This window comes from Streptomyces sp. NPDC030995, from assembly GCF_055571215.1.
On the sequence record NZ_JBVIFS010000024.1, the window covers coordinates 1 to 107,661 of the forward strand.

Here is a 107,661-nt window from a genome sequence, read left to right on the forward strand (position 1 = left end):
GTACGTCCAGTACGCGGCACGCCCCTCCGCCTTGCCATGCACGGCACCAGACGCCGCGGGCTCGGCCGACAAGATCCGAAAGAGACGGCCTAGACGGCTGTGGTGAAGTCCGCGCTCCACAACTGCAGCCGGTACACCAGGTCGTTCCACACTCCGGTGGCCAGCAGCACGCCGACGAGCACGAGCATGCCGCCGCCGATCCGCAGGACCCACTGGTAGTGGCGTTTGACCAGGCCGAAGGCGCCCAGGGCCCGGCGGAAGGCCAGCGCCGCCAGGATGAACGGCAGGCCCAGCCCGAAGCAGTAGGCCGCCATCAGCAGAGCCCCTCGGGCTGCGCTCGCCTCGCTCCAGGCCAGCGCCTGTACGGCGGCCAGCGTCGGGCCGATGCACGCTCGCCTGCCCGGCGGGCGCCCCGGCGCCGCCGCCGTCGCCGCCATCGGTGCCATCGGTGCCGACGGTAGCGAGGACGGCGAGGCCGCAGCCGGCTGCCGCGAGACCGGCACCGGCCAGGGCGGCGGGCCGCGGAACCGCTCGTCTCATGACGCCCACTGGCGCAGGAAGGAGTTGATCCCCTCGGAAGTCAGGGCGGGGTTGCCCGTGGCGTGGGTGTCGGTGCGCACCGTACCGGACGGCGTGACGACGATCAGGACGGGCATCTTGTAACTGCCGCCCGAGGGGCTGTACTTGCGCAGGAGCGCGGAGTTGGCGGAGCTGCTGCCGCCGATGTCGATCTTCACCAGGTGGTACGAGGCTCCGAGGATCGCAGCCGTCTGCGGCTGGGCGAACACCTTGTCGGCCGCCTTGCAGTTGCCGCACCAGTTGGCGCCGAAGTCGAGCAGCACCATCCTCCCGTCGGCCTTGGCCGCGCTCAGTGCCGCGTCGATCTGCTTCTGCGCGTCGGCCGAACTGTCGTAGCCGGGCCCGGGTATCCGCGCCGGGGCGGGCGCGGCGGACGTACGGGGCGGCTTGGGCGCGGCCGAAGTGGTCTGGGCACGCGTGGGCGTCGGCGTGGAGCCCGAAGGGGTGCCGGGGGGCGCCGACGGCGAGGCCGAGGCGGTCGGGGAGGCCTCGGCGGACGCGGACGCGGACGCGGACTCCGTGCCTGCGGGCAGGGACTGCGACGACTGTCCGGCCGCGGACGGCGACGCGGCCCCTGCGGGCTGGGAGGCCGGCCCGCACGCGGCGGTCAGCCCTGCGGCGACGACGGCCGCGGCGACCAGCGGCAGTCGCACCCCCCGGGGCGCGGCGGAGCGGGGCTGCGTAGTGCGGCGGCCGGCACGGGCGGGTCGGAGTATGCGAGAAGTCATGGCGAAGACACCCCAAGGCACGGTTCGGACTGCGGGGAGGGCGAAACGCCTCCCAGCTCGGTGAAGCCGACGGCGCGACGGCTCGACGGGTCGCCGGGGCCATCACGCCCGGGCGCCGAAGGCCGCTCGGCTGACGCGAGCATAGGACCGCTCCGGGCCGCCCGAACCGTATGGGCGTGATCTTGAGGTTCCCCTAAGGAACAGCTCACCTTCCGCTTCGCCGGAGCTCGGGCGATGGACGGGCAGAAGGAGGTGAAACCAGCAAAAGGGATCAGGGGGTCGAGTAGTGCGGATCGGGCGAAGCGGCCCGCTCCTCAGAACGACGTCTCGCGCACGCTGGCCTTCGCCACCGGGTCGATCGTGGCCGTGATGACGGAGCGGTGGTCCGGGCTCGTGAAGGTGACCGTCAGGGTGTCGTCCGCGGTCTGTGACGTGGTGGCCTTGAAGCCGGGGCTGGGTATCGCGGAGATCAGGCAGACGCCGCTGCTGCCGTACCGCACCGTGGCCTTGCCGCCCTGCGAGGGGACGGTGTGCAGGCCCGTTCCGCCCCCCTCGCAGTCGACGGCGGGTTTCGGTGCGGTGGTCCGGGGGGTTCCCGTCGAGGCCTTCGCGGGTACGGGCGTCGAAGCCGAGGGAGACGGTTGCTCGGACGCGGTGGGCGAGCTGGTGGCGGACGCGCTCGGGGACTGCGGGCTCGGTGACTGGCTCTCCCCCGCCAGCCACGCCGGCGGCGAATCGAAGACCATCGGGGCGGACCGCGCAACCGGAGGCGTATGCCTGGTGGAGCCGACCACGAACTGGACCGTGACGAGCACGGCGGTCACGCTGGTGGCGGTGCAGGACAGCCATATGAGCAGGTAGCGCGGAATTCGAGGCACGGCCCCATAGTGGCCGACGCGCTGCGCCGCCCGTCACCGCCTCCCCCGAACGGCCACGGATGGCCCCGGCGCCACGGGCGAACGCCGACGTCCTCCTGACCCTGGTACGGGTCGGAGGACGTGTGGCGGTCCGGTGGGGATTTCCTACTTCGGCGTACCGAAGTTCTGCGTCCACCACGGGCCGCCGTCGCCCTTGTGCACGCCTATGCCGATCTCCCGGAAGGCGCAGTTGAGGATGTTGGCCCTGTGGCCGGAGCTGTTCATCCACGCGTTCATGACCGCGTCGGCGTCCGCCTGGCCGCGGGCTATGTTCTCGCCCAGGCGGGACCACCCGTATCCGGCCGCTTCCACGCGGGTGGTCATGGTGGACCCGTCGGGTCCGGTGTGGGACATGACGCCGCTGCGGGCCATGGTGTCGCTGTACGCCCGTGCCGCGGCGCTCAGCTTGGCGTTCATGGCCAAGGGCCCGCACCCGGCCGCGGCCCGCTCCTTGTTGACCAGAGCGAGCACCGCCGACTCGGCGTCCGCGGAGGCACTGCCGGAGGAACCGCCCGAGCCCCCGGAACCGCCGCCGGCGGTAGCCGCGGGCTTGCTCGCGGGCTTGCGGGTCTGGGTCGACGCCGACGTGGCCGGTCGGCTCTCCTCTGCCGCGGCCGTCGTGGGAGCGGCGGATCCCGTGGTGTCGGCACCGGGCGTTCCGGACGGCATCGCGCCCGTCGCGGCCGCAGCGTCGGCGCTGAGCGTGGGAAGGGGAGGAGAAGCGGTTGCCGTCGCCTCCTCGTTACCGGAGCCGGCCGTCCCGGACTTCGGTCCGGTGGCGCCGTCGGCGCGGTGGTCCGCGCGCGCACCGCCGTCGGTGTCGGCCACCGCGACCCCGACCGCCACCGCCGCGGCCGCCGCGGTGAGGGACAGCACGATGCGCGTGCGCACCGTCTTCTTCCGTCGCGCCTCGACGCGGGACGGCGTTCCGGGAGTTCGGCTGCGGCTCATGCCTGTTGCACCTCACAGAGAGAAGGGGAGGACGGGTGCGACCGAGCCTAGGGGCGGTGACCAGCGAAAAGAGCGGCCTGGAGGCGTTCTTCAAGGTCCATTAAGGAAGCCCGCAGGCTCGGCACAGGAACGATCCGGGCAATCAGCCCCCGGGCGACCGCTCTTCGGGCAAGAGCAGGGGGCGCGGCGCCACCGCCCGGCTCCGGGCCCCCGGTCTCCGCAGGGGCTCGCTTGACTGGTACGCGGCGCGACCGGTACAGAGAGGCTGTTCATCGTGCAAGGTGTGAAACGGGGGCCCCATGAAGCCGCTCGAAACGGGTGATCCCACCTCGGTCGGCGAGGGCCGCTACCGGCTGGTGGGACGGCTCGGCCAGGGGGGCATGGGCGTGGTCTACCTGGGCCGGTCCCAGTCCGGCCGGGCGGTGGCCGTCAAGGTCGTGCGTCCCGAGCTGAGCACCGAGCCCGGGTTCAAGCGCAGGTTCGCCGACGAGGTGGCGGCCGCGCGGCGGGTCGGCGGCTTCCACACCGCACCGGTCGTCGACGCCGATCCGGACGGGGAGCCGGCCTGGCTGGTGACGGCCTTCGTCCCCGGACCCACTCTGCAAGCAGTGCTCGCGAGAGTCGGATCGCTGCCCCTGGACACGCTCACGGTCCTGGCGGCCGGCCTGGCCGAGGCGCTCGAGGCGATCCACCGGGCGGGGGTCATCCACCGCGACCTCAAGCCCGCGAACATCATCGTCGCGGAGGACGGGCCGCGCGTCATCGACTTCGGCATCGCGCGTGCCCTGGACGGAACGGCCCTGACACAGACCGGGCTGCAGATCGGCACGCCCGGATTCCTGGCGCCCGAGCAACTCACCGGTGGTGGCGCCGTCACCCCCGCGGTCGACATGTTCGCGCTGGGGGTGGTGCTCGCCCAGGCCGCGGGCGGCTCCCCCTTCGGCGACGGCCCGTCCGCGGCCAGGCACTACAAGGTCGTCCATGAGGAGCCGGACCTGACGGCAGTCCCCGGCGAACTCCGCGAAGCCATCGGCGCCTGCCTGTCGAAGGACCCGGAGGCACGCCCCACCCCGGCTGCCTTCCTGGACGGCCTGACCGTCCGCCACCCGGCGGGTGACTGCTGGCTGCCGGACGCGGCCACGCAATTGCTCCCCCGGCAGGAACCGGCGGCGGATCCCGTCACGCCGGACACACCGCATGACGCCCCGGCGGCGGACGTCCTTCGGCCCGGCGGCGCGGAGCCCCGTACGGACCAGGCGCGGACCGTGACGGAGCCGGCAGCACGGCTCTCCCCCGAGACCGGGGCGGTACCCGAGACCGAGCCGGTGCGCGGGCCCGCGCCGGTACCCGTACCCGTACCCGTACCCGTACCCGTACCCGTACCCGCGGGGATGCGGCAGCCGGTTGGCGTGCAGACCCGGCGCCGCCGCGCCGTGGTGGCGGCGGCGCTCGTGGTCTCCCTCGCGGCCGTCGGCCTGCTGCTGTGGCAGCCCTGGAACGGCTCCACCAAGGACAATGCCAAGCCCGGCGCCGTCACTCCCACCGGCTCCGCGCCCACCCCCGCCCCTTTCCCGACCGACCCCCTCCTGATCCGGCAGGACACCGCCCCTGGCTGGCCCGCGACCTGTCACGGCGTCATCGCCCGCCGTGACACAGCGGCTGAAGCGCCGGTGCGGCTCGTCGCAGGGGACGGATGCGACATGCTGCCCCAGTGGTCCCCCGACCGCAGGTCCTTCGCGTTCACCCGGACCACGCCCGAGGGCACGGCCGTCTGGACCGCCCATGCCGACGGTTCGAACGCGCGGCGGGTCGCCTCCATCGCCGGCGGCAGGGTGTCCTGGTCGCCGGACGGCAGCCGGCTCGCCGTACTGCGCAAGAAGGACGGCGTACAGCAACTGTTCGTGGTCGAAGTCGCCGACGGCACGGCTCGCCAGCTCACCTCGGGCGCGGGCCAGGTCGAGGATCCCGCGTGGTCGCCGGACGGCAAGAGCATCGCGGTCTGTCTCCAGACAGGGCCCGAGAACTGGCAGATCCACGTGGTCGACCCCGCCGCCCCGAACCGCGCCCCTCAGCAGGTGACCCGGCTGCCCCATCCGGCGCTCGACCCGGTGTGGTCCCCGGACGGCACGACGTTCGCCTACACCGCGGGGACCTACGGCACGGGCACTCAGGGCGACATCCGCCTCGTGGACGCCGACGGCACGGACGATCGTGAACTGGTGGCCACCGGCGCCCATGAGATGGACCCCGCCTGGTCCGTCGACGGCACGTGGGTCGCCTTCGTCCGCGGCCCGTACGAGAAGCCCGCGATCTGGGCCGTGCGCACGGACAAGACCGGCGAGCGCACGCTCACCACCGGCACTTCAGCCGAAGGCCATCCCTCCTGGCGCTGAGATCGGGAGCAACCGTACGGGGTGACCCGGGTCAGGCTCGGCAGAGCGCGAGGGTCCGCACGTATCCGCCGAGGTTCTCGTCGTCGGTGCCCAGGAGGGCATCGGCGGACCCGGGCAGGCACTCCACCGCCTCGATCTTGTACCGCGGGGTGCGGCCCAGCGACGGTTGCTCCATTCGGCGGAGCGCCAAGGCGGACTCGGCGGGCGCGCCGCACATCGAACGCCCCGGCCCCGCCCCCCTTCCCGGCGGCAGTGGCCAACTGTGGCTGACAGCCTGCCGGTTCGGCTGTAATCGCCAGTAACCTGGCGTAGCAGGAGGGGACCGGTCGTCGGGCGAAGGGGCCAACATGTCGGTGCGGTACTACGTTTACATCAGCGACGCCAAGGTCGACATGCTGCTGCCGCAGATCGACCCGGGCTTCGCGCGCAAGCGCGCCACCGAGGTGGGGGTGAGCCTGAACTTCGTCAGTGCCAAGCGCACCGTGGAGGCGCCGGCGTCGGACCGGGTGGCGCGGCTGGAGCGGGTGGTGCGCCACCTGGACGATTTCGCCGACGTGGGCACCGTCGACCAGCCCGGCCAGTACGTGCGGGGGCGGCTGCCCATGCGATGGGGGCCGCTGGCCTCCGGGCAGACCTCCCTGGTCTACTTCGGCGGCCGCACCGAGCGCACGATCGTCGGGCTCGGTGGCGCGAGCGGCCACGTCCTCGGCGCGCTCGTGTCCGCACCGGCCGAGCAGGAGCGGGCGGCCTTCGCGCCGTCCTCGATGCCGGGGCTGTTCGCGGGCCTCGCCGCGGCGGTGACCGCCGACGGGGACCAGGTGTCGCCGAGGGCGCTCGCCTCGGCCCACCTCATGAACCGCATGATGCCCGGCACCGAGCAGGAGGTGGAGTTCCTCGCCAAACGCCTGCTGCACGGACCGAGTCCCTACCCCGAACTCGACGCCCACGACGGCATGACGGTGCTGCTCGCCAGCCCCGTCTTCGTCGCGCTCGCCGACTGAGCCATGGCAGGGACGAGGGCCCGGGCATGGGAGCCGGGCGATGTCGTGCTCGACCTGTACGAGGTGCTCGACGTGGTGCACAGCGGCGGCATGGGCCTGGTGCACCGGGTGCGCCACCGCGGCTGGCAGGTGGACCTGGCCGTGAAGACTCCGCGCCCCGAGCTCGTGCGCACGTCGGACGGCCGTCGCCGCTTCGAGACCGAGGCCGGTACGTGGGTGGGGCTGGGGATGCATCCGCACACGGTCAACTGCTCGTACGTCCGCACCATCGACGGGGTGCCCCGGGTGTTCGCGGAGTGGGTGGACGGCGGCAGTCTGGCACAGGCCGTACGCGGCGGCCGTCTCTACGAGGACGGCCCGCGGGCGGCGCTCGGCCGCATCCTCGACATCGCCGTGCAGATGGCGTGGGGCCTGCAACACGCGCACGACAGCGGGCTCGTACACCAGGACGTCAAACCGGCGAACGTGATGCTCGAACCGGACGGTACGGCCAAGGTCACCGATTTCGGCCTGGCCGGAGCCCGTGCCGCAGGCGCGCAGGACGAGGCGCAGGGCCCGCGGGAAGGCCCGCCGACGGCCACCTTCGGCGGGATGACGCCCGCCTACTGCTCCCCTGAGCAGGCGGCCGCCGCAGGGCGCGCCGGCGCCCGTATGACCACGGCCACGGACGTCTGGTCCTGGGGGGTGAGCGTTCTGGAGATGTTCGCCGGACGCCGCCCGACCCGCTACGGACAGGCGGCCGGGGAGGCGCTGGAGGCGCATCTGCGCGCAGGCACGGACGACGGGCGCATCCCGCCGGTCCCGCCCGGGGTGGCCGCCTTGTTACGCCGGTGCCTCGCCCACGATCCGCAGGCCCGCCCGTCCGGGCTCGGCGAGGTCGCGGCGACCCTCGCCGGCCTGTACGACGAGGCCCTCGGCAGGGCCTACGGGCGGGCCGCGCCCAAGGCGGTACGGCTGCTGGCGGACGGCCTGTCGAACCAGGCCCTCTCGCTGCTCGACCTCGGCCGGAGCGAGGAGGCCGAGGAGCTGTGGCTGCGAGCGGTCGGGGCCGATCCACACCACCTGCCCTCGCTCTACAACTTCGGCCTGCACCAGTGGCGTTCGGGAAGCCGTACGGGCGAGGAGCTCGTCTCCGACCTGGAAGGCGCACGCGCGGCGGGCATCGAAGCCTCGCCCGGGCAGGGCGCCCTGCTCCTGGGCTCCGTACAGCTGGAGCGCCACGAGGACGAGCGGGCCGGGGAGCTGCTGCGCGAGGCGGCCGCCGCCGACCCCTCCTCGGCGGAGGCGGCGGCGGGGCTGGCCGAGTGGGAGCGCCGCCCACCGCGGATCCACGCCGATCTCGACGGACACGCCGAGGACGTGGGGGCGGTCGCGGTCAGCGCGGACGGCGGCCTCGTCCTCGCGGGCGACCGCGCGGGCGGGCTGCGGCTGTGGGCGCCGGGCGAGCGCCGGCGGCGGCGCGTACAACGGACCCTGACCCGGCGCGGGCAGCCGGTCACCGCCGTCGCCATGGACGCCGCGGGCACGATGGGTGTGGCCGTCCGGGAGGACGGAATCATCGAGGTGTGGGACCTGTCACGCCGCCGCCGGAGGCACGGACTGCCCCACGGATCAGGGAAGTTCGCCGCCAGCGCCGTGGCGATGAGCGGCGACGGCCGGTTCGTCGCCACCGGGCACCGCAACAGCGCGATCCAGGTCTGGGAACTCGAACCGCGGCACGTGGTCGCCAACCTGCACGGCCATGCCGGGGTGATCACCTCGCTGGCGCTGAACCATGACGGCGGCCGGGTCGTGTCCGGCTCCTTCGGCGATTCGGACGGCACGGTCCGCACGTGGGACGTCGCCACCGGACGCTGTGTCCGCATGCTCAGGGGCCCTGCCAGAGGAACGCTGAACGGGGTGGACGTCCACACCCTCCCGATGGACCGGGCGGCCGTCTCCCCGGATGCCCGGTGCGCCGTCGTCGCCTGGTGGGACGGGCCGCTCACCGTCTGGGACGCCCGGCGGGGCACCGTGGTGAGCGAGACGCCGCAACAGTTGCGCGGCGTGTCGTCCATGGCGGTCGCGGCGGCCGGGCCCACCCTCCTGACGGCGGGTGACAGCGGGGTGCCGATCCAGGTGTGGGACGCGCCGACCGGACGCTGTATGCGCACGCTCGACCGGCAGGTGGCGCCCGAGGCACGCTGGGTGCACGATGCGGCGGTCAGCGCGGACGGCCGCGTCGCCGTGCTCGGCGCCGGCCGGGGCAAGGTTCTGATGCGGTCGCTGCCCGCTGCCGACTACGTCGCGCCGTGGTGCTACGCACGGCCCCGGCCCGCCGGTGAACTCTCCCGTACGGAGGACGCGTTCCGCGCCCTGATGGACCGCGCCGGCGACCTCATCGAGGAGGGGCGGTTCGCGTCCGCCGCCGAGGTGTTGAGGTCCGCCCAGCAGGTGCCCGGTTTCGCCCGCCACCCGGAGATGCGGGCGGCCTGGGCCCAGGTGGGTGCGCACGGCCGCCGGTCCACGCTGCTCGGCGCGTGGCCGCTGTACAACTACGACGGGCACCATGAGTTCACCCAGCCGGTGACGCTGGCCGTCGGCCAGGACGACGCCCTCCTGGCGACCGGCCGCTGGCGGGGCGACGTGGACATCTGGGACTTCGCCGGCGGGGACCGGCTCTACACCTTCGACCACGGCGAGAGGGGGAACGCACGGGACATCCGATTCGCCCTGGACGGCAGGCTGTTGCTGGTGCGGACCTCCGCGGGCACGATCCGGCAGCTGAGCCTCGCCGACGGCAGCAAGCGCCTGTTCACGGACGAGACGGGCGCCATCAGCACGTTCGCCCTCACACCCGCGGGCGACCGGATCCTGATCGGCGACGAGCAGGGCACTCTGCGGCTTCGGGATCTGCCCGCGGGCAACGTCCTGCGCACGCTGCGGGCGCACGGCGGCACGGTCAACGCGGTGGCGCTCAGCCGCGACGGCCGGTACGCCGCCTCGCACGGCGGCACCCATCCGAAGGCGAACCACTTCGGCGGCCCGCCCCAGGAGAACGAAGTCCATCTGTGGGCACCTGACGCGGACCGCCCCGCCTGGACACTGACGTCGCGCCCGCGCGGGGAGCGACTGGACTTCACCGCGGACGGCCGCACGCTGTTCCTCTCCCAGAGCCCGTTCGTCACGGCGTGGGACGTGGCCACCGGAACGTTCCGGTACTCGGTCAGGGTCCACGGCACCATCGGCGGCGACCAGCCGCTCGTCGCCTTCAGCGCCGACGGCCGACTGGCCGCGACGCCCGAGGACAAGGCGCTGCGGGTGTGGGAGACCGCCACCGGGCACGTGCTGCACTCCTTCTCGCTCCCCGACAGCCTGGGTGCCTTCACGCTCAGCGCCGACGGCGCGTTCGCGGTCACCGCCGGCTGGAACCGGCTGGTCCGGGTCTGGGAGGTGGCCTCGGGGCGCTGCCTGCGGACGCTGGAGGGCCACGGGTCGCCGGTCGGCCAGGCCGTGCTGAACCGGGCCGGCACCCTGCTCGCCACCGCGGACCTGGGCTCCGGGCTGCGGGTGTGGGAACTCACCTGGGACTTCGACTTCCCGCCCGGGGACGGTGGTTGACCCGTGGCCTGGAGCGTGGCGCTCCTCGTCGGCACCGGCCGGGACGACGACGGGGCCGAGCTCACCGACGAGTACGTGTTCGCGGGCCGCACCTCGTGCGTGCTCGGGCGCGGCCCGGAGTGCGGGATCCGCGTCTCCGCGGAGCAGCGCAAGGTGTCGCGTCGGCACTGCCTGGTCGAGGTCAGGCCGCCCCGTGCGTACGTGCGCGACCTGGGCAGCCGCAACGGTACGTACGTCAACGGGGAAGCCCTCGACGAGGCGTACGGCGAGCGGGAGTTGCGGCACGGGGACGAGCTGCGGATCGGCGCCACGACCGTGCGGGTGGCGCTGTGCGCCGGCGAACGCCCCGAACCGCTGCCCGGCCTGCGGACCCTGCGGGAGCTGGGGCGCGGTGCGCAGGGCGTGGTCCATCTGGCCCGGCACACGGCCTCCGGCAGGATCGTCGCCGTGAAGACGCTGACCCCGCAGGTCCGGGTCGAGGCGGCCGCGCGCGACGCGTTCCTGCGCGAGCTCGACTGCACGCGGGCGCTTCGGCATCCGCACATCGTCCGGTTCCACGCCGGCGCCGCCCACGCCGGCACCCTCTGTTTCACCTGCGAGTACTGCGCCGGGGGCAGCGTCGCCGACCTCGTGGTGCGGCGCGGTGGGCGGCTCGCCGTCGACGTGGCCGTGCCGTTGGTCCTCCAGGCCCTGGAGGGGCTCGCGTACGCGCACGACGCGCAGGTCCCGGTACGGCTCGCCGACGGCAGCACCGCGGCCGGGCGGGGCCTGGTGCACCGCGACATCAAGCCGCAGAACCTGCTGCTCTCGGGGTCCGGCCGCAAACCCGTCCTGAAACTCGCGGACTTCGGGCTCGCCAAGGCCTTCGACCAGGCGGGCCTGTCGGGGCGTACGCACACGGGCTCGGTCGGCGGCAGCGTGGCCTTCATGCCGCGCCGCCAGCTCATCGACTACAAGTACGCGCGGCCCGATGTCGACCTGTGGGCGGTCACGGCCTGCCTGTACTGGATGCTGACCGGCGAGACACCGCGCGATTTCCCGGCCGACGCGGATCCGGTGGCGGTCGTACTGCGCGAACCGCCGGTGCCGGTGCGCGAACGCCTCCCGTCGCTTCCCCCTCGCCTCGCCGATGTGATCGACGCCGCGCTGGACGAGACGGCCGGCTCCGCACCGTCCTCGGCCTCCGCGCTCGCCCGCACGCTGCGCCGGGCACTGTGACACACCGCCTGCCCGGCGGGCGGTCCACCGGCGGGCCGGGACCACGGACGGACGGCTCCCGCTGCCGGGAGTCGTCCGTCCGTGCGCCTCTGCTCCTGGGGCGATCCGGCGTTACGGCGCCATCTCGTACGCCCCGGCCAGCGCCTCCACGCGTGCCCACACACGGGCCGAGCGCTCGGCGTCGACGACCGGGCGGCGGACCGCGCCGAGCGCCCAGTTCTGCTGGTCCGCGGTGGCGGAGTCCTTGCCGTACAGCTCGACGGCGTGCGCGGAGAAGTCGCGTACGAGGACCCCGAACAGCTCGTCGAGGACGTCCTCGTCCAGGCCGGTCAGACGGGCCTGCTCCAGGATCAGCTGGGCGTGCACCACCAGGGCGAACAGCTGGCCCACGGCCAGGAGGAGGTCGAGGTCGCGGCTCTGCTGCTCGTCGGGAGCGGCGGTCTTGACGAACTCGCAGAGGGCGTCGGCCTGTTCGCGGAAGCGGCCGACGTTCGGCACGGCGGCGTACGCCTCGTAGGCGGGGCGCCAGTCGTGGAAGCGTACGGAGCCCAGACCGCGGGCCGGCCCCTGGCGGAAGAGGAAGGCGTCGTCGGCCGCGTCGAGGCGGGTCGGTACGGGTGCGTACTCGGCCGGCTCCAGCAGGTGGTTGCGCATGAACTTGAGGATCAGCGCGAGGTTGACGTGGACCGTGCCCTCCAGCTTCGGCAGACCGCGGATCTCGACGGCCGCCTGGGCGAAGTAGGTGTCCTTCTCGAAGCCCTTGGCCGCGATGACGTCCCACATCAGGTCGATGACCTTTTCGCCCTCCGTGGTGACCTTCATCTTGGTCATCGGGTTGAAGAGCAGGTAGCGGCGGTCGTCGGGGCCGGCGGAGCGGAAGTAGTCGACGGCGCGGTCGCTGAACAGCTTCATCCCGACGAGGCGGACGTACGCGTCGCTCAGCTCGCGGCGCACGTGCGGGAAGGCGGTGACGGGGCGTCCGTAGAGGATGCGGCCCTGCGCGTGGGTGACGGCCTCGTACATCGCGTGCTCGCAGATGCCGATCGACGCGGTGCAGAGGTTGAACTTGCCGACGTTGACGGTGTTGAGGGCGGCGTCGAAGGCGGCGCGGCCCGTGTGCAGGACGTCTTCGGGGGCCACCGGGTAGTCCGCGAGGTGGAACTCGCTGACGTACTTGGAGGAGTCGACGACGTTCTTCACGAGCTGGTAGGCCGGGTGGCGGCTGTCGGCGGCGAAGAAGACGTAGCCGTCGGGGCCCTCGACGTCGGTGCGGCGGCCGAAGACGGAGACGAGGCCGGCGGCGTTGCCGTTGCCGATGTAGTACTTGGAGCCGGTGGCCCGGAAGCCTCCGTCACCGTCGGGCTCCAGCAGCATGTCGGTGGAGTAGATGTCGGCGCCGTGGGTCTTCTCGGACAGGCCGAAGGCGAACACCTCGCCCTCGGCGAGGAGTTCCGCCGCCCGGCCGCGGGCGGCGGCGTTGTCGCTCTGCCAGACCGGGCCGAGGCCGAGGATGGTGACCTGCCACGCGTACCAGTAGTCCAGGCCGTAGAAGCCGAAGATCTCGTTGAGGGCGGCGATCCGCGCGGTGTCCCAGCGCTTGTCCGGCTCGGCCTCGCCGGCGGCGGGGGCCGGGGTCAGGAAGGTCGCGAAGAGCCCCTCCTTCGCGGAGAACGCGAGGAAGTCCGCCAGCCAGGCACGGGAGCGGTAGTCCTCGATCAGCCTGCGCTTGCCGCGGTTCTCGAACCAGTCGACGGTGGCGCGCAGCAGCCGGCGGGTCTCGGGGTCGAAGTGCGCCGGGTCGTAGGTGCGCGGGTTGAACAGCAGCGGGTCGGTCATGGAGGCGGCCTTTCGGTCGAGGGATGAGGCGAGACGGTGACTGTGACGGGTGACGGGTGACGTGTGGTGGGTGAGCGCGTCAGGGCGCGGCGAGGCGGTGGAGCGTGGCGAGTACGTCCTCCAGCCAGGCGAGCTGCATCCGCTCGTAGGCGATGCCGCCGCGGAGCACGACGTGCTGGAGCTCCCGTGCGGCGTCGGACGTCGCGGGAGCCTGCGGCCCGGTGAAGTCGCGCAGTTCCCCCGCGAGGTAGTGCGTGAGCCGGTCGCCGTGCGCCCGGTGGTGCCGCTCGACCTCGCGGATCAGTGCGGCCGGATCGTCGAAGGCCGCGCCGCGGATCTTCACGGCGAGCTCGTGCCGGACGCTGTCGGGCTGGATCGGCTCGCCCAGCCAGGCGGACAGGGCGGCCCGGCCGGGCGCAGCGACGGAGTAGTCCTTCTTGTCCGGCCTGGCCTGCTGTGGCACCTCGCGGACGTCGAGCCAGCCGTCGCCCTCCATGCGCTTGAGCACGCGGTAGATCTGCTGGTGGGTCGCGGTCCAGAAGTAGCCGATGGACCGGTCGAACCGGCGGGCCAGCTCATAACCGGAGCCCGGCTTCTCCAGCAGAGAGACGAGGATCGCGTGCTCAAGTGCCATGCCCCGATCCTTCTATGCAACTCGTTGCATAGACAAGCGCCGCCGCCCCGGTGAGACGCGGCTCACCCGGTACGACGGCGCCTCCGCCTCACTCCTCGGGCCGCCCGTCGGCCGGTTCTCCCGGCTGGGAGCCGCCGTGGGCGGCAGGTGCCTCGACCGCCGCCGGGTCCAGGATCCGGTTGAGGAAGTTCCGGGTCCGCTCGTGCTGCGGCCGGGTGACCACCTGCGTGGCCGGCCCCTGCTCGACGATGACCCCGCCGTCCATGAACACGACGCGGTCCGCGACCTCGCGGGCGAAGCTCATCTCGTGGGTGACGACCATCATCGTCATCCCCTCGCCCGCCAGCACCCGCATCACCGACAGCACTTCGCCGACGAGTTCCGGGTCGAGCGCCGAGGTCGGCTCGTCGAAGAGCATCACCTCCGGCCCCATCGACAGGGCCCGGGCGATCGCCACCCGCTGCTGCTGGCCGCCGGACAGCTGCGCCGGAAAGGCGTCCGCCTTCTCGGCGAGGCCGACGCGTTCGAGGTTCTCCCGGGCGATGGCGGCGGCCTGCGCCTTGTCCCGGCCGAGCACCCGCCGCTGCGGCAGCGTGAGGTTCTCGGTGACGCTCACGTGCGGGAACAGGTTGAACTGCTGGAAGACCATGCCGATGCGGCGGCGCACGGCGTCGATGTCGACGTCGAGGTCGGTGACCTCCGTACCGCCGACGAAGACCTGGCCCTCGGTCGGCTCCTCCAGAAGGTTCACACAGCGCAGGAGCGTCGATTTGCCGGAGCCGGACGGCCCGATGACGCAGACCACCTCGCCGCGGCCGATGTCCAGGTCGATGCCGCGCAGGACGTGGTTGTCACCGAAGGACTTGTGCAGTCCACGGATCTCGATCTCCGGGCGGTCCGTGGTCATCGTGTGCGACGTTCCCGTCTTCTCTGTCATCTCGTCCCGTCCTCACGTGGCCTTGTCCGCGCGGGCCTCGAGACGACGCACCACGAGGCTCAGCGGCACGGTCACGAGGAGGTAGCACAGACCCGCGACCAGGATCGGGGTGGAGTTGGCGGTCTCGCTGGCGAGGTCCCGGCCGAATTTCGTCAGTTCCCGCTCCTCCAGTGTCACGCCCAGGAACAGCACCAGCGAGGAGTCCTTGAACAGCAGGACCAGCTCGTTGGTGAGCGGGGGAATGACGATGCGGAACGCCTGCGGGATGATCACCGACACCCTGGCGCGGGCGTGCGAGAAGCCCAGCGAGCGGGCCGCCTCCATCTGGCCCTTGGGTACGGCCTGGATGCCGGCTCGGATCGTTTCGGCCATGTACGCGGCCGCGACCAGGCCGAGACCGAGCGCGACCTTCCCGTACGTCCCGCCGGGGATCTCGGTCCCGGGGAACGCCAGGGGCACCGCCACGCCCACGAAGATGAAGATCAGCAGGGCGGGCAGGCCCCGGAACAGTTCGATGTAGACGCTGGCGACCCACCGGTAGGGGGTCACCGAGGACAGTCTCATCATGGCGATGACGAGGCCGAGGACCAGGCCGAAGACGAACCCGGACATCGTGTACACCACCGTGTTGCGCAGGGCGATGGTGATGATCTTCGGGAAGAGGCGCAAGGCCAGATCCGTCTGCGCGAACTGGTTCTGCAGCCGGTCCCAGTCGGCCAGGACACCGATCACGACCAGCGCGGCGACGAAGATCGCGTACTGCACGCCCTGCCAGACCCGGCGCCGCTGGCGCCGGGTGAGCCGAGAGGTCACGACGTGGCCTGGGGCAGCGGGCCGATCCACTGCTCGTACAGCTTCTTGTAGGTACCGTCCGCCTTGGCGGTCGCGATCGCCTTGTCGATCTCGGCGAGGAGGGCCGTGTTGCCCTTCTTCACCGAGAAGCCGTACTGCTCACCGGTCTCGATGTTCTGCCCGAGGACGAACTCGGACGCGTTCGCCTTGTCCTTGAGCCAGCCCTGGACGACGGGGTAGTCGATGACGACCGCGTCGACCTGACCCGTGCGCAGTCCGTTCAGCACCGCGTCCGAGCTCTCGAAGGCGACCGGGTTGAAGCCCTGGGCCTTGGCATAGCTCTCGCCGGTGGTCTCGGCCTGCGCGCCCAGCTTCTTGCCCTTCGCCTTGACGTCGGCGAGCGAGGTGACACCGCTCTTCTTCGTCGCCAGCAGCGCCTGCGTCGCATCGAAGTAGGGCACGGAGAAGTCGACGTTCTTCTTGCGCTCGTCGGTGATCGTCATGCCGGCCGCGGCGAGGTCGCACTGGCCCGAGTTGAGGAAGGCACCGGTCTTGAAGTTCTCGAACGGCGTGTCGAGGATCTTCTGTTCCACCTTCAGGTTCTGCGCGACCAGGTCGACCAGGGCCACGTCGAAGCCGACGACCTTGCCGCTCTGCTCGAACTGGAAGGGCGGGTACGGCAGATGGGTGCAGGTGGTCAGCTTGCCCTTCTCCACGACGCGCACACCTCCGGCCGCCTCCCCCGGACCGCTGTCGCCGGAGGAACAGCCCACCGCGAGGAACAGACCCGCGGCGGCGGCAGCAGCGCCGGCCGTCGAACGGATGCGGTGGCTGCGGCGGTGAGTGCGGTGTCCTTGGGCCGTCCGGAACACGGTAGACCTCCACGGGTGCGGGGCGTGCGGCGGTCGCGGGACGAGACCGTCCGTCGCGATCGTAAGCCCCCGTGGCGCGCTGCGGTGGATCATTCGCAAAGCGTCGTACCGGTACGGCCACGCTCCCGCCGGGCTCGGCACACGGCGCCCGCGAGGCCGCGGCCCGGGCGGGCTCGGGCTGCCGGCGCCCGGCGGTCGGGCGGGTGCGCGGCAGGAGAGCGGTGCGGGGCCGGAGAGCGGTGCGGGGCCGGAGAGCGGTGCGGGGCCGTCAGGGCGACGATGGGAGGTGTGGACGAAGCCCAGCCGCCGCCCGCGCCGGGCGAGCGGCCACGGGAGCTGACCGTGGCGCCCTTCCTGCCCGGGGGCAGCGCCGGCGCGCACCGCTGCCCGGGCCGGCCGCGGTGCACGGCCGGGGCCGCCCGGGAGGGGCGGGTGCACGATGAATGAGGGGATGCCGCTCGAGGACCTGATCAGCAGCGCCGCCCAGGACGCCGGAGGGTGGCTGGGCGCCCTGCCGGTGGCACTGGTGGCCACCAGCAGCGACGGGATGATCGTGCGCTGGAACCACGGCGCGCAGGAGCTCCTCGGCTACGCCCCGCCCCAGGTGATCGGGCGGCACATCGCCGATCTGCTCCATCCGGGGGCCGACCGCAGCCTGGGCCGGTCCCTGTGGGAGACGGCCGCCACCGGACGCGGGGTGATGGGCACGGTCACCGCCTGGCACCGCAACGGTCACCCCCTGGAGCTCGAAATCTGGGCCTGCCCCGTCCCCGACCGCCGCCACGGCGCCTCGGCCGTCCTGGTCTTCGCCGCGGACGCCCACGCCGCCCGCCGCATCCGGGGATCCTCGGCGGTGTGGGACGGACTGTTCGCCCGCTCACCCGTCGGCATCGCCGTCCTCGACACCCAGCTGCGATTCCTCCAGGTCAACCCGGCACTCGAAGCGATGAACGGCCTCGCGGAGTCCGCCCACGTGGGCCGCCGCCTGGCCGAGGTACTCCCCGAGGTCAACTCCGGCGAGATGGAGGAGGCCATGCACCAGGTCCTGGAGACCGGCGAGCCCGTCCTGGACCGCCGCCGCACCGGCCGGACGCCGGCCGACCCGGAACACGACCGCGTATGGGCCTGCTCCTACGTACGCGTGGAAGACCCCGGCGGCCGCCCCATCGGCGTCATCGCCTCCCTTCTCGACATCACCACCCAGGAGCGCGACCACACCGAGGCCGAGCAGGGCCGCCGCAGGCTCGCCCTGCTCAGCGAGGCCAGCTCGCGCATCGGCGCCAGCCTCGACCTGGAGCGCACCGCACAGGAACTCGCCGACCTCGCCGTCCCGCACCTCGCCAACGCCGTCACCGTCGACGTCCTGGACTCCCTCGCCAGCGGCAACGAACCGGGCCCGGGACTCGCCGGGGGCGTCGCGCTGCGGCGCCTGGGCAAGGCGCCGCTGAGCAGCTCGGCCGTCACCCGGATCCTCGCCCCGCTCGGCCGCACCCTCATCTTCCCCGCGGCCGCCCCGTACACCCAGGCCCTCGCGGCACGCCAGCCCTTCCTGATCGCCCATCTCGACGACCGGGCCGTGGCCGCCGCCGCCCGCCACTCCCCCAAGCCCGCCCAACTGCTCGAGAAGGGCGTGCACTCGTTCATGATGGTCCCGCTCATCGCCCGGGACCTGGTCCTCGGTGTCGCCACCTTCTACCGCACCCGGCCCCTCGGTCCCTTCGGGTCCGACGACGTCACCCTCGCCGGCGAACTCGCCGCCCGGGCCGCCATCAGCATCGACAACGCCCGCCTCTACCTCCACGAGCACGAAACCGCGGTCGTCCTCCAGCGCAGCATGCTCCCCCAGCACGTCACCCCGCCCCCCGGCATCGAGATCGCCCACCGCTACCTGCCGGCCAGCGATGTCAACGAGGTCGGTGGCGACTGGTACGACGTCCTTCCCCTCACCGGAGGCAGGGCCGCCCTCATCATCGGAGACGTCATGGGCCACGGCATCGCGGCCGCCGCGGTCATGGGTCGCCTCTCCGCAACCGTCCGCGCCCTCGCCCGCCTCGACATGCCCCCCACGGCCCTCCTCCACCAACTCGAGGCCACGCTCGCCGACCTCGCCGAGCCGATGCTCGCCACCTTCCTCTACGTGGTCTGCGACCCGGCCACCGGCCACTGCACCGTCACCCGCGCCGGACACCCGCCACCCGCCGTGGCCCGGCCCGACGGCACCGTCCACATCGTCAACACCCCACCCGGCGCGCCCCTCGGGGTCGGCGGCATCACCTTCACCACCACCGACATCACCCTGCCCCCTGGCAGCCTCCTCGTCCTCTACACCGACGGCCTCATCGAGGCCCGCAACCGCGACATCGACGAACGCCTGGCTGAACTCACCAGCCTCCTCACCGAACCCCGGCAACCGCTGGACCACCTGTGCGACACCCTGATCGCCCACCTCGTACCGGCATCCGCCGACGACGACATCGCCCTCCTCGTCGCCCGCATCGGCACGCAGGGGGCCGCTCATCGTGAGGAGACCCCATGAAGGGCACGGCGTGGTGCGGCGCGGCCAAGGCCCCGTCCCTGTGGCTCGTGGCGGGTGCCCTGGCCTGCGGTCTGTTGCTGTCCGCCGGTACGGGCGCCGAGGCGCGGGAGACGGGACGGCCCTCGCCCGCCGCGTCCTGTGCCGGCGAGCAGCTCATCGCGGACAGCGCGCAGCGGATCGGCGGCGGCCAGGTGCGGATCACCGTGATCAACGACGGTCCGAAGGCGTGCGTCCTGAAGGGGTTTCCCACCGTGGCCCTCGCCGGTCAGGGCTCGCCGGACCGCAACAAGCCCCTGGACGTGGTCCGTCAGGGACCGGCGCCCGTCGTGGAACTGGCGGTCGGCGGCCGGGCCTCGGTCCGGCTCACCTTCACCCCGGTGCTCGGTGAGGCCGACGGATACTGCGCCTCCGGGGCCGAGCCGACCGTAGCCCCCTCGATCGTGCTGGGTGTGGCAGGGAGCGGGCTCCAGCTGGCGCCCGACGACGGCGGGGAGTTCGCGCTCTGCGGCGCCACCGTGCGCGCCACGGCCTTCCACGCCGACGGTTCCTGACCCCTTGAGGTGCTCCACACCTCCCTCCCGGTGGTGTCGGTGGGGCGTGCGACGATCCGGGACATGATCGTCTCGCTCGATGCCCTGTTGCCCGCCACCGGTACGCACCTCTCGACCACCTACGCCGACTGGGTCGCCGCCCACGACCCGGACGCGGCCGGCACCGCGCGCGGCCTGATCGAGGACATGCGCACCGAGCTCGGCCGGTCCCGGACCAAGCCCGGCAGGTTCGTCGACACGATGGCGACGCGCGCGCGGCGGCTGCCGCCGGCGCACCTGCCGTGGTTCTGGGACACCGTGGGACATCGGCTGATCGGTTACGGGAGCAGGCCGGGCGGGCGGGCCTACGCGGCTGCGCGCGCGGCCGAGGCCGAGCACGGGCTGCCGGTGGATCCCGCCTACCGCCGGGCCAACGCGCTGCTGTTCGCCGCGGGCGGGGCCATGCCGGCCAAGGAATTCGGGGCCCATCAGCGGTTCCTCGCCGCGACGCTGGAGCCGGCCGCGGCGCACGCGGCCCTGGAGGCGTTCCTGACCGCGTGGGCGGGCTCACCGGCGGACCTGCCGGCGGATCTGGTGCGCCGCGTACGGGCCTGCGCCAAGGCGGCCGGGCACGGGGACGAGGAGGTCGCGCGGCTGGTGGGCGCGATCCTGTCGGTCACCCGGAAGAAGACGGTGCCGGACGCGCTGCTGGCCGCCGCGGAACCGGTCCTGACGGCCCATCCGCCGTCGGACACGGTCGCGGCCGGCCTGGTGGAGGTCTTCCCGGACGGGGTCACCGACGGCGGACCGTGGCTGCGGATGCTGATCGGCTGCGGCGCGACGGAGGCGATGGAGGCCGGGCGGGTGGTGCCGGAGGGCGGGCTGCACCACTGGGTCGGACACTTCGTCCGCATGTACCAGTACGCGGCCCAGGCCGGCGGCGGGGTCGGGCGGCAGCCGCTGCCGGTGGAATTCCTCGACCTGGTGGGCCGGTTGGGGCCACGGCTGCGAGCGGCGGGCGTCCCGGTGTCGGTGCACACCACCCGGCACCATTACCAGGGCTTCGACGCGGACGTGCTGGACGCCGCTCTGGCGGCCGGGGTCGCGGTCGTCGACCCGGGCCCGGAGGTCCGGATGCGCTTCTGGGGCGAGCGGTCGCGGCGGGACCTTGCCGCGCTGGCCGCCGACCCGGTGTTCGGCCCCCGGCTGGAGGACAGGGTGCACGCGGATCTCCAGCCGAGCCGGTCCCTGGCCCGCGAGCGTCGGCCCGGGTCGGCCGTGACGCTGCTGCCGGGCAACGAGGGCATCGCCCGCGAGGTCGCCGCGCGGGTCGGCAAGCTCGTGGACACGGTCGCGGGCGGCGGCATGGCGGGGGCCGAGGAGGCCGTGGCCGAGCTGGAGACCGTACTGGACCGGCCGACGGTGGCGGCGCTCGGCGGGATCGCCGACGCCCTCGCCGGGGCGGGGGCCGCGGGCGCGCTGAGGCGTTCCCTGGCGGCCGGTCTGCCGGAAGAACTGGCCTGGCCCGCACTGGAGTCGGTGTACGCGCAGTTCGCGGCGGACACCGGTCCCGACGAAGCGGAGGGGGCGCTGCCGGGGGTGGCGGGGGTGACCTCCACCTGGTTCGGGCCCGGGCGGCTGCCGGTGGCGATGGACCGCCACAAGGAGGGGAGCGCGGCGCCGGTGACCGCGTACGACTCCGGGCCGCTGGTGGTGTGCGCGCCCGGCGGCGCCGCTTTCCTGCGGCCCTCGGCGGTCGCCGGGCCCGAGGTGTGGCGGCGGATGCGCGAGATCACCGGCCTCGCCGAAGCACTGGACCGGGTGGCGCCACTGCTGCCCGGGGGCGGGCTGGACCGGATGATGCGCCGGGCCCGCTCGGGGGCGGTGCCCGCCGGCGCGTACGAGGCGGATCCGAGGCAGTCCTGCCCGGAGCTGATCACGCGGGTCGGGCAGGAGCTCGGGGTCGGCGCGGACGCGGCGGCGCTGTACCTCCAGCTGGCGACGCTGGCCGCACCCACCGACCGGAACGTGCGGCGGTGGAACGGCTGGACGGCCAAGCGGCACGCGGAGGTCCGTACGGAGCTGCTCGGCACGGGCGCGGTGGTGGAGGCCAAGCGGGCCCGGGCGGGCCGGACGCTGTTCCTGCCCGGGGACTGGACGGAGCTCAAGGCACCGCACCTGCCGCTGGAGACCGTGAAGCTGGCGGCGCACGAGGTGCGCCGGTTGCGGGACGACAAGATCCGCTCCCCGTTCGGCAGGATCCTGCCGGCGGCGCCCCTGCACGAGATGTTCGCGCAGGCCTGGGAGCGGAGGTCCGGGCGTCCTCTGTGACGGCGCCGAGTCCCTGCTCGGCAAGCGGGTCCGTGCTCGGCAGGCGGGTCCGTGCTCAGCAGGCGGGTGCGCTGCTCGCACCGGACGGTGTGAGGATGCGCCGGAGCCAGCGGGAACGGGCGTTGCGGGCGTCCTGGCTGAGAGCCGCCCCCGGAGCGAGGGTGTCGAAGCCGTGGAAGGCTCCGGGCCACACGTGCAGTTCGGCTTGGCCGCCGGCCTGCCAGAGGGCGTTGGCGTAGGCCACGTCCTCGTCCCTGAAGGTCTCGGCCGACCCGACCTCGATGTAGGCCGGGGGCAGCTCGGACAGGTCCGTGGCGCGGGCGGGAGCCGCGTAGGGCGGCAGGTCCGCGGCGCCGTACCGGTCGCCCAGCAGCGCCTGCCACCCGGTGGCGTTGGAGGTGCGGTCCCAGGTGTCGACGCCGGCCATCTGGTGACTGGAGAAGGTGTCGTTGCGGTCGTCGAGCATCGGGCACAGGAGCAGTTGCCCGATCGGGGCGGGCCCGCCCCGGTCGCGGGTGAGCAGGGCGAGTGACGCGGCGAGCCCGACGCCGGCGCTCTTGCCTCCGACGATGATGCGGTCCGCGTCGATGCCCAGACGGGCCGCGTGCGCGGCCGCCCAGACGAATCCGGCGTATCAGTCCTCCACCGGTCCGGGGTAGCGCGCTTGCGGTGCCAGCCGGTACTCGACCGAGACGACGGCCAACTCCAGCGGGAGGGCCCATTCGCGTAGCAGCTGCGGAAGTACGGACCACGCATTGCCCATGATCATTCCGCCGCCGTGCATGTAGTACAGCAGCGGCAGCGGGCCGGTGGTCCCGGCGGGGCGTGCGCTCACGAGCGTGACGTCCTGCCCTCCCGGTGCCCCCGGTACGCGCAGCTCCGCCACCTCGAAGCGGCCGTCGGCCTGGAGGTCTTGGACCGTAGGCCTGGGCCGGGCCGCGGCATCCCGCTCCTGCCGGGCCGCAAGGTTCTCGGGGGTGACCGGCTCTCTCTCCCCGTCCCCCAAAGCCGCCAGCGCCACGCTCAGTTCGGGGTCGAAAGGGGGCGTGGGCAGCGCTCGCGCGAGATCCATACGGAGTAGTCAATCACCTGCCGGGCGGCGGCTGCCGCCGGATGCGCGACAGCCGAACAGATCCCGCCGCGAACCCGATGCGGACTGTCACTCTGCACGCCTGTCCCCGTACAGTCCGTGATGCCGACGCACCCCCGAGCACCGGGCCCCACAGCCGGACAGGAGCAGACTCGTGGCCACCGACGCCAGCAGCAGGCCGATCGCCCCGCAGCGGGCCACAACGGGCAGGCCGGTCCCCGAACTGGATTCCGCCCGCGTGGAGCAGTGGCGCGCCCGCGGAGGCGAGCTCGTCGACCTGCTGACCCAAGTGCACGAGCAGCTCGGTGGTGTTGCGGCGTTCCGGCTCGGGCCGCGGCCCACCGTCCTGGTCACCGGGCCCGAGGCCGTCCAGCACGTGCTCGCCCTGCATCCGGACCGGTACGTCAAACGCTCCCACCGCGCCCGCCTGCTCATCGGGGACGGCGTGCTCGCCGCGACCGGCGAGGCATGGAAGCGGCAACGACGGCTGCTGCAGCCCCAGTTCACGGCAGCGGGGATGCGCCGCTACGAACAGCGGATCACCGGGGCGGCCCGCGCCACGGCCGAGCAGTGGGCCGACCACGCACGCACCGGGCGCACCTTCGACGTCGGCGAGGAGATGCGCCGCTTCGCCCTGGACACCATCTGGCGCGCGCTCACCGGACATCCCCTCGACGCCACCACCGCGCACGAACTGACCGCCGTCGCCACCGTGGTGGCCGCGCTGCCGTCCCTGCCCGCCGATGCCGTCGATGCCCGGGACGCCGTCGCCGCCGACCTGTCCAGGATCGACGCGGTCGCCCGGCACGCGGTGGCGGCCGCCCGGGCCGGAGCCCCCGGCCCCGACGGCCCGGGTCTGCTGCAGGTACTGGTCGACGCCTCGACCGAGCGTCCCGAGTACACCGACCAACTCCTGCGCGACGAGCTCGTCACCCTGCTGGTCGCCGGCCACGAGACCACCGCCACCACGCTGACCTGGCTCTACCTGCTCCTCGACCGCCACCCCGCGGCCCGCGAGGAGGCTCTCGCGGCGGGCGGCGCGGGCTCACCCCAGCGCCGCGAGGCCCTCCAGGCGCTGGTCAGCGAGACGCTGCGGTTCTACCCGTCCGCCTGGCTCATGCCCCGGCACGCCACGGAGAACGACGTCTTGGCCGGCTACACCGTGGAAGCGGGAACGGACCTGCTCGTCTGCCCCTACCTCACGCACCGCGACCCCGAACTGTGGCCGGACCCAGGACACTTCGACCCGCGGCGCTTCACCGTCCCCGGCCGCCGCCCCAGCCGTCCGGGCGCCTACCTGCCCTTCGGCATCGGCCCCCGCGCCTGCCTGGGCCAGCAGTTCGCCCTCCGCGAGTCGATCGTCCTCCTCGAACACCTGCTGCCCGCCCACACGCCGAGGTTCCCTTCCGTGCCCACCCGCGCCGCGTACGGCCTCGTCGTCCGCCCCGACGGCCCGACCTCCGCCACCCTCACCGCCGCGGGCCCGACAAGCTCAAAAGGGGCCGAACGGCCGAAGCCCGGAGGGTCGTGACCAGCCTGCCCAGCGTGGTCGGACCTATCGTGGGAGCAACCTCATGACCGGCACGTAGCGCGCGGACGGGTGGATCGTGAACGGATCCGGGATCGACTACCACGCGGTCTTCGACGCGCTGCCGGGCGCGGCCGCGCTCCTGACCCCAGATCTGGTGTACGTGGACGCCAACGAGGCCTTCCTGTCCATGTCCGGCCGCACGCGCGAGCAGGTCATCGGCCGCTATCTGTTCGACGTCTTCCCCGACAACCCCACCGATCCGGCCGCCACCGGCATGCGCAACCTGCGCGCCTCCCTGGAACGGGTCGCGGCCACCGGGGAGCGCGACACCATGGCCCTGCAGCGCTACGACGTGGAGTACCCCGATCGGCCCGGGGTGTGGCAGGAGCGGTACTGGAGTCCGGTCAACGTCCCCGTCCTCGCCGCCGACGGCACCGTCGCGCTGCTGCTGCACCGCGTGGAAGAGGTCACCGAACTCATCCGGGCCCGCGACGCCGGCAGCGGCGACGCCAACGGAAGGGGCCGCGCCCAGGTCCTGGAGTCCGAGCTCTACACACGCGGCCGGGAGCTTCAGGAGGTCAACGAGCGACTGCGCCGGGCCCACGCCCGCGAACGCGAGGTGGCGCTCCACCTCCAGGAGGCGATGCTGCCCGCGCCCCACCCGCTCGGCCACCACCAGGCCGCCGTACGCTACCGGCCCGCCGCCGGGGCGTTGAACGTGTGCGGCGACTGGTACGACCTCATCGACCTGCCCGACCGGACGGCTGTCGCCGTCGGTGACGTCGTCGGCCACGGACTGCGCGCGGCCGGTGTCATGGGCCAGCTCCGCAGCGCCCTGTCAGCCGCCTCGCGCGTCGCCGAGCGACCCGCCCGGGCCCTCGAGGTCCTCGACCTGTACGCGCGCTCCATCGACGGCGCCGAGTCCACCACCGCGGTGCTGGTCTTCATCGACTGGGACAGCCACACCCTCACGTACAGCAGCGCCGGCCATCCCCCGCCCGCGCTCTGCCACGCCGACGGCACCGTCACCTTCCTCGACCAGGCCACCGACCCCCCGCTGGGTGCCCGGCCCGAGCACGCCGGCCGCCCCCAGGCCCGGACCGCCTTCGCTGACGGCTCCACCCTCGTCCTCTACAGCGACGGCCTGATCGAACGCCGCCGCGAGGACATCGACACCGGCCTCCAAAGGCTCGCCGACGCCCTCGCGCGCCACCGCACCGCCGACCCCGACACGCTCGCCGACGCCCTGCTGACCGATCTCGCCCCGCCCGCCGGCGTCACGGACGACACGGCCCTGGTCATCCTCCGCCTGTGACGGACGATCTTCCCGTATTACCGGTCAGCCCTCCGGGACGACGCGGCCGTCCTCGTCGAGTGCGAGGTGGATCCGGGTGGGGTCCTGGCTGTTGACGTCGGACGGGCGCGGCCCCTCGGGCCCGTCGGGGCCCCAGCGCAGCAGGCGGCGGGTGCGGACGATCCGGTACTCGGTGCCTTGGAATTCCAGCCGGTTGACGCGCCCGGCCCGGAGCCTGTCGGCGGCCTCCGCGTACGCGGCCAGCTCCGCGGGCGGCGGCCCGGCCGACGCCCCGCCGTCCGCCACCCAGGTACGGGCGTCGGTGTGCGGGCCGGTGCCCTCGGGGATGTGGCCGTGCATGCGCGGCCACATCCAGGTCAGGGAGAAGTCCAGCGACTTGCGGGCGGCGTGCGTACTCGGGTGCGGGCCGCTGACCGGCCTCCAGCCGCCCGCGCCCCGCTCCACGACTGTGAACGTCGCCGGCAGCAGCAGGACATCCGGGTGGGTCTCCAGGGCCCGCCGCGCCTCGGCGAGCACATCCTCGGGGAAGCGCTCACCGGCGTAGCACAGGCCGCGCCGCGCCAGCTGCTCGACGGCCTGGGTGGGGGTGAGGGGCGCGTCCGGGTCCAGGACCAGGTCGTCGTCGATCCCCGGATCCCTGACCGCACGGTCCCAGTTGGGGACGGGGGGCTCCGGATCGGTCGGGCGCGGCTGTTCCATGCCGCCCGGGCCCTGGACCGCGTACTCCTCGGCGCGCACGATCCGGTACCGGGTCCCGGCCACGTCGAGTTCGTCGACCCGCTCGGTCTCCAGCCGGGCAACCGCCGCCAGCAGGGTGCGCCGCTCCGCTCTGTCCTGCGCCTGGTCCTTCGCCTGGAACCACAACTTCGAGTTCAGTGAATCGCGCGCCAGCTGCGGGCAGCCCGCCGTCACCTCGACGACCACCCGCCACCGCGGCCCGTCCCCGGCGTCCTGTGCGGCCACCCCGAACAACGGGCCGCGCACCACCACCTTGCCCGCACGCGCCAACGCGTCGACCGCGTCGGCTTCCACCGCGGCTTCCACCGGTTCCACCGGCAGCCGCACGACCACAGGCCGCGGCCCACCCGGCCCCATACCTCGACGATCCATGCCTCCATCCTCCCAACCGCGGCACGGCACCGTCCCGGAATCGCCGATTCCCGCCGGATGGACATCGCCGGGGCGGCGACCTTCGGCGCGGGGCGCGCAACTACAGCACCGGCTACTCGCTCTACGGTGAGTGGAAGGACCACCACCACCGGGGCCGCTGATCAGGGCAGGCCGGGGAGCGGGGCGGTACGGAGTGCCGCGCCGCCCCCGGCCCCACATCGAGAGGAGCGGGCATGCCTTCGGAGCAATCGAAGCGCGCAGTCCCGTCCAAGAGCCCCTTCCAGTGGGCCGACCGTACGATCACCCTCGCCTTCCTCCTGGTCTCGGCGCGGGGCGACCGCGCGGAGGCCGCGCGGGAACTCGCGGAGACGGAGGAGGCCATGAGGGCGACGGCGGCCGCGCCCGCCGGACGGATCAGCGGTAAGTCCGAGGCCCTGTGGGTGCAGGCGATGTCGATGCTCGGGTTCCGGGCGGGTGCCTGGTTCGTGATCACCGCGCTCGTGCTTGTGGGCGGGCTGTTCCTGCCCCGTACGGAGCTGTCCGGGTACCTCACCGTGACGGTCGCGGCGTTCCCCGCCGCCCTGTGCGTCTCCCGTGAGGCCGGCCATGAGATCGCCCGCTCGGCGCTGCGCCGGGGACGGCTGACGGAACGCGGCAGGCGCTGGTACTCCCGCGTCCGGCACGACGGGTTCGCCGCGCTGCTGGTCCTGCCCCTCTGGGCAGCCTGCGCCGCGGTTGTCCAGCCCTGGGCCTGACCGCGGGTGCCGCAGCTCCCGTCCCGGAGCCGCGGCGCCACCCGCCCCACGGAGGCCCGGCGTTCAGGGCGTGCGGATCGCGGTGAGGACGTCCGCCGCGCCCTGGGCCAGGAGGTCGTCGGCGAGGCAGGCCCCCAGCTTCTCCGGGCTGTCCGCCGGCCCCGCGCCCGAGGCCGTGACCTGCGTGGTCCCGTCCAGCGAGGTGACGGCCGCCGACAGGTGGAGCAGGCCGTCCGACTCGATGCGCCCCCACGCACCGACCGGAACGGAGCACCCGCCGTGGAGTTCGGCGAGCAGGGCGCGTTCCGCCCGCACACAGGCGTCCACGTGTTCGTCTCCGGTACCTGCGAGGATCCGGGCGGCCTTCGAGCCGGTGCGGACCTGGATGCCGAGGGCGCCCTGCCCGGGCGACGGGAGGAAGAGAGCCGGGTCGAAGACCTGGCTGCGGTCGGCCGCGGGCATCATCGACAGCCGGTTCAGCCCCGCTGCGGCCAGCACCACCGCGTGCATCCCCGCACGGCCGGCCAGCTTGATCCTGGTGGGCACGTTGCCCCGGATCGGGACCACGTTGAGGTCGGGCCGCAGGTGAAGGAGCTGAGCGATCCGTCGCGGGGCGCCGGTGCCGACCGTAGCGCCCTGCGGCAGGTCGTCCAGGGCGGACCCGCACAGCACGTCGCGCACGTCTTCGCGCGGCCCGGGGGTGGTCATCAGGATCGTGCCCTCGGCCACGGCGGTCGGCAGGTCCTTCAGGGAGTGCACGACCACGTCGACCTCTCCCTCGACCAGGGCCCGCTCCTGGTCGGTGGAGAACGCGGAACCCCCGGAGGTCTTGGCGACTTCCGCGAGCGTGGCGGTCACCCGGTCCCGGTCCCCGCCCTCGGTCACCAGACGCCGCTTGAACGCCACGCCGGGGACGGCGGGCCGGATCTGCTCCAGCCACTCCCGCGCCTGCTTCTTCGCAAGCGCGCTGGCCCGTGAGCCCACCACGATCACGTCATTCATTCAGGTCAACTCCCCGCTTGCGCACGCACGTTGACCCGAAAGCCTAGCTCCCTCGAAACCATGCGGTTTCCGACAGAATGTCACCAAGGGATGTCCGGAGGGGCGCCTACAAACTGAGCGCGTCCTCCGCGTTGTCGACCCACGCGGTCACGGAATTCTTCGTGGGCGAGACGTACAGCCCGGGAGTCGAGGCCTTGAGCGGCGTCTGTACCAGATCGGACTCGGTGTTCATGGTCATCGCGATCGAGTTGACGGTCTTCCCCGTGCCGTCGTTGGCGCCGCCCATGAGCCCGGCGTAGGCCGACTCGCCCGGGGCGAGCCTGATCGCGTCCTCGATGCCGGGGGCCTTGCCCCGCTCCGTGGCCTGTCCGTCCAGGTCGCCGAAGGTGACGACCGGGTGGCCCAGCGCCTTGCACGCCTTGGTGCCCTTGTTGGTGATCTTCAGCAGGTAGCTGCTGGTCGTGGGTTCCGCGAGGGTCGCCGTGAACTTCAGGTCGTTCGTGCCGCACGGGAAGACGTCGAAGTCGGGATCGGGCGACGAGGTCTTGCCCTTGCCCGGGGACCCCGACGGCTTCGCCGGCTTCGTCGGCTTCGTCGGCGCCGCGGACTTCGTCGGGCCGGCGGTCGGCGCGCCGGACCCGCCCGACGCGTCGTCCTCGGTGGGCCCACAGGCGGTCAGGACGGCCATTGCGGATACGGCGGCGAGGACGACAGCGGTTCTGCGTGCGTTGCTCATCGTGTTGCTCCCCTGAATGAGAAGCGCGAAATGCGCCAGGCGGAACACCAGCGTCCCGCGGAAGCTTCACAGCTTGGTGACGGTCTCTTGCCGAACCGACATCAAAGGTCCGGGAAGAGGGGCTCGGAGGCCGCAAGCGAATTCCGGTGACATACCCCCCGCACCGGCCGTTTCCGGCCAACCTGCCGTCCCCGTGGCCCCGGAACCCCGGCGGGGGCCGGACGCGATCATCTGCCACGCCAAGGGCCCCGCCACCGCGAGGTCGGCCAGATCCCGCTGCTCCGACCGCCCGGCTGCGCTCTACTCACTCCCCCAGTTCCCTCGGCCCGCAACCGCCCCTCCGCACACCGCGGAGCCGGGCTTCCCCGCCATGCCCGCGGACGAGTGAACCGGCCTCCATCACAGCCCAGTTGAAGGAGCAGCAGCATGTCCGAGACCCCGGCCGGGAAATCGAAGACCCTCGCACCGCCCGCCCCACCGGAGTTCAAGTACACCTGGGGGCAGCACAGCAAGCACACCCGGACCATGGAGTCGCTGTCACTGCGGCAGATGGCCCGGCGCGTTCCCGCCGCGCTGACGCAGACGGCCCGCCTCGCCCTCGCGGTCAACGGCCGCGCGTTCCACGTACTCGTTTGCGCCCAGGTCCTCGGCGGGATCTGCACCGCCGCGGCGCTGGCGGCGGTCTCCCGCGCGATGGTCCCGCTGCTGAACGGCGGCGGGGTCGAGGACCGCGTCTCCGGCGCCGCCTGGCCCCTGGCCGTGGCCGCCCTGATGACCGCCCTCGGGGCCCTGTCCTCGATCGCGTCGGGGAGCGCGGCCCGCCGGCTGACTCCGGGCATGGCCACCCTCGCCGACCTGGCGATGGTCGACGCCCACATGGACGTCGAGCTCGCCGCGTACGACGCCCCTGACTTCACCGAGCGTTCCGAGGCCGCCGAGACCGGCTCCGCGCGCTCCTCGATGCTGCTGCAGGACGCCCTCGGCTTCACGGGTGGTCTGATCGACATGGTGGCCGTGGCGTCGGTGCTCGCCGTCGTCCACCCGGCCCTTCTGCCGCTGCTCCTGCTGTCGGTGGTCCCGCGCGGCCTGGGATCGGTCTACGCCGCCCGCCTCGACTACACCCTCCACAACCAGACCATTGCCGCCCGGAACATCAAGCACATGATGCGCTGGCACCTGACCACGCCCAAGCTGGCCGACGAGCTGCGCGGCAACAGCATGCGGCCGTACGCCCACCACTGGTACGCGGCCGTCTGCGAGCGCATCGACTCCAAGATGGTGTCCTCGGCACCCCGGTACCTGACCGTGTACCTGATCGCCGCCACCGCCTCCGGCGTCTTCGTCGTCGCGACCTACGGGGCCCTGGCCGGCCTCGTCGTCGGCGGGTACATGGCGCTGGCGGCCGCCGGCACCGCGATCGTCGCCATGCGGACCTCCACCGCCGCCCTCAGCTCGCTCGTCGTGTACGGGGCGGCCATGTTCCAGCACGCGCTCTACCTCGGCGACTACGCCACGTTCGTGAAGGAGGCCGCCGAGCAGTCCGGGCCGCGCGGCCCCCAGGTGATGGATTCCGCCCCGGAGAAGATCCGGCTGGAGGAAGCCACGTACACCTACCCGGGCAAGGACACGCCCGCGCTCGGGCCGGTCTCCCTCACCCTGTCCCGGGGCGAGGTGGTCGCCGTCATCGGGGAGAACGGCGCCGGGAAGTCGACCCTGATCCGGCTGCTGACCTCGCTGACGGCCCCGACGTCCGGCACCGTCGCCTGGGACGGCGTACCGACCTCCGACGCCGACCAGCGCACGGCGTGGCGGCACGTGGGCCTGGTCACCCAGAACTACGGCCACTGGCCGTTCTCCGCACGGGAGAACATCACCCTCGGCCAGCCCGACGCGGAGCGGGGCGAAGAAGCCGTGTGGGACGCCCTGGAAGCCGTCGGCATGCGGACGACCGTCCAGGAGTTCCCCGACGGGCTCGACACGCTCCTGGCCCGCTCGATCTGGGGCGGCCACGAGCCCTCCGGCGGCCAGTGGCAACGGCTGGCCTGCGGGAGGGCCTTCCACCGGAAGCCGGGCCTGCTGGTCATGGACGAGCCGACCTCCGCGATGGACCCGCGCGGGGAGCACAAGGTGTTCTCCGGTCTGCGGGACATGAAGGAGGACCGGATCACGGTGATCGTCACGCACCGGATGGAGAACTGCCGCCTCGCCGACCGCATCATCGTCCTGGGCGGCGGCCGCATCACCGAGCAGGGCTCCTTCGACGAGCTCGTGGCCGTGCGGGGCGGCCAGTTCCGCGAGCTGTACGAACTCTCCCAGGACCGATGACCCGTTCAGGCAGTGTTCTAGGATCCGCGACTTCGTTGGCAACGAAGGCAGTTCGTTAAGCGGGTTGGCAAATCGCGATCGCGTTGACAATGGCTACGTTCAGTAGGGGTCTCCGTGTAGGGCGCGGAGTGTGGCGAACGTGAGCGGCCCGGTGCATGGCCTGGCCGCCGGCCGGGGGGTTGCCGGGTCCCACTCGTTTTGCAGGATGAGTGCACGGACCCTGTTGGTCACTGTTGTCCTGGGTTCGCTGCCCGGCTTCCAGAAGGCACACGGCTTGACGTTGGACTCGAAGTCGCCGGACAGCGGATACCGGGCCTTGTCGCGGATCGCGTCGCGGCGGTACTGCTCGGGGTCGCGCGGCCACGACGTGCGGGTGTCGGCGCAGAGGACGGCCCAGGCGGTCGCGGTTTCATTGTCCGGGGGGACGTCACGGGCGGACTCCGGCCGGAGGGGGCCGGGGACCTGCTCGGGTGCGCCGGACGGATCCGGCTTCCTGCCCTCGGCCGGGGTATGGCCCAGTTGGTACGTCGTGTGCCGCCGGGCAGTCCATTGGGTCCATCGCGTGAAGGCGGGCTCGGCCCTCTTCGCCATCGCCCGGAACATGCCCCGCCCGTACCGCGCGGGTTCGCGAGCGGTGTTGCGGGTGGTGAGGTGGCGCCGCCTGTCACCCTCCTTGGCCTGGCACTTGGCGGCCACCGTACGGGCCCACTTCACATCCTTCGGCAAATCCAGGCCCGGCCCGCCGGGGTTGAGCAGCAGAACGCCGCGACGTTCCTTCGCGCTGCTTGCCCTGAGCCGGGATATCGCGATGTCAGTCTTCCTGCCTCCGGGATCGCTGTAGTTCAGCGGCACCTTGAGTTTCGCGCACTGATAGGTGGCGGGGTTCTTCGCGTCGCAGCGCTGCCACCGTGGAGTCTGTTGCGTGTACTGCCGCAGAGGGTCCTTGGCCGCGGAGGCATCAGACATAGAAGAGGTCGTTGCAGGTGTAGGTGCCGAAAGGAAAGCCGCCACGGCGCCGACGGCCATGAGAGAGGCAATTCGTGTGTTTCGCACAGTGATGCTCGTCCTTGCTGGGGAGAAGTCGCCCGTCGCCGGTCAATTCCCGGTGAGCTGCTGGTGGACGCACTGCTTGTACTGCTGGAAACTGTCGGGCTGATAGCACTCCTGCGTCTTGTTGGCGTACCAGACGAAGAAGACGGCGACCAGGACGGACACCACGATCGCAATAATCGACGTCACTACGCCGGTGAGGGCCTTGCCCCGGCCGATACCGGTCCGCTTGGCCGTCGTCAGGGCGACGATGCCCAGGATCAGGCCGATGCCGCCGAACAGGCCGCCGATGAAGAAGATCGACGTGCTCAAGCCGATGACCCCGAGCACCAAGGCGGCCCCGGCCAGGCCGTTGGTCGATGCTGTGTGATGCGGCGGCATCTCTATTCCTCGCGTGTTCATCAGACGTCCTCCGGTCAACTGTTCAGGGCACGATCCTGGCTTCGGGGGCGCGGATGCGCATCGCGGGAAGGCGGGAGAAGGTGCTCCCTCGATCGGGGGAGGCCATCGGTGAGCTGCCCGGTCATACTGGGGCGACAATGATCAAGGGAATTCGGCCGCTGCTGCGCGGCTCCACGTATTCGGGCATGCTGTTCGCCTACTGCGGCGCGTTGGCGAGCCTTCCGCTGCTGCCTTTCGCACTGCTGCCGACACTGGCGTGGCCATCCGCTCCCTATGGAGTGCAGGCCGTCCTGGTCCTCCTGGTCTGGGCAGCACTGATCGGCTCGGTCGGCCTGGCCCGCACCACGCGGCGGGGACTGATCGCGTTCGCCCGCCAACTGCTGAGGGTGCCGTTGCCGGACCCTGCCGCCGTGCCATCCGGCGCCGACCGTTGGCGGACTCCCCTCTGGCTGCTGCTGCACGTGGCGCTGGGGTGGACGGGGGCGCTGACGAGCGGCGTGCTGATCCTCATGGGGATGCCCTCCCCGGGGACTGGCTCGGTGCCGAAGCCGGGCTGAGTCTGTTCGGCCGGTCGCTGCGGCCCGACGGCGGATGGCAGAGCTGGGTAGTGGCGCTCGGCTGCCTGCTGCTCGCGGCGGTCGTGTGCGTGGTGGTGACGGGCGTGCTGCGGTGGCTGACGCCGAGGCTCCTGGGTCCTTCGTCGGCCGAGCGGCTCGCGCTGATGGCCGAGCGGGAGCAGCGCCTGGCCGAACGCAACAGGCTGGCCCACGAGCTGCACGACTCGATCGGGCACACACTGACCGCGACCACGATCCAGGCGGCGGTCGCGGGCGAGGTGCTCTGTGCCGACCCGGGAGCGGCGCGGGCCGCGCTGCGCAGCATCGAGGAGTCGGCCAGGGCCGCGCTGGAGGACCTGGACTACGTACTGGGCGTACTGCGCGAGGAGAAGGCGGAGACGGCACCGACCCGGACCCTGGCCGACCTGCCCGAGCTGCTCGACCGGTTGCGGCACGCGGGCGCGGTCCTTGATGTGGAGCTGTCTGGCGAGTTGGCGCAGGTGCAGGGGACGCTCTCCCGGGCCGCGTACCGGATTCTGCAGGAAGGGCTGACGAACGCGTTGCGGCACGGGACGGGCGGTCCGATCGGCGTCCGGGCAGCGGTAGCGCCGGACTGCCTTGAGCTCGGTGTGGTCAATGGGGCGCGGGCATGCGTACGGGCGCGGGTGTCTTCCGGACGTCCGGGCACGGCCTGCCCGGCCTCGCCGAGCGCGTGCGGCTGCTGCACGGTGAGATCGAGGTCGGCCCGGACGGGCCGCGGCACTGGCGGTTGGCGGTCCGGCTGCCGGTACGGGGCTCGGCATGACCGGCTCCGACGCGAGCTCAGCCGTCACGACTGGCGCCGCCGCCAGCCCTACCAGTGCCCCCGTCACACTCTTGATCGCGGACGACGACGAGGTGACCCGCAGCGGTCTGCGCACCCTGCTCGCGGCGCAGCCGGGGATCACGGTGGTCGGGGAGGCCGCCGACGGCGTCGAGGCGGTCGAGCAGGCGCGGCGGCTGCGCCCTGACGTGGTCCTGATGGATGTACGGATGCCGCGTCGCAACGGCATCGAGGCCACCCGGCAACTCCTCGCCGAGCCGGCCGAACCGCCGAAGGTCGTGGTGATCACCACCTTCGAGAACGACGACTACGTCACCGCTGCGCTCAGCGCGGGGGCCAGCGGGTTCGTGCTCAAGCGGCTTCCGGTCCGGCAGATCGCCGAGGCGGTACGCGTGGTGGCGACGGGCGAGGCGATCCTCTTCCCGGCGGCCCTGCGCCGGATGGTCGCCGCCCGCCCGCTGGGCTCCGCCGAGGCGTTGCCGAAGGCGGCGCTGACGGAGCGGGAGGAGGAGGTGCTGCGGCTGATGGCCACCGGCCTGTCCAACCCGGAGATCGCGCAGTCGCTCATGGTGAGCCTGGAAACGGTGAAGACGCACGTCGGGAACGTGCTGACCAAGCTCGGTGCGCAGAACCGGACCCACGCGGTGGTGATCGCGTACGAATCAGGTCTGGTGGTGCCGGGGTTCACCGGCTGACGCGCAACACGGCCGGCCCGCGCGATCGCCACCGACTCAGGTACCGCTCGGTCTGAGCAGCGTCTCCAGAATGGTGGACCGATCGCGCGCCGACTACCAACAGCACCGCTGCTCACCGAGCCCGGATTTCGGCATACCCGTAGGAAAGGCTGCTCAAGAAGTCGCGATCCATACAAGTGTGGAGCGCACCCGGACTTCGTGCGCTCCACACCGTCTCAGCTCACCGCCTGCTTCACGAGGGCGCCGATCCGCACCTCCACCTCGGCAGTCACCTCGGTCAGAGCGAAACCGGCCGCCCACATCGTGCCCTCGTCCAGCTTCGCCTGGTCGCTGAAACCGAGCGTCGCGTAGCGCGCCTTGAACTTCTCCGCGCTCTGGAAGAAGCAGACGACCTTGCCGTCCAGCGCGTAGGCGGGCATCCCGTACCAGAGCTTCGGCGCGAGGACCGGAGCGCTGGCCGTGATGACGGCGTGGACGCGCTCGGCCATGATCCGGTCCGAGTCCTGCATCTCGGCGATCTTCGCGAGCACGTCGCGCTCCGCCTCCGCCGCCTTGTCCGCGCGCGAGCTGCGGCGCGCGGCCGTCTTCAGCTCCTGGGCGTGGTCCTTCATCGCGGCCCGCTCCTCGGCCGTGAACCCCTCGTGCGTGGTCTTTTCGGTGCTGCTCATGGCAGACCTCCCCGTTGAGGATCGTGACGATCTGGATCTCGAGAGGGACCTTATCCCGGTGCACTGACACCACACCCTCCCAACAGCCAGCAGGCGCCCTTCCTTCATCATGGCTGCTCATCGGAGGCGCACCCCGGGGAACTTGTTCTCGGGGAGCCGCCGGTAGTCCACGGCGACCACGACGGCACCGAGATCGCGGCAGAGACGGCGGGCGACGTGGTCGTGGGTGTCGAGGTCTCCCACGATCCATCCGCCGCCGTGGAAGAAGACGACGGTCGCGGCAGGCCCGTTGCCGTCAGGCCGGTAGACCCGTACCGGTACGGGACCGGCGGGGCCCGGGACCGTGGCGTCCCCCACGGATCCGACGTCGATCGGCGTCCTCGGCGCCACCATGGCATTCGACTTGCGTTCCGCTTCTCGCAGTTCCGCAGGATCGACCGTGGGGATGGGCCTCCTCGGGGGCCTCCTCGGGACCCCGGAGACCTGCTGGAGGAGCGCGGCGATGGACGGGTCCAGGGGCACGGCGAAAAGCTTCCGTGTCGAAAGGAAGGACTTCGCCATCAAGGCGACACGCCCCGGCAGGGCCGCCGCAGGAGGCGCGCCCTGAGCGGCTCCGCCGGATCGCCAAGGCCCTGCTCGGCGGGCCGGCGGGCAGGCGGGCCGGCCCGGCCGGTTCAGGGGCGGCGCGTCAGCGCCTCGGGAGCCCCGGCCGACTGTGCTCCTTCCGACTCGAGCGTCAGCCGGTCCGGCGCCGCCATCCTCAGCACGTAGAGGTTGCCCCGGGGGCAGTCGAAGGAGGCCGCTCGGTCGGTCGGGTGGCTGGTCACCGCCGCGAAGACCGCGGTGTCCCGGCTGACCTGCCTCAGTTCGAGGGCCTCCGTGCATCCCAGGTTCCGCCCGGTGGAGATCTCCTTGAGGTCGCTGACCTGCCGGCCGATGACGTCGCCCACGGCCCCGGCATTGAGGGTGACCGTGACGGCGAACTCCTCCGCCCTCGCCCGGGAGATGCCGTCCGCTCCCGGCGTCCCGGGCCCGACGCCGGACCACGTACCGACCCACGCCGCCGGCAGCGACGGCGCGGAGGACGGCTGCGCGGACGAAGACGGCGGCGTGGTCGAGGCGGAGGGGGCCGCGGCCCTGCCGCCGTCGCCGTCGCCGTCCCCGATGAGCCGGATCGCGAGCGTGACGACCACAGCGAGGGCGGCGGCCCCGGCGACGGCCGCGCCCAGCACCCGGGGCCGACGGGACGCCCACCCACTGCGGCGCTCCGAGGAGGCGGGGGCAGGCAGCGGGGTGCCGGGAGCCGCGAACGCGGGCGCCGCCGTCGGCACCGGCACCGGCGCCGTCACCGGCATCGTGGGAACGGGCAGGGCCGTCGTCCCCCGGGGCGCGGAGCCGGGCGGCTGCGGTACGGCGAGGAGCCGCCGCAGTTCGGCCTCCCGGCGGCCGGCCTCCGCCACCAGGGCCGGTGGCACCGCCTTCGCCCAGTCCTCCTCCTCGGCGGCGCCCAGCCGCGCCCGCACCTCCTCGGCGGTCGGACGCCGGTCCGGGTCCTTGGCCAGGCACTCCCTCACCAACGGAAGGAGCGAGTCCGGCACGCCGTCGAGAAGGGGCTCGTCGTGAACGATCCGGTACAGGAGGGCGGGCAGGGAAAGCTCCTCACCGCCTGCCAGGAAGGGGCTGCGTCCGGTGGCCGCGTAGACGAGTACCGCGGCAAGCGAAAACACGTCGGCCGGCGCCGATGCCACGGTGCCCGTCGCCTGTTCCGGTGCCAGGTAGCCCGGCGTGCCGACCACCGTGCCGGTCCGCGTGTGGCGGGGGTCGCGCACGGCGCGGGCGATGCCGAAGTCGATGAGGAAGGGCCGTTCCGGGCCGAGCAGCACGTTCGCCGGCTTGATGTCACGGTGAACCACCCCCGCCGCTCGTACGATGACGAGCGCGGCCGACAGCTCCCGGGCCAGGCACCACAGAGCCGGTTCCGCCAGCGGCCCGTACTGGCGCACCCAGTCGCCCAGGTAGGGAGCGGCGATGTACTCCGTCGCCAGCCACTGCGGCGACGCCCCCGGCTGGCTGAAGTCCACCACCGAGACCGTCCATGCACAGCGCACACGGTCGTTGGTGCGTATCTCCCTGTCGAACCGTTCGGCGAAGTCCGGCTCCAGGCTCAGGTCCCGGTGCACGGTCTTCAGCGCCAGCGGCCGCCCGGACGCCGTCCGGGCCAGGAACACCTCGCCCATTCCTCCCGCGCCGAGCCGCGCCAGCAGGCGGTAACCCCCGATCTCCGGCGGGTCACCGGGCCGCAAAGACTCCACCGACTCCCCCTGTTCCGATGACCGTTGCCAGGTCCGCAGTGTACGGACCATCCGGTGGGCCACCTTAGAGCGCCCGTTCTATCGTGTCTCGTGTGACCACCCTGAACCCGATCCCGATCCCGAGCACGAGCACGAGCCCGAGCCCCCAGGCGCTCCTCGCCGCCATACCCGACCTCGCCCCGTACGCGCGCGAGGCCACCCTGCTCCGCCCGAAGGCGGGCCGGCCCACGCCCTACGACAGCCACGTCGGCGGTCCGCCACTGTGGCCGGCCGAGGAGCCCTGGCCCGTATGCGAGGGGCCGCACCTGGTCGAGGTACGGGAGAAGCTCTCCGACGAGGACCGGGAGACCTTGCAGCGGATCGACCGCGCCATGCGGGACCGGCGGGCGGGCAGACCGAACGCCGCGTACGAGGTCACCCACGAGGAAGCCGAAACGCAGTCCCGCATCATGGACGGCGCTGGCGCGCTCGACATGAACTCGTGGGAGCTGATCCGCCGGGTCCCGAGGCCTGCCGTACCCGGCGTACCGCTGGTTGCGGTCCTGCAGCTCCGCGCCCAGGACGTGCCGACGCTCGACTGGCCCGAGGGCACGGACGTGCTGCAGGTTCTGTGGTGCCCGCAGGAGCACTCCGACCTGCCGGGACAGTCGTACTACTGGGGGCCCTCCGTCGAACTGCGCCACCGCTCGGCGGCATCGGTGACCACCCTCCTGGAACCCCCGGCGCCGGTCGACCCGGTGACCTCCTACCTGCCCCGGCCCTGCGTCCTCGATCCGCTGGAGGTGACCGACCTTCCGGACGGGGACGAGCTCTCGGAGGAGCTCCTCGCGCGGGCCGATGCCTGGGCGGAAGCCCGCGACGCCGAGTACCACCGCGGCCTTTCCTGCCAGGAGGGATGGAAGGCGGGCGGCTGGCCGAGCTGGCACCTGACGGACCTGGAGCCGCTCGACTGCCCGGCCTGCGGTGCGCGGACCCGACTGTTCCTCACGATGGACAGCGGCGACGACCCGGACCTCAGCGTCGGCCGGTTCGGTGAGCTGCGCGTCTTCACCTGCCCCGTGGACGCCGCACACCCCTTCCGCCTCAACCTTCAGTAGGACGGGCCGGCAGCCGGCGCCGGGAGCCGAGGGCGGTCGGGCCGGGTCGGTTGCCCTCCGGCAGCCCGTGTGATCATGACCGTCGGACATCCGCACCTCATGGGGGGACCATGCGCACCCGCACCACCACCGCCACGACCGGCCTCGTCGCCGCGCTCGCGGCCCTGCTCGTCCTGGCCGGATGCACGGCGTCGGGCGAGAGCCGGCCCAAGGCGGTGAATTCCGCGGCGTCCACGCCCCCGGCCCCGCAGAGCGGCGGGTCCGGGTTCGAGGGGCCCCGGCCTCAGGATCAGAACCTGCTGGCGTGGACCGGCGACCCCAATGACGCCGGACACGTCACCGCCCAGTCGGCCGCCGGGGTCGGCGGGCGCATCACCCTCGTACGGATCGTCCTGCGCGAGGAGATCACCTGGTCGAACATCTGGCTGGGCCTGGCCGGCATCGACCCGAACGCCCAGCTCGCCAACTGCCACCTCGGCGTGTACGACGCCACCGGCGCCCGGGTCGCGGCCACCCCGGACATCTCGCCCCAGCTGATGACCGACGCGATCGCCAAGCCGCTGGCCCTCGACAAGCCGTTCACCGCCGCCCCCGGCACCTACTTCATCGCCCTCCTGCTCAACGGCAATTGGGCCACCAACGCCCTCACCTTGAAGTCCACGGGCGCCGGCATCTCGGTCAACGCCGGTCTGACGCCGCCGAATCTCCGGTACAGCACCGTCCTGACCGGTCAGACCTCGCTGCCGGCCGCCCTGAACCTCGCCGAGCAGTCCACGAGCACCATCAACACCGGCTGGGCCAGCCAGTGGTACGCGATCTCCTGATCCCCGCGTGGTGGCGCCCGGCGCCGCCCTACGGGTGGTAGAGCGCCTCGGCGCGGGCGGAGTCCACGGGCCCGCCCTCGGACAGGTCCAGGAAGTAGTCCAGCTGCCACGCCTGCGCAGTGCCGGCCTGGCGGTTGGTGGTGGTCACCCAGGGCGGGTAGACGCGGAAGGCCCGCTTCCCGCCGGAACCGTTCTCTGCGACGACACCGTGCCGGCGCAGCGCGTGCAGAGGGAACACGAACTGGCCGAAGTGGTGATCGTCGCGGCTGCTGATGACGAAGAGGTCGACCGGGTCAGCGGCATCGAAGGGCTGGATGGGCCCGCCCGGCGACCTCTTCCACACGGTGACGAACTGGCCGACCTTGGTCGGGGTCGTCCTGGCCGCGCGGAACCGGACGGCGAGGCCGTCCAGGGTGAATGCGTGAGCGGCGTACTCGGCGCTCTCGGCCTCGGGGACCGGCTGCGAGCAGGTGAACCCACAGGGGTCGTAGACAAGTGCCTTCGCCGCAAGGAGATCACTGTGGACGTGGGCGGTGTCCGACCACGGTGTGAGCGCGGTGGGATGGGCAGCGGATGAGCGCGCGCGGTTCGTCGTCATGCGTTCACCGTGTCACGGGTACGGGCCGGAACCCGCAGGGGCCCGGCCCCTCGTACGCGCGGATCAGTCCCGGACGGACACGATCTTCCGGGTGGCCAGGTCGGCCTGGACGAAGACCTTCGTCGTATCGCTGCCCCAGGTCAGGGTGACGGTGGCGTTGGTCTTGCCCATCCCGCTGCCGGTGGAGGTGACCTTCCACTTGAGCGGCACGTTCTGCGCGCGGAGCACGCCGTCCGCGTGGTTCGTCTCCTCCCACTGCCTCAGCTCCGCCTGGAGCGACGGGGAGAGGTAGAAGGCGCGCAGCCGCTCGGCGGTCTGCCCGTCTCCGTCGTACACCGCGTCGATGTAGGCACCGTAGAAGTCGGCGATCCGGGTGAAGGCGCCCTCGGGGCTGCCCGAGACGGACGGAGCCGGGGCGGGCGGGGCGGGCGAGGCGCCCGGGGCCGGCTTCGACGTGGATCCGTCCGCGGAAGCGCTGGTGACGAAGGCGAGGGTGAATACGGCGGTGGCCGCGAGGGTGAGGGAGGCGGTTCGCTTGGCTGAGAGCTTGGACATCGGCTGAGCCTTTCCCCGTGCTGAGTGGCTGCACCGGACGACGCGGCCCGGTCCCCGCCCGGTTCGCGGAATGCGCGAAATGGCCGAAAAGTCACGCCGTCAGGCGCGCGTACGTCCGGAGTCGGTCCGCCCCGAGATGAGCCCCGGAACCGGCTCCACCGACGAGACCGGCCTCTATGCTGCGGGAATGATCAAGCCGATTGAACTCGTGATATTCGACTGCGACGGAGTGCTGGTCGACAGCGAACGCATCGCGGCACACGTCCAGGTCGCGTTGGGAGCGGAGCTGGGCTGGCCGCTCACCGAGGACGAGGTGATCGACCGGTTCATCGGTCGCTCCAGCGCCTCCATAGGCGAGCAGATCGCGGCCCGGCTCGGCGATGAGACGGCCGACGTCTGGCGGAAGCGGTTCGAACAGCTCCACCGTGAGGCAGTGGACGCCGGGTTGTCCCCCGTCGAGGGACTGCCCGGGGCACTCGACGCGATCACCCTGCCGACCTGCGTCGCGTCCAGCGGCTCGCACGAGAAGATGCGCCACACCCTCGGCCGCACCGGCCTCTACGAACGCTTCGCCGGCCGCATCTACAGCGCCACCGAAGTCACCCGCGGCAAACCGGCCCCGGACCTGTTCCTGCACGCCGCACGGCAGATGGGTGTCGACCCGGCGAGGTGTGTGGTGGTCGAGGACAGCCGGCCCGGCGTCCAAGCCGCCCGCGCCGCCGGCATGCGGGCATTCGGCTACGCGGGCGGCCTGACTCCGGCCGAGCGGCTCGAAGGCTCCGGCACCGTCGTGTTCCACGACATGCGCGACCTGCCCGACCTCATCGCCGAAGGCTGACAGCGGCCGGGCCGGACAATGAGTTGTGGGTGCCGTTTCGGCGGGTGGTGCCGCCGACGGAGGTTGCGGGCTGCGAACACTTCCTCGCCTTCGTCGGCATGGCCGCAGCCCTCACCTGCCACCGCCGCCTTGCCGGACGCTATATCCAGCCCAGAGCCTGACTGACGGCGAAGGGAACCGGGACCAGCACAACCATGCCGAGCCACCGGTGAGGTCGCCCGCCCTCTTGTCGTGGGATGAGGACATCTACGACCAACACCATCCTCCCGCCGCGCTGGTTCATCCGTCTGGCCTGGTCCGTGCACCGGGCCTCGTACCGGGTCTTCCGCGGCCGGATCGGGTTGTGGCGGCCACGCGCCCGCGGGTGGGGCACGCTGCGGCTGACCACCGCCGGGCGCCGCACCGGGCGGCAGCGCAGCGTCATCATCGGGTACGTCAAGGACGTCCGAACCTCGTCTCGCTGGCGATGAACGGGTGGGGCGAGGGCGAGCCCGCCTGGTGGCTCAACCTGCAGACGCATCCGGACGCGACCGTCGATCTGGTCGACGGGCGGCGGCTGGTGCGTGGTCACGCCGCAACGGGGGACGAGCGGTTGCGCCTGTGGGCCCGCTGGCGCGGGATCGACGCGAACCTGGACGCCTACGCGGCGCTGAGGCCGTCCGAGACCGCAGTGGTGGTCCTGGAGCCCAGACCCGGTGCGCCGGACGCCGGCCTCACGTGAGCGGCGCCCGTCCCGGCCGCTACAGCACGTCGTCCTCGTGACGGGCGCCGAGCCAGGCGGCCTCGAACTCGCTTTCGCTGATCTCCATGCCCACGAGGTCGGGGTCGAAGAGGTCCACGACGGGGGAATTGAAGGGCCAGTCGTCCGGTCCGCTCCTCAGGTCGGGCCCGTCCGGTACCAATTCGACCTGGCGCAGTCGGCGGCCGTCGGCCTCGACCTCCATCAGGTAGACCGTCTGGTCCTCGTCATCGTCGTAGTCCCAGCGGCGCCTCAGCCACACGACCTTCCTGTCGGCGAGCGCCCCGAAGCCGTCACGGCCGCGCTGAGCATCTCGCTTGGCGCGGAGGGAATCCAGACCGTCGGGCATGGTCGTCCCGTCGACCCTCGCTTCGTCCAGGTCCCAGCTTTCGGCGCGCTCGGCCGTGTCCGCGTCGTGGATGACCTCGACGTCCGAGAACGTCTCGCGCACTTCCCGAGCCGACCTCGCGTGGACCCACCACCACGAGCCACCCATGCCGTAGTCGTGCAGAACGAGGAAGCGCGACGTGGGCGCAGCGAAATCGGTCACGTCGGCCAACGATAATGTGAACAACATGGACCGAGCACCCATCGACGACACGCACTTCGGCGAGATCACCGTCCGGCAGGACGGCCAGGATCGTCTCGAGGTCGAAGGTGAGGCGATCCCGCACCTGATCCTGGAACGGGACCCGGCGGCGGAAGCGGACCCGCACATCGCCATCGGCACGCGCGACCCCGCCCACCTCACCCTGCGGATCGACGGCCTGCAGGCCGATGTGAAGCCGGCGAAGGGCAAGCTGAGCCGGCATTCGTACCGGGTGGACGTGGAGTACGCCGGGGCGATGTACCGTCTGGTCCCCGACTCCGTCCCCAGCAGCCGCCTGACCCGCGACGGCGCGCACATCGGTGACTTCTCCTGCGACGGTGACGAGACGGTCATCGCCGATTGGAAGGAGGGATCCGAGATCCGGCCGGCGGACGCCTCGATCGGATACGCCCTGGCGTCGGCGTTCGGCACGGGCGGTCAGCCCATGTGGATGATGATCGTCGACGGCGTGAGCAGCGCGCTCCCCTAGAAGCGCCGCTCAAGGGGCCGGCCGCACGCATGCAAGGCGGCGAGCGAGCCATGGGATACTTGATCATGCCTGTAACCAACCCGTGGCTGGCCGGCCCGACCCCCAAGAAGCGCCTCGATCGAGAGCGGTTGGAAGAGCGGATACTCAACCTGCTGTCGTCACAGAACATGTGCGTGCTGGCGACGGCAGGGCCGGAAGGACCGCTGGCGACCCCCGTGCGGTACTTCCACCTCGACTTCGCAGTGATGTTCACCGCGGCCGCGGGCTCGCCGAAGATGAGGAATCTGGCTGCGGACCCCCGGGTGTCCGTGGGGATCTTCGCTCCGCTGGTCGGACAGGCCAGCAGCCGAGGCGCTCAGCTCTTCGGGCGGGCTCGCACGCTGTCCGAAGACGAACCCGACTTCGAGCGCTACTGGCCGGCCTTCCGCTGGCAGTCCGACCACGTCGAGCGTTCACGCTCCCTCGACGAACCGCCGTCCGGGCCCGTTGTCGTCATCGAGGCCGAACGGATCGTCTACACCGAGCACTGGCTGCGGCGCGAGGGCTACGCGCCGCGCCAGACCTGGACCAGGCCGGCCCAGTAGTTCGCCGGACCTCGAACCGCCCGGCGGGCGGCGCGGTTCGAGGTCCGGCGCCGGATCAGACCTGGTCGCCCTCGGTCCACGCACCGAGTTTCTCCGGGTTGCGGACCGCCCAGATACGGCTGATGCGGCCACCGGTGATGTCGAACGCGGCCACGGTCACGGGGACGCCGCTGTGCTGGGCGACCAGGCCGGGCCGGCCGTTGACCGTCCGCTCCAGCAGCGCCAGTCCAGGGGCCTTGTCGGCAATGTGGATCAGGTACTGGGCGATGTTCTTGCTGCCTTCGACCGGGCGCAGCACGGTGCCGACCAGGCCGCCGCCATCGGCGGTCATCGTGGCGTCGGGGTCGAGGAGACCGACGAGGGCCGCGATGTCCTTGGACTCCCAGGCCTCCTTGAAATTCCGCACCAGAGCGGCCTGCCCGGCTGCCGGAACCGCCGGAGTCCCCGCGGCGCGAACGCGCCGACGGCCCGAGGACGCAAGCTCTCGGCATGCCGCAGGTGTCCGGCCGACGATCTCGGCGATTTCGGCGAAGGGATAGCGGAAGACGTCGTGCAGGATGAACACCACGCGTTCGGCCGGCGTCATCGACTCCAGTACGACGAGGAAGGCCATGTTCACCGACTCGTCCAGGGTGATCCGGTCGGCGGGGTCGGCCGGCTCGGCCCTGCCGCCCCCCGCCCGCACGCTGATCCACTCCGAACGGTCGGGCAGCGGCTCGGGTATCCACGTGCCGACGTAACGCTCACGCCGGGCCCGCGCCGAACCGAGCACGTCCAGGCAGACGCGGCTGGCCACCGTCGTCAACCAGGCGCCGGGCGACGCGATGGCCTCCTGCTGTTGCCGCGGCATCGCGTACCAGCGGATGTAGGTCTCCTGGACGGCGTCCTCGGCCTCGGCCAGCGAACCGAGCAGCCGATAGGCGAGATTGATCAGCCGGCGCCGCTCGCCGACGACCGCGCTCAGGTCCGGCTCGGACCGGTCGTGCACTGACTCGGATGGGGTGCTCATGGCCGCGCCTGCTCCCTGGTTCTTTCCGTCCGCTTCCGCGCTCGCCCCGTCGACGAACACGGCACCGGACTGTGAGGCCGACGCCTCGCCTGACATTTCGCGGGCCTGCGTCGTCAGACCTCCGAGAGACTACCGATCACCGCCGCGAGGCAGAACAGAGGACCACATCATGGCCGTCCAGACGACGACAGCACCGGGCAGAGTCACGTTCCTGCAGGTCGCGATCGCCTTGCAGACCCTGTCCCTCGTCTTCCAGGCAGTCACCGCCGGGCTGCTGTTGTTCTCCTCCCACGGCGAGGTGCTGCACGGCGTCGGAGCGCGCGTGATGTACGGCGCGTCGATGCTGTACGTGCTCGCCGCGATCCTGGCGTGGCGGCCGGGCGGCGGTTCGCCCCGCCCGATCCTGCACGCGTCCGGCTTCCTCGCGCTCGCCTCGGTGCAGGTGATCCTCGGCATCGCGCACCAGCGGGGGCTCCATGTCCCCCTGGGTGTCCTCATGTTCAGCCTGAGCGTGATGGCGCTCCGCCAGGTCCTGCCCCGCGGTCAGGCATCGAGGGCACGCTGACCCGTACGTAAATCCCGCCGGTGCCACGCCTGCGCGCAGGTACTCTCCCGGGATGCCACTCGATCAGTACGTCTACTTCGCCCTGTTCAGCGAGCGCATGTCTGCGCGGGAGATGACGGCGCTGCTGGGCATGGAGCCTGATGAGACGACAGTTCGCGGCAGCCGCAGCGCCCAGCCGGCGGTTCCGGTGTGCCACAGCTGGAAGATCGTGTGCCGGGAGCCGGGACTGCGGGTGGATGAGCAGGTCGCCCGCATTCTGGACCGGATCCGGCCCCACACCGATCGCATCGCCGGACTCACGAGGCGGCTCGGCCAGGAGGAGCCCGGGGCGGGCAGCCCGGCCGTGCTGGAGATCGTGCGCTACTTCCGGGAGGCCGGCGAGACCGACGGGGCGATCGAGGCAGACGAGGCGGACGAGGCCGATCGGGCGGAGGCCACCGAGAAGCCCAACCTCTACGGCTGGCACCTGGACCGGGACGTGCTGGACTTCCTCGCCGCCACCGGGGCGGTCCTGGACGTCGACGAGTATGACCTCACAGGATGAGCACCGGCACGGGTGGCGGTCGAGGGACATCGGCGAAGATCGCTCCATGGATCACGTGATCGACCTCGACCGGGCCGCAGCCCAGGTCACCTCGCGCCTCCCCGCCTGGACGGCGTCCGGCCTCAGCCCCGGCCCGATCACCTGGCGGGACGAGGCCGCGCCGTGGCCTCAGCAGATGGAGACCGACCGGGCCCTCGTCGCCGCCCCCGACTCGATCGGTGTGCGCATCCTGGGCGCCGACCGCTGGAGCGAGCTGGACTGCGTCCTGTACCGCGGGGCTGGGCAGACCTCGATGCGCTGACCGACGACGAGGTCGCCACCGAATGCCCCCGGATCACCACCCCCGAGGAATTCGGCGACTTCCTGGACTCCGCCGTCACGCGCTTCCTGCACACCGCTGCGGTGCGAGTCGGTGAGCGCGAGGCCGGGGCGATGTCGGCCGCGGCCACATAACTTGGCTCGTTTGTAAGGGTCTTGTGACGATGGGTCGGCGCGGCCACGGCGGCCGACCGGCTCCGGAGCGGTGCCAACGGGGACATACCGGCCGGATGACCGGTCGGGTCACCCCGCGGCGCTCATGTCGTGGTACGGAGGGTACGGGGTGGGGGGCCGGGCCACCCCCAGCACACTCGTAGGATGAGCCTTTGATCATTGCATTCGCGATTCTACGGGGGCTCGGGTGAGCATTTCCTCCTTCGATACGGAGTGGGCGGGGCTCAAACAGGAGACGGCAGCCGGTACGCAGATGCGGCTGGCGAGCGCGGCGGCCGACGGTGGCGGTGGCGGCGGCGGCGGCGGCGGCGGCGGCGGCGAGGACCTGAAGTCCGACATGGCCGTCTGGAAGCGGGGGGCCGACGACGTCGGTCTCCTGGTGTCGGGGATCAAGAAGGCCCTGACCGAGTTCGAGGCCGGCCAGAAGGGCGCCGTGATCTCCGGGGTGGAAAGTGCGGCGGCCCAGCAGGAGCTGTACCAGTCCTGGAAGGGCTATCTGGACGGGCTGACCGGCAAGTGCGGTGCGCTCCAGGGCCCCATGGTGAGCGCGGGCAAGGGCCAGGTGAGCAATGACGAGGCCCTTCGCGGCGACTTCGCCAAGATGAACGAGCAGTACAAGGACACTCCCGCCACCGGCGGCAACAACGGGGGCCGGTGAGGGCGGGTATGGATTACGCGACGCTGAAGGCGCTCAAGCCGACCGAGTTCACGGAGGCCGCCGACGGCTACCAGTCGGTGAGCGCCATGGCCGACCACGCCTACGGAAGCGCCGAGGGCCAGATCACGGCCCGGCTGCGGGACGGGCTGAGCGGTGATGCGGTGACCGCCGCGCTGGAGCAGCTGCGGGCGCTGGCGAAGAACTTCCACTACACGCAGGTCGAGTGCGGGCTGGCCGCCACCTCCCTGAACGCGCTCGCGGCGTCTTTGACGGACGCCCGGCGGAAGCTGGACGCGGCGGTGGCGGACGCGGAGGCCGCGAAGTTCTCCGTGGGGGCCGACGGTTCGGTGTCCTATCCGCCCGGCGGGACGGAGAAGGACGGCAAGCTGCCCGAGGGCGGTACGGTCACCGGCAGCGCGAAGGGCAAGCCCTCGGGCGGGGTGATCGACCCCACGCGTGACGCCAACGACCTGTCCTCCGCCCTGGAGCGGCAGGCCGCGAACATCCACCCCAACCCGAACTTCGGCAAGGCGGTGGAGATAGCCAACCGCATAGCCCAGGCGGTGGCCGAGGCCACCGAGGCGGACACCCTGTGGGCGCCGAAGCTCCGCAAGCTCAAGGCGGACGACGACCTCGTCGTCTCCGACTCGGACTGGGTCGACGCGCAGAGCGACACCGCCGACGTCCGCAGCGGCGCGAAGGACTACCTCGACCACATCAAGGCTCCGCCCAAGGACGGCGACCCGAAGGCCAACGCCGACTGGTGGAAGGGCCTGTCGGCGGACGAGCAGGCGGCGTACCTCTCGCTGAACGCGGCGGAGGTGGGCGCCCTGGACGGACTGCCCAGCGTGGTCCGCGACGAAGCCAACCGCACCGTACTGGCGGAGAAGCACGGCGAGTTCCAGCTCAAGCTGAACGGCATTCCCCCGCAGCCGCAGAAGTACGTCCCCTCCGGGCGGGACTACCCGGCGGTGGTCCTCAACCCGGCCTGGTCGGAGTGGGACAAGAAGTACGCCAAGGACAAGGAGTTCCTGGAGAAGAACCTCAAGGGGATGAACGCGATCCAGAGCCGGTTCGACGCGACGGGCACGGAGGGTCTGCCGGAGGCCTACCTGCTCGGCTTCGACACCAAGGGCGGCGGGCGGGCCATCGTCGCCAACGGCAACCCCGACACCGCGGACCACACGGCGGTCTTCGTGCCGGGTACGTACACCAACATCACGAAGTCCGAGGACTACATCCACCACATGAGCGAGCTGTGGAAGGAGACCCACGCCCAGGTCCCCGGCCAGGACGTGTCCACGATCACCTGGATCGGGTACGAGGCCCCGCAGAGCATCGTTCCGGAGGCGATGAAGAAGCACTACGCCGAGGACGCGGCGCCCGACCTGAACCGTTTCATGGCGGGCCTGGAGAACCTCCAGGGCGGTGACGACGCCAGTCACACCACGATCATCGGCCACAGCTACGGCAGCACGGTCCTCGGCGCCGCCTCCAACGCGGGCGACCTGCGCGCCGACGACATCGTCGCGGTCGGCAGCCCCGGCATGCTGGTCGGCCACGCCAAGGAGCTGGACGCGGGCGAGGGCCACGTGTGGTCCCAGGCGGCCTCCTTCGCCGACGACCAGGTACCCGCCGGCGGCAAGATGGCCGGGCTCGGCGGCGGAAACAAGTGGTGGAAGGAAATGCTGCCTTTCGGAAGCGTATGGGGGCAGAACGTGCCCTCCGACGAGGATTTCGGAGCCAATATCATGGCGAACGATGCCGAGAGCCACACCGACTACTGGAGAGATCACTCATTGAGCATCGAAAATCAGGCGGCTGTGGTCGCGGGCCGATACGACAAGGTCCAGCGTGACTGACACGAAGAAGGCGGTCCGCGATCGCGGAATCGCCAGAATGATGCGAGCCACGGCTCTCGCCGTCGTGCTTGCCGGATCGCTGTCCATGCTGTCTGTGGGGTGTACGAACGTGAAGGAACTCGATTACACGCCGGTGAGGATGGATCCCGACCCGGCCCGCAAGAAGACGAAACTGGCCTCCAGCGGCCTGTTGGAGATGACCGGGGTCAAGGGCAAGGTGACCGAGCCAGGCCCGAGCGTTTCACGGTGCCGCGAGTACGGGGACGACCTGTTCTCCCTGTCGCACCCGTGGTCGGTGTACGAGATCTCCGACGAGCAGGTCGAGCAGGGCATGCAGAATCTACGCAAGGCGCTCAACCAGAACGGCTGGAAGATCACCAAGGACGGCAAGGCCAACAGCCAGGCGCAGGATCCCGAGATCTATGCCGAGAACAAGGGCGAGCAGTTCGCCGTACACGTCACGGGTGTGAAGAAGTCGGCGACCGGGGGCTCGATGATCCTCTTCAAGGTCGTCTCCGCCTGCTACCGTGCGGAATCGTCCTCCGCCCTCGACGGCGAGTACTGAGCAGCCGATACCCGGGCGTCGTACGCGGAACCGTTCTCGTGGTGTCGACGGGAACGGCTCCGCGCCACGCGTGCCGCCTGCGCGGGCCTGCCCGGCTGCTACGTACGGAGGGCCCGCGGGCGGTGCGCGGTACGCAGCGCCTCCAGCCGCTGCTCGGTCAGGTGCAGGTGGCGGGGGTCCAAGGACGGCAGGACGCGCAGGAAGCGGATCAGCTCCGGCCCCGACTCGAGCGCCGCCGCCTGGTCCTTGAGCTGGGTCCAGCAGTGGAGGGCGCCGGCCGCCGCGGCGTGTACCTCGGGATCGCCCGGGCCCTGGCGGGCCAGGCGGGCCTGGCCGGCGGCGATCCACAGCCGGGTGGCGAGGCGGAAGTCGCCCGCCATCCGTGCGAGGTCGGCGCGGATCTCCGCCCACTGGGTCGCCTCCGGGGAGTTGAACCCGTAGGTCTGCAGGACGTGCTGTTCCCATGCCTGGGCGAGGGTGGCCGCCTCGTGGTGGCGGCCGCCGGTGGCCAGGGCGTGGATGTGCGGCCGCGGGTCCTGGGCGGAGGCGGCGGGGGTGGCGGCCGGAGCCGGGGGGACCGCCGGTTGGGGCGGATGCGGCCTGGGCTGTTCCTGTTGCCGGCCCTGACCCTGTCCATGTCCCTGCTGCGGCTGTGAGGCGGGCCGCCTGCCGAGCTCGTGGCTGCTCGGCAGGATGAGGGTGCCCGGCGGCAGCGCCGCCGTTCCCACCGCCAGGGCGTGCAGGTGGACGTTGGCCGGCCTGGTGGGACTGTGGCGCAGCTGGTCGATCCAGTGCCGGGTGTAGCTGCTCACCGCCGAGCCCTCAGTGGCGAAGGCAGGCGGGCACACCACTCCGTACACCTCCGCCCAGGGCGAGGCGGGCAGGTGGCCGTACTCCTGGAGCAGCGGCCAGGCCTCCTTGTCTGCGGCGAGGTCGAGCAGCACCGTGGTCAGACCCGCGGGACGGCCGCGCAGTTCGGTGGCCAGCCACTGCCAGGGCAGTGAGGTGTAGCGGACCGTGCCCGGCGTGGTGCCGACCAGGGCCAGGTGGAGCTGGCGGCCACGGCGGTCGACGGTGAGCCGGCCCGAGAGGTAGAGCAGCAGCGGGCCCGGCGTCGCGGCGGCCGTGCGCAACCGCGTCAGGACGGTGTTCGGGTTGCGGGCCCCGTCGAGGCACACGGTGTCGCTGGGGACTTGGCTGTCGAGCAGCACCGCAGCCGGCACCATCGCGAGGGCAGCGAGATTGGCGCTGGGCGCGAGCTGTACGGTACGTCGGCGCACGGCGGCGTCCCCGGCTATCAGGAGTACATGCCCCCGTTGCTGCTCCGCTGCATTGATGTGCATGAGCAGACCGTACTCAACCCGCGGCGCCGCCATGAACGGTGCGCGGAGACGGGATTTGGCCGGGCGGTCGAGGTGGGGACGATGCGGCGGACGGTTCACCGGCCGTCTGGTCTACTCTCGGTCGGGTGATCGAGTATGTGAATCAACTCGGCGGCGGCGTGCCGCGGATCGGACCGCCCCCGGAGGGTGCGGCCGTGACCGTGTGGTCGATGGACACCCTGCAGGACGTCGTCGGCGGTCACCGTGTCGCCGAGGCGGCGGCGGTGCTGGACGCCGACGAACGCTCGCGGGCCGAGCGACTCGTGCGGCACGGCGCCCGACAGCGCTATCTCGCCTCGCACGTGGGGCTGCGGGTGCTCCTGGGCGGCTACCTGGGGATGGCCCCGCGGGACGTACGTCTGGTCCGGGAGGACTGCCCGTGCTGTGGCGGCCCGCACGGCCGTCCCGCCGTGGCCGGGGGCGCCGTCCACTTCTCCCTCTCGCACAGCGGCGACATGGCCTACTTCGCGTTCGCCGCGGTCCCGGTCGGTGTGGACGTCGAGGAGACCCCGAGCGCGGCGGCGGTGGCCGACGTGCTGCCCACCCTGCACCCGGCGGAGACCTCCGAGCTGACCGCCCTGGCGCCTGCCGAGCGCCGGGCCGCGCTCGCCCGCGTCTGGTCCCGCAAGGAGGCCTGCCTCAAGGCCATCGGCAGGGGCCTGGCCCTCGGCCTCGCGGACCCGTACGTCGGCTCCGGCCCCACCCCGGCGACGGTCGCGGACTGGACCCTGACGGACCTGCCGGCCCCCGCGGGCTACGCGGCGGCCCTCGCGGTCGCCGCCCACGCCTGGAGAACCGGGGCGCCGGCGTCATGAACTTCGAGCAGGTGTTCACCTACGCGTGGAAGGGACCCGCGGAGGAGCGGGCGTGCGTCCTCTCGGTCGCCTGCGAACCCGCCGAGGCGGGCCGGCCCGCGCGGTGGCTGCTGCTGGCCGCCCTGCCCGACTTCAGCGAGCTCCTCGCCTTCGACGACGCCGCGCACGCCCGGGAGTTCGCCCGTGCGGTGCTCGACCTGCCGCTCACGGCTGAGCCCTACGAGCGGGAGCTCCACCTCAGCGAGACCAGCACGCGCACGCTGCTCTCGGGCCCGGCGACCGAGGAGCGCTTCGCCGGCCTGTCGGTCGGCCGCGACCCCGCCGACGAGCTGCGCGCCTACTTCGCCTACCAGTCGTACTACGCCTTCCCCGGCAAGCCGGAGTACGCGGCGCTCGGACTCGAAGTCATCTGCGACGACGTGGACGTACCCCGGGCGCACGCGGAGGCGAAGGCGTTGGTGGCGGCGCTCGACGCGTCAGGCGCGACCGCATCACCGTAGAGCCGGGGCCGTCCCCGGTCAGCGCGGCCGCCGGCCGCTCATGGCGGGGGAGGCGGGCCAGGACGTCCAACGGGCGGGGGTGAAGGTGTCGGCCTCCTGGCGGATCTCCAACACGCCGGGGCCGGCAAAGTGGGCGGGGACGACCAGTTCCCGGTCGGCCGCGGCCCGTTCGAGGATGCGGCGGCGGGTGGTCGCCGCCTGTTCCGCGTCCAGACAGAAGCAGCTGTTGCAGGAGGGCGCGAGGATCTGCACCGGGCTGTGCAGGAGGTCGCCGACGAAGACCGCCCGCTCGCCGCCGGAGGCGACGCGCAGCACGGCTGAGCCGGGGGTGTGGCCGGGTGCCGACTCCAGGGTGAGGTGTTCGTCGATGTGGTGGACGCCGTCCCACAGCACTGCCTGCCCGGTCCGGTGGACGGGCGCGACGCTGTCCTCGTACATCAGGCGGTCGTCCGGTTTCAGGCCGCCGCCGTGGGAGTTGCGGGGGCCGAAGTGGAAGTCGTCGGCTGCCGGGATCAGGTAGCGGGCGTTGGGGAAGGTCGGGATCCACTCTCCCCCGGCGTCGTGGGTGTTCCAGCCGACGTGATCGGCGTGCAGGTGGGTGTTGACGACGATGTCGACGTCCTGTGGGCGGATCCCCGCCCCTGCCAGGCGGTCGAGGAAGTCCCCCTGCCAGTGGTGGAACAGCGGCGAGTTGGGCCGTTCGCGCCCGTTGCCCACCCCGGTGTCGACCAGGACGGTCTGTCCGGCGCTGCGCAGGACCCAGGTCTGCAGGGCCATGACCGCGCTGTCGTCGTCCGGCTGCCAGTGGTCGGGCGCCAGCCATTCTTCGTTGTCCTTCCACACCTGGGGCGTGGAGTCGGGCAGGAGGCCGCGGGCCGGAGCGAAGGGCCCCTGCCACTCGACGACCCGGGTGATCTCGACGTCCCCCAGCATGAGGGTCTGCTTGCTCTCGCTCGTCATGCCGTCGACTCTAGGAAGAGCCGGTGAGCCGCTCAATGCCCGTATGGCTCATGCGGATACGTGGACGTCTCATCCTTGACGCCGGGGATACCGTGACCTGATGGACGTGGTGAGTGACGCGATCTCGGCCGTGCGCATCGGGCGGCCCTCCTCGGAGCGGGTACGGGTGAGCGGGAGTTGGTGCACGCGGCTCGACCCGTACGACGGCGCCGGCTTCCACGTCGTACTGGAGGGCAGCTGCTGGCTGCTGCCCGACGGAGGCTCCCCGCTCTCGCTGGGTCCGGGTGACGCGGTGCTGCTGCCGTACGGCTCGGGCCACGTGCTCGCCGATCGCCCGGCCGATGCGGGGACGGTGGAGCGGGCGGTGCCGTTCGGACAGTGGGGCGGGATGCGCGGGCCGCTCGCGGCGGGCGGGGCGCGGGAGGGTTCCGGGGTGGTGGAGATGCTGTGCGGCAAGTACCGCCTCGACCGCAGTCGGGTACACCCGCTGATGGCGGAGCTGCCGCAGGTCGTCCACCTGCCGAACCGGGTGGGTGCGCGTCCCGAACTCCGTGCCGCCATCGACCTGCTGGGCTGCGAGCTGGCCGAGATGCGGCCCGGATCCGGCATCGCGGTCCCCGGCCTGCTCGACCTGCTCCTCGTCTACATGATTCGTTCCTGGGTGGCCGAGGGCAGGACCGGGGTGTGGTCGGCCGCACTGGGTGACCCGGTGGCGGCCGCGGCCCTGCGGGCGCTGCACGCGGACCCGGCCGCGCCCTGGACCAATGAGCGCCTCGCCGAGCAGGCGGGGGTCTCCCGCCCCACCCTCGCCCGGCGTTTCACCTCCCTGGTCGGCCGGCCCCCGATGGCCTACCTGACCTGGTGGCGCCTGAGCCTGGCCGCGGCGCTGCTGCGCGACGGCGACCTGCCCCTGGCCGCCATCGCCCGCCAGGTCGGCTACGGCACCCCGTACGCCCTCTCGCACGCCTTCAGCCGCGAGTTCGGCACGACCCCGGGCCGCTACCGGGCACAGGCCGGGCCCTCCACGTCCCCAGGCGTCGTACATGACACCGCACCAAGGCAGGGAAGATGACCACGCAGGCACACCACGTCGACCACGAACTCCTCGAGGCCGCCGCCCACCTGGCGCGCACCCGCTGCCGCGGCGACGACCACACCATGGCAGCCGCGGCGCGCGCCCGGGACGGCCGGGTCTTCGCTGACCCCGCCGTCCTCGGGGGGGCGCGGTCAGTCCGCGGCGTGCACGCTCTCGCCGTCGCTCGGCTGCACGGTCGCCGGGGCGCGGCGGCCGGGGCGGCTGCGGGAGACGGCGACGCCGGCCAGGCAGATCGCGCCGCCCAGCAGGGTCAGCCAGCCGGGGATCTCGTCCAGCACGATCCAGGCGATGAGCACCACGGCGGCGGGCACGGCGTACGTGGTAGCGCCCAGCTTTCCGGCGGTGGTCCTGGCGAGGGCGTACGTCCAGGTGGTGAAGGCCAGGGCGGTCGGGAACAGGCCCAGGTAGATCATGTTGAGCGTGGCCGCCGTCGGCGCATCGGGCAGTTGGGACAGCAGCTGCCCGGCGAAGGGGAGGGTGAGCGCCGTGCCGACGAAGCAGCCGTACGTGGTCACCTGGATCGGGCTCGCGTACTTCAGCGCGGGCTTCTGCGAGACGACCCCGGCCGCGTAGGCGAGAGCGGCCAGCAGGCAGAGCAGGACACCGGTCAGGGAGGCGGAGCCGCCCTTGGAGGTGGACAGGCCCACCACGGCCGCGCCCGCGAAGGAGACGCCCATGCCCGCCAGCAGCTTCGGCGGGAACCCCTCCCCCAGCAGCCATCCTCCGAGCAGGGCGATCACGATCGGGCCGATGTTCACGATCATGGCCGCGGTACCGGCGTCCACACCCTGCTCGCCCCAGTTCAGCGCCACCATGTAGAGGCCGAACCACAGCACTCCGGAGGCCAGGATCCCGGGCCAGGCCTGGCGCGGCGGCAACGGGACCCGCTTGACGATCAGCACGACCGCCAGGGCGAGCGAGGCCGTCAGGAGCCGTCCCAGAGCCAGCGCCCCCGGATCGTAGTGGGCGGCCGCCGAACGGATGGAGACGAAGGCGGAGGCCCACAGTGCGACGGTGACGGCCGCCGCTGCCAGGGCACGCTGATCGGTTCTGTGGCCATCGGCCGTGTGATCCATAAGCGCCAACGTACCTACGCCACCGGGCGCTTGCCCAGGGGATTTCCCCAGAGTGCGGAGGCCGCCGCCGCTCAGGCAGTGGCGAGCTGCGCCCGCAGGGCGGCCGCGTAGGCCTTCGGGTGGGTGGTGTTGCCGTTGTGCCCGCCCGGAAACGTGGCTATGGGGGCCTGGAGCAGGTCCGCCAGGCCTCTCGCGCACTGGTGGTCGAAGACGGCCGGTGAGGTGGTCGCGCCCAGGGCCGGGACGATCCGGGTCGTGGCGCCGGTGAGTTCGGCCGGATCGAGGCTGTCGTGGATGATCGCCGAGAAGTCGTGCTCGATGAAGTAGCCGAAGTTGGCGCGGCGCCGCTCGTCCAGGGGTTGCGGGGTGAGGCCGGGCTCCGCGTCCCGCCGGGCGGGGTCGATGCCCAGGACGCGCGCTATCTCCGGGAGGGCGACGGCCAGCCCACGCGTGCGGTAGGTGTCCTGGAGGGCGGCGAGTTCCGCCTCGTGGCGGCCACGGGCGGGCTGGGGCAGCAGCCGCGGGGCGACCGGCTCGTGGGCGATCAGGGTGGCGAGCTGCTCCGGGTGACGGGCGGCCAGGTGCAGGCCTATCACCGCGCCCAGGCTGCAGCCGAGCATCAGGGCGGGCTCGTCGGTGACGGCGGCCAGCAGATGGTGCACGTCCTCGGCGTGCTCGGCGAGGGTGGCCGTCCGCCCGGGCTGCTCGGGCCGGCTGCGGGAGAGGCCGCGGCGGTCGTAGGTCAGGACGGTGTAGTGGTCGGTGAGGTGCGGAACGAGGTCGACGGTACGGTCCGCGTCCCCCTCGCCGCTCTGCGCGATGAGCAACAGAGGTCCATCGCCCTGGAGTTGGTGGTGCAAGGTGGCGCCCGGAACCCGGAGGGCGGCAGCAGTGATCGCGGCGGCGGACATGGCGACTCCTTCGTACGGTCGGCGCGGCCCCTTCGTCCGCTGCTCTGCGATCAGGCTAACTCATCGAAACAGATACATCAAGACCGATGTATCTCCGTTGATGTACCTTGGCCGGGTGGATGGCATCGAACTGTTCCTGCTGGGCCGGGCCCTGATGAAACTCGGCGAGGAAGCCCTGCCCGAACCCCCGGGCGGCGCCGGCCGGTATGCCGGCAGCACCCGCTCCGTGGTGATCGTGGCCGGGGACATCGCCGCGCACCCGGACACCACCGTGGGAGAGACCGCCGTGCGCACCGGCCTGCCGCAGAGTCAGGTCTCCGGCGCCGTCGCCCGCCTGCGCGAGGCCGGGTCCGTGGAGACGGCGCCGGACCCCGCCGACCGCCGCCGCACGCTGGTGCGGCAGGCCCCGGGGACCTCGGCGCGCGTGGCATCCGTACGGGCCGCCGGAGCGTCCAAGGTCGAGGAGACCCTGGCCAGGGCGCTGGGCGAGGCGGATGCCGAGCGACTGCCCGAGGTGACCGAGGCCCTCCAGGTCCTGGTCCGCCACCTCGTCCGCGACGCGCACTGACCGCAGCCGCACCGCCGCAGGCGGCCGCGGACGGCAGCAGACCACAGCCCACTGCCACCGGCCACGGCCAGCTCAGGGGATCCGCCAGGCTCAGGTCCGCTCCTGGTACTCCTCGCCCAGCAGCAGCCGCTTCTGCGGCTTTCCCATGGCGTTGCGCGGCACGGCGGCCACGAAACGGACCTCGCGCGGGCGCTTGTGCGCCGACAGGTGCGCCGCGACGAAATCGGTGAGTTCCGCGCCGGTGACCCCTTCGGCGACGACGAAGGCGACGATCCGCTGGCCCAGATCCGTGTCCGGGACGCCGACCACGGCCGCCTCGCTCACCTTGGGGTGGTCCAGCAGCGCGTTCTCGACCTCGCCCGCACCGATCCGGTACCCGCCGGACTTGATCATGTCGATGGACGCACGGCCCACGATCCGGTGCACGCCGTCCGCCTCGTCGACGGCCGCGATGTCGCCCGTACGGAACCAGCCGTCCTCGGTGTACGCGGCGGCGGTCGCCTCGGGCCGGCCCAGGTAGCCGGAGAACAGTGTGGGCCCCGTGAGCTGGAGTTCCCCGATGTCGGCGCCCGGCTCGGCGGCGATGCGCGTACGGATGCCCGTGAGCGGGGTGCCGACCGTGCCCGGGCGGACCTCGCCGCCCGCCCGGCCGCTGACGGTGATCAGGCTCTCGGTCATCCCGTACCGCTCGACGATGCGGTGCCCGGTGAGGTGTTCGAGGTCGCGGAAGACGGGCGACGGCAGGGCCGCGCTGCCCGACACCAGCAGCCGGGCCCCGGACAGCGCCGCTGCGGCCTGTGGCGCTCGGGCGATGCGGGACCACACCGTGGGCACCCCGAAGTACAGGCTGCCGCCGGCCTCCGCGTAGGCCTGGGGGGTCGGGCGCCCGGTGTGCACGAGGCGGCTGCCGGTGCGCAGGGCGCCGAGGACGCCGAGGACGAGCCCGTGCACGTGGAACAGCGGCAGACCGTGCACCAGCGTGTCCTCGGCGCTCCACTGCCAGGCCTCGGCGAGCGCGTCCAGGTCTGCGGCGATCGCGGCCGAGCTGAGGACCACGCCCTTGGGCGGGCCCGTGGTCCCGGAGGTGTAGAGGATCAGCGCCGGATCGCCCGGAGCGCCCGGAGCGGCCGTGCGGGTCGGCCAGGTGGCCGAGCGCCGGGCGAAGTCCACCTCGATGAGGCGGGCCCCGGAGTCGCGCAGGATGTGCTCGCGCTCGGCGGGCCCGGCGTCCGGCGGCAGCGGTACGCAGGGCACCCCGGCCAGCAGGCCGCCCACCACCGCGGCCACCGTCTCCAGGGAGGCCGTGGCCGTCACGGCGAAGGCGGGGAAGGGGGCCCCTGCGAGGTCGGCGGCCACCGCACCGGCCGCCCCGAGCAGCTCCTCGTAGGAGGTGGTGCGGCCGGCGACGGTGAGCGCGTCCGCGCGGTCCCCGTAGGCACCGGTGAGGGCGGTCAGCATGGCGGCGACTCCGTTCGGCGGCGGTACGGATGGCTACGGATGGATACGGATGGATACGGATGGATACGGATGGTGCAGACGGACACGGCCAGACTACGGGGGCACCCCGGGCCGGTCCCCACTTATGATCGGCAGGACTTGACCGTTCGATGACCAATTCTCGACCCGGGGGGCTCCACTTGGAAACGGCACGGTTCGCGTCATTGATCGCCGCGACGATCACCATGGGTTTGATGAGCGGCCTCTTCTACGGATTCTCGGTGTCCGTCATGCCGGGCCTTCGGCGCAGCGGCGACCGGACCATGATCGAGACGATGCAGCGCATCAATGTGGCCATCCTCAACGGCTGGTTCATGCTCGGCTACCTCGGGGCGCTGCTGTTCACAGCGGTGGCGGTGGTACTTCACGCCACCGGGCCCGGCGAGCGCGGGGCGCTGGCGCCGCTGATCGGCGCGCTCCTCGCCTACCTCGCGGCGATGGGCATCACGGCCCGGGTGAACATCCCGCTGAACAACGCCCTGGAGGCGGCGGGACCGATCGAGCAGATCACCGATCCGGCCGCCGTGCGCGGCGCCTTCGAGGCACCCTGGGTCCGCGCCAACCTGTGGCGGGCGGTGCTGTGCACGGCCGCCCTCGCCCTGCTCGCCTGGGCGCTGGTCATGCACGGTCAGGGCAGCTGACCACCACGAGACCACCACGAGCTCACCGGTGGCCGCGCCGCGCGGGCTCGGATCCAGGCCTCGGGGCCTGGACCCGGGGCCTGGACCCGGGCCCGCCGCGGCATTCGGCCTCAACACCCCTCAACAGCCGGGGCGTTGATTCTTGTATGTGCAAGCAGATATCTTGCGCTGCGTGGACGGACCCTTACAGACCTCGCATCCGGCCCCTGCAGCCGCCAACGACGCCGAGGACGACCGCTGGTGCACGGCGGTGCGGCTGATGGGCCGGATGGAGCGCCGGCTCGACGAGGTGCTGCAGCGGCGCCACGGCCTGCCGCTGTCGGAGTACCGGGCCATGTGCGCGCTCAGCCGGCCCGAGAACGACGGCGCGCTGCGCATGGGCGAACTGGCCGAGCGCCTCGGGATGAAGGACAGCTCGGTGACCCGGCTGATCGCCCGGCTCGAGGCCCAGGGGCTGGCCGAGCGGACTCCGGGCGGCGCCGACGGCCGGGCGGTGACCGCCGTCATCACCCAGGCCGGGCGTGACCGCTACGCGGCAGCCACCTCCACCTACCGGGCAGCGCTCGGTGCCGAACTCGACGCCGCTCGGGCCAACATCCATCTCGCCGATCTCGCCGACTGGGTCCGCGACGCCGCGCACCCCGAGGATGCGGCGACCGCGGCGGATGAGCCCGCCCCGGCCCCCGATGCGCGCGAGTGATCCCCATCCGCTGCCCGCACCGAAGGAGTTCATATGGCAACCGTTGCCGACCACTATGAAGAACTGCTCGCGGACCAGTACACCTGGATGCTCGGCGGGGACGTCGCCTCGCTCGCCGAGAGTCAGGCCACACTGCTGCGCAGCCTCGGCGTCCGGCCCGATGAAGGAGCCGGCGCCACCGCCGCCGTCGACCTCGGCTGCGGTCCCGGCGCCCAGTCACTGGCGCTGGCCGGCCTCGGCTTCCAGTCGGTCACCGCGGTCGACACCAGCAAGAAGTTACTGGACGAACTCACCCGGTACGCCGGCGAGCACGCGGCGATCCGCCCGCTGCATGCCGACATCCGCACCGTCCTGCCCCGTATCGCAGCCCCCGCGACGGTCGCCGCGGTGCTCTGCATGGGAGACACGCTCCCCCACCTGAGCTCCGCATCCGAGGTGGTGTCCCTGCTCGGCGACATCCACGACGCGCTCGCCCCGGGCGGCCACCTCGTCATCACCTACCGCGACCTGAGCCGGCCGCTGGAGGGCACCGACCGCATCCTGCCCGTGCGCAGCGACGAGAACCGGCTGCTGACCTGCTTCCTGGAGTACGTCGACCAGGACACCGTGATGGTCCACGACCTGCTCCACCTCCGCGTGGACGGGCAGTGGTCCCTGCGCGCCAGCAGCTATCCGAAGCTGCGCATCGGTGCCGACTGGCTGGCCGGGCAGTGCGGCGACGCCGGCCTGGAGGTCAGCCACGACGCCACCGGCCCACGGGGGCTGCGCGTGCTGCACGCCCGCAAACCGTGAAGGCCCCGCGTGAAACCCCGCCGGTCGCCCAACGACGATCCACGCCCGGCACCCCGGCCGCGGCACGGCGTTCGAGGCGGGCCGGGACCGCGACCGCAACCCTCAAGGAGTCAGAGATGAAGGAACAGAGAGAGAACACCAGCCGCACCGCGCTGATCGAGGACCTGATGGGGCGCTTCCCCCAGGTACCGAGGGAAGCCGTGATCAAGGAGGACCTCCTGCGGGGCGGCATGGCCTTCGACGAGTCCGCGCTCAGCGGCGCCGCCGACGGCTCCCGCGGTGACGTCAAGCCGAAGTCGTACTTCATCTTCTCCTTCGACCACCGCACCCTGCCCGAGCTCGGTGCGGCAGCCCTCAACCGGCCTCCCGAGGAGATCGTGCTCACCGGCGGCCCCTACGGACTGCGCCGCACCGTGGTCTCCGTACGGGTCAACCCGGACTCCCCGTACATCGTGCGGGGCGGCGAGGACGGCACGCTCGGCCTGTATCTGGACGGCGTACGGATCGCGGACGTCGGCCTGCCGCCCATGCCGGAGTACTACCGGCACACGCTCTCCAACGGCAAGTCGGTGATGGAGGTCGCGCCGACCATCCAGTGGGGCTACCTCATCTACCTGACGGTCTTCCGCGTGTGCCAGTACTTCGGGGCCAAGGAGGAGTGCCAGTTCTGCGACATCAACCACAACTGGCGCCAGCACAAGGCGGCCGGCCGCCCCTACACCGGGGTGAAGCCGGTGGAGGAAGTGCTGGAAGCCCTGGAGATCATCGACAAGTACGACACCGCGGGCACCTCCCGGGCCTACACCCTCACCGGCGGCTCCATCACCTCACAGGTCGCCGGCCGCGACGAGGCCGACTTCTACGGCCACTACGCCAAGGCCATCGAGGAACGTTTCCCCGGCCGCTGGATCGGCAAGGTCGTCGCCCAGGCACTCCCCCGCGCCGACGTGCAGCGCTTCCACGATCACGGCATCCGCATCTACCACCCCAACTTCGAGGTGTGGGACCGCCGGCTGTTCCAACTGCACTGCCCCGGCAAGGAACGCTACGTCGGACGCGACGAATGGCACCGCAGGATCCTGGACTCCGCCGAGGTGTTCGGTCCCCGCAACGTGATCCCCAACTTCGTCGCGGGCATCGAGATGGCCGAACCGTTCGGCTTCACCAGCGTCGACGAGGCCATCGCATCCACCACCGAGGGCCTGCGGTTCTTCATGTCGAACGGCGTCGTACCGCGCTTCACCACCTGGTGCCCCGAGCCCACGACCCCCCTCGGCAAGGCCAACCCGCTGGGCGCACCCCTCGAATACCACATCCGGCTGCTGGAGGCGTACCGAGCCACCCTGGAGGAGTACGGCCTGAGCTCCCCGCCCGGCTACGGACCGGCCGGCCCCGGCCGCGCGGTGTTCTCCGTGAGCTCCTTCATGGACAGCCTGGAGGGGCTCGAGAACACCACGGGGGACTGACTCCGGACCTCTGACCTTCACTGAAATCCGCTGGTCCTGAGCCTGTTGGCTGTCTAGCATGACCCTTCATGATCACTAACGAGCAAGTAATCGGACAGGCCCTGGACCGGATCAGTGCAGGTTATGTCTTCCCCGAAAAGGCCGTTGTCGTCGACGCCGCGATCCGGAGTCGTCTCGCAGCGGGTGCGTACGAGGGCCTGGAGGGGCCCGCGCTGTGCGAGGCGGTGACGGCGCACCTTCAGGAGGTGTGCCCGGACAGGCATCTGCGGCTGCTCTGGACGGACGAGCCGCAGTCGCTGGCCCCGCAGGACGAGGACGGCGGGCGGGCCGCCTTCCTCTCCCTGATGAGGGCCGAGAACCAGGGGGTCCGGCGCGTCGAGCGCCTGGAGGGGAACGTCGGGCTCATCGAGCTCACGCGCATCGCGACCGCCACGGAGGGCGCGAGCGTGATCGGCGCGGCCATGCAGTTGGTCGCGCACAGCTCCGCCCTCGTGCTGGACCTGCGGGCCTGCCTCGGCGGGTCACCGGAAGGGGCCGCGATGTGGTGCAGCTACTTCTTCCCCGACGACCAGGTGCACCTGAACGACATCTACGACCGGACCACCGGCACGACCCAGCAGTTCTGGACGGCCGCGCACCTGCCCGCGCCGCGCTACGCGGACCGCCCCGTCTACGTGCTCACGAGCGAGATCACGTTCTCCGGGGGCGAGGACGTGGCGTACACCCTGCAGGCGAACGGCCGGGCCGTTGTCGTGGGTGCGACCACGCGGGGCGGCGCTCATCCGACCGCCCGCCACGCGGTCGCCGAGCACATACTCGTGACCGTGCCGGTAGCCCGGAGCATCAACACCGTCACCGGTACCAACTGGGAGGGCGTGGGTGTCGTTCCCGACGTTCAGGTCCCGGCGGACCTGGCGCTCGAGACGGCGCTCAAGGCCGCGCTGCGGCGCATGGACGCGGAGCCGACCGCCGGCGCCACCACTCACTGACACCATCGCTCGCTTGACGCCTCTGCTCACCACCCCGTGAAGCCGGCGGACCGAGGCAGGTTTGTCGGGCCACCCGGCGTCACCAGGCCCGTCTCGTAGGCGAAGACGACGACTTGGGCGCGGCTGGAGAGGCCGAGTTTGGCCATCGCCCGGTTGAGGTGGGTCTTCACGGTGGCTTCGCTGATGAAGAGCTGCCGGGCGACTTCCGTGTTGGTCGCGCCCGTGGCCACCAGCCGCAGGACGTCGCGTTCCCGGTTGGTCACGGTGTGCCATTCCGGGGCGATCACCGCAGGCGGTGTCGGCCCGGGGTGGTACGCCTCGATCAGGCGTCTGGTGACGGTCGGCGCGAACAGCATGTCGCCCGAGGCGACGGTGTGGATGGCGGAGATCAGGCGCTCGGGAGGCGTTTCCTTCAGCAGGAATCCGCAGGCGCCCGCGCGCAGGGCGTTGTAGACGTATTCGTCCTGGTCGAAGGTCGTCAGCACCAGGATCCTCGGCGCCGAGTCGCCTCCCCGGCCGAGTATGCGTTCCGTCGCCGTGATGCCATCGGTGCCCGGCATGCGGAGATCCATGAGGATGACATCGGGTGTGGTGGCCTCCGCCTGCCGGACGGCTTGTTCCCCGTCGCAGGCCTCGCCGACCACGGACAGCCCCGGCGCGGCGTTCAGCAGGGACACCAGTCCGGCACGGATGAGCACTTGATCGTCGACCACCAGCACCGTGGGCATGGGCAATCCTCACCGGAAACGGCCGTCCCCGGGACCCGGGGCCGCAGGACCGTCCGGCCGGTCACCGAGGGTGGGTGCCGGAAGGACCAGTCGGACCTCGAATCCGCCGAGGGTACGGGGGCCAGCGGTGACTGCCCCGCCGTAGACCTTCGCGCGTTCCCTCATCCCGATCAAGCCGTGACCGGGTGAAATCGCCTTTTCTGGCCGGAAGTTGACTCCTCCGTCATCGGTCACGCACACCACGATGGTGTGGGTCTCGTAGCGGATGGTGACATTCGCCCGGGTCGGCCCCGCGTGCTTGAGCACATTCGTCAGCGCCTCCTGAATCACCCGGTAGACGCACAGGTCCATGCCCTGCGGAAGCTGAGCGGGAGAGCCGACGACGTCCATGGTGACGTGGACCCCCGCTCCCCTCACACGCTCGAGCAGTCCGTCCAGAAGGTCGAGCCCGGGGGCCGGCGCGTAGCCACCGCCGTCCTCCAGCGCGTCGGCGTCCTTCGGGTCCGCCTGCCCCTCCTGGCCGACACGCAGGAGCAGGAGCATGCGGCGCATCTCCTCCAGCGCTTCCCTGCTGGTGCCGGCGATGATGTCCAGGGCCCGCCGGCTCGCCGACGGGTCCGTGGGGAACACGTACGAGGCCATCCCCGCCTGGAGCGAGATCACGGACATGTGGTGCGCGACCACGTCGTGCAGCTCCCGCGCGATGCGCACCCGCTCCTCGGTGAGCGCCTGGCGTGCGTTCTCCTCCTGCTGTCTGCGCAGTTGGTAGGTCAGAGCGGCGAACTGCCTGTTCCGCTCGGCGAGGGCTCCCGAGCCGCGCCCGACGACGAAGACCACTGCCGGGAACAGGACCGCCTGGGCGAAGACGGTCGGCATGGAGCTGTTGTCGGCGTTGCTCAGGCCCGCGTACACCCATATCCCGGACACAACTGCCGTGCACACAGCGGACGTACGTACGGGTCGGGTCGCCGCCACGGTGTACAGCCCCAACAGCGGGGGCATCGAGTTGACCACCGGCCAGTAACCGCAGGCGATGAACAGGATCCACAGCGCGCTGCTGGAAGCGAACACCACGACGGGGGCGATACGGCGGGCCAGCAGGACCAGACCCACCAGAACGGTCAGGACACCCCCGAACTCGTCCATGCCCCGCCATCCGACCGGCGGCTGCTCCTGCCCCAGCAACAGCCCGGCGCCGGCGTAGCCCAGCGCCAGCAGCGAGTCGACGACCAGTGACCGGTATCTTCCCGCGGGTCTGTCGAGGAACCCGAATCCAGCGTGCATCGGCGCAGCTTACGGCCCTCGACACGAGTGGGCCATGAGTCCGCCGCAGGACCGGCGCCCACCGCGCGAGCATGGCCCGACTACCGCTGAAGTTGTACGCCGGCCCCGCGCCACCCGCGCGGGGTGGAGATCCGAATCATCCCGGTGCGTGCCGAGGCGCGGCGTCCCGCTCGCCTAGCTTTCTGTCTGGCCGGCCGCTGGAGGCAACCACTGCGGCCGGGTCCACACCAACCCTCTGCATTCCCTGAGAAAGGGAGACACAGCCATGACCAGTGTTGTGAAGCGCACGCTCCTCGGAGCTTCCGCCGTGGCATCCGCCCTCGTCATCGGGCTGGCCGGCACCGCGAGCGCGGCCGGCTTCGGCTTCAACCAGACCTCCACCAGTGGCAAGGCCGAGATCAGCGGCACGTACGAGTACCACGTGTCGGGAGAGATCCCCGATACCAAGGAGAAGCTCTACGCCGGATCGTTCAAGGGCGCCACGGCCAAGGACAAGGTGGCCGGTGACGGCTACGAGGCCGTCCTCGCCCTCTCCTACCAGGACTACAAGGACGGTGCCTGGCTCCCGGTGAAGAACCATGTGGCCGTGGTCAACGGCTCGAGGAGCTGGACCTTCAAGAACAAGAAGGACGTGAAGGCCTGGGCATGCGACCGCAAGGTCGGCACGACCAAGCTGCTGAACTGCCGGGCCGCGTTCTAGTCCACCCTGCGTCGAGGGTCTGCGCCGCCGTCGGGGCGGCGCGGGCCCTCGACCGCTTTCCTCGCTCCCGTACTTCGACCCGTACGTCGACCCGTACGTCGACCCCGTACGTCGCCCCCGTTCCCCGGCGCCGGGCGGGCGACCTTAGGCTGAGGCCATGCCCGCAGACGTGACCACTTCATCGCCCCGCCCGCTGCGCCTGGAACTCGTGACCGAGGAGAACTTCGACGCGGTGTGCGCGATACAGGTACGCCCCGATCAGGCACACCTCGTCGCCCCGGTGGTGAAGTCGCTGGCACAGGCGTACGTCCACGGGAAGACCGCCTGGCCGCGGGCCATCGTCGACGGCGAGGAAGTGGTCGGCTTCGTCATGGCCTTCCTCGACTTCCCCTGGGATCCGGCCACCGACCCCGCCGATCTGCGCTCCGGCATCTGGCGCCTGAACATCCACGCCGACCACCAGGGCAAGGGCTACGGCCGCTTCGCGGTCCAGGCGGCCTGCGAGGAGATCGTCCGCCGCGGGACACGCCTGACATACGTCAGCTGGCACCCCGGCGAGAACAGCCCCGAGCCCTTCTACCTGGGCCTGGGCTTCAAGCCCACGGGGGAGCTCGCCGGGGACCAGCGGGTCGGCGTCCTCACCCTGCCCACGCCCACGGCCCCGGCTGCGACCACGGCCCCGGCTGCGGCTGCGGACCCCGCTATGTGAGGACCACCGTGCCCCCCGGCCCCGGCGCCAACGTGGCCAAAACCGGCCCCCTCGCGCCCGCGCGGAACTCCCTGGGACTGACGCCCCGGACCCGCTTGAAGGCCGTGGACAAGGCGAAGGCACTGCTGTAACCGACCCGGCGGGCCACCGTCTCGACGGTGGCATCCGGCTCGCGCAGCAGGTCGGCCGCCAAAGCCAGCCGCCAGCCCGTCAGATAGCCCGCCGGCGGCTCCCCGACGAGCTCCGTGAAGCGGCGGGCCAGCGAGGCCCGGGAGACACCGACCCTGAGGGCCAGCTCCTCCACCGTCCAGCCGTACGCCGGGTTCTCGTGCAGCAGCCGCAGCGCCGGGCCGACCACCGGATCGCTCCCGGCCCGGTACCAGCCCGGGGCACCCGACCCCGCGGCCGCCGGCCACGCCCGCAAGACCCCGATCAGCAGCAGGTCCAACAACCGGTCCAGGACCACTTCCTGACCCGGCTCCTGACGGGAGATCTCCGAAGCGAGCAGCGTGATCAGGGTGGCGTCCGCGGCCCCCGCGGGGCGGACCAGGATCGTGGGCAGCGCACCCAGCAGCCGGCGGCCGATCTCGCTCGGCGCCTGATAGGTCCCGCTCAGCATCACCGCCGCCCCGGCGCCCGGGGAGGCGGCGCCCCAGGTACGTACGCCCAGCGACATGGAGTCGGAGACGTCCTCGCCCGCCTGCGTGCTGCACCGCTGATCCGGGCCCACCCTGATCTGCACCGGCGTTTCAGGGGAGTCCGCGACCGTGTACGGCTCGGGCCCCCGCACCACGGCCACGTCCCCGGGGCCGATCCGCACCGGCCCGGCGCCCTCCCCCTCGGGCAGCAGCCACGCCGAGCCGTGCACCATCGTCACCACGGACAGCGGGGCCCGGTCCTCGATCCGCACGGACCACGGCGGATCGAGGACGGACTTCAGGAGGAAGGCACCCCGCGCCTTGGGTCCTTCGAGGAGACCAGTCAGCGTATCCATACGCACATCCTCCCCGAACCGCCACACGACGGGCCGGGCCGGGCTCAGGGACCGGGCCGGGCTCAGCGTCCGGACCGGCGTCAGGACGTCACGTCCCACACACCCGTCGCGGCGGCCTCGCGGGCGAAGTCGGCGAAGTCCCTCGGCCGGCGCCCCAGCACCTCCTCGACCCCGTGGACCAGGTGGGCGTTGCGCCCGTCCAGGATCAGGGTGAACAACTCGGCGAAGTCCTCCGGCAGATCGTTCGCGCGCAGCACCGCACGGTAGTCCTCGCCGGAGACCGGAACGTACGCGAGAGCACGGCCGGTGACCTTCGACAGTTCGGCGGCGACGTCGGCGAAGCTCAGCAGGCGCGGACCGGACAGCTCGTAGGTCCTGCCGATGTGCCGGTCGTCGCTCAGAGCGGCCACCACCACGTCGGCGACGTCCTCGGTGTCGACGAACGCCTCGACGGCGTCCGCGGTCGGCAGAGCGATCTCGCCGGCCAGTACCGGCTCGAGGAAGAAGCTCTCGTCGAAGTTCTGGTTGAACCAGCTGGACCGGACGATGGTCCAATCCGCCCCGGAGGCCTTCAGCTTCTCCTCGGCCAGCTGTGCGGCCTCCTCGCCACGCCCCGACAGCAGCACCAGCCGGCGCGCGCCGGCCGCCACCGCCACCTCGGCGAAGGCGCCCACCTGCTCGGCGGCCCCCGGGAAGGCGAGATCGGGGTAGTAGGTCACGTACACCCGGTCGACGCCCTCCAACGCCGGTATCCAGGTGGCGGGCTCGTTCCAGTCGAAGGCCGGCTCACCGCCCCGGGACCCGACCCTGACCGGACGGCCCTGGGCGGCGAGCTTGTCGGCGACCTTGCGACCGGTCTTGCCGGTGCCCCCGATCACGAGGGCCATGGCCTGGTCGGTGTTCCGGACGGTCTGCGTGCTCTGCGTGTGGTTCTTCGTCGTCTGCGTCATGACCACAGTCAAGCCTGGCGGGGCGAGCGGCAACATGGCCGAAAAGCTCAGCCACATACGCGTACGTCCAACCCCGAACCAACCCCGAACCAACCTCGCCGCAGGCCGGCCCGCACGACGCGCCCTGACGGCGCTACCCCCGGACCGACTCCAGTCGCAACTGCTGCGGAGCCCGCTTCAGATGGGCCGAGAGGTCCGGCAGGGAGGGTGCCTCCCCCGCCGTGAACCAGAGCAGGACGTCCTCACCGGTCCGGACCGGCAGTGCGGGGAAATCGTTCTCCGCGTGCTCGGAGCGGTGTACCGCCAGCGCAGGGGTCCCGGCGCCGGCCAGCGCGGGACGCAGGTGCTGCTCGAAGTGGTCGGCGAAGGAGGCGTCCAGGGGGTGACAGATGGTCGCGACGACCGGCCCCGCGGTGTCGGGGCCGGGGAAGCCCGGCCCGCGCAGCAGGAGCACGTCGTCCGAGTCCAGCATGGTCGCGTTGGCCCTCTCGCGGTGGGCCTGCCAGACGGGGCCGTCGTAGAAGGCGTGCAGCGCCCGTGCCCGCGCCGCCATGTCCGGGAAGCTGCGCAGCCAGACGAAGCGGTCCGGGTCGTCCAGGTCCCGGAACCGGCCGCCTACGGTGATGCCGGCCGCTTCCTGCCCGGTGACGAATTCCCGCTCGAAGAGGTCCACCAGGGTGTCCCGGGCGCCCGGGCGGAGGGTGTACTGCCGGAGTTCGACTATGACGTCCATGGCCCGGAGGCTAGGGCCGGTCCACTGACACCTCCTGTCAGCGGGCCCGCAAGCGCCGACCGCCGGTTCGGTGTTCATGGGCCCGATCGTGCTGCCTCAAATATGGTTGAGGTCAAGCAATGTGATCATATGGCGCCATGACCACGAGGACTCTCTACCTGCTCTGCTCCGCCGCCCCGCCCGTCTTCGACGTGGCGCACGTCATCGAGAACGCCCAGGCCCGCGGCTGGGACGTATGCCTGGGGCTCACCCCCACCGCGGCGCACTGGGTGTCCGAGAGCCTGGACGGACTGGCCGCCCTGACCGGCCACCCGGTCCGCTGGCAGTACAAGATGCCCGGGGAAGCCGACGTATGGCCGACCGCCGACGCCGTCCTCTTCGCCCCGGCCACCTTCAACACCGTCAACTCCTGGGCCCTCGGCCTCACCGACCGCTTCGCAGTCGGCATCGCCGCCGAAGCCATCGGCAAGGGGACCCCCGTCGTCGCCATGCCCTGTACGAACGCCGCCCTCGCCGCGCACCCCCAGTTCGACCAGTCCCTGGCCACCCTGCGCGCCGCCGGAGCCGAAGTCCTCTACGGAGAGAACGGCTTCATCCCCGGCCCCGCCGGCCCGGACGCCTCGCCCCATTTCCCCTGGCAGGCCGCCCTCGACGCCGTCGACCGCACCGCCGCCAGCCGCGCCTGACGGCCCGCCGCGACAGCCGCGACAGCCGCGCGAGGAACGCAGGGCTCGGGGCCGTCACCGCAGCTGCCGGAAGAAGGCCCGTATGTCCCCCACCAGCAACTCGGGCACTTCCATGGCGGGGAAGTGTCCGCCCCGGTCGTACGAGGTCCAGCGCACGACCGCGTCGGTGCGCGCGGCGACGTGCCGCAGCGGGATGAAATTGTCCCGGGGGAAGTCGGCCAGCGCGGTCGGGGTGGCCGACACCTGGGGCGGCTGCCCCGCGTAGTCGGCGTGGGCCCGCTCGTAGTAGATCCGGGCCGCACTGCCGGCCGTCCCGGTCAGCCAGTACAGCATCACGTTCGTCAGCATCTGGTCCCGGTCGACCGGCCACGCGGGATCGCTCCACTCGTCGAACTTCTCGGCGATCCAGGCGAGCAGTCCGACCGGCGAGTCGTTCAGCGCGTACGCCAGCGTCTGCGGCCGGGTCGCCTGGATGTCGGCGTATCCCTGCCGCTCCCGCGCCCACGTCCGGTACCGCTCCCAGGAGGCCAGCGTCCGCTCGCGCTCCGCCGGATCGAGCGCGGCCAGCTCCTCCTCCCCCGGCTCCGCCGTCGCCCCGCCCCCGGGCAGCAGGTTCAAGTGCACGCCGATCACGTGCCCGGGCCTGATCAGGCCGAGCTCCCGCGAGATCGCGGCCCCCCAGTCCCCGCCCTGGACCCCGTACTCCCCGTATCCGAGCCGCTCCATCAGCACCGCGAACGCCCGCGCCGCCCTCTTGAACTCCCAGCCCGGCTCGGCCGTCGGCCCCGACAGTGTGAAACCGGGAATGCTCGGCAGGACGAGGTGGAAGGCGTCCGCCGGGTCCCCACCGTGCGCCCGCGGGTCCGTCAACGGACCCGCGACCCGCTGGAACTCCACGAAGGAGCCGGGCCAGCCGTGGGTCATCAACAGCGGCGTAGCGTCCGCCTCGGGCGATCGCACATGCGCGAAGTGCACCTGCGCGCCGTCGATGACGGTGGTGAACTGCGGCCACTCGTTCAGCCGCGCCTCGGCTGCCCGCCAGTCATAGCCGTCGCGCCAGTACGCGACCAGTTCGCGCACCCGCGCCAGCGGAATCCCGTACGCCCGCCCCACCCCGGGCAGCTCATCGGGCCACCGCACCCGCCCCAGCCGCTCGTCGAGGTCGTCCAACTCCGCCTGCGCCACGTCGAGCCGGAACCCGCACAGCCCCTCGTCAAGATCACTCATGGCCCGCATGTTAGGCGGTCGTCAACCAGCCACTGCCCGGGCCGCCGTTGAGGGTGATGCGCGCACCCGGCTTTACGCCCCCTCCGCCCGCCGGGCCATCAGCAGTCCCAGCCCGTCCAGGATCCGCTCCAGCCCGAATTCGAGCGCCTGGTCGCGTCCCCCGTGCTCCGCCGCCGAGGCCAAGGCCGCCCCGAGCGCCGGGAACCGCGCCCCGTGCGTCCGCATCACCTCGCCCAGCATCACCGCGAGCTGCGCATCCGGACCCTCGCCCTCGGCCGCGCCCTCGGCCCCGCCGTCTGTCCCGCCGTCTGTCCCGCCGTCTGTCCCGTCGGCGGCTCCCCCGCCCGCCGCCCGCTCCTGCTCCGCGATCCCCCGTACATGCCCGGCGAGCAGCACCACCGCGTCCATCGCCTCGGCCCCGCTCAAGCCGCAGCCCTCCAGCGCCGCGAGTGCCCGCTCCATCCATCCCAGCTCGCGCGGCCCCATCACCCGCACCCCGACCGTCGCCTCCAACAGCCACGGGTGGAGGCGGAACCCCGCCAGCAGCTCCCGCGCCCATTCCCCCAGCCGCTCCCGCCATTCCCCGCCCGCGCCGGTGCGGCTGGTCGCGGACTCCGGCGCCGGTGCCGGTGCCGGTGCCATAGCGGCCTCCACCATGAGCGCGAGGAGCTCGGCCTTGCCCGGCACGTACCGGTACAGGGCCATCTTCGTGACCCCCAGCTCCCCGGCCACCCGCTGCATCGACACCGCGCCGAGCCCCTCGGCGTCGGCGATCCCGATCCCCGCGCGAGCGATCCCCTCCAGCGTGAGCCCCCGCTTCGGCCCCCGCGCGGGCTTGACCGGCGGCCCCCACAGCAACTGCACGGCCGCACTCCACTGCTCATTCGCCATCGGATCCCCTTGCGTGCGCACAAAAACTGTGTCTACCGTACACGGTATCGCTTCAGTGTCCGCCGGACACAGTTACAGCGGCGAGCACGAAGACAGGGAGTCGCCATGCAGTTCGACCAGCGCCACGGCCAGCACCCCGCAACCCGCACCGTCCTCATCTCCGGCGCGAGCGTCGCCGGCCCCGCCCTCGCCCACTGGCTCGGCCGCCACGGCTTCCGCCCCACCGTCGTCGAACTGGCTCCCGCCCTCCGCCCCGGCGGCCAGGCCGTCGACTTCCGCGGCGAGACGCACCTCGGCGTCCTCCAGCGCATGGGCGTCCTCGAAGACCTCCGCCGCGTCCAGACCGGCGGCAGCCCCATGACCTTCGTCGACGCCGACGGCAAGCAACTCCTCCACCTCCCCGCCGCGTTCGCGGGCGGCGACATCGAAGTCCTGCGCGGCGACCTCTCCCGCGTCCTCCACGAGGCCTCGCTCCCCTTCACCGAGTACCTCTTCGGGGACTCGGTCACCTCGCTCACCGAGACCACCACCGGAGTGGACGTCACCTTCCGCGGCTCCCCGCCCCGCACCTTCGACCTCGTCATCGGCGCCGACGGACTCCACTCCACCGTCCGCCGCCTCGCCTTCGGCCCGGAAGCCGACCACGTCACCCATCTCGGCCACTACGCCGCCTCCTGGAGCCTCCCCAACCACCTGGGCCTGGGCCTGCGCCCCGGCGCCGGCTCCATCGGCTACAACGCCCCCGGCCGTCTGGCCAGCGTCGGCGCCGATCACACCGACCCCACCCGGGCCGGCGCCTTCTGCGTCTTCGCCTCCCCCGAGCTCGCCTACGACCGCCACGACCCCGAAGCCCAGAGGCACCTCCTGCGACGGGCCTTCGCGGGCCTCCCCTGGCGGGTCGGTCACCTCCTCGACTCCCTCGACTCCGCCGACGACCTCTACTTCGACTCGATCAGCCGCGCCGACGTCCCCGCTTGGTCCAGCGGCCGGATCGCCCTCGTCGGGGACGCCGCCTGCGGCGCGACCATCGGCGGCATGGGCACCGGCACCGCGATCGTGGCCGCGTACGTCTTGGCGGGCGAGCTCTCCCGCTCGCCCGAGGACCACCGCGCCGCCTTCGCCCGCTACGAGAACCTGCTCCGCACCTACGCCCAGGGCTGCCAGAAGGGCGGCGACCGCACGGGCCCCTTCCTCGCCCCGGCATCGAAGCTCGGCCTGCGCCTGCGCAACGGCATGCTCAGCCGGCGCCGTGTCCTCGACTGGCTGCTGAAGGCCGGGGCGGACGTCACCACGCTGTCCCTCCCGGCGTACGCGACCGCACCCGAGGGCACGGCGGCGACGCGAGCGATCTCCTAGGACGCGGGGCGCATTTCGCGCCGGACGTGGCGCGCGGCTGGCCGAAACACCGCACTGTGCGCAGTGATCGATTGACGCTGAGTGTCGGCCTGGGGCAGCCTCGATCTTCGTGGCAGTCGACGCCGCGCGGGGGCAAGGTGCAGGCAACGCTGGAACAGCAGGCGGCACGCGATGTGTTCGCCTCGGGTACGGATCTGGCATTGATCGCCGGGGCGGGGACGGGCAAGACGTCCACTTTGGTACTCATGGGCGCCTCGACCCGCAAACGCGGGCTGTACCTCGCGTTCAACCGTGGCATCGCCGATGAGGCCCGGGGGCGTTTCGGCGGCAACGTCGAGTGCCGCACGGCGCATTCGCTCGCCTACAAGGCGGGCGGGCACCTGTACCGGGAACGGCTGAACGCGTCGGCCCGGATCCCGGCCAAGGAGACGGCGCGCCTGCTCGGTCTGCGGGATCTGTACTTCGATCGCACGAAGATCACCGCGGGGCATCAGGCACGGCTGGTCATGGGGATGGTCCGCCGCTACTGCTACACGAGCGACCGCGAGGTCATGGCCCGGCACATGGAGCGGGTGAACGGGCTGCACGCCCAGGCGCAGGACCAGCTCGCGCGGGTGCTCCTGCCGTATGCGTGCCGGGCCTGGGAGGACTTGCGCTCGCCGCGCGGCCGGCTCCGGTTCGAGCACGATCACTACTTGAAGATGTGGGCGCTGACCCAGCCGGTGCTGGAGGCCGACTTCATCCTGCTGGACGAGGCACAGGACACCAACGCGGTGGTGGAGGAGGTCTTTCTGGCCCAGGACGCCCAGCGGGTGTGTGTGGGCGACCCCGCGCAGCAGATCTACGCCTGGCGCCATGCGCGGGACGTGATGAGCGGTTTTCCCGCCGAGCACCGTCATCTCACCCAGTCGTTCCGCTTCGGGCCGCGCATCGCCGAGATGGCCAACCGGTGGCTGGTTCACGCCCAGTCCGACATGAAGCTGACCGGTCACGGCCCCGACTCGCGCATCGGCGGCGCCGCCGAAGTGGATGCGGTGCTGTGCCGGGGAAACGCCGATGCCATGCAGGCCGTGCTCGGCTACCTCGAACAAGGCGTACGGGTGGCCCTGGCCGGCGGGGGCGACGCCCTGCACCGGGTGGCCACCGCCGCCCTGGAACTGAAGGCGGGGCGGCGTACCAGCCATCCCGAACTGTTCCTCTTCGGCTCGTGGGACGAGGTACAGGAGTACGCCGAGCAGGACAGTGCCGCCCAGGACCTCAAGGCGATCGTGAACCTGGTCGACCGCTACGGCCCGGACACCATCATCCAGGCGGTGGACCGGCTCTCGGGCGAGTCCGAGGCCGATGTCACCGTCTCCACGGCCCACAAGGCCAAGGGCCGCGAATGGGACCGTGTGCGCATCGGGCCGGGGTTCTCCGCGCCCCTCATCGACGAGGACGGCATCCAGCGGCCGCTGCGCGCCGATGAGGCACGCCTGGTGTACGTGGCCGTGACGCGCGCCCGGCAGGTCTTGGACCCGTCCGGCATCGCGTGGATCGACGACTTCGAGAAGAAGGCGCGGCGAACGGGCACCGGGCTGATCCAGGGGAGGCCGATGATCGACCTGCCCTTGACCGGGCAGCTTCGGTATCCCGACTCCCCGATGGGCCGGTTCATGTCCGCCAACCTGCCCAGGGCGCGTTCGCTGATCCAGGACTACCTCACGCGCACCAGCCATCTGCCGCACCCCGCACAGCCCGTGGACGTGCAGCGCCCGCAGTGGCCCGCGCTCGGGCACGCCATCGACTACCGGCTGCGTCTGCTGCTGGGCAGTGGACCGGGAAGCGCCGTCGCCTTCGGCGTGCAGCGCACCGGGGCGCTCCCGCCGCCGGGAACGACCGATCCGACGGCCTGCCGGGCCTTGTACACGGCCGGGACCGCTCTGCTGGCCGAGGTGGAGGCCCACCTGCGCGGGCCGGACGTCCTCGACGAAGAGCGCCTCGCCCGGCTGTGCTTCGTAGCCGGGTTCTACGAGGACATCTACCGCACGGGTGAGGTCAGCCGCTCCAGCCTGCTCGCCACGGCGACCTCCCGGACCACGCTGGACAGCCTGCTGGCCTCGGTACCGCCGTACGCCCTCGACGACCAGGCCACCCAACTGGCCCTCGCCCGGGCTCCCTTCACCCCGCTCACCGCCCTGCCCCCGGACAGGCGGGTATGCGGCCCCGTCTTTGCCGGCAGTCAGGACATCGGCGGCGCGGACGCCGACTTCATCCTCGGCGGCACACTGATCGACTGCAAGAGCACCACCCGGCCCCGCCACCTGGGGAGCGAAGAGATCTACCAGCTCGCCGGCTACCTCCTGCTGGACTACGACGACCGCTACGGCATCGGCCGCCTCGGCCTCTACCTCTCCCGGCAAGGACACCTGATCACCTGGAGTGCGGAGGACTTCCTCCACGGCCTCGGAGCCACCCAGCCCCTCCCGCACCTGCGCAAGGCCCTGCGCCGACACCTGGCCGCCGCACGCGCCCACCGCCCGGCGGCCGCCCTGTGACGCCCGTCGACTCGCGTCGTGCCCTCCCGCTTGCCGTCCTTGTGGAACACGTACCCGGCCGGCGACGGGACCGTGCCCGGAGTCAGCCGATGGCGGCGAGGGCGGTGTGCACCGCGCGCAGAAGCTCCTCGTCGCACGTGATGCCCCCGCCGTAGCGGCGCTCCGACACGACGACCTCCGTGAGCAAGGGCACGGCCGCCGCGGCGGGCCGGCCGATCGCACCGAGCACGGCGACGACCCGCCGCAGGAGCGGACCGGCCCGGTGTTCCGACAGCGCGTGCAGTTCGGGGAGCAGGGTCGCCACCGCGGTCTCGGCGTCCCCGGTCAAGCGCCACCAGGCCTCGGCCGCGCCGACCCGGGTCCATTCGCCGACGCTGCCGAGCAGCGGCCGCACACCGTCGACGTATCCGGCCGCGAGCGGGCCCAGGTCGGCCAGGTGGGACAGAACCGGCCGGCCGGGCCCGGGCCGGGTCGCCGCGCCGACGACGTCCAGCGCGAGCCGCGGGTCACCCGTCACGCGCCAGTGCGCCCACGCGGCGGTCTGGGTGCCGTGCCAGCGACGCGGCTCCCGGTACTCGCTCTCGGCGAAGCGCCGTGGGCGCAGGTCGCCCTGCGCGAGGTCGGCCAGCAGGGCCGCCGCGCCCACCGCCGCCGGTCCGATCCGGCCCAGGGCGGCCGCGGCCGCGCGCGCGTGCGGGGTGTCGAGCAGGCCGATGAGCTCCGCAGCCGCCGGCGCGGCGGCAGGACCCCAGTCGGTGATGATGCGCAGGGCGCGCTCCGGCCGGCGACCCGCGAGCTGTACTCGCAGGACCGGCAGGACGTCCTGCGCCCACTCCGCGGGCAGGGACTCGACGTGCGTCCAGCCGATGTCGGCCCGCTTGAGGTACCACGGCAGGGCCCGCGGGTCGCCGGCGCCGGCCAGAGCCCGTACGACGTGGTCGGCGCGCTCTCCTTCCCGCCAGACGAACGGGAGCAGGCGATCGGCGTACGGTGCGATCGCCGACCCGCCCAGGGCGACGATCCGGTGCGCCTCAAGGGAGGTCAGAAGGTCGTCGTCGGACAGCCCTGCGAGGACCGTCTCCCACGTCCCGGCGGGCGGGCGCCGCCACGCGCGGAGCCGGGCACCGGCTTCCTCGACGGCCGCGCGACGGGCCGCGGCGCTCCCGGTCAAGGTGCCCGCCGTCGTGGAGGCCCGGCCCTGCGGCTCCCCGTCCGCCGTCAGTCGCGCCGTCCGGGCGGCCAGCCGGACGTGCGGATCGGGGTGGTTCAGCCACGGGTCCAGCCACCCCTGAGGCTGGGACGCGCCGAACGCCGCCAGCACTTCGCCGGCCGCGAGCAGGTGGCGGCCCAGCGTGCCGGGGTCGTTCTCCCCCGCGGCTTGGCGCCGCAGGGCCTCCAGCGTCGCGGGGTCGGCGGCGCGGACCTGCTCCACCGCCCTGGACGCGGACGAGCGCACCTCGGGACAGCGGTCGGCCAGGAGGGCCGCCGCGGCGCGCTGGCCGTCGACGAGTACCGCTCCCATACCGGGGGCGTCCGCCCCCAGCGCACCCACACGCAGCTTCAGGGCGCGATCCGCGACCAGCTCGAGGACACCGATCCGCCGTCGCCGGTCCAGCTCGGGCAGGAGCTCCAGCAGCTGCGCGAGCGCGGCGACGACGAGCTCCGCCTTGTCGAACCAGCGCAGCCGTCTCTCCAGGACCGTCCAGGAGACCCGTCGGCTGCCGGGCGTCACGATCCCGCGCAGGAGACCGGGTATCTCCTCCTGGCCCTGGCGCACCTTCTCCAGGACGTGCCAGGGCGCGGTACCTGTGCGGTCAGGCGAGGGGGTCGGCAACGAGCTCGATGACTTCTGCGGGCCCGGCCCGGAACGCGGGGCCGGCCGCGTCGGCTTCGATCATGTGCGGGGTCGCATCGTGTGCGGCGAGCGCCGCCTTCGACGACCACCGCTCAATGAGGACGAAGCGGTCGGGGTCGCCACTCACCTGGTGCAGGTCGTACTGCATGCATCCCGTTTCGGCTCGCACGATCGGCGCGAGGCGCTCGAATGCGGCGATCTGTTCCTGGCCGCGGCCCGGAAGAGTGGTGATCAGGATGACGAGTTGCACCGGCTGTGACATGCGCTGAAGCCTACTCGGCGGGGTTCCGCGCCGATCACTAGGGGCCCCAAGGGAGCGGCCCCCCGCAGGTGTTGGCGTCCGGACGCCATGGCATGGTCGTCGGCCATGGACGATTGGTTTCTGCAGACCGGCAGTGGGGCGCGCTTCGATTGGGGGCCCGCCGGAGCGCAACGGCTCGCGACGGACGTCGCGTGCGTGGTGGTCGTCGACGTGTTGTCGTTCACGACTTCGGTGACGGTGGCGGTGGAGTCGGGGACGCGGGTCTTCCCGTACGCGTGGCGCGACGAGTCCGCGGCGGAGTTCGCCGACGAGATGGGTGCCCGGTTGGCCGTCGGGCGGCGCGCGGCCACGTCGGCGGCGCCGTGGTCGCTGTCTCCGGCGGCACTGAGACGTGCGCCGTTCGCCCCGCGCCTGGTGCTGCCCTCCCCCAACGGCTCATCGATCGCCGCCGCGGCCGGTGAGTCGATGGTGCTTGCCGGCTGCCTGCGCAATGCGTCAGCGGTGGGCCGTTGGCTCGCGCAGCACGGCTACGGGACCCTGGACCGCCCGGTCGCCGTCATCGCCTCGGGCGAGCGATGGCCCGACGGCAGCCTGCGGCCCGCGCTGGAGGATCTGCTCGGCGCCGGGGCGGTCCTCGCGGCGCTGCGCAAGCAGGGTGGCGGTGCGCCGTCACCCGAAGCGGCCGCCGCGGCCGACTGCTTCGAGGCGACGCCGGATGTCGTCGCCGCGGTCACCGGCAGCGCGTCCGGTCGGGAACTCGTGGACGGCGGTTTCGCCGAGGATGTGGACATCGCGACCGAACCGGACGTCTGCGACGTCGTTCCGGTCCTCACCGACGGAGCGTTCACCGCGACCGGATGACCGTCGAGGCCGAAGCCGGGACGGTGTCCTCGCCCGCCTGCACCAGGCGGGCGAGGACCAGGTCACCGGACGTGCTAGTCGGTGCCGAACTCCATCGCGGCGCGGTCGAGCATCTCCTCGTCCTCGGAGACCTCACCGCGCGAGGCGATGGCCTCTGCGCCGCCCTCCGGCATCGCGCCGATCAGGCCGGTGGAGGCCGCCTGGGCTGCGCCGATGGCGGGATGGGCAGCCGTGCCGATCAGGCCGAGCCCGGCGTACTGCTCGAGCCTGGCGCGCGAGTCGGCGATGTCGAGGTTGCGCATGGTGAGCTGGCCGATCCGGTCCACGGGACCGAACGCCGAGTCCTCGGTGCGCTCCATCGACAGCTTGTCGGGGTGGTAGCTGAAGGCCGGGCCGGTGGTGTCGAGGATCGAGTAGTCCTCACCGCGCCGCAGCCGCAGCGTGACCTCGCCGGTGACCGCCGAGCCGACCCAGCGCTGGAGCGACTCGCGCACCATCAGCGCCTGCGGGTCGAGCCAGCGGCCCTCGTACATCAGCCGGCCGAGGCGCCGTCCCTCGTTGTGGTACTGGGCGAGGGTGTCCTCGTTGTGGATCGCGTTCACGAGGCGTTCGTACGCGGCGTGCAGCAGTGCCATGCCGGGCGCCTCGTAGATGCCGCGGCTCTTCGCCTCGATGATCCGGTTCTCGATCTGGTCCGACATGCCCATGCCGTGGCGGCCGCCGATGGCGTTCGCCTCCATCACCAGGTCGACCGCGGAGGCGAACTCCTTGCCGTTGATCGTCACCGGGCGGCCCTGCTCGAAGCCGATCGTCACGTCCTCGGTGGGGATCTCCACCTGGGGGTCCCAGAACCGCACGCCCATGATCGGCTGGACGGTCTCGACACCCGTGTTCAGGTGCTCCAGGGTCTTGGCCTCGTGGGTGGCGCCCCAGATGTTGGCGTCGGTGGAGTACGCCTTCTCGGTGCTGTCGCGGTAGGGCAGGTCGTGGGCGAGCAGCCACTCCGACATTTCCTTGCGGCCGCCGAGCTCGGTCACGAAGTCCGCGTCCAGCCAGGGCTTGTAGATCCGCAGGTGGGGGTTGGCGAGCAGGCCGTAGCGGTAGAACCGCTCGATGTCGTTGCCCTTGAACGTCGAGCCGTCGCCCCAGATCTGTACGTCGTCCTCGAGCATCGCCCGCACCAGCAGGGTGCCGGTGACGGCGCGGCCGAGCGGCGTGGTGTTGAAGTAGGCGCGACCACCCGAGCGGATGTGGAAGGCGCCGCAGGCGAGTGCGGCGAGGCCCTCCTCGACCAGGGCCGCTCGGCAGTCGACGAGGCGCGCGATCTCGGCGCCGTACGCCTTGGCGCGGCCGGGCACCGAGGCGATGTCGGGCTCGTCGTACTGGCCGATGTCGGCGGTGTAGGTGCAGGGGACGGCACCCTTGTCGCGCATCCAGGCGACGGCGACGGAGGTGTCGAGGCCGCCGGAGAAGGCGATGCCGACGCGCTCGCCGGTGGGCAGTGAGGTGAGGACCTTGGACATAGGAAGAGTATGCATCACTACGCATGATCATGCAACGCCCATCGGTGCTTTCGCCCGTCGCACCGGCCGTCGCGCACGAGGACCGGCCATAGGTGCTGCTCAGGCAGGGTGTCGGGGAGCCGCTCCCGGCCGAGGACGCCCCAGTGGGCGGTCGGCCCGGCCCGTCGACGAGGGGGTGACGGCCGTCACCACGTCGCCGACGGGCGAGCGGGCGGCCCGCCGCCTGCCGCCCGCCGGCTGCCGCCTGCCGCCTGCCGCCTGCCGCCTGCCGGTCGCGCAAAGGAGGTCGATGCGGGTCCGGCCGCCGGGCCGAAAGGATTGGGCCACTGTCGGCCCTCACGAATATGCTCTGTGTGAGAGCGAGTTCAGCTCGAACAAGGGGTGGGGATGAAGAAGAACAAGGCCGTCACGGGTGTTGCCGCGGCGCTGGTCATAGCAGCCGGCTCGGTCGGCTGTTCCGCGACGACGGTGGCCGAGAAGGCCGGCGATTCGGCGCAGACGCTGGTCGAGGCGCTCTCGCGCGCCTCCGACGAGGCGTCGAAGGCCGGTTCGGCCGATATCAACATGGTCGTGACCTCCGGTGACACCGGCGGCAAGCCCGTGCAGATGAAGGGCGTCTACTCCTGGGGCAACGGCCTCGCGATGGAGACCGAGATGCCGGCCAAGGACCTCGAGATGGAGGACCTGGTCTCGGACGGCACCGTCACCATGCGGATGGTGCAGGACGCGTACTACTACGAGGTGGACCCCAGCCCGGACGGGCCGTTCAAGGGGAAGACCTGGCTGAAGCTCGACGTCGCCGCCGTCCTCGGCGAGAAGGGCGCGGCCGGCATGAAGGGGGCCAACAACGACCCGACGGCCGGCCTCAAGACGCTCAAGTACGCGAAGGGGGTCAGCAAGGTCGGTTCGGAGAACATCAACGGCAAGAGCACGACCCACTACCGCGCGACGGTCCCCGAGGACAAGATGGGCGATGCCGCCGCCATGTACGGCAAGCTGGGCGGCAACGGGGGCGAGGTCGTGATGGACGTCTGGGTCGACGACAAGGGGATGCCGGCCCGCATGAACCAGGCCTTCGGCGCGACCAGCGTGAACATCGACTTCCTGTCCTTCGGGAGCGCGAAGACCATCTCGGTCCCGCCGGCCGGCGACACGGCCGACCTCACCGAGCTCTACAAGAACGGGCAGAACGGCGGCACGGCCTGACGTTCACTGCTGTCGGCCGGCCCGGGCTGGCCGACAGCACGCTCAGCGAGGTGCAGGCGACCGTGTTGGCGTGGAGTGCACCACCGGACTTGACCGACATTGTTCTTATGACCCGACCCCCGGGCACCCAGCATGAACATGTGTTCGCATGGACTTGAGGGGGTTCAATGGCGCGCACGGGGGCGGCTGCCGGACAGGAGCCGGCGTTGCCGATGGCCGTGTCCACCAACCGCGTCAGCTCGCGGGACGGCTTCGCCTGGTGGGTACAGATGGTCGGTGAAGCGGTCATGCCGGTTTCGCTGTCCAGCGACCACGCGGAGGATTTCAGGGGAACGGCCCGGTCGCTCCAGATGACCCACACCGAGGTCTCCGCGTTCTCCTTCTCGCCGATGTCCGCGATACGAACGCGTACGCACATCCGGCGTTCGGATCCGGAGGCCTACTTCCTCTTCCTGGTCCACGGCAGCCCCATCGGGCTGGAGCAGCACCGCAACAACACCCTGCTCCAGGCCGGGGAGATGGCCCTCTTCGACACCTCCCACCCAATGTCCTGCGACTTCCTGGACGATGGACGCCTCTCACGCGTCACGCTCCTGCGGCTGCCCAAGGCCGCCCTTCCGCTGCCGCCGGACAAGGCGGACACCCTCCTGGCCACGCGGCTCCCCACCCACACGGGCTCAGGTGCACTCCTCACCGCCTACCTGGCCGGCCTGCGGGCGAACGCCGCCCACTGCGACACCCAGGAGCTCGCAGACCTCGGGGCCGTCGGACGCGACCTGGCGGCGGCCTTTCTGGCCGCCCGGCTCGACAGTGCCCCGGCCCTCCCGGCCGAGACCCGCCAGCAGGTGCTCATGGCCAGGATCCACGCCTTCATCAACCACAACCTGCCCGACCCCGACCTCAGCCCGGGTGTCGTCGCGGCGCACCACCACATCTCCGTACGCCTCCTGCACCTGCTGTTCCAGCAGCAGTCGGAGACCGTAGGCGCCACGATCCGCCGACGCCGCCTCGAACGCAGCCGAGCCGACCTCGCCGACCCCCGGCTCCGCCATCGCACGATCGGTGAGACGGCCGCCCGATGGGGGTTCCGGCACCTCGCGGACTTCAGCCGCGCCTTCCGATTCGCCTACGGCATGCCGCCCAGCGACTTCCGGCGCACGGCGCTCTTCGGATCCGACGTCTGATCCGCCGCGCCGGCGCAGCGGAGCCGGTCGGAGGTCACGGGGGCGCCTTCGGCGATGTTGCGGTCATAGGTGACCGTCTTGACCGGAACCGGCTGGGTGCCGACGGTGACGTCGAGGGTCGCGCCGTGGTTCGGTACGGGCCGCAGGCGTGCGCCGGGAAGAGCCGCGGCCAGCGTGGTCGCATCGTCCTCCCGGCCCGGGGCGTACCGGATGACCGGCGGGCCGGCGGGCCGGACGGCCGGCGCGGACGCCGAGGTGTCGGTGACCGCGAACGCGTTGCGGCGCAGCGCCGCGGCGACGGTCGCGTCGTCCACGCGGACCGCGATCCCCACCGGGCTGGAGGGAGTGGCCTGTTCCCCGACGGGCTGGATGCGGGTGTCACCCGTGACGGGCCGGTCGGCGGCCAGGGCGTCCCACAGCGCGGCGGAGCGGGCTTCGTGCCACAGCAGGGTGGAACCGACGCCGGGCACCCGGTGGTCGAAGATCCGGATCGGTACGGTGACGAACTCCGCCTGGTGCGGGCGCAGTCGGCCGAGCGTGCGGCCGATGCGGACCAGGTCGAACACGTCGGTCCCGGCGTCGGTGCGTACGGACTTCAGCAGCGCGCGGGCGGTCCGGGCGGTGTTCACCGGGCCGGAGAGGGAGCCCTCCGCCGTGAGGCGGGCCAATAGGTCCACCACCAAGCGCTGCTGGCGGCGGACCCGGCCGAGGTCTCCGGGCCGGTTGCTGATGTGCCGGGCCCTGGCGTAGCGCAGTGTGGTGTTGCCGTCCGTGTGGTGGACTCCGGCGGTGATGTCGAGGCCGGAGTTCTCGTCCTGGAGGGGTTTGTCCGTGCAGACCGTCGCACCCCCGAGGTTGTCGACGGCTTGTTCGAAGCCGGTGAAGCCGGTCTCCAGGTAGTGGTCGATGTGCAGGCCCGTGGCCTTCTCGACGGTGCTCACCGTCATCGGGCCGCCGCCGATGGCGTACGCCCCGTTGATCTTGCCGCGCTTGCCGGTGCCGTCCGCGTATTCCACGTACGAGTCGCGCGGGACGGAGACGACGCTCGCCCGCCGCCCGTCCTCGGACAGGTGCAGCAGCATCATCACGTCGGTGCAGTTGCAGCCCTTGCCGCCGACGTGGAGCCGCCGCTTCTCGGCGGCGGACAGGCCGGCGCGGCTGTCGATGCCGACGACCAGGATGTTCGTGCCCCGCCCGCCGCCCGGCCCGCCACCCTCCCCTGCGGTGTGCGCGTTCGCCAGCCAGGTGCCGGAGGCGAGGGTGGCCAGCAGTGTGACGGCAACGGTGAGACGACGCAACGCAGAACCCCCATATTCGGGTCAATTCGAATGAATGCCGACCGTACTGGCTCCGGACCGGAGCAGCGGGCTACACGCCGCAACGCACGCCATACGCCGCCAGATGGCTCACCGCGCGACCGGAAAGACCCAGGCCTAGGCTGGTGACGTTGCCTTGGTCGTCGACGACAGGAGGCCATCACGTGAAGCCGACCCGCATTCGGCTGCGCCGGGCCTGCGTGGCCGCTGCCGCAGCAGGCGTACTCGTCGCCCCGGTTGCGGCGGGCTCCACGTACGGGGCCACCGCTGTGGCACGGTCCACCCCCGCGGCTCCGTCCCCGTCCCCGTCCCCGGACAGTGACACGGACTTCCCGCAGCTCACTCCGGCCGTCGCCGCGAAGCTGGACGCCGCGGTGCAGCAGGTCATGCGCAAGGCACAGGTGCCCGGCGTGACCGTGGGGCTGTGGGCCCCCGGCAAGGGCAGCTACGTCAAGTCCTTCGGCGTGGCGGACAAGGCGACCGGGGCACCCATGGCGGCCGATCTCCACGTACGCATCGGCAGCGAGACCAAGACGTTCACGGTCACCGCCCTCCTCCGGCTGGTCGACCAGGGAAAGGTCGCCTTGGACGACCACATCGGCACGTACGTCACCGGCGTTCCGAACGGGGACCGCATCACCCTGCGCCAGCTCGCGGGCATGCGCAGCGGGCTCTTCAACTACAGCGAGGACGACGCCTTCAACAAGGCGCTCGAAACCAACCCCGTCCGGCCCTACACTCCGCGGCAGTTGCTGGACTTCTCCTTCAAGCACCCCGTGCAGTTCGAACCGGGCGCGGAGTTCGAGTACAGCAACACCAATCTGGTCCTGCTCGGCCTGGTGGTGGAGAAGGTCACCGGCCGGCCGATCCACGAGGTCATCAAGCGCGACGTCCTGGAGCCGGCCGAGCTGCGCCGCACGGTTTTCCCCACCAATGCCGACATACCCGCGCCTTACGCGCACGGCTACTCCGACGAGACCGCCTCGGGAAAGATCGAGGACGCGACCCATTGGAACCCCTCGTGGGCCTGGTCTGCCGGAGCGATGATCTCCGACCTTCAGGACCTGCGCAGTTGGGCCCGCACCCTCGCCACCGGCACGCTGCTGACGCCCGCGACCCAGGCCGAGCGCCTGAAGACGACCCCGATGGACATTCCGGGTGCCGGCTACGGACTGGGCATCTTCAACGTGCAGGGCTGGATCGGTCACAACGGCTCGCTGCCCGGATACGAAACCCTCACCGTGTACCTACCGCAGGAACAGGCGACCATGGTCGTCCTCCTCAACACCGACGTCCTGCACGACGGTCAGGAACCCAGCACGCTCTTCGGCGAGGCGGTCACCGGCATCGTGACCCCCGGCCACGTGTATCCCGGCCACAAACCGACCACACCCAAGAAGGGCTGACGGAACAGGGCGCTGGAGCCGGACCCGGAACGGGTCCGGCTCCAGCGTGCGCGGTGCGGGACGGCCTGGAGGAGGCCCAGGCGGAGGTCGAACGGTGGTGTCTACAGCGCCTGGTGGCACGGGGAATGGCACGAGTGGTTCCAGGTCGGCACCCGCGTCATCGGCTAGTCCGGCGGGGCCTGCCGGATCCCGTATTCTCTGCCCGGTTCGCAGCGGCGCGTAGCGGCCGGATTCGGAACAGGCCCTTGCCGTACGGGAGTTCGCTCCCCTGACGCAGGGGTGCCGCCCTCGGCCTCGCGCGCGGCAATCACCGGCCCCTCGGCCACGAACCGGCTCGCCGCATGCCAGACTCACCTCGGCCGACGAGGGTCTCTCGGCGGCCGTCCGGTGCGCGAAGGGGTTGAGAAGAGTCATGGCGGACCACGACCTGACCGGCTACGAGCAGAGCACGTTCACACACGAGGGGACCACACGCCGGGTCCTGCGGCGCGGCACCGGCCCCGCCGTGATCGTGATGGCCGAGATACCGGGCATCACCCCGAAGGTGCTGGAGTTCGCCAACAGGGTCGCGGCGATCGGCTGCACGGCCGTGCTCCCGGTGCTGTTCGGCGAGCCCGGCCTCGACCCCCATCCCGATGCGCACGGCCGGCTGGGCACCGCACGGTACTGGGCTTCCACGGCCCTCAAGGTGTGCGTGAGCCGGGATTTCACCCTGCTGGCCACGGGCCGCAGTTCCCGGGTCGTGTCCTGGCTGCGGGCGCTGGCGGCCCACGAACACGAGCGGCGCGGCGGCCCGGGCGTCGGGGCCATCGGCATGTGCGTGACCGGGGGCTTCGCCCTGGCCATGGCCACCGACCCCCGGCTGATCGCCCCGGTGCTGTCCCAGCCGTCGCTGCCGGTGGCCGTCTCGGCGGGCCGTAAGCGGACGATCGACATCAGCCCCGAGGAACTCGCCGTCGTACGGGGGCGCTGCGAGCGGGAGGGCTTGCAGGTCACGGGGCTGCGGTTCAAGGGCGACTGGTTCGTACCCGGGGACCGGTTCGACTTCCTGCGGCGCGAGCTCGGCGACGCCTTCGTCGCCGTCGAGCTGGACGACAGCACGGCCAGCCCCGACGGCCTGCTCCCTCCGCACTCCGTGGTGACCGAGCACCTGATCGACGCCCCGGGCGAGCCCACCCGGGCGGCGCTGGATCAGGTGCTCGACCTGTTCCGCACGCGGCTCCTCGAAGAGAAGCTCTGAGCCTTCGCCCGGTCAGGGGCCCAGCCAGATCGGGTTGGTGAAGGCGGCCGGGGGGCCGGGCAGGGGTGGCGTGCGGGCCGGGTGGCGGACCTCCGCGCGGACGTACGCCGCCCGGGCGGGCGTTGTGCGCCACTCCAGGGACGTCGCCGCCGGCGCCGTGAAGGCCAGGCCCTGGTCCGTGACCAGGCGCAGGTCGCAGCCCTCCGCGCCGGTCACCGACAGCCGGACGAGGACCTCGGTGGCTGGATCGGCGCCCCGCAGCCGCTCCCCGATGCCCGCGTGGGCCCCGCGCGGGGTGACGGCGGTGAAGTCGAGGGAGACGGCGGAGGACTCCGCGGCGTAGGCGCGGCCGGCGCGCAGGCCCGCCAGGATCGCCGTGCGCGACAGATCGTCCGCCAGGACGACGGTCTGCGGGCCGCCGATCCGGTCCGGGTCACGGTGGTAGTCGCTGTGCGCCAGGGCCGGGAGCCAGCTGTCGCCGTGGGCGCCGCGCAGGGTGGCGTCCCAGGAGGCCAGGGACACCTCGTCGTCGGGGGTCCATGCGCCGTTCCACACCTCCACTGCATCGGCCTCGCCGAAGCCGAACTTCCAGGCGCAGCCGATGCAGGTGGCGTGCGGGTGGGCGGGGACCACGAGGCCGCCGGCCTGCCGGACGGCACGGGCGAAGCGCCCGAAGCGGCCGTCGCGGGCCCGGTAGCGCCAGTCGATGAACGTACCCGGGTCGGTGCCGACGGCCAGGACGTGGCCGGTGCGGGTGGTGACCTCCTCCCCGGTGAGGACGAGCAGGCTGTCGGCGGCGTCCGCCCAGGCGGTGTGGGAGCTGATGGTGTTGTGTTCGGAGGTGTTGATGAAGTCCAGGCCGGCGGCCCGGGCGAGGCCGGTGATCTCGGCCGGGGTGCTGCGGCCGTCGGAGTGCACCGAGTGGATGTGGCAGTCCCCGCGGTACCAGGCACGGCCACGGCCCGGGACCCGCTCGGGCGGGTGGGCCGCGGGGCCGGGGCGGCCCGGTTCGCCGTACGTCAGGATGGCGGTGATCTCGTACGGCAGGCCCTGCGGGGCCACGGTGTAGGGGCCGAGCGCGATGTGCCACCGGCCGGGCTCCAGCGGGCCGGGCAGATAGCCGGGGGTGGCGTCGTCGGCGCGGAGGAAGAACTCGCTGCGGGCGCCGCCGGACCAGCCGCGGAAGCCACGGCCGCCGAGCGCCGTGCCGCGCTGGTCGAACAGGCCTATGTCGAGGGCGTTGCCCGGGGTGCCGGCCGGGGTGGGCGGCTTGTCGTAGCGGTAGGAGACGCGCAACTCGCGCATGCCCGGCGGAACGTCCAGCGGGACGTACACGAAGTCCGGGGCGCCGGGCGGGATCGTGCCGCGCAGCGTCCTGGTGGTGGTCGGCTCCGGTGCGGCCGCCGCGGTCGTGACGGAGGGGGTGGCGACGGTGGCCGCCGCGGTTGCCTGAACCAGCAGTGCTCGTCTACTGAGGGCCATGGCGCCGAGCATCGGCGGGCAAGGTGAATCCGGCGTGAACGTCCTGCTCTTCGCGTCGAGCCGCGGTGGTCAGAGCCGCAATTCGCGGGCGAGGGCGGTCATCACGGCCAGGGTCTTGGCCTCACCGAACTGCGGCGGGGTGATCTCCCGCTCCCGCAGGGCCCGTACGAGGAGCTGCTGGACCTCGGCCGCATCGGCGAGGTCGGCGCGCACCGAGACTTCCAGGAAGCGCAGCTCTTGGGCGGTGGCCCATTCCTCGATCGCCACGGTGCCGGGGATCCCGTCCCAGTCCTGCTTCCACTTGGCGGCGCGCACGGGGCCGAGCGCCGTCAGATCCTCCAGGTGGTCCTCGGTCACCCCTACGGCGTCCAGCAGTTCCAGCTGCTCCTCGATGAGCATGTGGTCGAGCGTGCCGCCCTCCGCGTCGACCGCCGATCCGAACTTCCGCTCGGCCTCCAGCGAGGCCGACACCACGGGAGCGAACGCCGGGCCGGTCCGATCCTGCTCGACGGTGAACTCCCAGTCCTCGCCCTCGCGGTCCTTCTGCCACTCGGACGGCAGCGCGGGAGCGGGCCGCAGCTTGACGGTCATGTCCGCCTTGCGTTTGGACCCGTCCTCGTCGTGATCCCGGCGCAGGCGCAGGATGACTCCCAGGTCCAGAAGGGGCAGCGAGACCCCGTCGCCGGCCGACTTCCGCGGCCGGTCCCAGAAGTGGATCGCGCGGCGGCGCGCCTCATCGCGGTCGAGCGCCAGGGCGTCGAAGGCCGCCTCGGCCTCCGCACCGGCGAAGCTGATCTTGATTTCTGCGGCCAGGGCCGTGGGGGACGCTGCCATGGTGCCGTTATCCCACGGCGGGCCGGGACCCGCATCCGGACCGTCCGGGCACCCCGTGCGCGGCTCTGATGGATCGAGGTGAAGAATTCACCGATTCATCTGCCCCTAAGACGGTCATCCGTGAACGGATTTGACCGCTTATTGGAAAATCTTTCCTCGGAGAGTTCCATCAGGGCTACCCTTACAGAGGGTTACACCATGGAATCGGGGGGTTGAGCCATGAGCTTTCCGGGTGCACGAAAAGTCGCGGTGGCGGTCCTGGCCGCGGCGCTCCTCGCGGGTTGCGACAATCCGGATCCACCGTTCGACCCGCCGGAGACGTCCACGTCACCGACCCCGACCGACGAGCCGACCGAGTCGCCCACACCCTCACCCAGCAGGCCCGATCCGACCACGGCAGCCCCCACCACCCCTGCCCCCTCCCCCACATTCTCCTTCACTCCGAAACCAATTCCCCCATCGCCCACTCTCCCCCGGGGCAGAGTCCCGCGGGAATTGGTGGGCGAATGGGATGGGGACGGGGTCGGATCCGCACGCCTCGACACGATCGTCTTCACCGCCGCCGGCAATGTCGAGCTGTACTACAACAACCGCCAGGTCCGCAGGGGCCCGGCCGTCGTCAACGGATCGTCCATGACCCTTCATGTCGAGGGCGGTTCGATTTCCTACGCTCACTGGTCGATCGAGAAATTCGACGCGGGCTACGGATACACGTTCGAGAGCCTGATGCTGGACGGGGTCAGTTACGTACGCCAGATCAGCGGAGGCTGAGTCGGCCAGGAGCGGAACCGGAAGGGACCGGGGCTCCACACTCGGGAGGGACGCACTCATGGGCAAGGACGTCGCAGGGTCCGGCTTCGTGGACGAGGACCTGGTCCACGACATCGCTCGGGCCGTGGTGGAACGGGCGGTTCCCGGGGAGCTCTCGGTGTTCCGGCGCCAGAGCAAGGCCTACTTCCGGGATCCCGAGAAGGAGCTCAAGGCCGCGCGCAAGAGCCTCCGCGCCAAGCCGAAGGACGAGCCGATGGGCTGGGGTGCGGGTGAGGTGGTCGTGGCCGTGGCCCCCTTCGTCCTCGCCGTCGTTCAGGGGGTGCTGACCTCCCTCGCCCAGTCCCTGGCCACCACCGCCGCCGACCGTAGCCAGGAGGGGGTCAGGCGGCTGCTCCGGCGGGTGCTGGGGCGGCCCGAGCCGGCCGCCGACGAGACACCGGCGGGGACAGCGGCGGAGGTGCCGGCCGCCGCAACCGATGCACCCGCGCCGGTGCCGACGCCCGCGCCCACCACCTCCCCCGCGCCCGCCCCCGAAATCCCGCTGTCCACCGAGCAGCTCGGCCACGTCCACGCAGTCGCTCAGCGCACGGGGCTGGAGCTGGGCCTGGACGAGGTGCTCGCCCTGCAGCTGGCGAACGCACTGGTCGACACACTGACGCCCTGACCGGTACGGGGCGTGCGCCACCGAGAGGGGTCGAGACCTTGTCCTCGAACCATCCGCACGTCCCGTCCGCGTCCCTCGATCCCTTCGCTCTCCCGTACGGAGTGAAGTTCCGTTTCGTCCTGCTCATCACCGCGCTGATCGGGACCTCTGCCTTCATCTACGACCTGCTCTACTACGCGGTGGCCCCCGGCGCCGACGATGCCCTCGCCGACCACCAGAGGTGCATCGCGGCGCCGCCACAGGTGGCCCCGGTCACGGATCCCGACGCCTACGCCCGGGGTGTGCTCTCCTGCACGGCAGCCCTCGAACGGGAAACGGCCCCTTGGATCCTGGCGGGCCTGGCCCTGCTGGCCCTCGTCGCCCTGCTCCTCTACCTGGCCCTCCCGTCGCTGCGGATGTGGCGGGAAGGGCTGGCGCCCCTCGAACCGGAGGAGGACCCGGAGGACGCGGCGTTGCAGGCTCTCCTCGAATCGCTGGTGGCGGAGGCCGGGTTGCGCAGGTCACCGCGCTTCCTCGTGGCCATGGGCCGCCCTGACGTGTCGGCGATCACCTTCGGGCGGGCCGGTGACTACCGCGTGCGGTTGAACGAGGGACTGCTCAAGAAGGGCCGGCAGGACCCGGAACTACTGCGGACGATCGTGCTGCACGAGCTCGGGCACCTGCGCAACAAGGACGTCGACATCACCTACCTGACGATCGCACTGGCCGTGGCGTTCGTCCCCCTCGGTCTGGTCCCGCTGGGAGTGGCCCTGGCCGGGATGGACGCGCGAGAAGTCCTCGGAGTGGCGTGGCGGGCGGCCGTGCTCGTCGCCCTGGTCCACTTCACGGCCACGTCGGTCCTGCGAGTGCGCGAGTTCGCTGCCGACGCCCGCGCCGCGTCCTTCGGCGGCGACGCGCGGGCCGGGCTGCTGAGGTTGCTGAACGCCCCCTCAGCGGCCCCGCGCGGGCCCGTACGGTCGTGGGGACCGCTGCGCCTGCACCCCGGGGCGAAACGGCGCGCCGCCGAACTCGAAGAGCCGGTCGCGCAGTTCCGCCTCGGCTTCGGCGCCTGTTTCGCGGTCGGGCTGGCAACGACGATCACGGCCACCGGGCTGCATGCGCTGCTCTGGCTCGGCTTCGACCACCAGGCCCCTCTCGACTCGCGCTGGATGGTGGCCCTGGTGCTCGCCCCGGCCGTCGTCGCCGTCGTCGGCACCGAACTGTGGCGCGCGACCCTGTGGGCGAGGAGCGGCGCGGCGCACGCCGGAGGGGGCCGCCCTCGGACGGTCCTGCCTGCCGTCGGGCTGGCCGCCGGATTCGTGGTCGGCCGGCTCGTGTCGGCGCAGAACGGTATCCTGCAGGCGGACGGGGTGCCCGTTCCGGTCGGCGCGGCGGCGGTGTGGTCGGTGGTGCTCTGTCTTCTGGTCGTGCTGCTCTTCTGGTGGATCGTGCAGGGTGCGACGCTCTGGCTCGCCCCCGGCGGCCGCCCTGCGGGCCGGGCCTGGCTCGTGGCCTTGGCGGCGGCGGTGGTCCCGTTGGCCGTTCTGCTGGGCTGGTGGCTGCTGCTGTACGAGTTCGCCAACGGGCTCGGCGTCATCAATGACGGGGCGCGTGCCGACCACCAGGCCATCGCGGCGGTCGCTCCGCTGGAGCCGTTCTGGCCGTGGGCGGCGCTGGAACACCCCCTGGCTCACCTCTTCTACCGGTGGACTCCCGCCGCGCTGGCCGCCGTCATGCTCTGGGTCCTTCCGCTCGCCTCGCTGTGGCGCCGTCGGGCGGCCGGGCCGTCGTCCCGCTGGGTCCGGTGGGTCGTCGTCACGTCACTCGTCGGTTCCGCCGGTTTCGCCGCCGTCGTCCTCGGGATCCGGGCGCTGGTGCACGTGAGCCTGGCCGAGGAGCTGCGGCGCCAGGACGGCTACGCACTGGCGTTCGGCCACTGGCACATCGCCGCCGCCGTGGCGGTCCAGGGCCTCGTGGCGCTGGTCGTCACGGCGGGTCTGTACCGGGCCCACGGGCGGGTCGCGGTCCTCTTCGCGCTCATGGCGGCCTTCGTCACCGGCTGCCTGACGACGGCGGCCGTCTTCGGCGCGACCGTGGTGGGCGGCTGCTGGGACGTGTTCGCGCTGGTGCCCGGACCCTGTGCGGCGGGCCTGCAGGTCTCCTTCGTACGCGACACCTTGCTACGGGTGGTGGTGGCGGGCGCGGCGAGCGCCGTCGTGGGGGCCGGGGCGGCGGCGGTGGCCGGGGCGTGGTGGGCGCGACGTCGTACCGCCGGGCCGCCGCCGGTGTCCGTGCCGGTCTCCCGGGTGGAGCGGGTGGTCCTGGGACTGGCGACCGTGCTGGCCGTCGCCGTGGTGACCGCAGGGCTGGCGGTCGGTACGACGACGGCCACGGGCAGGGCCGAGCCTCCTTCCGGCGCTGCCCCTGCCTGTGCGAAGTTCGACGAGGTGATGGGCGCCGGGGACTCGATGAGCAGCGCGAACCGCAACGCCGGGGTGTTCGAGGCCGTACGGCTCGCCACCGACGGCGGGAACCTCGTACTGGCGACGGCGTTGAAGGATCTGGAGCGAGCCGTCTCGGAGGGTGATCTGCCGGCGTTCACGGATGCCGGCGGGCGGATCCGTGAACAGTGCGTGCGCGAAGGAGCGCCGCTGCGCTCCTTCTAGTGCTGTAACCGGAAAGGTTTGCCGGGCCTGTCCGGAACGGGCCCGCCGCACCCCGTGTGCGGCGGGCCCGGTCTAGACGGTGGTGGACAGGATGCCGCTCTCCGGCTCGCGTGCCGTGGGATGGGTACTGCCGGCGACGATCAGAGCCAGTAAGACCGCGGCCGCCTCGCTCTGCAGGATCCGGGCGGCCTGCTTCAACCGGCCGGGGTCGGGGACCGGGATGGACAGGGCCACGCATTCCGCGTTCGGTCCCGCGGTGATCGGCACTGCCGCGCACACCGTGCCGAGCGCGTACTCCTGCAGGTCGAGGAGGGGGGCGTTGGGCGGGCGGGTGTCGAGCTGATGGAAGAGGGCCTGCTGGCTGGCGAGGGTGTGGGGCGTGAAGCGGGTCAGCTGGTGGCGGGACAAGTGGTCCTTGCGGTCGTCGTAGTCGAGTTGGGTCAGCAGGGCTTTGCCCACCGCGGAGGCGTGGGCCGCGGCGCGGAAGTCCACCCACTCCTCGACCACCGGGGTGGCCGGGCCGTCGGCGTACTGGGTGATGGAGACCTCGCCGTCGGTGTAGCGGGCGACGTAGACGGCGGCGCCGACCGCGTCCCTCACCCAGGCGAGGGTCTCGCGCAGATGCCCGCGTCCGTCTCCGCCGGCCGCTTCGGTCAGCAGCAGGGCGTTGCCGGCTACGTAGGCGTCCGCTCCGATCGGGGTGGCCAGGTTCGCGCGGATCAGCTGCTCCATGGCCCTGGCGAGGACCAGCTGCGGCAGCTTCGTTTCGCGGGCGATCTGTGTCAGGTTCACGCCGCCCGAGTAGCGGTTGATGACTTCCAGTACGCGCAGGGCCTGGTGGACGGATTCCAGCGCGGCGGGTGCCGGGCGTCCCTCGGGGGCCTTACGGGCGGCGTGGATCAGGTGTGGCTGTTTGAGTGCTTCGAGCGCCCACGCGCTCGCCTCGTCCGTCAGGTGCCGCGGGTTGAGCCGTGCGTTCTGTGCGACGGCGACCGCGAGCTGCGGGCCGGGGGTGACGACCTCCCCCAGGTCGGGGTGTTCCTTCCGGGGGCGTGCCATGAGGGCCTGGCGCAGGCGCGCGGGGAGTCGGACGGGGGGCCGCCCGCCCCGGCCCGGGCCGCCGGTGAGGGCGGTCAGGTCCTGGGTGGTGATGGGCGGGGTCGTCCAGATGACCGAGGCCCCGAGGGCCTCTTCGAGGCGCTCCGGGATCTGCGGCAGGGTCGGCAGGTGTTCGTCGGCGGGCAGGGTCCGGGCCTGGCGCTTCCAGTAGCGGGCGGTCGCGACCTCGGCGCGGGACAGGTGGTGGAGGTAGAGGCAGCGGGCCGCGGTCTGCGAGCCCGCCCCGGCGGCGTACTGGAACCAGAACTGCGCGCCCTCGATCCGGTCCGCCAGGTGCAGCAGGCAGCCGAACAGCAGGGCCGAATCCGCGCCGTGGGGCCAGGACTCGGCGTCCAGGGCGATTTCGGCGAAGGCCCGGCTCTCCACGAGGGACCAGGTGAGGTCGTCCAGGCCGCGGGCGGCCCGTACGTGGCAGGCGGCGTCGAGGACGAGGTCGTCGGTGGCGGCCGACCCGGCCCCGGCGTGGCCGCGGGCCGGCAAGGGCGCGCCGCCGGTGGTTCCGGTCGCCGTGCGGGCGCGGTCGGCGACGATCCGGCGGGCGATGCGGCGCCGGGCCGCGCCCTCGTCGTATCCGGCGTACTCCTCCGCGAGCACCGTCGCGTCCTCCAGGGCCGCGTCCAATTCGCACAGCGGCATGTCGCGGTCACAGGGCATGTCGCTCACTGGTCCTTCTCCTCTCCGGGGATCCAGTCCACCCCGAGCTTGCGGGACAGCGTTCGGCGGGCGCCGCGGATGTGCGAACGGACCGTCGCGGGGGAGATCCCCATCATCCGGGCGACCGTGTCGGAGTCGTTCCCCAGGAGGAAGGCCAGCAGCACCACGTCGTACTGCCGCTCCGAGAGGCCGGCGATCGCCGCGTACAGGCCGAGCTTCGACTCCAGCAGCTCCAGCCGCTCGCGCGAGGAACGGCGCAGCGCGGCGAACCAGGCGGTCTCCACCATGGCCACCTGGCGGCCCAGGACCGCCAGCCGCCGCTCGACGTGCTCGCGCAGCACCGCCCACGCGAAGCCGTGGAGGCTCGCCTCCTTGAGCGCCTGGCGCCACACCTTCAGCAGGAAGGTGAAGACGTCGTCGACGACCTCTTCGGCGTCCTTGGGGTTCCCGAGTTGCAGGTGGGCGTAGCGCAGATAGGCGCGATGCTGCTGGGAGTGGAAAGCGGTGAACTCCACCGGCAGCACGCCGGCCAGCTCGCTGGAGACCGCCTGGTCCCCCGATGGGTCGAATTCTCCTTCGCTCATACGCTCCCCCACGGCTGTTCTTCGCCGCCCATGGGGGCGGCGGGGACCTTGATTACGAGAAAACGGACCGCGGTGGTGACTAACAGCGCGAGGGCGACCATTTCGGCAACATTCACGTCGGCGCGAAACCTTCCAAGTGGACTATGCGTAAGCGGCATGCCTGCCCCCGGACCAGCAGCCAAGGAGCACCAAGCGCTCCCACTCACCACCCCATCGGAAAACGAGCCCGATCGTGCAAGCCGGTCCGTAAGAATCTTCAGAAGGAAGCGCATCCGCTTTCCCGCGCGCCCCAGTCCGCCCGCGCACGCCCCCGGCACACCCTCGGTGCCGCTGTTTCTGTCACACGATCGGATGTCGATACGGCCCCATCCGGTGGTACGCGTCCCGACTCCCCCTCCCCCGGGGCCGGATGCCTGCATGTTGGGTCCAGCTTTCGGCGCCCCGGCATTTCCCGCCCGCGCGCCCGTCGAGTAGGAAGGGCCTGTATCCGAATGGCGTTTGCGAGGACCCTGCTGCCCGCCCTGCTCTCCTTGGCGCTGACCGGTGTGCCCGCCGCGGGCCCGGACGCCCCGGTCCCGGACGCCGCGGTCCCGGACGCCGCGGCCGCCGTGCCCTACGACGGCCAGGTCCGCCACGAGACCGCGCTGTTCAGCGTGAAGTCCACCGACAACGCGGCGGCCCAGGCGTTCACGGTGAACGACACCCGGCTCTCCCGGGTGAGTGTCTGGCTGGGCAGCGGCGCGGCCACGGGCACCGTGACCGTCCAGGTCCGCCGGGTCCGGGCGGACGCGGGGTCGGTGATCGCCTCGAAGACCCTCAACCTCGCCGCGCTGGGCGGCGCCGGTGCCGGCTGGGTCGAATTCCCGGTCAGCGCCGCCGTCACCGCGGGCACGACGTACTACCTGTTCGTCCAGGCGACCACCACGGAGAGCAAGCCGATCGCCTGGTACGGCACGGTGCGGTCCGTACCCGGCTCGCTGACCAGCTGGAACTACGACGTGGCGTACTGGGGCGGTTGGCATGCCTACGACTCCCGGCTGGCCTTCCACGTCAATCCCACGGGCAGCGAGCGCTGCGGGGAGACCGAGCCGTGCTACGTGCCCGCCTCCGCGCTCGCGGCCCGTACGTCGGGCCTGCTGACCAACCGGGTGGGCACCGAGGCCGTCCTGCCCTCCTTCGCCGTGGGCGCCTCCTACGTCGAGGGCAGCAACGTGCTGCGCCTGCCCTCCGGCCGGTGGCGGTACCTGCCCGACGGGGCCTCGGCGTCGGCCGTGGTCGCGGCGGACGACCCGGGCGCCTCGGCGCAGGTCGAGGAGAGCCGCGCGTGGCTGGCCGCGGGCGAGGTGCCGGGGGCCACCCCGGTGCAGCGGGCCGCGGCGCAGCGCGCCCTGCTGGCGATGCGGGCGCTGCTCAAGCCCAACGGCGCTTTCGCCGCGGGGTGGTCGCCGGCCTGGGAGTACTCCTGGCCCCGGGACGGCGCGTTCGCCGCGGCCGCGTTCGCCGCCACCGGGCACGACGAGGAGGCGTACCGGATCCTGGGCTACGACGCGCTCACCCAGCGGCCCGACGGGACCTGGGAGGCCCGTACCGAGCTGGACGGCAGCGGGCCGCCGGACGCGCGGAAGTGGCAGTTGGACGGCAATGGCTGGGTACCCTGGGCCACTTGGCAGTGGTACCGGGCGGCGCCGCCCGGCGGACGGGACGAACGGCTGCGCCGGCTCTACCCGATGGTGCGCAAGGCGGCCGACTACGCCGCGCGCTCGCTGGGCCCGGACGGGCTGCCTCCGGCCTCCCCGGACTACTGGGAGCTGGACACGACCAGCGCCAACATCGGGACCGCCGCTCCCCTGCTGGCCGGGCTCAATTCCTCGGCCGACCTGGCCGCCCGGCTGGGCATGGACGAGGACGCGACGCGCTGGGGCGACGCGGCCCGGCGGCTGTCCGCCGGGATCGCCACCGCCTTCGCCCCGCTCGGATACCAGCGGACCGTCGACGGCGAGCACGGCCGGGACAGCGCGGTGGCGTTCATGGCGCCGCCGTTCAACGCCGCCCCGCCCGGTCTCGGGGAGGCGCTGGACTCCACCTACCGGGCGCTGCTGCTGCCCAACGGCGGAGTCTCGCCCGGCAACGACCCCTCCTTCAGCTGGGGTTCGTACACCTGGACGGCCAGCACCTCCTTCTTCGCCCTCGCCTGGTCCGGTACGGGCGAGCAGGCGAAGGCGGGGAGGGTGCTCGACTGGGTGCTGTCCAAGCGGAACGGGCTGGGCGAGCTTCCCGAAACCGTGAACGGGGCCGGGTTGCCGTCCTCGGTCGCCCCCTTGGGCTGGACCGACGCGCTGGTCGTGCTCACCGCGCTGGCCCTGCAGGGCTCCGCGCTCCCCACCCCGCCGGCGCGGACTCAGTAACCTGGCACGCGCCAGAACATCGGTCACGTGCAAGGTGATTCGGCAGGAGGCGGTCATGCGGGGCGGAACGGTTGCGGTGGTCGGCGGGAGCATCGCGGGCTGCGCCATCGCCACGGCGGCGGCGCGAGCGGGCGCCGGTGAGGTCGTGGTCCTGGAGCGCACGCGCGGACGGCTCCAGGACCGGGGCGTCGGGCTGTGCATCCACGACGAGCGGGCCGGGGAGCTCCGCGCGAGCGGGGCGCTGCCCGAGGGCATCGCGGCGCACCGGCTGGAGCAGCGCCGCTGGGTGGTCCGGGACGACGCCGACGGGGCGGGTGGGCGGGTGATCTGGGAGCAGCCGTTCCCCTTCCGCTCCTACCACTGGGGCCTGCTCTGGCGCGGTCTGCGGGAGTCGGTGCCGGACTCGGTGGTCTACCGGCAGGGGGAGGCCGTGACGGGCATCGAGGAGACCGGGGCGGCGGGCGCCGTGCTACGCCTCGCGGGTGGCGCGGCCCTGCGGTTCGACCTGGTCGTCGGCGCCGACGGGTACCGGTCGGTGGTGCGCGCGGCGGTCTGCCCGGACTCCCGGCCGCACTACGCGGGGTACGTGTGCTGGCGCGGGAACTTCGACGCGGCGCTGCCGGCGGGGCTCGACGGCGGTGTGGACCCGGTGCCCGCGGCGGTGACCACGGTGTGCTTCCCGGGCGGTTCGTGCGTCATCTACCGCATCCCGGGGCCGGACGGGCCTCGCGTGAACTGGGTGCTCTACGCTCCTCCGCCGCGGGAGGGACACCTGCGCTTCGACGACCCCACGAGCTTTCCACCGGGCGGCCTGACCCCTGAACTGGCTCGGCACCTGGCCTCGTTGCTCGACCGGGAGTTCCCGCCGTACTGGGGGCGGGCGCTCGCGCTGACGGACCCGGCGGAGACCTTCGTCCAGCCCATCTACGACCTGGAGGCCACGCGCATCGCCACGGGCCGACTGCTGCTCGCGGGGGACGCGGCCAGTGTCGTACGCCCGCACACCACGAGCGGCGCGGCCAAGGCCCTCCAGGACGCCACCGCCCTCGCCGACGGCTGGCGCCGCTGCGACTCCGTCGAGGAGCTGCTGCGCGGCTACCAGGACTCCCGCGGGGCCGCCGGACGGGAGCTGGTCGCGCTGGCCCGCCGGCTGGGCCGGGCCCAGGTCGAACAGACCCCGTCCTGGGCGGCCATGGACGGCCGCGGGATGGCCGCCTGGTGGCAGGGCCAACTCGCCGGGACCCCCAACATCGGGGGCCAGGCCATGACTCCCTAGTGCTGTGACCGGAAAGGTTTGCCGGGTCGCGGCGTCCGGTGCCATGGGGCCTCCCCAGGCCCGCAGGGCCTAGGGGACACATCGCAAGGCGGAGGACTGCGGCTCGTACTGGACGTACCAGCGCGGTCCGACAACGCGGCGAGGTGCCGTGCCGGGGGCCGCGACCCGGTGAACCTTTCCGGTCACAGCACTAGTGCTGGGACCGGCCCACCGGGGTGTTGCTGGTGACCGTGCCGTCGGCGGACACGGTGACCGCGTGCCGGACGCCGTCCGGGCCGAGGACCACGGCCAGCCAGGCGCTGCCGCCGCCGTCCTGGGCGACCGCGCGCAGGCTCTCCACCTTTCCGCCCGTCACCGCCGCGGCGGCCTTGTCGGCCGCCTCGCCGATGGCCAGGGAGGGCAGCGGCGCGGGCGCCTGTCCTCCCTTGGGGAGGTCCTCGCGGCCGGCGCCGCCGTCGGGGCGGCCGAGCCCCTCGCGGAGCTTGGGGACCGCCCGCTCGTCGAGGTCGCCCTGCTTGCGCTCGTGCTGCGGCTGCATGCCCTGCGGCGCGCGCTTGGCCGCGCCACCGTGGCCGGGCTCCGCCCAGAGGACGTGCGGCCCGCGGTCCGCCCGGTGGTGGTCGTGGTGGTGGTCGGCCACGGCGACGGCCACTCCCCCGCCCACGACCACCACGACCGCGCCCGCCGCCACCCATCGGGCGGTCCTGCTGCGGGGCACCAGGCGGCCCAGAGCCGCCCGCTTGCGGTTTCCGGGCCCCGGGGCGTTCTCGGGCTGCTCGGACGGGTACGGCGGGATGGATTCAGACATACCAGCACTCCTCAGGACAACCGGGCGCTGCGCCCGGCTCGTTCCAGAGGATGCTGAGCGGATGCTGAAGCCCCGCTGAAGCCACCTGAAGACCTCTTCAGCCGACCGCCGGGCGGCCCTGAGATCCTGTTCGGCATGCGCGTACTGGTGGTGGAGGACGAACGTCGGCTGGCGGTGGCCCTGCAGCGAGGGCTGCAGTCGGAGGGGTTCTCGGTGGACGTGGCCCACGACGGGCCCCAGGGCCTGTGGCTGGCGACGGAGCACGACTACGACCTGATCGTGCTCGACATCATGCTGCCCGGGCTGAACGGCTACCGGGTCTGCGCGAAGCTGCGCGCGGCCGGCAACGAGTCGGGGATCCTGATGCTCACGGCGAAGGACGGCGAGTACGACGAGGCCGAGGCCCTGGACACCGGCGCCGACGACTTCCTGTCCAAGCCGTTCTCCTATCTCGTCCTGGTCGCCCGGCTGCGCGCGCTCGGGCGGCGTACGGGCCGCCGGCGCCCCCAGGTGATGCAGTTCGGGGACCTGCTGCTCGACCCCGCCCGGCACTCCTGCTCGCGGGGCGGTACGGAGATCCGGCTGACCGCGCGGGAGTTCGCGGTGCTGGAGTACCTGGCCCGGCGCTCGGGCGAGGTGGTGCCCAAACGGGACATCCTGGAACAGGTGTGGGACAGCGCCTTCGACGGCGATCCCAATGTCGTCGAGGTCCACGTCAGCGCCGTACGCCGCAAGATAGACGCTCCGTTCGGCCGCGCCGCGCTGGAGACCGTACGGGGAGCCGGATACCGGCTGGCGGTCGACGGTGGCTGAGCGGCCGGGCCTGCCCCGCCGCACGGGCGCCGCCCTGGGCGCGGCCTCGGGCGCGGTCTTGCGCCGGTGGCCGGCGCTGCGGCGGATGTGGCCGACCACCGTACGGGCGCGGGCCACCGTCGGCGCCAGCGTGGTGGTGGCCGCGGCCCTGGCGCTGGCCTCCTTCGCCCTGCTCGGGCTGCTCGAAGCCAATCTGCTCCGCAACGCGGAGAACGACGCCCGGCGGCAGGCCGAGACGGTGGCTCAGCTCGCCGCCGCCGGGAAGCTGGGGCGCGTACGCCCGCCCGGCCGCGGTGTCGAATTCGTGCAGGTGGTGAGCGCGGACGGCCGGGTCCTGTTCGCCAGCCCCAATCTGATCGGCGTGCCCGCCTTCCCGCCGCCCGCCCCCGGGGCGCCGGGCACTCGTTTCCACACCTGGAAGGTCCGTCCGCTCGGCGAGGGGCACCGCCAGCGGGTCGTCCAGGTCATCACCGACACCCCGGACGGCATGGCCACCGTCTACGCCGGAGCCTCGCTGCGGGACGTGGACGCCGCCGACGACACCACCACCGCGGCCCTCGTCATCGGCATGCCCCTGCTGCTGGCCACCGTCGCCCTGGTGACCTGGCGGGTCACCGGCCACGCGCTGCGGCCGGTGGAGGAGATCCGCGCCGAGGTCGCCGAGATTTCCGACCGCGACCTGCACCGCCGGGTGCCGGTGCCTGCCACGCACGACGAGGTGGCCCGGCTGGCCGAGACCATGAACGCCACCCTGGACCGGCTGGAGGCGTCCGGAATCCGCCAGCGGCAGTTCATCGCCGACGCCTCGCACGAACTGCGCAGCCCCATCACCGTCCTGCGCACGCAGCTGGAGGTGGCCCTGGCCGTCCGCGACCCGGAACTGTGGCCCGAGCTGATCGGCGGGGCCCTGGAGGACATCGAACGGCTCCAGCACCTCACGGCCGATCTGCTGCTGCTCGCCCGCATCGACGCGGCCCAGCCCGTGGCGGCCGCCCCGCTGGACCTGACCGCCCTGGTCCGCGAGGCGGTGGACTGCCGGCTCGGGGACCAAGTCCCCGTACACGTGCGGCTCGAACCCGGTGTCGAGGTCACGGCCAGCCCCCTGTGGCTCGGCCGGGTCGTCACCAACCTCGTGGACAACGCGCAGCGCTACGCCGCTCGGCGCGTGGACGTCACCCTGCGCACCACCAAGGGGCCGCGGCCGCGCACGGCCGTGCTGGAGGTCGTCGACGACGGCCCCGGTATCCCCGCGGCGGACCGGGAGCGGATCTTCGAACGCTTCACCCGCCTCGACGACTCGCGCAGCCGCGACCACGGCGGAGCCGGTCTGGGCCTGGCCATCGCCCGCGACTTGAGCGCCCACCACGGCGGAACGCTGACCGCCGAGGACTCCGCACGGGGCGGCGCCCGGCTGGTGCTCCGGCTGCCGCTGACGGATCGGCTCTGAGGGGGCCGGCCGGTCAGCTCCGGAGGCGCTCCAGCGCTTCGGCAAGGGCGCGGCGCAGCTCCTCGTCCTCCAGGATGTGGATGCTCGACGCGGTCGCTCCCACCGTCCGCCGCTCGGCCGCCAGCATCCCTTCCAGGAGGGGCGCGGCCTCCGCGGCCGGAGCACCGATGGCCCCGAGATGGCGTACGACGTCCAGCGTCGGGAAGGCCGGGTGGCCGGCCCGGGCCGGTTCGAGGGCGCTCAGCAGCGCGGGAACGGCTTCGGCGGCCTCTCCGGTGATCCGCCACCAGGCGTGGGCCGCAGCCGCGCGGGTCCACGCCCCGGGGGAACCGAGCAGTTCGCGTACCGCGTCGGCGTGTACGGCCGCGGCCGGTCCGAGGTCGGCCAGGTGGCCGAGGACGAGTCGGCCGGCTTCGCCCCGGGCGGCGGCGCCGGATACGGCGAGGGCCAGCGAGTCGTCCCCGGTGATGCGCCAGTGCGCCCAGGCGGCCGTCTGGCAGCCGTGCCACCGGGGCAGGTCGTGGCCGGCTCCGGGGTCCAGCGGGCGGCTGCGGCCGAGGGCGAGGTCCGCGAGCGGGTCGGCCGCGGCCATGGCGGCCGGTCCGATCCCGCCGAGCGTCCGTGCGGCCTGACGGGCATGGAGGGTGTGCAGGTGGGCGATGAGTTCGGGCGTCGCGGGAGCGGCGTCGGCGCCCCAGAGGGCGAGCACGGCCATGGCGGCCTCATGGCCGTAGCGGTCCGGCTGGGTGCGCAGCCCCGTTCGGATGGCGGGCAGCAGGTCGGCGGCGGGAAGCGCGGCGACGGTCGGCGCGTGCCGGGCCGACGAGCCGAGCGAGAACGGTCCGCGCCGGAACACGGGTCCCAGGTGGGGTGCGGCGCGCCGGTCGCCGAGTCCGGCGAGGGCCAGCAGGATGTCCTGCATGTGGTGCGCGCCCGTCCCGGCCGGCGGCCGGGCGACGAACGCGGCGAAGCGGTCGGCGTGCGCGGCGACGGCGTGACCCGCTTCGGCGACCACATCGCGGGCCGCCCAGCGGAGTTCGTCGTCCCGGGCGGTGGCCGCGACCGCGAGCGTGTCCCACTGCTTCCGGGGCGGGTTCCTGAAGATGCTCACCATGTGGGCTGCCGCCAGGGCCCCTTCCCTGCGCCGTTGACGCCTCCGTTCGGTCCACACGACGCCCGTACCCCCTCCGGCCCGCGCTCCCTGCGCGGGCTGCTTCCGGATGATTGTCGGCCATCCGGCACACCGCTCACTTCTCGTCGAAGAGGATCTGCTCGCAGGGGTGGGTCATCCGCAGGGTCTGACCGTCGGTGATCTCGACCACGTGGTGCAGGCCGGTGATGTTGTCGCCGTCCGGCAGGATGCGGAACTGGTCCCCGGCGCCGGCCAGGAAGGCGGGGAAGCAGTCCAGTGACAGGTTGTCGGGATCGAAGTCCAGGTAGTCCTTCAGCCGCCGGAACAGCTTGGGCAGGATCACCGCACCCGCATCGGCGGTGATGGAGCACATGTCGGTGACCTTCGCCCCCTTGACGGTCACGTCCTCGGCCCACAGCCCCTTGGGGGGCACGGCTCCCCTCGCCTCCAGGGCGGCGGCCTTGAGCACCCCGCGCAGGTCGGACGGCAGGCCCGCGTAGAAGGTCGGGTAGGCCAGTCCGAGCGCGAGCAGGTGGTGGTTGACGGTCTTCCTCAGCAGGTCGTCGCCGACGCGGATCTCGTAGCCGCTGCATCCGGGCGGGAACCCGCGACCGACGAAGGCCACGCACCGGCCGTAGGCATCGGCGCCCCGGGTGAGGATGAAGCCGGGCACGCTGTCGGGCGTGGTGGTGACGGTCTCGTCCGCGTGGCGCTGGATGCGGGTGAAGCCGAGCCAGGTCAGCAGCTCGTCGGCGGCCTTGTGCGCGAACTTCAGCGGTTGGTGACGCTCCGGTCCGTAGCTGCCGTTGCTGTAGTGGGTCTCCAGCGTGTCGACGCCCTCCAGGCGCACGCTGGCGCGGCCGTCCGCCTTGGGCACGATCGGTGCGCCCCCGGGCACGAGCTTCCAGTCACCCGGGTCGTCCGGGATGAACGGGATGGTGTCGCCGTCCGGTCTGGCGCCGCCGTTCACCCGGAAGGACCCTCTGATCAGCAACATGGACATGGCGACTCCCAGGGAGACGGACACGAACACGGACATCACATACCGTAGCAAATCGTCACTAACCGTATCCGCCTGATGGTGCGTCGGGTACGCGGAAAATCCCGTGCCCCGGGCCGGGCCGCTCGCTAGGCTCGCCCTACGCGCTGCCGACAGGGCACCGCGCACCTGATGTCCAGTGAAGAGAAGGGGAGCCCGGCCATGCGTACGCACCGCACCGCCGTCTTCGCTCCCCCGTCCCGGTACGACGTGATCCCGGTGTCTCGCAGCGCGCGGTGCCGGCCGCGCGGCCGTCACCGTATGCCCGTGACGCACCTTGGGGTTTCCTCCCTCTAGGTTCCGGGGCCTGTTGGGTCCCGTCCTTCCCCGCTCGCCGTACGCCGTCCGCCCGGATCCCTTCCGGGCGGGGCGGCGGCGCTGCGGGCGCGTCCGGGAATCGCGCCGCCCTCTTCCTCATCACTCGAAAGGCCTCGGGCCATGCGCGCCAACGGGCGACTCCTCGACACCACTTCCCCCACCGCCGTCCGCAATCTGGGCATCCTCGCCCACGTCGACGCCGGCAAGACCACGATCACCGAACGCATCCTGTTCGCGACCGGCGCCATCCACAAGCGGGGCGAGGTGCACAACGGGACGACCGTCACGGACTTCGACGCCCAGGAACGCGACCGCGGCATCACCATCTTCGCGGCGGCCGTGAGCTGCACCTGGGGCGGACACCGCGTCAACCTGATCGACACCCCGGGGCACGTCGACTTCTCCGACGAGGTCGAGCGTTCCCTGCGGGTGCTGGACGGCGCCGTCGCGGTGTTCGACGCCGTCGCCGGGGTCGAACCGCAGAGCGAGTCGGTGTGGCGCCAGGCCGACCGGCACGGTGTGCCGCGGATCGCGTTCGTCAACAAGCTGGACCGGGCGGGCGCCGACCTCGACACCGCGGTCGCCTCGATCCGGGAGCGGCTGGGCGCCGTACCGCTGGTGGTCCAGCTGCCCATCGGGCAGGAGGACACGTTCACCGGCGTCGTCGATCTGCTGCGGATGCGTTCGCTGCGCTGGCACGCCGGCGCCGACACGTACGAGACGGGGCCGGTCCCCGAGTCGCTGCGGGAGGAGGCGGACCGGCGCCGTCGGCTCCTGGAGGAGACGGTGGCCGAGCTCCACGCCGACGCACTGGAGGAGTTCTGCGCCGCCTCGGCACTGTCCGAGCAGACGCTGGCCCGCGCCCTGCGCGAGCTGACGCTGCGCGGGGACGGCGTGGTGGTGCTGTGCGGCTCGGCGTACCGCAACCGCGGGATCGAGCCGCTGCTGGACGCGGTGCTGGCGTACCTGCCGTCGCCCGTGGACATGCCTCCGGTACGCGGGCTGGTGGGCGGCGTGGAGCAGGAGCGCGCCCCCGACCCGGCGGAGCCGTTCGCGGCCCTCGCCTTCAAGGTGACGGCGACGGCGACGGGACGGCTCACCTACCTGCGGGTCTACGCGGGCACCTTGCGCAAGGGCGAGTCCGTACTGGACCCGGCCACGGGGCGTACGGAGCGGGTCGGCCGGATCCTGCGGGTGCAGGCCGACCGGCACGAGGAACGGGAGGAGGCGGTGGCCGGTGACATCGTCGCCGTGATCGGGCTGAAGGCCGCGCGGGCCGGTACGACCCTGTGCGCGCCGGGGGCTCCGCTGGTCCTCGAACCGCCCTCGGTGGCCGAACCGGTGGTGTCGGTGGCGGTCGAGGCCCTGCGCAGCGGCGACACGGGCCGGCTCTCCTCGGCACTGGCGCGGCTCGCCGAGGAGGACCCGTCGCTGGTGGTGCGGTCCGACGCGGAAACCGGGCAGACCGTGCTGTCGGGGCTGGGCGAACTGCACCTGGAGGTCGCGGTGGAGAAGATCCGCAGCGGCCACGGGGTGGAGGTGGTCGTCGGCCGGCCGCAGGTCTCCTACCGGGAGACCGTCGTCCGCGGGGTGACCGGCCTCGTCTACCGGCACGTCAAACAGGACGGCGGAGCCGGCCAGTTCGCGCACATCGTCATCGATGTCGAACCGCTTGAGGAAGGGAGTTTCGAGTTCCGGTCGACCGTCGTCGGGGGCCGCGTTCCTCAGGAGTACGCGCGCGCCGTGGAGGCCGGCTGCCGGGACGCCCTCGCCGAGGGCCCCCTCGGCGGCTACCCGGTGACGGGCCTGCGGGTCACGCTCACCGACGGGGCGACCCACTCCAAGGACTCCTCGGAGATGGCGTTCCGCGCGGCGGGCCGGTTCGCGCTGCGCGAGGCGCTGCGCGTGAGCACGGTGGAGCTGCTGGAGCCGGTCGTGGAGGTCGTGGTGAGCGTCCCGGAGGACGGCGTCGGCGGCGTACTGGGTGATCTCGCGGCCCGTCGCGGCCGGGTCTCGGCGTCCACGGCCCAGGCCGCGACCGCGGTGATCACCGCGGCCGTGCCGCTGGCCGAGCTCTTCGGCTACGCGTCCCGGCTGCGCGGCCGGACCCAGGGCCGGGGCACCTTCACCACCCGGCCGGCCGGTCTCGCGCCGGTACCGGCCTCGGTCGCGGGTGTGCTGCTCGCCCGTTGACCGTGCGGGGCTGCTCGCCCGGTGACCGTGGGGCGCGCCGCGCCGTTGACGCCCGCCCCGTCCCGCCCCGCCCCGATCCCGGGGGCGGGGGCGGGGCGGGGCGGGCGCTAGTGCTGTGACCGGAAAGGTTCACCGGGTCGCGACCCCCGGCACGGCACCTCGCCGCGTTGTCGGACCGCGCCGGTACGTCCAGTACGAGCC

The 107,661-nt window shown here is 72.2% G+C and carries 99 protein-coding genes and 4 pseudogenes; 57 read left to right on the forward strand and 46 right to left on the reverse strand.

Going from position 1 to position 107,661, the window contains the following annotated elements:
• Positions 1-89: 89 nt before the first annotated feature.
• The 4 genes and pseudogenes from ACZ45T_RS28500 to ACZ45T_RS28515 all read right to left on the reverse strand — a co-directional run.
• A pseudogene (locus ACZ45T_RS28500) lies at positions 90-401 on the reverse strand (sulfite exporter TauE/SafE family protein); the annotation flags it as partial.
• A 135-nt stretch (positions 402-536) separates the two neighbouring features.
• A complete protein-coding gene (locus ACZ45T_RS28505; RefSeq protein WP_468446196.1) occupies positions 537-1,307 on the reverse strand; it encodes a thioredoxin family protein in 771 nt (256 codons plus the stop codon).
• A gap of 314 nt (positions 1,308-1,621) precedes the next feature.
• Positions 1,622-2,185: a hypothetical protein gene (locus ACZ45T_RS28510; RefSeq protein WP_468446198.1), complete on the reverse strand. Its 564-nt coding sequence runs from the start codon at positions 2,183-2,185 to the stop codon at positions 1,622-1,624.
• Between the two features lie 144 nt (positions 2,186-2,329).
• Complete coding sequence (locus ACZ45T_RS28515) at positions 2,330-3,175, reverse strand: CAP domain-containing protein (protein WP_468446200.1); 846 nt, start codon at positions 3,173-3,175, stop codon at positions 2,330-2,332.
• A gap of 299 nt (positions 3,176-3,474) precedes the next feature.
• On the opposite strand from ACZ45T_RS28515, the gene ACZ45T_RS28520 reads away from it, so the two are divergent.
• Entirely contained in the window at positions 3,475-5,568 is a 2,094-nt protein-coding gene (locus ACZ45T_RS28520; protein WP_468446202.1) for a protein kinase domain-containing protein, read from the forward strand.
• A 31-nt stretch (positions 5,569-5,599) separates the two neighbouring features.
• Here the strand turns inward: ACZ45T_RS28520 and ACZ45T_RS28525 are convergent, their stop codons facing one another.
• Entirely contained in the window at positions 5,600-5,743 is a 144-nt protein-coding gene (locus ACZ45T_RS28525; RefSeq protein ID WP_468446204.1) for a hypothetical protein, read from the reverse strand.
• Positions 5,744-5,915: 172 nt separating this feature from the next.
• On the opposite strand from ACZ45T_RS28525, the gene ACZ45T_RS28530 reads away from it, so the two are divergent.
• The 3 genes from ACZ45T_RS28530 to ACZ45T_RS28540 are packed head-to-tail and all read left to right on the forward strand — an operon-like array spanning position 5,916 to position 11,387.
• Complete coding sequence (locus ACZ45T_RS28530) at positions 5,916-6,569, forward strand: DUF7019 family protein (protein WP_468446206.1); 654 nt, start codon at positions 5,916-5,918, stop codon at positions 6,567-6,569.
• A 3-nt stretch (positions 6,570-6,572) separates the two neighbouring features.
• Positions 6,573-10,169: a protein kinase domain-containing protein gene (locus ACZ45T_RS28535; RefSeq protein ID WP_468446208.1), complete on the forward strand. Its 3,597-nt coding sequence runs from the start codon at positions 6,573-6,575 to the stop codon at positions 10,167-10,169.
• Between the two features lie 3 nt (positions 10,170-10,172).
• The gene (locus tag ACZ45T_RS28540; RefSeq protein ID WP_468446210.1) at positions 10,173-11,387 is read left to right on the forward strand and encodes a protein kinase domain-containing protein; all 1,215 of its coding nucleotides are present in this window, start codon (positions 10,173-10,175) and stop codon (positions 11,385-11,387) included.
• A gap of 111 nt (positions 11,388-11,498) precedes the next feature.
• Here the strand turns inward: ACZ45T_RS28540 and ACZ45T_RS28545 are convergent, their stop codons facing one another.
• The 5 genes from ACZ45T_RS28545 to ACZ45T_RS28565 all read right to left on the reverse strand — a co-directional run bounded on the left by ACZ45T_RS28545 (position 11,499) and on the right by ACZ45T_RS28565 (position 16,410).
• Positions 11,499-13,223: an acyl-CoA dehydrogenase family protein gene (locus ACZ45T_RS28545; RefSeq protein WP_468446212.1), complete on the reverse strand. Its 1,725-nt coding sequence runs from the start codon at positions 13,221-13,223 to the stop codon at positions 11,499-11,501.
• Positions 13,224-13,302: 79 nt separating this feature from the next.
• Positions 13,303-13,857 carry a PadR family transcriptional regulator gene (locus tag ACZ45T_RS28550; protein ID WP_468446214.1) on the reverse strand — a complete coding sequence of 185 codons (555 nt, stop codon included), beginning with the start codon at positions 13,855-13,857 and terminating at the stop codon, positions 13,303-13,305.
• 88 nt (positions 13,858-13,945) lie between these two features.
• A complete protein-coding gene (locus ACZ45T_RS28555; RefSeq protein ID WP_468446216.1) occupies positions 13,946-14,794 on the reverse strand; it encodes an amino acid ABC transporter ATP-binding protein in 849 nt (282 codons plus the stop codon).
• Positions 14,795-14,806: 12 nt separating this feature from the next.
• Positions 14,807-15,637 (reverse strand): amino acid ABC transporter permease, encoded by an 831-nt coding sequence (locus tag ACZ45T_RS28560; RefSeq protein ID WP_468446218.1) that lies wholly within the window; start codon positions 15,635-15,637, stop codon positions 14,807-14,809.
• A complete protein-coding gene (locus ACZ45T_RS28565) occupies positions 15,604-16,410 on the reverse strand; it encodes an ABC transporter substrate-binding protein (protein WP_468446379.1) in 807 nt (268 codons plus the stop codon). The genes ACZ45T_RS28560 and ACZ45T_RS28565 overlap by 34 nt, the downstream gene beginning before the upstream one ends.
• 336 nt (positions 16,411-16,746) lie before the next feature.
• On the opposite strand from ACZ45T_RS28565, the gene ACZ45T_RS28570 reads away from it, so the two are divergent.
• From ACZ45T_RS28570 to ACZ45T_RS28585, 4 genes are all read left to right on the forward strand, one after another.
• A complete protein-coding gene (locus ACZ45T_RS28570) occupies positions 16,747-16,905 on the forward strand; it encodes a hypothetical protein (RefSeq protein ID WP_468446220.1) in 159 nt (52 codons plus the stop codon).
• Positions 16,906-16,909: 4 nt separating this feature from the next.
• A complete protein-coding gene (locus tag ACZ45T_RS28575; RefSeq protein ID WP_468446222.1) occupies positions 16,910-18,994 on the forward strand; it encodes a SpoIIE family protein phosphatase in 2,085 nt (694 codons plus the stop codon).
• Complete coding sequence (locus ACZ45T_RS28580; RefSeq protein WP_468446224.1) at positions 18,991-19,545, forward strand: DUF4232 domain-containing protein; 555 nt, start codon at positions 18,991-18,993, stop codon at positions 19,543-19,545. The genes ACZ45T_RS28575 and ACZ45T_RS28580 overlap by 4 nt, the downstream gene beginning before the upstream one ends.
• Before the next feature lie 63 nt (positions 19,546-19,608).
• Entirely contained in the window at positions 19,609-21,855 is a 2,247-nt protein-coding gene (locus tag ACZ45T_RS28585; protein ID WP_468446226.1) for a hypothetical protein, read from the forward strand.
• Between the two features lie 55 nt (positions 21,856-21,910).
• On the opposite strand, the pseudogene ACZ45T_RS28590 reads toward ACZ45T_RS28585, so the two are convergent.
• Positions 21,911-22,927: pseudogene (locus ACZ45T_RS28590) on the reverse strand (alpha/beta hydrolase).
• Between the two features lie 172 nt (positions 22,928-23,099).
• On the opposite strand from ACZ45T_RS28590, the gene ACZ45T_RS28595 reads away from it, so the two are divergent.
• On the forward strand, positions 23,100-24,476 hold the full coding sequence (locus tag ACZ45T_RS28595; RefSeq protein ID WP_468446228.1) for a cytochrome P450: 1,377 nt from the start codon (positions 23,100-23,102) through the stop codon (positions 24,474-24,476).
• Between the two features lie 73 nt (positions 24,477-24,549).
• Positions 24,550-25,791 carry a PP2C family protein-serine/threonine phosphatase gene (locus ACZ45T_RS28600; RefSeq protein WP_468446381.1) on the forward strand — a complete coding sequence of 414 codons (1,242 nt, stop codon included), beginning with the start codon at positions 24,550-24,552 and terminating at the stop codon, positions 25,789-25,791.
• Between the two features lie 24 nt (positions 25,792-25,815).
• Here ACZ45T_RS28600 and ACZ45T_RS28605 read toward each other — a convergent pair whose 3' ends face one another.
• Positions 25,816-26,901, reverse strand: coding sequence for a DUF5954 family protein (locus ACZ45T_RS28605; protein ID WP_468446230.1), 1,086 nt, complete (start codon positions 26,899-26,901; stop codon positions 25,816-25,818).
• Positions 26,902-27,134: 233 nt separating this feature from the next.
• On the opposite strand from ACZ45T_RS28605, the gene ACZ45T_RS28610 reads away from it, so the two are divergent.
• Positions 27,135-27,656 (forward strand): hypothetical protein, encoded by a 522-nt coding sequence (locus ACZ45T_RS28610; RefSeq protein ID WP_468446232.1) that lies wholly within the window; start codon positions 27,135-27,137, stop codon positions 27,654-27,656.
• 63 nt (positions 27,657-27,719) lie between these two features.
• Here ACZ45T_RS28610 and hemC read toward each other — a convergent pair whose 3' ends face one another.
• A complete protein-coding gene (gene hemC / locus ACZ45T_RS28615) occupies positions 27,720-28,658 on the reverse strand; it encodes a hydroxymethylbilane synthase (protein ID WP_468446234.1) in 939 nt (312 codons plus the stop codon).
• A gap of 106 nt (positions 28,659-28,764) precedes the next feature.
• The gene (locus ACZ45T_RS28620; protein ID WP_468446236.1) at positions 28,765-29,394 is read right to left on the reverse strand and encodes a DUF4232 domain-containing protein; all 630 of its coding nucleotides are present in this window, start codon (positions 29,392-29,394) and stop codon (positions 28,765-28,767) included.
• A gap of 426 nt (positions 29,395-29,820) precedes the next feature.
• On the opposite strand from ACZ45T_RS28620, the gene ACZ45T_RS28625 reads away from it, so the two are divergent.
• The gene (locus ACZ45T_RS28625; protein WP_468446238.1) at positions 29,821-31,719 is read left to right on the forward strand and encodes an ATP-binding cassette domain-containing protein; all 1,899 of its coding nucleotides are present in this window, start codon (positions 29,821-29,823) and stop codon (positions 31,717-31,719) included.
• 99 nt (positions 31,720-31,818) lie between these two features.
• On the opposite strand, the gene ACZ45T_RS28630 is transcribed toward ACZ45T_RS28625, so the two are convergent.
• Both ACZ45T_RS28630 and ACZ45T_RS28635 read right to left on the reverse strand, forming a co-directional pair.
• Entirely contained in the window at positions 31,819-32,772 is a 954-nt protein-coding gene (locus ACZ45T_RS28630) for a hypothetical protein (RefSeq protein ID WP_468446240.1), read from the reverse strand.
• A 42-nt stretch (positions 32,773-32,814) separates the two neighbouring features.
• Complete coding sequence (locus tag ACZ45T_RS28635; RefSeq protein ID WP_468446242.1) at positions 32,815-33,150, reverse strand: DUF4190 domain-containing protein; 336 nt, start codon at positions 33,148-33,150, stop codon at positions 32,815-32,817.
• Positions 33,151-33,308: 158 nt separating this feature from the next.
• Between ACZ45T_RS28635 and ACZ45T_RS28640 the strand changes: the two genes are divergently transcribed.
• The 4 genes and pseudogenes from ACZ45T_RS28640 (at position 33,309) to ACZ45T_RS28655 (ending at position 35,246) form a co-directional block, all read left to right on the forward strand.
• Positions 33,309-33,728, forward strand: coding sequence for a hypothetical protein (locus tag ACZ45T_RS28640; RefSeq protein ID WP_468446244.1), 420 nt, complete (start codon positions 33,309-33,311; stop codon positions 33,726-33,728).
• Between the two features lie 164 nt (positions 33,729-33,892).
• Positions 33,893-34,057: pseudogene (locus ACZ45T_RS28645) on the forward strand (histidine kinase); the annotation flags it as partial.
• Positions 34,058-34,377: 320 nt separating this feature from the next.
• The gene (locus ACZ45T_RS28650; protein ID WP_468446389.1) at positions 34,378-34,533 is read left to right on the forward strand and encodes a hypothetical protein; all 156 of its coding nucleotides are present in this window, start codon (positions 34,378-34,380) and stop codon (positions 34,531-34,533) included.
• Positions 34,530-35,246: a response regulator transcription factor gene (locus ACZ45T_RS28655; RefSeq protein WP_468446246.1), complete on the forward strand. Its 717-nt coding sequence runs from the start codon at positions 34,530-34,532 to the stop codon at positions 35,244-35,246. The genes ACZ45T_RS28650 and ACZ45T_RS28655 overlap by 4 nt, the downstream gene beginning before the upstream one ends.
• Before the next feature lie 215 nt (positions 35,247-35,461).
• Here ACZ45T_RS28655 and ACZ45T_RS28660 read toward each other — a convergent pair whose 3' ends face one another.
• From ACZ45T_RS28660 to ACZ45T_RS28670, 3 genes are all read right to left on the reverse strand, one after another.
• Positions 35,462-35,914 carry an iron chaperone gene (locus tag ACZ45T_RS28660; protein WP_468446248.1) on the reverse strand — a complete coding sequence of 151 codons (453 nt, stop codon included), beginning with the start codon at positions 35,912-35,914 and terminating at the stop codon, positions 35,462-35,464.
• 117 nt (positions 35,915-36,031) lie between these two features.
• Positions 36,032-36,436 (reverse strand): alpha/beta hydrolase fold domain-containing protein, encoded by a 405-nt coding sequence (locus ACZ45T_RS28665; RefSeq protein WP_468446250.1) that lies wholly within the window; start codon positions 36,434-36,436, stop codon positions 36,032-36,034.
• 152 nt (positions 36,437-36,588) lie between these two features.
• Entirely contained in the window at positions 36,589-38,226 is a 1,638-nt protein-coding gene (locus ACZ45T_RS28670) for a serine/threonine-protein kinase (protein WP_468446252.1), read from the reverse strand.
• A 92-nt stretch (positions 38,227-38,318) separates the two neighbouring features.
• On the opposite strand from ACZ45T_RS28670, the gene ACZ45T_RS28675 reads away from it, so the two are divergent.
• Both ACZ45T_RS28675 and ACZ45T_RS28680 read left to right on the forward strand, forming a co-directional pair.
• On the forward strand, positions 38,319-39,323 hold the full coding sequence (locus ACZ45T_RS28675) for a YwqG family protein (RefSeq protein WP_468446254.1): 1,005 nt from the start codon (positions 38,319-38,321) through the stop codon (positions 39,321-39,323).
• Positions 39,324-39,433: 110 nt separating this feature from the next.
• A complete protein-coding gene (locus ACZ45T_RS28680) occupies positions 39,434-40,147 on the forward strand; it encodes a hypothetical protein (RefSeq protein WP_468446256.1) in 714 nt (237 codons plus the stop codon).
• A 28-nt stretch (positions 40,148-40,175) separates the two neighbouring features.
• Here the strand turns inward: ACZ45T_RS28680 and ACZ45T_RS28685 are convergent, their stop codons facing one another.
• Complete coding sequence (locus tag ACZ45T_RS28685; RefSeq protein WP_468446258.1) at positions 40,176-40,745, reverse strand: MepB family protein; 570 nt, start codon at positions 40,743-40,745, stop codon at positions 40,176-40,178.
• Positions 40,746-40,808: 63 nt separating this feature from the next.
• Complete coding sequence (locus tag ACZ45T_RS28690; RefSeq protein WP_468446260.1) at positions 40,809-41,300, reverse strand: hypothetical protein; 492 nt, start codon at positions 41,298-41,300, stop codon at positions 40,809-40,811.
• A 187-nt stretch (positions 41,301-41,487) separates the two neighbouring features.
• Between ACZ45T_RS28690 and ACZ45T_RS28695 the strand changes: the two genes are divergently transcribed.
• From ACZ45T_RS28695 to ACZ45T_RS28705, 3 genes are all read left to right on the forward strand, one after another.
• A complete protein-coding gene (locus ACZ45T_RS28695) occupies positions 41,488-42,138 on the forward strand; it encodes an HAD family hydrolase (RefSeq protein WP_468446262.1) in 651 nt (216 codons plus the stop codon).
• A gap of 236 nt (positions 42,139-42,374) precedes the next feature.
• A complete protein-coding gene (locus ACZ45T_RS28700) occupies positions 42,375-42,608 on the forward strand; it encodes a hypothetical protein (protein WP_468446264.1) in 234 nt (77 codons plus the stop codon).
• Complete coding sequence (locus tag ACZ45T_RS28705) at positions 42,605-42,859, forward strand: nitroreductase/quinone reductase family protein (RefSeq protein WP_468446266.1); 255 nt, start codon at positions 42,605-42,607, stop codon at positions 42,857-42,859. Before ACZ45T_RS28700 ends, ACZ45T_RS28705 begins: the two co-directional genes overlap by 4 nt.
• Positions 42,860-42,878: 19 nt before the next feature.
• Here the strand turns inward: ACZ45T_RS28705 and ACZ45T_RS28710 are convergent, their stop codons facing one another.
• Positions 42,879-43,427, reverse strand: a complete 549-nt coding sequence (locus tag ACZ45T_RS28710) for a hypothetical protein (protein ID WP_468446268.1) — start codon at positions 43,425-43,427, stop codon at positions 42,879-42,881.
• 25 nt (positions 43,428-43,452) lie between these two features.
• Here ACZ45T_RS28710 and ACZ45T_RS28715 point away from each other — a divergent pair, with 25 nt between their 5' ends.
• Both ACZ45T_RS28715 and ACZ45T_RS28720 read left to right on the forward strand, forming a co-directional pair.
• On the forward strand, positions 43,453-43,956 hold the full coding sequence (locus ACZ45T_RS28715) for a hypothetical protein (RefSeq protein WP_468446270.1): 504 nt from the start codon (positions 43,453-43,455) through the stop codon (positions 43,954-43,956).
• Between the two features lie 65 nt (positions 43,957-44,021).
• On the forward strand, positions 44,022-44,540 hold the full coding sequence (locus tag ACZ45T_RS28720) for a pyridoxamine 5'-phosphate oxidase family protein (RefSeq protein WP_468446272.1): 519 nt from the start codon (positions 44,022-44,024) through the stop codon (positions 44,538-44,540).
• A gap of 55 nt (positions 44,541-44,595) precedes the next feature.
• On the opposite strand, the gene sigJ is transcribed toward ACZ45T_RS28720, so the two are convergent.
• Entirely contained in the window at positions 44,596-45,549 is a 954-nt protein-coding gene (gene sigJ / locus ACZ45T_RS28725) for an RNA polymerase sigma factor SigJ (RefSeq protein WP_468446274.1), read from the reverse strand.
• A 169-nt stretch (positions 45,550-45,718) separates the two neighbouring features.
• Here sigJ and ACZ45T_RS28730 point away from each other — a divergent pair, with 169 nt between their 5' ends.
• The 6 genes from ACZ45T_RS28730 (at position 45,719) to ACZ45T_RS28755 (ending at position 50,235) form a co-directional block, all read left to right on the forward strand.
• Positions 45,719-46,114, forward strand: a complete 396-nt coding sequence (locus ACZ45T_RS28730) for a hypothetical protein (RefSeq protein WP_468446276.1) — start codon at positions 45,719-45,721, stop codon at positions 46,112-46,114.
• Between the two features lie 52 nt (positions 46,115-46,166).
• Positions 46,167-46,658, forward strand: a complete 492-nt coding sequence (locus tag ACZ45T_RS28735) for a DUF4279 domain-containing protein (protein WP_468446278.1) — start codon at positions 46,167-46,169, stop codon at positions 46,656-46,658.
• Positions 46,659-46,704: 46 nt separating this feature from the next.
• Positions 46,705-46,959, forward strand: a complete 255-nt coding sequence (locus ACZ45T_RS28740) for a hypothetical protein (RefSeq protein ID WP_468446280.1) — start codon at positions 46,705-46,707, stop codon at positions 46,957-46,959.
• 378 nt (positions 46,960-47,337) lie between these two features.
• A complete protein-coding gene (locus ACZ45T_RS28745) occupies positions 47,338-47,808 on the forward strand; it encodes a hypothetical protein (RefSeq protein WP_468446282.1) in 471 nt (156 codons plus the stop codon).
• A gap of 8 nt (positions 47,809-47,816) precedes the next feature.
• Positions 47,817-49,670 (forward strand): alpha/beta hydrolase, encoded by a 1,854-nt coding sequence (locus ACZ45T_RS28750; protein WP_468446284.1) that lies wholly within the window; start codon positions 47,817-47,819, stop codon positions 49,668-49,670.
• 109 nt (positions 49,671-49,779) lie between these two features.
• The gene (locus ACZ45T_RS28755) at positions 49,780-50,235 is read left to right on the forward strand and encodes a hypothetical protein (protein WP_468446286.1); all 456 of its coding nucleotides are present in this window, start codon (positions 49,780-49,782) and stop codon (positions 50,233-50,235) included.
• Between the two features lie 98 nt (positions 50,236-50,333).
• Here ACZ45T_RS28755 and ACZ45T_RS28760 read toward each other — a convergent pair whose 3' ends face one another.
• Positions 50,334-51,578: a hypothetical protein gene (locus tag ACZ45T_RS28760; protein ID WP_468446288.1), complete on the reverse strand. Its 1,245-nt coding sequence runs from the start codon at positions 51,576-51,578 to the stop codon at positions 50,334-50,336.
• Between the two features lie 125 nt (positions 51,579-51,703).
• On the opposite strand from ACZ45T_RS28760, the gene ACZ45T_RS28765 reads away from it, so the two are divergent.
• Positions 51,704-52,432 (forward strand): 4'-phosphopantetheinyl transferase family protein, encoded by a 729-nt coding sequence (locus tag ACZ45T_RS28765; RefSeq protein WP_468446290.1) that lies wholly within the window; start codon positions 51,704-51,706, stop codon positions 52,430-52,432.
• Complete coding sequence (locus ACZ45T_RS28770) at positions 52,429-52,932, forward strand: hypothetical protein (RefSeq protein ID WP_468446292.1); 504 nt, start codon at positions 52,429-52,431, stop codon at positions 52,930-52,932. The genes ACZ45T_RS28765 and ACZ45T_RS28770 overlap by 4 nt, the downstream gene beginning before the upstream one ends.
• 18 nt (positions 52,933-52,950) lie before the next feature.
• On the opposite strand, the gene ACZ45T_RS28775 is transcribed toward ACZ45T_RS28770, so the two are convergent.
• Positions 52,951-53,892: an MBL fold metallo-hydrolase gene (locus ACZ45T_RS28775; RefSeq protein ID WP_468446294.1), complete on the reverse strand. Its 942-nt coding sequence runs from the start codon at positions 53,890-53,892 to the stop codon at positions 52,951-52,953.
• 100 nt (positions 53,893-53,992) lie between these two features.
• Here ACZ45T_RS28775 and ACZ45T_RS28780 point away from each other — a divergent pair, with 100 nt between their 5' ends.
• Positions 53,993-54,964, forward strand: a complete 972-nt coding sequence (locus ACZ45T_RS28780; protein WP_468446296.1) for an AraC family transcriptional regulator — start codon at positions 53,993-53,995, stop codon at positions 54,962-54,964.
• Positions 54,961-55,086, forward strand: a pseudogene (locus ACZ45T_RS28785) (cytidine deaminase); the annotation flags it as partial. The gene ACZ45T_RS28780 and the pseudogene ACZ45T_RS28785, both read left to right, overlap by 4 nt.
• 33 nt (positions 55,087-55,119) lie before the next feature.
• Here ACZ45T_RS28785 and ACZ45T_RS28790 read toward each other — a convergent pair.
• Together ACZ45T_RS28790 and ACZ45T_RS28795 are read right to left on the reverse strand one after the other, a co-directional pair.
• Positions 55,120-56,064, reverse strand: a complete 945-nt coding sequence (locus ACZ45T_RS28790) for a DMT family transporter (protein WP_468446298.1) — start codon at positions 56,062-56,064, stop codon at positions 55,120-55,122.
• 71 nt (positions 56,065-56,135) lie between these two features.
• On the reverse strand, positions 56,136-56,975 hold the full coding sequence (locus tag ACZ45T_RS28795; protein ID WP_468446300.1) for an alpha/beta fold hydrolase: 840 nt from the start codon (positions 56,973-56,975) through the stop codon (positions 56,136-56,138).
• Positions 56,976-57,129: 154 nt separating this feature from the next.
• Here ACZ45T_RS28795 and ACZ45T_RS28800 point away from each other — a divergent pair, with 154 nt between their 5' ends.
• On the forward strand, positions 57,130-57,543 hold the full coding sequence (locus ACZ45T_RS28800) for a MarR family transcriptional regulator (RefSeq protein ID WP_468446383.1): 414 nt from the start codon (positions 57,130-57,132) through the stop codon (positions 57,541-57,543).
• A 90-nt stretch (positions 57,544-57,633) separates the two neighbouring features.
• Here ACZ45T_RS28800 and ACZ45T_RS28805 read toward each other — a convergent pair whose 3' ends face one another.
• Complete coding sequence (locus ACZ45T_RS28805; protein ID WP_468446302.1) at positions 57,634-59,001, reverse strand: AMP-binding protein; 1,368 nt, start codon at positions 58,999-59,001, stop codon at positions 57,634-57,636.
• 233 nt (positions 59,002-59,234) lie between these two features.
• Here ACZ45T_RS28805 and ACZ45T_RS28810 point away from each other — a divergent pair, with 233 nt between their 5' ends.
• From ACZ45T_RS28810 to ACZ45T_RS28830, 5 genes are all read left to right on the forward strand, one after another.
• Positions 59,235-59,681 (forward strand): anthrone oxygenase family protein, encoded by a 447-nt coding sequence (locus tag ACZ45T_RS28810; protein ID WP_468446304.1) that lies wholly within the window; start codon positions 59,235-59,237, stop codon positions 59,679-59,681.
• A 172-nt stretch (positions 59,682-59,853) separates the two neighbouring features.
• Complete coding sequence (locus ACZ45T_RS28815; protein WP_468446306.1) at positions 59,854-60,381, forward strand: MarR family winged helix-turn-helix transcriptional regulator; 528 nt, start codon at positions 59,854-59,856, stop codon at positions 60,379-60,381.
• Between the two features lie 33 nt (positions 60,382-60,414).
• Entirely contained in the window at positions 60,415-61,173 is a 759-nt protein-coding gene (locus ACZ45T_RS28820) for a class I SAM-dependent methyltransferase (protein ID WP_468446308.1), read from the forward strand.
• A gap of 116 nt (positions 61,174-61,289) precedes the next feature.
• Positions 61,290-62,639: a radical SAM protein gene (locus ACZ45T_RS28825; protein WP_468446310.1), complete on the forward strand. Its 1,350-nt coding sequence runs from the start codon at positions 61,290-61,292 to the stop codon at positions 62,637-62,639.
• A gap of 68 nt (positions 62,640-62,707) precedes the next feature.
• Positions 62,708-63,628, forward strand: coding sequence for a S41 family peptidase (locus tag ACZ45T_RS28830; protein WP_468446312.1), 921 nt, complete (start codon positions 62,708-62,710; stop codon positions 63,626-63,628).
• A 26-nt stretch (positions 63,629-63,654) separates the two neighbouring features.
• Here ACZ45T_RS28830 and ACZ45T_RS28835 read toward each other — a convergent pair whose 3' ends face one another.
• Both ACZ45T_RS28835 and ACZ45T_RS28840 read right to left on the reverse strand, forming a co-directional pair.
• Positions 63,655-64,356, reverse strand: coding sequence for a response regulator (locus ACZ45T_RS28835; RefSeq protein ID WP_468446314.1), 702 nt, complete (start codon positions 64,354-64,356; stop codon positions 63,655-63,657).
• 9 nt (positions 64,357-64,365) lie between these two features.
• Positions 64,366-65,640, reverse strand: coding sequence for a sensor histidine kinase (locus ACZ45T_RS28840; protein ID WP_468446316.1), 1,275 nt, complete (start codon positions 65,638-65,640; stop codon positions 64,366-64,368).
• Positions 65,641-65,905: 265 nt separating this feature from the next.
• Here ACZ45T_RS28840 and ACZ45T_RS28845 point away from each other — a divergent pair, with 265 nt between their 5' ends.
• Together ACZ45T_RS28845 and ACZ45T_RS28850 are read left to right on the forward strand one after the other, a co-directional pair.
• A complete protein-coding gene (locus ACZ45T_RS28845) occupies positions 65,906-66,340 on the forward strand; it encodes a hypothetical protein (RefSeq protein WP_468446318.1) in 435 nt (144 codons plus the stop codon).
• Positions 66,341-66,497: 157 nt separating this feature from the next.
• Positions 66,498-67,049: a GNAT family N-acetyltransferase gene (locus ACZ45T_RS28850; protein WP_468446320.1), complete on the forward strand. Its 552-nt coding sequence runs from the start codon at positions 66,498-66,500 to the stop codon at positions 67,047-67,049.
• Here ACZ45T_RS28850 and ACZ45T_RS28855 read toward each other — a convergent pair.
• The 3 genes from ACZ45T_RS28855 to ACZ45T_RS28865 form a co-directional block, all read right to left on the reverse strand.
• Complete coding sequence (locus tag ACZ45T_RS28855) at positions 67,042-68,043, reverse strand: AraC family transcriptional regulator (protein ID WP_468446322.1); 1,002 nt, start codon at positions 68,041-68,043, stop codon at positions 67,042-67,044. The two genes, ACZ45T_RS28850 and ACZ45T_RS28855, sit on opposite strands and share 8 nt — an antisense overlap.
• 80 nt (positions 68,044-68,123) lie before the next feature.
• Positions 68,124-68,993, reverse strand: coding sequence for an NAD(P)H-binding protein (locus ACZ45T_RS28860; protein WP_468446324.1), 870 nt, complete (start codon positions 68,991-68,993; stop codon positions 68,124-68,126).
• 133 nt (positions 68,994-69,126) lie between these two features.
• The gene (locus tag ACZ45T_RS28865) at positions 69,127-69,726 is read right to left on the reverse strand and encodes an NIPSNAP family protein (RefSeq protein ID WP_468446326.1); all 600 of its coding nucleotides are present in this window, start codon (positions 69,724-69,726) and stop codon (positions 69,127-69,129) included.
• A 137-nt stretch (positions 69,727-69,863) separates the two neighbouring features.
• Between ACZ45T_RS28865 and ACZ45T_RS28870 the strand changes: the two genes are divergently transcribed.
• On the forward strand, positions 69,864-70,412 hold the full coding sequence (locus ACZ45T_RS28870) for a flavoprotein (RefSeq protein WP_468446328.1): 549 nt from the start codon (positions 69,864-69,866) through the stop codon (positions 70,410-70,412).
• Between the two features lie 54 nt (positions 70,413-70,466).
• Here the strand turns inward: ACZ45T_RS28870 and ACZ45T_RS28875 are convergent, their stop codons facing one another.
• Entirely contained in the window at positions 70,467-71,639 is a 1,173-nt protein-coding gene (locus ACZ45T_RS28875; protein ID WP_468446330.1) for an epoxide hydrolase family protein, read from the reverse strand.
• A gap of 72 nt (positions 71,640-71,711) precedes the next feature.
• The gene (locus ACZ45T_RS28880; protein WP_468446332.1) at positions 71,712-72,530 is read right to left on the reverse strand and encodes a TetR/AcrR family transcriptional regulator; all 819 of its coding nucleotides are present in this window, start codon (positions 72,528-72,530) and stop codon (positions 71,712-71,714) included.
• A gap of 105 nt (positions 72,531-72,635) precedes the next feature.
• On the opposite strand from ACZ45T_RS28880, the gene ACZ45T_RS28885 reads away from it, so the two are divergent.
• Both ACZ45T_RS28885 and ACZ45T_RS28890 read left to right on the forward strand, forming a co-directional pair.
• Positions 72,636-73,886 carry an FAD-dependent monooxygenase gene (locus ACZ45T_RS28885; protein WP_468446334.1) on the forward strand — a complete coding sequence of 417 codons (1,251 nt, stop codon included), beginning with the start codon at positions 72,636-72,638 and terminating at the stop codon, positions 73,884-73,886.
• 137 nt (positions 73,887-74,023) lie between these two features.
• Positions 74,024-76,423, forward strand: coding sequence for a UvrD-helicase domain-containing protein (locus tag ACZ45T_RS28890; RefSeq protein WP_468446336.1), 2,400 nt, complete (start codon positions 74,024-74,026; stop codon positions 76,421-76,423).
• An 82-nt stretch (positions 76,424-76,505) separates the two neighbouring features.
• Here the strand turns inward: ACZ45T_RS28890 and ACZ45T_RS28895 are convergent, their stop codons facing one another.
• Complete coding sequence (locus ACZ45T_RS28895; protein WP_468446338.1) at positions 76,506-78,200, reverse strand: hypothetical protein; 1,695 nt, start codon at positions 78,198-78,200, stop codon at positions 76,506-76,508.
• A gap of 37 nt (positions 78,201-78,237) precedes the next feature.
• Positions 78,238-78,540: a putative quinol monooxygenase gene (locus ACZ45T_RS28900; RefSeq protein ID WP_468446340.1), complete on the reverse strand. Its 303-nt coding sequence runs from the start codon at positions 78,538-78,540 to the stop codon at positions 78,238-78,240.
• 105 nt (positions 78,541-78,645) lie between these two features.
• Between ACZ45T_RS28900 and ACZ45T_RS28905 the strand changes: the two genes are divergently transcribed.
• Positions 78,646-79,401: a 2-phosphosulfolactate phosphatase gene (locus ACZ45T_RS28905; protein ID WP_468446342.1), complete on the forward strand. Its 756-nt coding sequence runs from the start codon at positions 78,646-78,648 to the stop codon at positions 79,399-79,401.
• Between the two features lie 74 nt (positions 79,402-79,475).
• Here the strand turns inward: ACZ45T_RS28905 and argG are convergent, their stop codons facing one another.
• Positions 79,476-80,924, reverse strand: a complete 1,449-nt coding sequence (gene argG, locus ACZ45T_RS28910; protein WP_468446344.1) for an argininosuccinate synthase — start codon at positions 80,922-80,924, stop codon at positions 79,476-79,478.
• A 387-nt stretch (positions 80,925-81,311) separates the two neighbouring features.
• Between argG and ACZ45T_RS28915 the strand changes: the two genes are divergently transcribed.
• Both ACZ45T_RS28915 and ACZ45T_RS28920 read left to right on the forward strand, forming a co-directional pair.
• Positions 81,312-82,130, forward strand: a complete 819-nt coding sequence (locus ACZ45T_RS28915; RefSeq protein WP_468446346.1) for an SCO4651 family lipoprotein — start codon at positions 81,312-81,314, stop codon at positions 82,128-82,130.
• A 212-nt stretch (positions 82,131-82,342) separates the two neighbouring features.
• Positions 82,343-83,314, forward strand: coding sequence for an AraC-like ligand-binding domain-containing protein (locus ACZ45T_RS28920; protein WP_468446348.1), 972 nt, complete (start codon positions 82,343-82,345; stop codon positions 83,312-83,314).
• Here the strand turns inward: ACZ45T_RS28920 and ACZ45T_RS28925 are convergent.
• The gene (locus tag ACZ45T_RS28925) at positions 83,257-84,612 is read right to left on the reverse strand and encodes an LCP family protein (protein ID WP_468446350.1); all 1,356 of its coding nucleotides are present in this window, start codon (positions 84,610-84,612) and stop codon (positions 83,257-83,259) included. The genes ACZ45T_RS28920 and ACZ45T_RS28925 overlap by 58 nt on opposite strands.
• Positions 84,613-84,794: 182 nt before the next feature.
• On the opposite strand from ACZ45T_RS28925, the gene ACZ45T_RS28930 reads away from it, so the two are divergent.
• Both ACZ45T_RS28930 and ACZ45T_RS28935 read left to right on the forward strand, forming a co-directional pair.
• Positions 84,795-86,036 carry a serine hydrolase domain-containing protein gene (locus ACZ45T_RS28930; RefSeq protein ID WP_468446352.1) on the forward strand — a complete coding sequence of 414 codons (1,242 nt, stop codon included), beginning with the start codon at positions 84,795-84,797 and terminating at the stop codon, positions 86,034-86,036.
• A gap of 412 nt (positions 86,037-86,448) precedes the next feature.
• The gene (locus tag ACZ45T_RS28935; protein WP_468446354.1) at positions 86,449-87,276 is read left to right on the forward strand and encodes a dienelactone hydrolase family protein; all 828 of its coding nucleotides are present in this window, start codon (positions 86,449-86,451) and stop codon (positions 87,274-87,276) included.
• Between the two features lie 12 nt (positions 87,277-87,288).
• Here ACZ45T_RS28935 and ACZ45T_RS28940 read toward each other — a convergent pair whose 3' ends face one another.
• On the reverse strand, positions 87,289-88,758 hold the full coding sequence (locus tag ACZ45T_RS28940) for a CehA/McbA family metallohydrolase (RefSeq protein WP_468446356.1): 1,470 nt from the start codon (positions 88,756-88,758) through the stop codon (positions 87,289-87,291).
• 69 nt (positions 88,759-88,827) lie between these two features.
• Entirely contained in the window at positions 88,828-89,592 is a 765-nt protein-coding gene (locus ACZ45T_RS28945; RefSeq protein WP_468446358.1) for a hypothetical protein, read from the reverse strand.
• Positions 89,593-90,090: 498 nt separating this feature from the next.
• Here ACZ45T_RS28945 and ACZ45T_RS28950 point away from each other — a divergent pair, with 498 nt between their 5' ends.
• Genes ACZ45T_RS28950 through ACZ45T_RS28960 form a run of 3 tightly spaced genes read left to right on the forward strand, consistent with a single transcriptional unit; the run spans position 90,091 to position 93,672 of the window.
• Positions 90,091-90,363 carry a hypothetical protein gene (locus tag ACZ45T_RS28950; RefSeq protein WP_468446360.1) on the forward strand — a complete coding sequence of 91 codons (273 nt, stop codon included), beginning with the start codon at positions 90,091-90,093 and terminating at the stop codon, positions 90,361-90,363.
• Between the two features lie 58 nt (positions 90,364-90,421).
• Positions 90,422-91,027 carry a hypothetical protein gene (locus ACZ45T_RS28955; protein ID WP_468446362.1) on the forward strand — a complete coding sequence of 202 codons (606 nt, stop codon included), beginning with the start codon at positions 90,422-90,424 and terminating at the stop codon, positions 91,025-91,027.
• 38 nt (positions 91,028-91,065) lie between these two features.
• Entirely contained in the window at positions 91,066-93,672 is a 2,607-nt protein-coding gene (locus ACZ45T_RS28960; protein ID WP_468446364.1) for a M48 family metalloprotease, read from the forward strand.
• 72 nt (positions 93,673-93,744) lie between these two features.
• Here ACZ45T_RS28960 and ACZ45T_RS28965 read toward each other — a convergent pair whose 3' ends face one another.
• Together ACZ45T_RS28965 and ACZ45T_RS28970 are read right to left on the reverse strand one after the other, a co-directional pair.
• On the reverse strand, positions 93,745-94,572 hold the full coding sequence (locus ACZ45T_RS28965) for an IclR family transcriptional regulator domain-containing protein (protein ID WP_468446385.1): 828 nt from the start codon (positions 94,570-94,572) through the stop codon (positions 93,745-93,747).
• Positions 94,573-95,450: 878 nt separating this feature from the next.
• Positions 95,451-96,029, reverse strand: a complete 579-nt coding sequence (locus tag ACZ45T_RS28970) for an RNA polymerase sigma factor (RefSeq protein WP_385157518.1) — start codon at positions 96,027-96,029, stop codon at positions 95,451-95,453.
• Positions 96,030-96,520: 491 nt separating this feature from the next.
• Here ACZ45T_RS28970 and ACZ45T_RS28975 point away from each other — a divergent pair, with 491 nt between their 5' ends.
• Both ACZ45T_RS28975 and ACZ45T_RS28980 read left to right on the forward strand, forming a co-directional pair.
• Positions 96,521-98,434, forward strand: a complete 1,914-nt coding sequence (locus tag ACZ45T_RS28975) for a glycoside hydrolase family 15 protein (protein ID WP_468446366.1) — start codon at positions 96,521-96,523, stop codon at positions 98,432-98,434.
• A 55-nt stretch (positions 98,435-98,489) separates the two neighbouring features.
• On the forward strand, positions 98,490-99,710 hold the full coding sequence (locus ACZ45T_RS28980) for an FAD-dependent monooxygenase (protein WP_468446368.1): 1,221 nt from the start codon (positions 98,490-98,492) through the stop codon (positions 99,708-99,710).
• Positions 99,711-99,900: 190 nt separating this feature from the next.
• On the opposite strand, the gene ACZ45T_RS28985 is transcribed toward ACZ45T_RS28980, so the two are convergent.
• Positions 99,901-100,518 (reverse strand): hypothetical protein, encoded by a 618-nt coding sequence (locus ACZ45T_RS28985; RefSeq protein ID WP_468446370.1) that lies wholly within the window; start codon positions 100,516-100,518, stop codon positions 99,901-99,903.
• Positions 100,519-100,653: 135 nt separating this feature from the next.
• Here ACZ45T_RS28985 and ACZ45T_RS28990 point away from each other — a divergent pair, with 135 nt between their 5' ends.
• Together ACZ45T_RS28990 and ACZ45T_RS28995 are read left to right on the forward strand one after the other, a co-directional pair.
• On the forward strand, positions 100,654-101,331 hold the full coding sequence (locus ACZ45T_RS28990; RefSeq protein ID WP_468446372.1) for a response regulator transcription factor: 678 nt from the start codon (positions 100,654-100,656) through the stop codon (positions 101,329-101,331).
• A 76-nt stretch (positions 101,332-101,407) separates the two neighbouring features.
• Positions 101,408-102,778 (forward strand): sensor histidine kinase, encoded by a 1,371-nt coding sequence (locus ACZ45T_RS28995; RefSeq protein WP_468446387.1) that lies wholly within the window; start codon positions 101,408-101,410, stop codon positions 102,776-102,778.
• Positions 102,779-102,791: 13 nt separating this feature from the next.
• Here the strand turns inward: ACZ45T_RS28995 and ACZ45T_RS29000 are convergent, their stop codons facing one another.
• Together ACZ45T_RS29000 and ACZ45T_RS29005 are read right to left on the reverse strand one after the other, a co-directional pair.
• Positions 102,792-103,892 carry a hypothetical protein gene (locus ACZ45T_RS29000; RefSeq protein ID WP_468446374.1) on the reverse strand — a complete coding sequence of 367 codons (1,101 nt, stop codon included), beginning with the start codon at positions 103,890-103,892 and terminating at the stop codon, positions 102,792-102,794.
• A 133-nt stretch (positions 103,893-104,025) separates the two neighbouring features.
• Positions 104,026-104,913, reverse strand: a complete 888-nt coding sequence (locus tag ACZ45T_RS29005) for a thermonuclease family protein (RefSeq protein WP_468446376.1) — start codon at positions 104,911-104,913, stop codon at positions 104,026-104,028.
• Positions 104,914-105,387: 474 nt separating this feature from the next.
• Here ACZ45T_RS29005 and fusA point away from each other — a divergent pair, with 474 nt between their 5' ends.
• Positions 105,388-107,460, forward strand: coding sequence for an elongation factor G (fusA, locus tag ACZ45T_RS29010; RefSeq protein ID WP_468446377.1), 2,073 nt, complete (start codon positions 105,388-105,390; stop codon positions 107,458-107,460).
• Positions 107,461-107,661: the final 201 nt, after the last annotated feature.

Excerpts from the sequence above, each read along its gene's own strand:
- ACZ45T_RS28505 (WP_468446196.1), bottom strand. The coding sequence starts at position 1,307 with ATGACTTCTCGCATACTCCGACCCGCCCGTGCCGGCCGCCGCACTACG.
- ACZ45T_RS28515 (WP_468446200.1), bottom strand. The coding sequence starts at position 3,175 with ATGAGCCGCAGCCGAACTCCCGGAACGCCGTCCCGCGTCGAGGCGCGA.
- ACZ45T_RS28520 (WP_468446202.1), top strand. The coding sequence starts at position 3,475 with ATGAAGCCGCTCGAAACGGGTGATCCCACCTCGGTCGGCGAGGGCCGC.
- ACZ45T_RS28525 (WP_468446204.1), bottom strand. The coding sequence starts at position 5,743 with ATGGAGCAACCGTCGCTGGGCCGCACCCCGCGGTACAAGATCGAGGCG.
- ACZ45T_RS28530 (WP_468446206.1), top strand. The coding sequence starts at position 5,916 with ATGTCGGTGCGGTACTACGTTTACATCAGCGACGCCAAGGTCGACATG.
- ACZ45T_RS28535 (WP_468446208.1), top strand. The coding sequence starts at position 6,573 with ATGGCAGGGACGAGGGCCCGGGCATGGGAGCCGGGCGATGTCGTGCTC.
- ACZ45T_RS28545 (WP_468446212.1), bottom strand. The coding sequence starts at position 13,223 with ATGACCGACCCGCTGCTGTTCAACCCGCGCACCTACGACCCGGCGCAC.
- ACZ45T_RS28550 (WP_468446214.1), bottom strand. The coding sequence starts at position 13,857 with ATGGCACTTGAGCACGCGATCCTCGTCTCTCTGCTGGAGAAGCCGGGC.
- ACZ45T_RS28555 (WP_468446216.1), bottom strand. The coding sequence starts at position 14,794 with ATGACAGAGAAGACGGGAACGTCGCACACGATGACCACGGACCGCCCG.
- ACZ45T_RS28575 (WP_468446222.1), top strand. The coding sequence starts at position 16,910 with ATGCCGCTCGAGGACCTGATCAGCAGCGCCGCCCAGGACGCCGGAGGG.
- ACZ45T_RS28580 (WP_468446224.1), top strand. The coding sequence starts at position 18,991 with ATGAAGGGCACGGCGTGGTGCGGCGCGGCCAAGGCCCCGTCCCTGTGG.
- ACZ45T_RS28585 (WP_468446226.1), top strand. The coding sequence starts at position 19,609 with ATGATCGTCTCGCTCGATGCCCTGTTGCCCGCCACCGGTACGCACCTC.
- ACZ45T_RS28605 (WP_468446230.1), bottom strand. The coding sequence starts at position 26,901 with ATGGATCGTCGAGGTATGGGGCCGGGTGGGCCGCGGCCTGTGGTCGTG.
- ACZ45T_RS28610 (WP_468446232.1), top strand. The coding sequence starts at position 27,135 with ATGCCTTCGGAGCAATCGAAGCGCGCAGTCCCGTCCAAGAGCCCCTTC.
- hemC (WP_468446234.1), bottom strand. The coding sequence starts at position 28,658 with ATGAATGACGTGATCGTGGTGGGCTCACGGGCCAGCGCGCTTGCGAAG.
- ACZ45T_RS28620 (WP_468446236.1), bottom strand. The coding sequence starts at position 29,394 with ATGAGCAACGCACGCAGAACCGCTGTCGTCCTCGCCGCCGTATCCGCA.
- ACZ45T_RS28625 (WP_468446238.1), top strand. The coding sequence starts at position 29,821 with ATGTCCGAGACCCCGGCCGGGAAATCGAAGACCCTCGCACCGCCCGCC.
- ACZ45T_RS28635 (WP_468446242.1), bottom strand. The coding sequence starts at position 33,150 with ATGCCGCCGCATCACACAGCATCGACCAACGGCCTGGCCGGGGCCGCC.
- ACZ45T_RS28640 (WP_468446244.1), top strand. The coding sequence starts at position 33,309 with ATGATCAAGGGAATTCGGCCGCTGCTGCGCGGCTCCACGTATTCGGGC.
- ACZ45T_RS28650 (WP_468446389.1), top strand. The coding sequence starts at position 34,378 with ATGCGTACGGGCGCGGGTGTCTTCCGGACGTCCGGGCACGGCCTGCCC.
- ACZ45T_RS28655 (WP_468446246.1), top strand. The coding sequence starts at position 34,530 with ATGACCGGCTCCGACGCGAGCTCAGCCGTCACGACTGGCGCCGCCGCC.
- ACZ45T_RS28660 (WP_468446248.1), bottom strand. The coding sequence starts at position 35,914 with ATGAGCAGCACCGAAAAGACCACGCACGAGGGGTTCACGGCCGAGGAG.
- ACZ45T_RS28680 (WP_468446256.1), top strand. The coding sequence starts at position 39,434 with ATGCGCACCCGCACCACCACCGCCACGACCGGCCTCGTCGCCGCGCTC.
- ACZ45T_RS28685 (WP_468446258.1), bottom strand. The coding sequence starts at position 40,745 with ATGACGACGAACCGCGCGCGCTCATCCGCTGCCCATCCCACCGCGCTC.
- ACZ45T_RS28690 (WP_468446260.1), bottom strand. The coding sequence starts at position 41,300 with ATGTCCAAGCTCTCAGCCAAGCGAACCGCCTCCCTCACCCTCGCGGCC.
- ACZ45T_RS28695 (WP_468446262.1), top strand. The coding sequence starts at position 41,488 with ATGATCAAGCCGATTGAACTCGTGATATTCGACTGCGACGGAGTGCTG.
- ACZ45T_RS28700 (WP_468446264.1), top strand. The coding sequence starts at position 42,375 with ATGAGGACATCTACGACCAACACCATCCTCCCGCCGCGCTGGTTCATC.
- ACZ45T_RS28705 (WP_468446266.1), top strand. The coding sequence starts at position 42,605 with ATGAACGGGTGGGGCGAGGGCGAGCCCGCCTGGTGGCTCAACCTGCAG.
- ACZ45T_RS28715 (WP_468446270.1), top strand. The coding sequence starts at position 43,453 with ATGGACCGAGCACCCATCGACGACACGCACTTCGGCGAGATCACCGTC.
- ACZ45T_RS28720 (WP_468446272.1), top strand. The coding sequence starts at position 44,022 with ATGCCTGTAACCAACCCGTGGCTGGCCGGCCCGACCCCCAAGAAGCGC.
- sigJ (WP_468446274.1), bottom strand. The coding sequence starts at position 45,549 with ATGAGCACCCCATCCGAGTCAGTGCACGACCGGTCCGAGCCGGACCTG.
- ACZ45T_RS28730 (WP_468446276.1), top strand. The coding sequence starts at position 45,719 with ATGGCCGTCCAGACGACGACAGCACCGGGCAGAGTCACGTTCCTGCAG.
- ACZ45T_RS28735 (WP_468446278.1), top strand. The coding sequence starts at position 46,167 with ATGCCACTCGATCAGTACGTCTACTTCGCCCTGTTCAGCGAGCGCATG.
- ACZ45T_RS28740 (WP_468446280.1), top strand. The coding sequence starts at position 46,705 with ATGGATCACGTGATCGACCTCGACCGGGCCGCAGCCCAGGTCACCTCG.
- ACZ45T_RS28750 (WP_468446284.1), top strand. The coding sequence starts at position 47,817 with ATGGATTACGCGACGCTGAAGGCGCTCAAGCCGACCGAGTTCACGGAG.
- ACZ45T_RS28760 (WP_468446288.1), bottom strand. The coding sequence starts at position 51,578 with ATGCACATCAATGCAGCGGAGCAGCAACGGGGGCATGTACTCCTGATA.
- ACZ45T_RS28770 (WP_468446292.1), top strand. The coding sequence starts at position 52,429 with ATGAACTTCGAGCAGGTGTTCACCTACGCGTGGAAGGGACCCGCGGAG.
- ACZ45T_RS28775 (WP_468446294.1), bottom strand. The coding sequence starts at position 53,892 with ATGACGAGCGAGAGCAAGCAGACCCTCATGCTGGGGGACGTCGAGATC.
- ACZ45T_RS28780 (WP_468446296.1), top strand. The coding sequence starts at position 53,993 with ATGGACGTGGTGAGTGACGCGATCTCGGCCGTGCGCATCGGGCGGCCC.
- ACZ45T_RS28790 (WP_468446298.1), bottom strand. The coding sequence starts at position 56,064 with ATGGATCACACGGCCGATGGCCACAGAACCGATCAGCGTGCCCTGGCA.
- ACZ45T_RS28795 (WP_468446300.1), bottom strand. The coding sequence starts at position 56,975 with ATGTCCGCCGCCGCGATCACTGCTGCCGCCCTCCGGGTTCCGGGCGCC.
- ACZ45T_RS28800 (WP_468446383.1), top strand. The coding sequence starts at position 57,130 with ATGAAACTCGGCGAGGAAGCCCTGCCCGAACCCCCGGGCGGCGCCGGC.
- ACZ45T_RS28805 (WP_468446302.1), bottom strand. The coding sequence starts at position 59,001 with ATGCTGACCGCCCTCACCGGTGCCTACGGGGACCGCGCGGACGCGCTC.
- ACZ45T_RS28810 (WP_468446304.1), top strand. The coding sequence starts at position 59,235 with ATGAGCGGCCTCTTCTACGGATTCTCGGTGTCCGTCATGCCGGGCCTT.
- ACZ45T_RS28820 (WP_468446308.1), top strand. The coding sequence starts at position 60,415 with ATGGCAACCGTTGCCGACCACTATGAAGAACTGCTCGCGGACCAGTAC.
- ACZ45T_RS28825 (WP_468446310.1), top strand. The coding sequence starts at position 61,290 with ATGAAGGAACAGAGAGAGAACACCAGCCGCACCGCGCTGATCGAGGAC.
- ACZ45T_RS28830 (WP_468446312.1), top strand. The coding sequence starts at position 62,708 with ATGATCACTAACGAGCAAGTAATCGGACAGGCCCTGGACCGGATCAGT.
- ACZ45T_RS28835 (WP_468446314.1), bottom strand. The coding sequence starts at position 64,356 with ATGCCCACGGTGCTGGTGGTCGACGATCAAGTGCTCATCCGTGCCGGA.
- ACZ45T_RS28840 (WP_468446316.1), bottom strand. The coding sequence starts at position 65,640 with ATGCACGCTGGATTCGGGTTCCTCGACAGACCCGCGGGAAGATACCGG.
- ACZ45T_RS28845 (WP_468446318.1), top strand. The coding sequence starts at position 65,906 with ATGACCAGTGTTGTGAAGCGCACGCTCCTCGGAGCTTCCGCCGTGGCA.
- ACZ45T_RS28850 (WP_468446320.1), top strand. The coding sequence starts at position 66,498 with ATGCCCGCAGACGTGACCACTTCATCGCCCCGCCCGCTGCGCCTGGAA.
- ACZ45T_RS28855 (WP_468446322.1), bottom strand. The coding sequence starts at position 68,043 with ATGGATACGCTGACTGGTCTCCTCGAAGGACCCAAGGCGCGGGGTGCC.
- ACZ45T_RS28860 (WP_468446324.1), bottom strand. The coding sequence starts at position 68,993 with ATGACGCAGACGACGAAGAACCACACGCAGAGCACGCAGACCGTCCGG.
- ACZ45T_RS28865 (WP_468446326.1), bottom strand. The coding sequence starts at position 69,726 with ATGGACGTCATAGTCGAACTCCGGCAGTACACCCTCCGCCCGGGCGCC.
- ACZ45T_RS28870 (WP_468446328.1), top strand. The coding sequence starts at position 69,864 with ATGACCACGAGGACTCTCTACCTGCTCTGCTCCGCCGCCCCGCCCGTC.
- ACZ45T_RS28875 (WP_468446330.1), bottom strand. The coding sequence starts at position 71,639 with ATGAGTGATCTTGACGAGGGGCTGTGCGGGTTCCGGCTCGACGTGGCG.
- ACZ45T_RS28880 (WP_468446332.1), bottom strand. The coding sequence starts at position 72,530 with ATGGCGAATGAGCAGTGGAGTGCGGCCGTGCAGTTGCTGTGGGGGCCG.
- ACZ45T_RS28885 (WP_468446334.1), top strand. The coding sequence starts at position 72,636 with ATGCAGTTCGACCAGCGCCACGGCCAGCACCCCGCAACCCGCACCGTC.
- ACZ45T_RS28900 (WP_468446340.1), bottom strand. The coding sequence starts at position 78,540 with ATGTCACAGCCGGTGCAACTCGTCATCCTGATCACCACTCTTCCGGGC.
- ACZ45T_RS28905 (WP_468446342.1), top strand. The coding sequence starts at position 78,646 with ATGGACGATTGGTTTCTGCAGACCGGCAGTGGGGCGCGCTTCGATTGG.
- argG (WP_468446344.1), bottom strand. The coding sequence starts at position 80,924 with ATGTCCAAGGTCCTCACCTCACTGCCCACCGGCGAGCGCGTCGGCATC.
- ACZ45T_RS28915 (WP_468446346.1), top strand. The coding sequence starts at position 81,312 with ATGAAGAAGAACAAGGCCGTCACGGGTGTTGCCGCGGCGCTGGTCATA.
- ACZ45T_RS28920 (WP_468446348.1), top strand. The coding sequence starts at position 82,343 with ATGGCCGTGTCCACCAACCGCGTCAGCTCGCGGGACGGCTTCGCCTGG.
- ACZ45T_RS28935 (WP_468446354.1), top strand. The coding sequence starts at position 86,449 with ATGGCGGACCACGACCTGACCGGCTACGAGCAGAGCACGTTCACACAC.
- ACZ45T_RS28940 (WP_468446356.1), bottom strand. The coding sequence starts at position 88,758 with ATGGCCCTCAGTAGACGAGCACTGCTGGTTCAGGCAACCGCGGCGGCC.
- ACZ45T_RS28945 (WP_468446358.1), bottom strand. The coding sequence starts at position 89,592 with ATGGCAGCGTCCCCCACGGCCCTGGCCGCAGAAATCAAGATCAGCTTC.
- ACZ45T_RS28955 (WP_468446362.1), top strand. The coding sequence starts at position 90,422 with ATGGGCAAGGACGTCGCAGGGTCCGGCTTCGTGGACGAGGACCTGGTC.
- ACZ45T_RS28970 (WP_385157518.1), bottom strand. The coding sequence starts at position 96,029 with ATGAGCGAAGGAGAATTCGACCCATCGGGGGACCAGGCGGTCTCCAGC.
- ACZ45T_RS28975 (WP_468446366.1), top strand. The coding sequence starts at position 96,521 with ATGGCGTTTGCGAGGACCCTGCTGCCCGCCCTGCTCTCCTTGGCGCTG.
- ACZ45T_RS28980 (WP_468446368.1), top strand. The coding sequence starts at position 98,490 with ATGCGGGGCGGAACGGTTGCGGTGGTCGGCGGGAGCATCGCGGGCTGC.
- ACZ45T_RS28985 (WP_468446370.1), bottom strand. The coding sequence starts at position 100,518 with ATGTCTGAATCCATCCCGCCGTACCCGTCCGAGCAGCCCGAGAACGCC.
- ACZ45T_RS28990 (WP_468446372.1), top strand. The coding sequence starts at position 100,654 with ATGCGCGTACTGGTGGTGGAGGACGAACGTCGGCTGGCGGTGGCCCTG.
- ACZ45T_RS29000 (WP_468446374.1), bottom strand. The coding sequence starts at position 103,892 with ATGGTGAGCATCTTCAGGAACCCGCCCCGGAAGCAGTGGGACACGCTC.
- ACZ45T_RS29005 (WP_468446376.1), bottom strand. The coding sequence starts at position 104,913 with ATGTCCATGTTGCTGATCAGAGGGTCCTTCCGGGTGAACGGCGGCGCC.
- fusA (WP_468446377.1), top strand. The coding sequence starts at position 105,388 with ATGCGCGCCAACGGGCGACTCCTCGACACCACTTCCCCCACCGCCGTC.